This window comes from Pseudomonas asplenii, from assembly GCF_001293465.1.
In the GTDB taxonomy this organism is placed as follows: domain Bacteria; phylum Pseudomonadota; class Gammaproteobacteria; order Pseudomonadales; family Pseudomonadaceae; genus Aquipseudomonas; species Aquipseudomonas fuscovaginae_B.
This window is the reverse complement of record NZ_JSYZ01000009.1, coordinates 644046-746793: the sequence shown is the minus strand read 5'-3', so window position 1 is coordinate 746793 and position 102748 is coordinate 644046. Positions and strand designations below refer to the sequence as shown.

The 102748-nt window shown below is 63.1% G+C and carries 97 protein-coding genes, 4 tRNA genes and 1 riboswitch (1 of these 102 running past the window's edge); of the genes, 65 read left to right on the top strand and 36 right to left on the bottom strand.

Features of this window, described 5'->3' with window-relative positions; all coding sequences use genetic code 11:
* The first annotated feature begins 455 nt into the window (after positions 1-455).
* The 4 genes from PF66_RS15225 (at position 456) to PF66_RS15210 (ending at position 5630) form a co-directional block, all read left to right on the top strand.
* Entirely contained in the window at positions 456-2060 is a 1605-nt protein-coding gene (locus tag PF66_RS15225; protein ID WP_054057110.1) for a tetratricopeptide repeat-containing response regulator, read from the top strand.
* On the top strand, positions 2057-2749 hold the full coding sequence (locus PF66_RS15220; RefSeq protein ID WP_054063114.1) for a sensor histidine kinase: 693 nt from the start codon (positions 2057-2059) through the stop codon (positions 2747-2749). Before PF66_RS15225 ends, PF66_RS15220 begins: the two co-directional genes overlap by 4 nt.
* 201 nt (positions 2750-2950) lie before the next feature.
* On the top strand, positions 2951-4192 hold the full coding sequence (locus PF66_RS15215; protein ID WP_192842660.1) for a glutamine synthetase family protein: 1242 nt from the start codon (positions 2951-2953) through the stop codon (positions 4190-4192).
* Between the two features lie 70 nt (positions 4193-4262).
* Positions 4263-5630: an MFS transporter gene (locus PF66_RS15210; RefSeq protein WP_054063113.1), complete on the top strand. Its 1368-nt coding sequence runs from the start codon at positions 4263-4265 to the stop codon at positions 5628-5630.
* A 70-nt stretch (positions 5631-5700) separates the two neighbouring features.
* Here the strand turns inward: PF66_RS15210 and PF66_RS15205 are convergent, their stop codons facing one another.
* From PF66_RS15205 to flgA, 4 genes are all read right to left on the bottom strand, one after another.
* Positions 5701-6444, bottom strand: coding sequence for a flagellar brake protein (locus PF66_RS15205; RefSeq protein ID WP_054057114.1), 744 nt, complete (start codon positions 6442-6444; stop codon positions 5701-5703).
* 96 nt (positions 6445-6540) lie between these two features.
* Entirely contained in the window at positions 6541-7008 is a 468-nt protein-coding gene (locus tag PF66_RS15200; RefSeq protein WP_054057115.1) for a flagella synthesis protein FlgN, read from the bottom strand.
* 48 nt (positions 7009-7056) lie between these two features.
* The gene (flgM, locus tag PF66_RS15195) at positions 7057-7377 is read right to left on the bottom strand and encodes a flagellar biosynthesis anti-sigma factor FlgM (protein ID WP_054057116.1); all 321 of its coding nucleotides are present in this window, start codon (positions 7375-7377) and stop codon (positions 7057-7059) included.
* Between the two features lie 168 nt (positions 7378-7545).
* The gene (gene flgA, locus PF66_RS15190; protein WP_054057117.1) at positions 7546-8307 is read right to left on the bottom strand and encodes a flagellar basal body P-ring formation chaperone FlgA; all 762 of its coding nucleotides are present in this window, start codon (positions 8305-8307) and stop codon (positions 7546-7548) included.
* A gap of 80 nt (positions 8308-8387) precedes the next feature.
* Here flgA and PF66_RS15185 point away from each other — a divergent pair, with 80 nt between their 5' ends.
* The 9 genes from PF66_RS15185 to PF66_RS15145 all read left to right on the top strand — a co-directional run bounded on the left by PF66_RS15185 (position 8388) and on the right by PF66_RS15145 (position 19137).
* Complete coding sequence (locus PF66_RS15185; protein WP_054057118.1) at positions 8388-9314, top strand: chemotaxis protein CheV; 927 nt, start codon at positions 8388-8390, stop codon at positions 9312-9314.
* A gap of 52 nt (positions 9315-9366) precedes the next feature.
* A complete protein-coding gene (gene cheR / locus PF66_RS15180; protein WP_054057119.1) occupies positions 9367-10194 on the top strand; it encodes a protein-glutamate O-methyltransferase CheR in 828 nt (275 codons plus the stop codon).
* A 239-nt stretch (positions 10195-10433) separates the two neighbouring features.
* A complete protein-coding gene (gene flgB, locus PF66_RS15175) occupies positions 10434-10841 on the top strand; it encodes a flagellar basal body rod protein FlgB (protein WP_054057120.1) in 408 nt (135 codons plus the stop codon).
* 3 nt (positions 10842-10844) lie between these two features.
* The gene (gene flgC, locus PF66_RS15170; RefSeq protein ID WP_054057121.1) at positions 10845-11288 is read left to right on the top strand and encodes a flagellar basal body rod protein FlgC; all 444 of its coding nucleotides are present in this window, start codon (positions 10845-10847) and stop codon (positions 11286-11288) included.
* A 15-nt stretch (positions 11289-11303) separates the two neighbouring features.
* Positions 11304-12044 (top strand): flagellar hook assembly protein FlgD, encoded by a 741-nt coding sequence (locus tag PF66_RS15165; RefSeq protein WP_054057122.1) that lies wholly within the window; start codon positions 11304-11306, stop codon positions 12042-12044.
* 32 nt (positions 12045-12076) lie between these two features.
* Positions 12077-13405: a flagellar hook protein FlgE gene (gene flgE, locus PF66_RS15160; protein WP_054057123.1), complete on the top strand. Its 1329-nt coding sequence runs from the start codon at positions 12077-12079 to the stop codon at positions 13403-13405.
* A 242-nt stretch (positions 13406-13647) separates the two neighbouring features.
* A complete protein-coding gene (locus PF66_RS15155) occupies positions 13648-15387 on the top strand; it encodes a type I secretion system permease/ATPase (RefSeq protein WP_054057124.1) in 1740 nt (579 codons plus the stop codon).
* On the top strand, positions 15384-16697 hold the full coding sequence (locus PF66_RS15150; protein ID WP_054063112.1) for an HlyD family type I secretion periplasmic adaptor subunit: 1314 nt from the start codon (positions 15384-15386) through the stop codon (positions 16695-16697). Before PF66_RS15155 ends, PF66_RS15150 begins: the two co-directional genes overlap by 4 nt.
* Before the next feature lie 55 nt (positions 16698-16752).
* The gene (locus PF66_RS15145) at positions 16753-19137 is read left to right on the top strand and encodes a beta strand repeat-containing protein (protein WP_054063111.1); all 2385 of its coding nucleotides are present in this window, start codon (positions 16753-16755) and stop codon (positions 19135-19137) included.
* 188 nt (positions 19138-19325) lie between these two features.
* On the opposite strand, the gene PF66_RS15140 is transcribed toward PF66_RS15145, so the two are convergent.
* The gene (locus tag PF66_RS15140) at positions 19326-22235 is read right to left on the bottom strand and encodes a ribonucleoside-diphosphate reductase subunit alpha (RefSeq protein ID WP_054057126.1); all 2910 of its coding nucleotides are present in this window, start codon (positions 22233-22235) and stop codon (positions 19326-19328) included.
* A 737-nt stretch (positions 22236-22972) separates the two neighbouring features.
* On the opposite strand from PF66_RS15140, the gene PF66_RS15135 reads away from it, so the two are divergent.
* Both PF66_RS15135 and PF66_RS15130 read left to right on the top strand, forming a co-directional pair.
* Positions 22973-23695, top strand: a complete 723-nt coding sequence (locus PF66_RS15135; RefSeq protein ID WP_054057127.1) for a response regulator — start codon at positions 22973-22975, stop codon at positions 23693-23695.
* Entirely contained in the window at positions 23692-25302 is a 1611-nt protein-coding gene (locus PF66_RS15130) for an ATP-binding protein (RefSeq protein WP_054063110.1), read from the top strand. Before PF66_RS15135 ends, PF66_RS15130 begins: the two co-directional genes overlap by 4 nt.
* Before the next feature lie 15 nt (positions 25303-25317).
* Here PF66_RS15130 and PF66_RS15125 read toward each other — a convergent pair whose 3' ends face one another.
* Positions 25318-26043 (bottom strand): 4'-phosphopantetheinyl transferase family protein, encoded by a 726-nt coding sequence (locus PF66_RS15125; RefSeq protein ID WP_054063109.1) that lies wholly within the window; start codon positions 26041-26043, stop codon positions 25318-25320.
* 212 nt (positions 26044-26255) lie between these two features.
* Between PF66_RS15125 and PF66_RS15120 the strand changes: the two genes are divergently transcribed.
* Entirely contained in the window at positions 26256-26933 is a 678-nt protein-coding gene (locus tag PF66_RS15120; protein WP_054057130.1) for a response regulator, read from the top strand.
* Complete coding sequence (locus tag PF66_RS15115) at positions 26930-28279, top strand: ATP-binding protein (RefSeq protein WP_054057131.1); 1350 nt, start codon at positions 26930-26932, stop codon at positions 28277-28279. The genes PF66_RS15120 and PF66_RS15115 overlap by 4 nt, the downstream gene beginning before the upstream one ends.
* 4 nt (positions 28280-28283) lie before the next feature.
* Here PF66_RS15115 and PF66_RS15110 read toward each other — a convergent pair whose 3' ends face one another.
* Entirely contained in the window at positions 28284-29282 is a 999-nt protein-coding gene (locus PF66_RS15110; protein WP_054057132.1) for an AraC family transcriptional regulator, read from the bottom strand.
* 333 nt (positions 29283-29615) lie between these two features.
* On the opposite strand from PF66_RS15110, the gene PF66_RS15105 reads away from it, so the two are divergent.
* Positions 29616-30947: a dicarboxylate/amino acid:cation symporter gene (locus tag PF66_RS15105; protein ID WP_054057133.1), complete on the top strand. Its 1332-nt coding sequence runs from the start codon at positions 29616-29618 to the stop codon at positions 30945-30947.
* A 153-nt stretch (positions 30948-31100) separates the two neighbouring features.
* Positions 31101-32318: a CaiB/BaiF CoA transferase family protein gene (locus PF66_RS15100; RefSeq protein WP_054057134.1), complete on the top strand. Its 1218-nt coding sequence runs from the start codon at positions 31101-31103 to the stop codon at positions 32316-32318.
* A 73-nt stretch (positions 32319-32391) separates the two neighbouring features.
* On the opposite strand, the gene PF66_RS15095 is transcribed toward PF66_RS15100, so the two are convergent.
* Both PF66_RS15095 and PF66_RS15090 read right to left on the bottom strand, forming a co-directional pair.
* The gene (locus PF66_RS15095; protein ID WP_081009854.1) at positions 32392-32895 is read right to left on the bottom strand and encodes a SprT family zinc-dependent metalloprotease; all 504 of its coding nucleotides are present in this window, start codon (positions 32893-32895) and stop codon (positions 32392-32394) included.
* Positions 32896-33017: 122 nt separating this feature from the next.
* A complete protein-coding gene (locus tag PF66_RS15090; RefSeq protein ID WP_054057135.1) occupies positions 33018-33620 on the bottom strand; it encodes a Yip1 family protein in 603 nt (200 codons plus the stop codon).
* A 400-nt stretch (positions 33621-34020) separates the two neighbouring features.
* On the opposite strand from PF66_RS15090, the gene ttcA reads away from it, so the two are divergent.
* Both ttcA and PF66_RS15080 read left to right on the top strand, forming a co-directional pair.
* Positions 34021-34845 carry a tRNA 2-thiocytidine(32) synthetase TtcA gene (ttcA, locus tag PF66_RS15085; RefSeq protein ID WP_017902139.1) on the top strand — a complete coding sequence of 275 codons (825 nt, stop codon included), beginning with the start codon at positions 34021-34023 and terminating at the stop codon, positions 34843-34845.
* Between the two features lie 10 nt (positions 34846-34855).
* A complete protein-coding gene (locus PF66_RS15080) occupies positions 34856-35527 on the top strand; it encodes a DNA-3-methyladenine glycosylase I (RefSeq protein WP_054057136.1) in 672 nt (223 codons plus the stop codon).
* A 21-nt stretch (positions 35528-35548) separates the two neighbouring features.
* On the opposite strand, the gene PF66_RS15075 is transcribed toward PF66_RS15080, so the two are convergent.
* Genes PF66_RS15075 through arsC form a run of 3 tightly spaced genes read right to left on the bottom strand, consistent with a single transcriptional unit; the run spans position 35549 to position 36922 of the window.
* Positions 35549-35974 (bottom strand): DUF2069 domain-containing protein, encoded by a 426-nt coding sequence (locus PF66_RS15075; protein ID WP_054057137.1) that lies wholly within the window; start codon positions 35972-35974, stop codon positions 35549-35551.
* Positions 35967-36572, bottom strand: coding sequence for an NAD(P)H:quinone oxidoreductase (gene wrbA, locus PF66_RS15070; RefSeq protein WP_054057138.1), 606 nt, complete (start codon positions 36570-36572; stop codon positions 35967-35969). The genes PF66_RS15075 and wrbA overlap by 8 nt, the downstream gene beginning before the upstream one ends.
* Positions 36569-36922 (bottom strand): arsenate reductase (glutaredoxin), encoded by a 354-nt coding sequence (arsC, locus tag PF66_RS15065; RefSeq protein ID WP_054057139.1) that lies wholly within the window; start codon positions 36920-36922, stop codon positions 36569-36571. Before arsC ends, wrbA begins: the two co-directional genes overlap by 4 nt.
* Positions 36923-37037: 115 nt before the next feature.
* Between arsC and PF66_RS15060 the strand changes: the two genes are divergently transcribed.
* Positions 37038-37499, top strand: a complete 462-nt coding sequence (locus tag PF66_RS15060) for a TlpA disulfide reductase family protein (protein ID WP_054057140.1) — start codon at positions 37038-37040, stop codon at positions 37497-37499.
* Between the two features lie 60 nt (positions 37500-37559).
* On the opposite strand, the gene PF66_RS15055 is transcribed toward PF66_RS15060, so the two are convergent.
* The 4 genes from PF66_RS15055 to PF66_RS15040 form a co-directional block, all read right to left on the bottom strand.
* Positions 37560-37964 carry an META domain-containing protein gene (locus PF66_RS15055; RefSeq protein ID WP_054057141.1) on the bottom strand — a complete coding sequence of 135 codons (405 nt, stop codon included), beginning with the start codon at positions 37962-37964 and terminating at the stop codon, positions 37560-37562.
* Complete coding sequence (locus tag PF66_RS15050) at positions 37964-38398, bottom strand: hypothetical protein (protein WP_054057142.1); 435 nt, start codon at positions 38396-38398, stop codon at positions 37964-37966. The genes PF66_RS15055 and PF66_RS15050 overlap by 1 nt, the downstream gene beginning before the upstream one ends.
* Before the next feature lie 97 nt (positions 38399-38495).
* Complete coding sequence (locus tag PF66_RS15045) at positions 38496-39485, bottom strand: 2-hydroxyacid dehydrogenase (protein ID WP_054063108.1); 990 nt, start codon at positions 39483-39485, stop codon at positions 38496-38498.
* 66 nt (positions 39486-39551) lie between these two features.
* Entirely contained in the window at positions 39552-42305 is a 2754-nt protein-coding gene (locus tag PF66_RS15040; RefSeq protein ID WP_054063107.1) for a response regulator, read from the bottom strand.
* A gap of 240 nt (positions 42306-42545) precedes the next feature.
* Between PF66_RS15040 and PF66_RS15035 the strand changes: the two genes are divergently transcribed.
* The 7 genes from PF66_RS15035 (at position 42546) to PF66_RS15005 (ending at position 50920) form a co-directional block, all read left to right on the top strand.
* Positions 42546-43274 carry a response regulator transcription factor gene (locus PF66_RS15035; RefSeq protein ID WP_054063106.1) on the top strand — a complete coding sequence of 243 codons (729 nt, stop codon included), beginning with the start codon at positions 42546-42548 and terminating at the stop codon, positions 43272-43274.
* Positions 43264-44676: a sensor histidine kinase gene (locus PF66_RS15030; RefSeq protein WP_054057146.1), complete on the top strand. Its 1413-nt coding sequence runs from the start codon at positions 43264-43266 to the stop codon at positions 44674-44676. The genes PF66_RS15035 and PF66_RS15030 overlap by 11 nt, the downstream gene beginning before the upstream one ends.
* Positions 44677-44757: 81 nt before the next feature.
* Positions 44758-45660, top strand: coding sequence for a cysteine synthase CysM (gene cysM, locus PF66_RS15025; RefSeq protein WP_054057147.1), 903 nt, complete (start codon positions 44758-44760; stop codon positions 45658-45660).
* Entirely contained in the window at positions 45660-47030 is a 1371-nt protein-coding gene (gene rlmD / locus PF66_RS15020; RefSeq protein WP_054063105.1) for a 23S rRNA (uracil(1939)-C(5))-methyltransferase RlmD, read from the top strand. Before cysM ends, rlmD begins: the two co-directional genes overlap by 1 nt.
* 103 nt (positions 47031-47133) lie before the next feature.
* Positions 47134-49374, top strand: coding sequence for a GTP diphosphokinase (gene relA, locus PF66_RS15015; RefSeq protein WP_054059802.1), 2241 nt, complete (start codon positions 47134-47136; stop codon positions 49372-49374).
* Between the two features lie 139 nt (positions 49375-49513).
* Positions 49514-50347, top strand: a complete 834-nt coding sequence (gene mazG / locus PF66_RS15010) for a nucleoside triphosphate pyrophosphohydrolase (protein ID WP_054063104.1) — start codon at positions 49514-49516, stop codon at positions 50345-50347.
* Between the two features lie 27 nt (positions 50348-50374).
* Positions 50375-50920, top strand: a complete 546-nt coding sequence (locus PF66_RS15005) for a DUF2058 domain-containing protein (protein WP_054063103.1) — start codon at positions 50375-50377, stop codon at positions 50918-50920.
* Between the two features lie 87 nt (positions 50921-51007).
* On the opposite strand, the gene PF66_RS15000 is transcribed toward PF66_RS15005, so the two are convergent.
* The gene (locus tag PF66_RS15000) at positions 51008-51196 is read right to left on the bottom strand and encodes a hypothetical protein (RefSeq protein ID WP_017902154.1); all 189 of its coding nucleotides are present in this window, start codon (positions 51194-51196) and stop codon (positions 51008-51010) included.
* Between the two features lie 644 nt (positions 51197-51840).
* Here PF66_RS15000 and PF66_RS14995 point away from each other — a divergent pair.
* Together PF66_RS14995 and PF66_RS14990 are read left to right on the top strand one after the other, a co-directional pair.
* Positions 51841-52287 (top strand): hypothetical protein, encoded by a 447-nt coding sequence (locus tag PF66_RS14995; RefSeq protein ID WP_054063102.1) that lies wholly within the window; start codon positions 51841-51843, stop codon positions 52285-52287.
* 130 nt (positions 52288-52417) lie between these two features.
* Positions 52418-53185 (top strand): hypothetical protein, encoded by a 768-nt coding sequence (locus PF66_RS14990; RefSeq protein ID WP_054063101.1) that lies wholly within the window; start codon positions 52418-52420, stop codon positions 53183-53185.
* A gap of 55 nt (positions 53186-53240) precedes the next feature.
* Here PF66_RS14990 and PF66_RS14985 read toward each other — a convergent pair whose 3' ends face one another.
* The 3 genes from PF66_RS14985 to purM are packed head-to-tail and all read right to left on the bottom strand — an operon-like array spanning position 53241 to position 55683.
* Positions 53241-53954, bottom strand: a complete 714-nt coding sequence (locus PF66_RS14985; protein ID WP_054059797.1) for a DUF3108 domain-containing protein — start codon at positions 53952-53954, stop codon at positions 53241-53243.
* A gap of 8 nt (positions 53955-53962) precedes the next feature.
* Positions 53963-54625 carry a phosphoribosylglycinamide formyltransferase gene (gene purN / locus PF66_RS14980; RefSeq protein ID WP_054059796.1) on the bottom strand — a complete coding sequence of 221 codons (663 nt, stop codon included), beginning with the start codon at positions 54623-54625 and terminating at the stop codon, positions 53963-53965.
* The gene (gene purM / locus PF66_RS14975) at positions 54625-55683 is read right to left on the bottom strand and encodes a phosphoribosylformylglycinamidine cyclo-ligase (RefSeq protein WP_054059795.1); all 1059 of its coding nucleotides are present in this window, start codon (positions 55681-55683) and stop codon (positions 54625-54627) included. The genes purN and purM overlap by 1 nt, the downstream gene beginning before the upstream one ends.
* A gap of 376 nt (positions 55684-56059) precedes the next feature.
* On the opposite strand from purM, the gene PF66_RS14970 reads away from it, so the two are divergent.
* The 6 genes from PF66_RS14970 (at position 56060) to PF66_RS14945 (ending at position 61470) form a co-directional block, all read left to right on the top strand.
* The gene (locus tag PF66_RS14970) at positions 56060-57103 is read left to right on the top strand and encodes a DUF2066 domain-containing protein (protein ID WP_054063100.1); all 1044 of its coding nucleotides are present in this window, start codon (positions 56060-56062) and stop codon (positions 57101-57103) included.
* A gap of 36 nt (positions 57104-57139) precedes the next feature.
* Positions 57140-58204: an AI-2E family transporter gene (locus tag PF66_RS14965; RefSeq protein WP_054063099.1), complete on the top strand. Its 1065-nt coding sequence runs from the start codon at positions 57140-57142 to the stop codon at positions 58202-58204.
* A 234-nt stretch (positions 58205-58438) separates the two neighbouring features.
* Positions 58439-59143 (top strand): DnaA regulatory inactivator Hda, encoded by a 705-nt coding sequence (gene hda, locus PF66_RS14960; protein WP_054060433.1) that lies wholly within the window; start codon positions 58439-58441, stop codon positions 59141-59143.
* A 231-nt stretch (positions 59144-59374) separates the two neighbouring features.
* On the top strand, positions 59375-60010 hold the full coding sequence (locus PF66_RS14955; protein WP_054063098.1) for a C40 family peptidase: 636 nt from the start codon (positions 59375-59377) through the stop codon (positions 60008-60010).
* A gap of 233 nt (positions 60011-60243) precedes the next feature.
* Complete coding sequence (locus PF66_RS14950) at positions 60244-60780, top strand: C40 family peptidase (protein ID WP_054063097.1); 537 nt, start codon at positions 60244-60246, stop codon at positions 60778-60780.
* Between the two features lie 27 nt (positions 60781-60807).
* Complete coding sequence (locus PF66_RS14945; RefSeq protein ID WP_054060436.1) at positions 60808-61470, top strand: class I SAM-dependent methyltransferase; 663 nt, start codon at positions 60808-60810, stop codon at positions 61468-61470.
* A 9-nt stretch (positions 61471-61479) separates the two neighbouring features.
* On the opposite strand, the gene PF66_RS14940 is transcribed toward PF66_RS14945, so the two are convergent.
* Positions 61480-62796, bottom strand: a complete 1317-nt coding sequence (locus PF66_RS14940; RefSeq protein ID WP_054060437.1) for a PQQ-dependent sugar dehydrogenase — start codon at positions 62794-62796, stop codon at positions 61480-61482.
* A gap of 198 nt (positions 62797-62994) precedes the next feature.
* On the opposite strand from PF66_RS14940, the gene PF66_RS14935 reads away from it, so the two are divergent.
* Positions 62995-64128: an acyl-CoA dehydrogenase family protein gene (locus PF66_RS14935; protein ID WP_081009852.1), complete on the top strand. Its 1134-nt coding sequence runs from the start codon at positions 62995-62997 to the stop codon at positions 64126-64128.
* On the opposite strand, the gene PF66_RS14930 is transcribed toward PF66_RS14935, so the two are convergent.
* The 4 genes from PF66_RS14930 to PF66_RS14915 form a co-directional block, all read right to left on the bottom strand.
* Positions 64097-64966, bottom strand: a complete 870-nt coding sequence (locus tag PF66_RS14930; RefSeq protein ID WP_054063095.1) for a LysR family transcriptional regulator — start codon at positions 64964-64966, stop codon at positions 64097-64099. The two genes, PF66_RS14935 and PF66_RS14930, sit on opposite strands and share 32 nt — an antisense overlap.
* Positions 64967-65082: 116 nt before the next feature.
* Complete coding sequence (locus PF66_RS14925) at positions 65083-65979, bottom strand: DMT family transporter (RefSeq protein ID WP_081009851.1); 897 nt, start codon at positions 65977-65979, stop codon at positions 65083-65085.
* The gene (locus PF66_RS14920) at positions 65976-66374 is read right to left on the bottom strand and encodes a thioesterase family protein (protein ID WP_054060441.1); all 399 of its coding nucleotides are present in this window, start codon (positions 66372-66374) and stop codon (positions 65976-65978) included. Before PF66_RS14920 ends, PF66_RS14925 begins: the two co-directional genes overlap by 4 nt.
* Complete coding sequence (locus PF66_RS14915; RefSeq protein ID WP_054063093.1) at positions 66367-67701, bottom strand: aminotransferase class III-fold pyridoxal phosphate-dependent enzyme; 1335 nt, start codon at positions 67699-67701, stop codon at positions 66367-66369. The genes PF66_RS14920 and PF66_RS14915 overlap by 8 nt, the downstream gene beginning before the upstream one ends.
* Positions 67702-67860: 159 nt before the next feature.
* Positions 67861-68079: riboswitch (cobalamin riboswitch) on the top strand.
* 82 nt (positions 68080-68161) lie between these two features.
* Between PF66_RS14915 and cobO the strand changes: the two genes are divergently transcribed.
* The 14 genes from cobO to PF66_RS14850 all read left to right on the top strand — a co-directional run bounded on the left by cobO (position 68162) and on the right by PF66_RS14850 (position 79521).
* Complete coding sequence (gene cobO, locus PF66_RS14910; RefSeq protein ID WP_017902171.1) at positions 68162-68773, top strand: cob(I)yrinic acid a,c-diamide adenosyltransferase; 612 nt, start codon at positions 68162-68164, stop codon at positions 68771-68773.
* The gene (locus PF66_RS14905; protein WP_054063092.1) at positions 68770-70140 is read left to right on the top strand and encodes a cobyrinate a,c-diamide synthase; all 1371 of its coding nucleotides are present in this window, start codon (positions 68770-68772) and stop codon (positions 70138-70140) included. Before cobO ends, PF66_RS14905 begins: the two co-directional genes overlap by 4 nt.
* Positions 70137-70787 carry a 5,6-dimethylbenzimidazole synthase gene (gene bluB / locus PF66_RS14900; protein WP_054063091.1) on the top strand — a complete coding sequence of 217 codons (651 nt, stop codon included), beginning with the start codon at positions 70137-70139 and terminating at the stop codon, positions 70785-70787. Before PF66_RS14905 ends, bluB begins: the two co-directional genes overlap by 4 nt.
* Positions 70784-71692: an adenosylcobinamide-phosphate synthase CbiB gene (gene cbiB / locus PF66_RS14895; protein ID WP_054060599.1), complete on the top strand. Its 909-nt coding sequence runs from the start codon at positions 70784-70786 to the stop codon at positions 71690-71692. Before bluB ends, cbiB begins: the two co-directional genes overlap by 4 nt.
* Positions 71685-72677: a threonine-phosphate decarboxylase CobD gene (gene cobD / locus PF66_RS14890; protein ID WP_054060600.1), complete on the top strand. Its 993-nt coding sequence runs from the start codon at positions 71685-71687 to the stop codon at positions 72675-72677. Before cbiB ends, cobD begins: the two co-directional genes overlap by 8 nt.
* Positions 72674-74128: a cobyric acid synthase gene (locus PF66_RS14885; RefSeq protein ID WP_054063090.1), complete on the top strand. Its 1455-nt coding sequence runs from the start codon at positions 72674-72676 to the stop codon at positions 74126-74128. The genes cobD and PF66_RS14885 overlap by 4 nt, the downstream gene beginning before the upstream one ends.
* Before the next feature lie 15 nt (positions 74129-74143).
* Positions 74144-74665, top strand: coding sequence for a bifunctional adenosylcobinamide kinase/adenosylcobinamide-phosphate guanylyltransferase (cobU, locus tag PF66_RS14880; RefSeq protein WP_054063089.1), 522 nt, complete (start codon positions 74144-74146; stop codon positions 74663-74665).
* The gene (gene cobT, locus PF66_RS14875; protein ID WP_054063088.1) at positions 74662-75717 is read left to right on the top strand and encodes a nicotinate-nucleotide--dimethylbenzimidazole phosphoribosyltransferase; all 1056 of its coding nucleotides are present in this window, start codon (positions 74662-74664) and stop codon (positions 75715-75717) included. The genes cobU and cobT overlap by 4 nt, the downstream gene beginning before the upstream one ends.
* Positions 75714-76292 (top strand): alpha-ribazole phosphatase family protein, encoded by a 579-nt coding sequence (gene cobC, locus PF66_RS14870; RefSeq protein ID WP_054058201.1) that lies wholly within the window; start codon positions 75714-75716, stop codon positions 76290-76292. The genes cobT and cobC overlap by 4 nt, the downstream gene beginning before the upstream one ends.
* Positions 76289-77026 carry an adenosylcobinamide-GDP ribazoletransferase gene (locus tag PF66_RS14865; protein WP_054058200.1) on the top strand — a complete coding sequence of 246 codons (738 nt, stop codon included), beginning with the start codon at positions 76289-76291 and terminating at the stop codon, positions 77024-77026. Before cobC ends, PF66_RS14865 begins: the two co-directional genes overlap by 4 nt.
* 72 nt (positions 77027-77098) lie before the next feature.
* Positions 77099-77512: a MarR family winged helix-turn-helix transcriptional regulator gene (locus tag PF66_RS14860; protein WP_054058199.1), complete on the top strand. Its 414-nt coding sequence runs from the start codon at positions 77099-77101 to the stop codon at positions 77510-77512.
* 53 nt (positions 77513-77565) lie between these two features.
* The gene (locus PF66_RS14855; protein ID WP_054063087.1) at positions 77566-78780 is read left to right on the top strand and encodes an MFS transporter; all 1215 of its coding nucleotides are present in this window, start codon (positions 77566-77568) and stop codon (positions 78778-78780) included.
* Entirely contained in the window at positions 78777-78899 is a 123-nt protein-coding gene (locus PF66_RS33675; RefSeq protein WP_273825956.1) for a hypothetical protein, read from the top strand. The genes PF66_RS14855 and PF66_RS33675 overlap by 4 nt, the downstream gene beginning before the upstream one ends.
* 70 nt (positions 78900-78969) lie before the next feature.
* A complete protein-coding gene (locus PF66_RS14850; protein ID WP_054058197.1) occupies positions 78970-79521 on the top strand; it encodes a glutathione peroxidase in 552 nt (183 codons plus the stop codon).
* 77 nt (positions 79522-79598) lie between these two features.
* Here the strand turns inward: PF66_RS14850 and PF66_RS14845 are convergent, their stop codons facing one another.
* The 3 genes from PF66_RS14845 to PF66_RS14835 form a co-directional block, all read right to left on the bottom strand.
* Positions 79599-80882, bottom strand: coding sequence for an OmpP1/FadL family transporter (locus tag PF66_RS14845; RefSeq protein ID WP_054063086.1), 1284 nt, complete (start codon positions 80880-80882; stop codon positions 79599-79601).
* Between the two features lie 143 nt (positions 80883-81025).
* On the bottom strand, positions 81026-81508 hold the full coding sequence (locus PF66_RS14840; RefSeq protein WP_054058195.1) for a hypothetical protein: 483 nt from the start codon (positions 81506-81508) through the stop codon (positions 81026-81028).
* Between the two features lie 280 nt (positions 81509-81788).
* Positions 81789-82013 (bottom strand): hypothetical protein, encoded by a 225-nt coding sequence (locus PF66_RS14835; protein ID WP_054058194.1) that lies wholly within the window; start codon positions 82011-82013, stop codon positions 81789-81791.
* 210 nt (positions 82014-82223) lie between these two features.
* Between PF66_RS14835 and PF66_RS32735 the strand changes: the two genes are divergently transcribed.
* The 3 genes from PF66_RS32735 (at position 82224) to rmuC (ending at position 84812) form a co-directional block, all read left to right on the top strand.
* Entirely contained in the window at positions 82224-82613 is a 390-nt protein-coding gene (locus PF66_RS32735) for a hypothetical protein (protein WP_152973019.1), read from the top strand.
* A gap of 330 nt (positions 82614-82943) precedes the next feature.
* Positions 82944-83267 (top strand): hypothetical protein, encoded by a 324-nt coding sequence (locus PF66_RS14825; RefSeq protein WP_054063084.1) that lies wholly within the window; start codon positions 82944-82946, stop codon positions 83265-83267.
* 180 nt (positions 83268-83447) lie between these two features.
* Entirely contained in the window at positions 83448-84812 is a 1365-nt protein-coding gene (rmuC, locus tag PF66_RS14820; RefSeq protein WP_162491345.1) for a DNA recombination protein RmuC, read from the top strand.
* Between the two features lie 171 nt (positions 84813-84983).
* Here rmuC and PF66_RS14815 read toward each other — a convergent pair whose 3' ends face one another.
* A complete protein-coding gene (locus PF66_RS14815; RefSeq protein WP_054061182.1) occupies positions 84984-88454 on the bottom strand; it encodes a hybrid sensor histidine kinase/response regulator in 3471 nt (1156 codons plus the stop codon).
* Positions 88455-88576: 122 nt separating this feature from the next.
* Positions 88577-89122, bottom strand: a complete 546-nt coding sequence (locus tag PF66_RS14810) for a TetR/AcrR family transcriptional regulator (protein WP_054061183.1) — start codon at positions 89120-89122, stop codon at positions 88577-88579.
* A gap of 91 nt (positions 89123-89213) precedes the next feature.
* Here PF66_RS14810 and PF66_RS14805 point away from each other — a divergent pair, with 91 nt between their 5' ends.
* Together PF66_RS14805 and PF66_RS14800 are read left to right on the top strand one after the other, a co-directional pair.
* The gene (locus tag PF66_RS14805; protein WP_054063082.1) at positions 89214-90410 is read left to right on the top strand and encodes an MFS transporter; all 1197 of its coding nucleotides are present in this window, start codon (positions 89214-89216) and stop codon (positions 90408-90410) included.
* 110 nt (positions 90411-90520) lie between these two features.
* Complete coding sequence (locus PF66_RS14800; protein WP_054063081.1) at positions 90521-91276, top strand: hypothetical protein; 756 nt, start codon at positions 90521-90523, stop codon at positions 91274-91276.
* Here PF66_RS14800 and PF66_RS14795 read toward each other — a convergent pair.
* Entirely contained in the window at positions 91263-92219 is a 957-nt protein-coding gene (locus tag PF66_RS14795; RefSeq protein ID WP_054063080.1) for a helix-turn-helix domain-containing protein, read from the bottom strand. The two genes, PF66_RS14800 and PF66_RS14795, sit on opposite strands and share 14 nt — an antisense overlap.
* Positions 92220-92341: 122 nt before the next feature.
* Here PF66_RS14795 and PF66_RS14790 point away from each other — a divergent pair, with 122 nt between their 5' ends.
* The 4 genes from PF66_RS14790 to PF66_RS14775 all read left to right on the top strand — a co-directional run bounded on the left by PF66_RS14790 (position 92342) and on the right by PF66_RS14775 (position 96503).
* The gene (locus PF66_RS14790) at positions 92342-92968 is read left to right on the top strand and encodes a cysteine hydrolase family protein (protein WP_054063079.1); all 627 of its coding nucleotides are present in this window, start codon (positions 92342-92344) and stop codon (positions 92966-92968) included.
* Positions 92965-93276, top strand: coding sequence for a cupin (locus tag PF66_RS14785; protein ID WP_054063078.1), 312 nt, complete (start codon positions 92965-92967; stop codon positions 93274-93276). Before PF66_RS14790 ends, PF66_RS14785 begins: the two co-directional genes overlap by 4 nt.
* A gap of 104 nt (positions 93277-93380) precedes the next feature.
* Positions 93381-94535, top strand: coding sequence for a TDT family transporter (locus tag PF66_RS14780; protein ID WP_054057205.1), 1155 nt, complete (start codon positions 93381-93383; stop codon positions 94533-94535).
* A 90-nt stretch (positions 94536-94625) separates the two neighbouring features.
* The gene (locus PF66_RS14775) at positions 94626-96503 is read left to right on the top strand and encodes an MFS transporter (RefSeq protein WP_054063077.1); all 1878 of its coding nucleotides are present in this window, start codon (positions 94626-94628) and stop codon (positions 96501-96503) included.
* A 147-nt stretch (positions 96504-96650) separates the two neighbouring features.
* Here PF66_RS14775 and sugE read toward each other — a convergent pair whose 3' ends face one another.
* The 3 genes from sugE to rdgC form a co-directional block, all read right to left on the bottom strand.
* Complete coding sequence (sugE, locus tag PF66_RS14770; protein ID WP_054057203.1) at positions 96651-96968, bottom strand: quaternary ammonium compound efflux SMR transporter SugE; 318 nt, start codon at positions 96966-96968, stop codon at positions 96651-96653.
* Between the two features lie 116 nt (positions 96969-97084).
* Positions 97085-98035: a bile acid:sodium symporter family protein gene (locus PF66_RS14765; RefSeq protein ID WP_054063076.1), complete on the bottom strand. Its 951-nt coding sequence runs from the start codon at positions 98033-98035 to the stop codon at positions 97085-97087.
* Positions 98036-98184: 149 nt separating this feature from the next.
* Positions 98185-99105 (bottom strand): recombination-associated protein RdgC, encoded by a 921-nt coding sequence (gene rdgC, locus PF66_RS14760; RefSeq protein WP_054057201.1) that lies wholly within the window; start codon positions 99103-99105, stop codon positions 98185-98187.
* Positions 99106-99265: 160 nt separating this feature from the next.
* Between rdgC and PF66_RS14755 the strand changes: the two genes are divergently transcribed.
* The 4 genes from PF66_RS14755 (at position 99266) to PF66_RS14740 (ending at position 99772) form a co-directional block, all read left to right on the top strand.
* Positions 99266-99341 (top strand) — tRNA-Val (locus tag PF66_RS14755).
* Positions 99342-99359: 18 nt separating this feature from the next.
* Positions 99360-99436: transfer RNA gene (locus PF66_RS14750), tRNA-Asp, on the top strand.
* A gap of 164 nt (positions 99437-99600) precedes the next feature.
* Positions 99601-99676 (top strand) — tRNA-Val (locus PF66_RS14745).
* 19 nt (positions 99677-99695) lie between these two features.
* Positions 99696-99772: transfer RNA gene (locus PF66_RS14740), tRNA-Asp, on the top strand.
* A gap of 178 nt (positions 99773-99950) precedes the next feature.
* Here the strand turns inward: PF66_RS14740 and PF66_RS14735 are convergent.
* Positions 99951-101087, bottom strand: coding sequence for a catalase family protein (locus PF66_RS14735; protein WP_054057200.1), 1137 nt, complete (start codon positions 101085-101087; stop codon positions 99951-99953).
* 37 nt (positions 101088-101124) lie between these two features.
* On the bottom strand, positions 101125-102748 hold the 3' portion of the coding sequence (locus tag PF66_RS14730) for a di-heme-cytochrome C peroxidase (RefSeq protein ID WP_054057199.1). 185 nt of this gene lie beyond the right edge of the window; only the last 1624 of its 1809 coding nucleotides appear in the window; its start codon lies beyond the right edge, outside the window; its stop codon occupies positions 101125-101127.

Here is a 102748-nt window from a genome sequence, read left to right as displayed (position 1 = left end):
CAGGTAGGGGTTTTGTCTTTTCAGCGGTTGAGAATCTCCCAAGGCTGCCAGCCAGCCCTGCGTTTGCTCTGGCCACCAGTCGGCATCGGGTCCGCCGCCGCCTGAGAGAGCCGTGTGTCGGATGAAGCTCAGCAGCCCTACATGCTTTTTTTTCCTTCGATACCGGGCAACCCTCAGGTTTGGCCAACTGCGGGCGATATCCTGACTAGCGATGGCTATGAGTTGCGCAAGGGGCCTTGTGTCTTGCGTCACTTGATGGAAAGCACCACCTGTACATCGGCTACCCTTGGATTGAATATCAGGCCGGGGCCACTCAATGCGATGACAGGTTGGTGTAAAATCGATTAGTGGCAGTTTGCCTTTAGTTATTATCTGCTCGCGAAAGCGACAGTGAAGTGGGTCCGTGCTTGCAATAGCCTTCGGGCCCTCTTCTATTTCCCATGACAGGAATCTCGATGCTGGCGTATCACCAAAAAAGCTTTCTGATCGTCGACGATTTCTCCGATTTTCGCAGTTCAGTCAGGTCCATGCTGCGGGAGTTGGGCGTCAAGGAAGTGGACACCGCCGACACCGGAGAACAGGCGTTGCGCATGTGCGCGCAGAAGCGCTACGACTTCATCCTGCACGATTACCACCTTGGCGATGGCCGCAAGAATGGTCAGCAGGTTCTCGAAGACCTGATGGTCGACAAGCTGATCAGCCATGAAAGCATCTTTGTCATGGTCACCGCCGAAAGCAGCCAGGCCATGGTCCTCAGTGCCCTGGAGCACGAGCCTGACGCCTATCTGACCAAACCGTTCAACCGCGCCAGCCTGGCCCAGCGCCTGGAAAAGCTGGTCCAGCGCAAGAACCTGCTCAAGCCGATCATGCAGGCGCTCGACCGTGACAAACCGGCCGAAGTGTTGGCCGCCTGTACCCGGCTCACCCAGCAGGACACCCGTTTCGCCCCGCTGTGTCTGCGTTATCGTGCCGATGCAATGCGTGCCCTCGGCCAGAATGAGCCGCTGGAACGCTTCCTCAATGGCATCCTCAATGATCGCCCGCTGCCATGGGCTTATGCCATGCTGGGGCAACTGCTCTACAAGCGTGGTCAGATGACTCAGGCCAAGGAATTGTACGAAACCGCACTCAAGGCATTCCCGATGATGCCAGCCCTCTACGACGGGCTCGCCGATGTGCTGGTCCAGCAGGGGGAAACCCGACGTGCCCAGAGCGTGCTGGAAGAGGCCGTGCGCCTGTCTCCATTGGCCGTACGTCGGCAGTCATTGCTGGGCAAGCTGGCCTTGGCCAACGAGGATTTCGAGGGGGCTTCCCGGGCCTATCGCCAGGCTGTCGCCCAGGGCGAGCAATCGCGTTACAAGGATCCGGAAAGCAATCTGGGCCTGGCTCACGCGTTGATCAGCAAGGGCAGCGAGCGTGGGCTGGACACACGTACGCGGCTGGAGATCAACCAGACACTCAGCACAGTCGCCAAGGAAAACGCCAACGATCCAGGGTTGCAGGTGCGTGCCCGGCTGATGAAGGCCACCAGCCTGCTGCTCAACGATGCCGAAACCGCCGACAAGCTCACCGAGCAGGCGATGGCACGCCTGGAGGGTATGGAGAACTTTCTGAGTGCCGACGCCGCCTTGCTGGTGGCCAAGCAACTGCAGCAACTGGGGCAGGCCGAGGCCGGTGCCTCGATGCTCAAGAACTGCGTGGAGATCTATGGTGACGACCCGGCGGTGATGAAAGGCATCGCCAAGCTGACCGATGACCCGGAGATCCTCGGCAGCGGCAAGGCCGCCATCGACCTCAACGTCCAAGGCGTGCGCAGCTACAAGAGCGGCAACCTGGAGGAAGCGCAGGCACTGTTCCGCAAGGCGCTGGCCCTGCAGCCGAAAAATATCAGTATCGCCCTCAATGCTGCGCAGGCCCTGCTGGTGACCGCCCAGAAGACTTCCGATGCGGCAATCCTCGAAGAGTGCCGGGCCTGCCTGAAAATGGTCGGCAAGATGCCGGACAGCGATCCACGTTATGAGAGGTATCAGAAATTGCGCAGCCGGGCGTTTGGCGAATGAGCGACAAGGACCAGGGGCTGGATTTCTCCACGGTGATCGCCTCGACCGTGCATGACATGAAAAACTCGCTGGCGATGCTGATCCAGGCCCACGGCCAGTGGCAGAGCCACCTGCCCGCGGCGCAGCGGGAGAACCCCGAGCGTGCGGTGATCGAGTATGAGTTCGCGCACCTCAACAGCATGCTGGTGCAGTTGCTGGGGTTGTACAAGCTGGGCGTCAACCAGTTGCCGTTGCGTCCCGATTATCACGACATGGATGACTTCATTGGCGCGCAACTGGCGTGCCGTCAGGAGGTCCTGAACAGTCGTGGCATCGTTGCCAGTTATGAAGTCGACGACTTCAGCCCGCTGGGCTTTTTCGATCGCGAGCTGATCGGTTCGGTGGTGGGCAATATCGTCACCAATGCCATTCGTTTCGCTTGCCATGCCTTGCTGATCAATGTCCGCGAGGAAAACGAGCAACTGGTGCTGAGCATCAATGACGATGGTCCCGGTTTCCCGGCGCAGATGCTCGAACGCCAGGTGGACTATGTACAGGGCATCAATCCGACCACGGGCAGTACCGGCCTGGGCCTGTATTTCGCCGCAAGGATCGCTGCGTTGCACGAGCGCAACGGCGTACGCGGGCGTATCGAACTCAGCAACGGCGGTACCCTGGGTGGTGCGCTGTTCAGTCTCTATCTTCCCTGAGTCAGGCTTTTTCCTCGTCCCTGCTTGAAATCCCGAACAGCTGGTGCGTATTTTGTACGGGGCGCCGTTCGCGGCTTCTATAAAAACAAGGATTGAGTCATGACTAGCGAAGGCCAGAACTCGCTCGCGCAGCGATTGACCGGCATTGATGAGATTGAATGTGTCACGCCTGACCTCAATGGCGTGCCGCGGGGCAAGGTGATGACCGCCGAGGGTTTCCTGGAGGGGCGACGTTTGCAACTGGCGCGCGGGGTGCTGCTGCAGTGCATCATGGGCGGCTATCCACCGGCGCGTTTCTACGGCAGCGATGATGGCGACCTGGCCCTGACTGCCGACCCGCGGCAGATCCACCGCCTGCCGTGGAGTCAGCAACCCCGTGCATTGGCGATCTGTGACGCGGACGAATTGACCGGGGAAAGCTCCTGTCTGTCGACCCGTGGCCAGCTCAAGGCGATCATCGCCCGCTATGCGGCACGTGGCCTGGCACCAGTGGTGGCGACCGAACTGGAGTTCTTCGTCTTCGCGCCCAATACCGATCCGACTCAGCCGTTCCAGCCGCCTGTCGGCCTCGATGGGCGGCGCGAGGAGGGGCATTCGGCCTTCAGCGTCAGTTCCAACAATGGTTTGCGGCCGTTCTTCAGCGAGGTCTATGCAAGCATGGCGGCGCTGGGCCTGCCGCGCGATACCTTCATGCACGAGATGGGCGTCAGCCAGTTCGAGATCAACCTGTTGCACGGTGATCCGCTGTTGTTGGCCGACCAGACCTTCCTGTTCAAGCATCTGCTCAAGGAAGTGGCGCTCAAGCATGGCCTGAGCGTGGTATGCATGGCCAAGCCGTTGGCGAAGACCCCGGGCAGTTCGATGCATATCCACCAGAGCCTGGTGGACATCGGCAGCGGGAAAAATGTCTTCAGTGATGCCGCCGGCGAGCCTACCGCGATGTTTCATCATTTCATCGGCGGGCAGCAGGCGTGCATGGCGGATTTCACTGCGCTGTTCGCGCCGAACGTCAACTCCTACCAGCGCCTGTGCCATCCGTATGCGTCGCCCAACAACGCCTGCTGGTCCCATGACAACCGCGCGGCCGGCCTGCGGATTCCGGCCAGTTCGCCCGTGGCACGGCGTGTGGAAAACCGCCTGCCGGGAGCGGATGCCAACCCGTACCTGGCGATTGCGGCCAGCCTAGCCGCGGGCCTTTACGGTATCGAGCATGAGCTGGAGCCGACGCCGGCCATCCAGGGCGAGTTCGAGGTGCCGGACGCCCTGTCGCTGCCATGCACCCTGCACGCGGCACTGGAGCGCCTCAAGCGCAGCCAGCTGGCCAGGGAGCTGTTCGGCAGCGAGTTCATCGAAGGCTATATCGCGTCGAAAACCATGGAGCTGACCAGCTTCCTCGATGAAATCAGCCCCTGGGAACGCCGTGTTCTGGCGGCCCAGGCTTAGACGTAACTCCCGCTTCGGGCTATCTTCCGCGTAGCCCGAAACCTCATTCAAAGAGCCGTCAGGAACGTCAATGCGCCAAATCTGGAAATCCTTTAGAGCGCTTTATTTTGCCTCGCTGATGATGCTGATCGGTTCGGGCCTTCTGAGTACCTACCTTGCCCTGCGTCTGGCGGCCGACCATGTCGACGGCCTGTGGGTGGGCGCCCTGATGGCGGCCAACTACTTCGGCCTGGTGCTGGGCGGCAAGATCGGCCACCGGCTGATCGCCCGTGTCGGGCACATCCGCGCCTATGCCACATGTGCCGGGATCGTCGGTGCGGCGGTGCTGGGCCATGGACTGGTCAACTGGTTGCCGGCCTGGCTGTTGCTGCGGATGATCGTCGGCCTCGGAATGATGTGCCAGTACATGGTCATCGAGAGTTGGCTCAACGAACAGGCCGAGGCCAGGCAGCGTGGCGTGGTCTTCAGTGGCTACATGATCGCGTCCTATCTCGGACTGGTGCTTGGGCAACTGATCCTGGTCATGCATCCTGCCCTCGGTCCCGAGTTGCTGATGCTGGTCGCACTGTGCTTCGCATTGTGCCTGGTGCCGGTGGCCATGACCCGGCGGATTCACCCGGCCCCCTTGCATCCGGCGCCGCTGGAGCCGCGTTTCTTCATGAAGCGTGTGCCGCAGTCGCTGACCACGGTGCTGGGCGCGGGGATCATCGTCGGCTCGTTCTACGGTCTGGCGCCGCTCTACGCTTCCCAGCAGGGGCTTTCCACCGAGCAGGTCGGTCTGTTCATGGGGAGTTGCATCTTTGCCGGCTTTCTCGTGCAGTGGCCCCTGGGCTGGCTTTCCGACCGCTATGACCGGGCGGTGCTGATCCGCAGTGTCGCCATGCTGTTGATGCTGACGTCCCTGCCGCTGGCGATATTCTCCACGGCTCCATTGGAGGTGCTGTTCGTCGTCGGGTTCATGGTGTCGTTGCTGCAGTTCTGTCTGTATCCGTTGGCGGTGGCGTTCTCCAACGACCATATCGAGGGGGATCGGCGGGTCTCGCTGACCGCCATGCTGCTGGTGACCTATGGCGTCGGCGCGAGCATCGGGCCGCTGGCGGCGGGCGTGCTGATGAAGCTGTTCGGCAGCCAGATGCTCTATGCGTTCTTCAGCTTCTTCGCGCTCATCCTGGTGCTGCGCATCCGACCCAAGGCGGTGACCAATCTGCATCAGGTCGAGGATGCGCCGTTGCAGCACGTGGTCATGCCGGAGGCCATGTCGCCCCTCGGCGCGGCGCTCGACCCGCGGGTCGACGAACAGGTGGTGCTGGACCAGATGTGCGACAACCCGGCGGCAGCGCCATCGGTCGCGGATGTCGCGTCCACCGAGCCGGCGGCAGAGGCTGTTGCCGAAGTGGACGAGTCCGACCCTGAGCCGGCGCATAAGTCGAGCAACTGACAGTGTCGATAAAAAAACGGGCCACCTTCATCAGGTGGCCCGTTTTTTGTGGGTGAAGGCAGCGTCAGACTCAGTAGTCGTCGTCCTTGTCGAAACGCCGTGCTTCACGTTGCAGTTGGTAGACGAAGCGCTCGACCTGGCGTTGTACCAGGCCGCTCATGTTGTGGAAGCGTACGCCGGCGAAGGTGGTGTTGATCCTTTCCTCGAAGTGCAGATGGCGCAGTTCCACCGGAGCGGTCATGGGGCCGAAGGGCAGGGCGGCGATAAAACGCTCGTAGACCTGGCCCAGTTGCAGGCGATCGGAAATATCGCCGTCGAAGCGCAGCTTGCAGCCGCTGGCGGAGATATCCAGCAGTTTGCCGTTGATCGGTGCCTTGAGCTTGTCGCCACCCAGTTCGATGTTGACCAGTGCGGTGAGTTTCAGGGCGGCGCGGAAGGCGTTGCGACGCTGATGGTAGACCACCTCGGCCGGCATCGAGCCACGGTAGCAACCGTTGGTCTCGTCGACGGTCATTGGCTGGGGTTGTTCCCAGGTGATGCGTACACCGTCGTGGAAGCCTTCGACGCGGAACGGTTCACCCGCTGCCAGGAAGCGTTCACCGTCGCGTGGCATCATTTCGTCCAGGGCCAGAGTGCCCGCATCCCGGTCGACATCGATCACGAAACTCTGGAAACGCTGGCTGCGTTCATGGAACGTGATGATCAACGGGTCATGGCTATCCTGCAGCATCCGCAGGTTGGCGGAAATTTCCAGAGGCGTGGTTAGCACCTTCGGTGGCTGCGGAGCATCATCCGCGCTTGGGGCATTGGACACGGTTCATCAATCTCCAGACAAAATACGACTACACGCAAAAGCCAGCATTTTGCCAGCATGTTACGCGCCTTGAACAGAGCGCGCAGCAGTTTGGGTTCAAGCCTGACTCAGCGGGCGTTGCTTCGCAAGCCTCGCCGTCGAGCCGCGGGCATCATAAAGTGCGGGAGGCTCGCCGCCGGTCAGGATCTTCAACTGGTTTGCGGTCGTCGCTTGCTGAACCTGGATGTTGCGCCCATTGAGTTCATTGGCGGCCTGGCAATCGGCCAGGATGCGGGTGAGTTCTTCGCTCTGGCTCAGCAGTTCGCCGCCCACGCTCGACTGTGCCGCCAGTTGTTCCAGGCCGGAGCGGTTGGCGGGCAGGTTGAGACTGGCGAGAATCTGGCTGCGCTTGCGGCCATGCTGTTCCAGCAGAATGATCAGCGCCTGCTTGCGCGCCAGAATATCTTCCAGCTCGACCATGTTGCGACCATGGAGCGCCAGGGACTCGGCGCGCAACAGCTCGAGCAGATCTTGAGCTGGAGCAAAATCTTCGGTGATCAGTTGCAGTAGAGTGGTGTCTTGCATGGCTGGCCTTGGGTTTTAAGCGTCCAAAAGCCTCGCGCCGGCAGGTGCCTAGCGCTGGGCTTCGAAGTTGAGCAGTTTGCTGGCGACGCGGTTGCTGTCGACCTTGTAGCTGCCATCCGCGATCGCCTGTTTCAACTCGGCCACACGGGCGCTGTTGACTACGGGCTGCTGCTGCAGCTTGTCAGTGATCTTTTGCAACTGCTGAGCCTCATTGCTGAGGTGTACCGATTCCCCGCTCTGGCCGACCGCTTCGGTCTGGCTGTTCACCGCCGAGGATTTGCCGCTGCTGTCGGCTTCCTTGTTGGCGCTGGTGCGCGTGCTGCCTGTCAATGACGGGGCGTTATTCAAACGACTGAAATCGATGACCATGATAAAAAACCTCTGGGTATTTGGACGCTTGCCTTGTTTTCGGCCATACCCGGAAAAACTTTAGCCTCATCTGAAAATGAGTCTGCATCTAGGCTGTAGCCCTGTCTGGGCCACAGTTTAGGAAAAGTGGCGGCCTGGCGCCAGTGAATGCGAGGTGGCCTTATCGATCTATAAAGCCACCTCTACCTGGCCGGGGGCGGTGACGCGAGCCTTGATGACCCGCTGCGAATTGAGGTTCTTGATCCGGATCTGCTCGTTCAGGCCGCCGTTGGAGAGGGCTTCGCCCGGCATCTTGACCACCAGGCCGCCGCTCGTTGCGCTGATGACCACCTGATCGCCCTTGCGCACCACTTCCGCCTGTTCCAGGTGGACCAGGGTGACGACCTGGTCCATGACCATTGGTCGGACAAGTTTCTGCCCGATGGCCTGGTCCGGTGACGTCAGGAAGCCCTGGTTGATCAGGCTGATATCCCGCTCGCGCAACGCCACGTCGCCTGGCTCGATGATCCCGGCGCGCTTGAGCGGACGGGTGGTCACCACCACATCGCGATACAACTTGACCTGGGCCGGGACGAACACGGTCCATGGCGAGCTGCCTTCGCAGCGGATTTTCACCGTGACCCGGCCGATCGGTGTCGCCGGGCTTTCCAGGCTGGCTGTCAATTCCTTGTCGCAGGCGGCCATGCGCAGGCGCGGGTCCAGCTGGTTGACCTGGATCTCGTAGCGCCCTTCGGTTTGACTGGTGGCCAGATAGTCTTCTACCGTGAACTCAAGAAAGCCTTGGGTCACGCCGATAAGCTGATCAGGCAGGGTCGCCGATTCCGCAAGAGCAGGGTTGCTCGGGTTCAGGCAGCATAAAACGGACACCACCGCGAGCAATCTGCGGTACTGTGATGTCAGGCGTCGAAAAAATGTCGTTTGTGCTTTCATAACGGTATAAAAAGCAAGGCTCGTGCCGTTTGTTCCTGAGTGGGCGTCGGATGATGAGGCTTTGATCAGAGAGGGCAGTCATGGCTGGTGTGATGGATTCGGTGAACCAGCGTACGCAACTGGTGGGGCAGAATCGCCTTGAGCTGCTGTTGTTCCGTCTCGACGGCCAGCAGCTCTACGGGATCAACGTATTCAAGGTGCGCGAGGTGCTGCAATGCCCCAAGCTGACCTTGATGCCCAAGTCCAATCCGGTGGTGTGCGGTGTGGCGAACATTCGTGGGGCTACCATCCCGATCCTCGATCTGGCGATGGCCACGGGGGCCGGTGCACTCAAGGATCAGAGTAATCCGTTCGTGATCATTACGGAGTACAACACCAAGACCCAGGGGTTTTTGGTGAAGTCGGTGGAGCGCATCGTCAACATGAACTGGGAAGAGATCCATCCGCCACCCAAGGGGACCGGGCGCGATCACTATCTGACGGCGGTGACGCGCATCGACAACCAGTTGGTGGAAATCATCGATGTGGAGAAGATCCTCGCCGAGGTTTCGCCCATGTCCGAATCGGTTTCCCTGGGCGTGGTGGATGTCGAGACGCAGACCAAGGCGGTGTCCTTGCGGGTGCTCACGGTCGACGACTCGTCGGTGGCGCGCAAGCAGGTCACGCGTTGCCTGCAGACGGTCGGCGTCGAGGTGGTGGCGCTGAACGACGGCCGGCAGGCGCTGGACTATCTGCGCAAGCTGGTCGAGGAGGGCAAGAAGCCGGAGGAGGAATTCCTGATGATGATCTCCGACATTGAAATGCCGGAAATGGACGGCTATACCCTCACTGCTGAGATTCGCAGCGATCCGCGGATGCAAAAGCTGCACATCACTCTGCATACTTCCCTGTCAGGGGTATTCAACCAGGCGATGGTGAAGAAGGTCGGTGCCGATGACTTCCTTGCCAAGTTCCGACCTGATGACCTGGCGGCCCGGGTGGTTGACCGGATCAAGGCTGCAGGATAACAGCCGGGGACCCGTGTCCCCGGCGGTACAGACGATTTAAGAGGCGGCATCATTGTCTACGGGTAATTTGGATTTCGAACAGTTCCGGGTCTTCCTGGAAAAGGCCTGTGGCATTCTGCTCGGTGAAAACAAGCAATATCTGGTTTCCAGCCGTCTCAACAAGCTGATGGAGCAGAATGGCATCAAATCCCTGGGCGAACTGGTCCAGAGGATCCAGAGCCAGCCACGCAGCGGCTTGCGTGAACAGGTGGTGGATGCCATGACGACCAACGAAACCCTGTGGTTTCGTGACACCTATCCGTTTGAGGTGCTCAAGAACAAGGTCTTGCCGGAAGCGATCAAGGCCAGCCCTGGCCAGCGCCTGCGGATCTGGTCGGCTGCTTGTTCATCGGGGCAGGAGCCCTACTCGATCTCGATGTCGATCGACGAGTTCGAACGGACCAACATGGGCCAGTTGAAGGCCGGGGCGCAGATTGTCGCCACCGACCTGTCGAGCCTGATGCTGACCAACTGCAAGACCGGCGAGTACGACAGCCTGGCGATTGGCCGCGGCCTGTCGCCCGAGCGCCTGCAGCGCTACTTCGATGCCAAGGGGCCGGGTCGCTGGGCGGTCAAGGCACCGATCCGCAACCGGGTCGAGTTCCGCTCGTTCAACCTGCTGGACAGCTATGCCAGCCTGGGCAAGTTCGACATCGTGTTTTGCCGCAACGTGCTGATCTACTTCTCCGCCGAGGTGAAGAAGGACATCCTGATGCGCATCCACGGCAGCCTCAAGCCGGGCGGTTACCTGTTCCTGGGGGCGTCCGAAGCCCTCAACGGCCTGCCGGACCACTACCAGATGGTGCAATGCAGTCCGGGCATCATCTACAAGGCCAAGTAGCCAATCGTTCAATACCCCCGGCGGGAGCTCAAAAGGCTCCCGCTTTTTTTTGCCGCCAGTCTTGCCGCTTTGCTGGCGCTCGGCGGAAATGCCTTGCCGCTTTTCTGGCATTGCCGGCGGCAGTTATCCGGCAAGGCCTTGATTTACGGGCTTTGAGAAAATTGGCATGGGGCTTGCTAAAGCTCTGTCAACGAAAAACCTGTTCCGACGATCAGGTCAACTCTCGAAGGTTTCCCGACATGAGCATCAGTTTCGACAAAGCGCTCGGCATCCACGAACAGGCCCTGAGCTTCCGTGCCCAGCGTGCCGAAGTCCTGGCCAACAACATCGCCAACGCCGATACCCCGAACTACAAGGCCCGGGACATGGACTTTTCCTCCGTGCTCGCCGAGCAGAGCGAAAAGGCCAGGAATGGCACCTTCGCGCTCAACACCACCAACAGCCGCCATATCGAAGCCCAGGGGCTGAGCAATGGCGACGCGGCATTGCAGTACCGCACCCCGATGCAGCCGTCGATCGACCAGAACACCGTGGATGCGCAGATCGAGCAATCGAACTACGCCCAGAACGCAGTCGACTTCCAGGCCAGCTTCACCCTGCTCAACAGTAAATTCAAAGGGCTGGTATCGGCCCTGCGTGGAGAGTAAGCCATGTCCCTTGCCAGCGTTTTCAATATTGCCGGTAGCGGCATGAGTGCCCAGACCACTCGGCTGAACACCGTCGCCAGTAACATCGCCAACGCCGAGACCGTCTCGTCGAGCATCGACAAGACCTACCGGGCGCGCCACCCGGTGTTCGCCACCATGTTCCAGAACAGCCAGGCCGGCGGCAGCAATTCGCTGTTCGAGGACCAGAACGCCGCGGGCCAGGGCGTGCAGGTGCTGGGTGTGGTCGAGGACCAGAGCAACCTGGAAGCGCGCTACGAGCCGAACCATCCGGCGGCCGACGCCAAGGGGTATGTCTACTACCCGAACGTCAACGTCGTCGAGGAAATGGCCGACATGATCTCCGCCAGCCGTTCGTTCCAGACCAACGCGGAAATGATGAACACCGCCAAGACCATGATGCAGAAGGTCCTGACCCTCGGTCAGTGATAAGGGGCGACAGACATGAGCGTTACCGACTCCACCAGCACCTCTTCGACTCTGAACGACATTCTTGCGGCGTCCAACGCCAAACTGACGAACAAGACCAGTACCGACTCGCTGGGCAATGCCATCAGCAGCGCATCCGGGGGCCAGACCCTGGGCAAGGACGCGTTCCTGAAGCTGCTGGTGACCCAGTTGAAGAACCAGAACCCGCTGGACCCGCAGGACAACAGCGCCTTCGTTGCGCAGTTGGCCCAGTTCAGCAGCCTGGAAGGCATCACCACGCTCAACAGCAGCGTCAACAACATCGCCAGCGCGTTCCAGTCGTCCCAGGCGCTGCAGGCGTCGTCGCTGGTCGGTCGTTCGGTCATCGTGCCGACCGGCAAGGCGGTGGTCGATACCAGCAAGAGCTTTACCGGCACCGCGGTCGTGACCGGTGCCACCGACAAAACCACGCTCAAGATCAGCGACTCCACCGGGAAAGTGGTCCGTACCATCGACCTGGGGGCCCAGACCGCGGCCGGTAACGTGCCCTTCGTCTGGGATGGCAAGGATGACTCCGGGACCCTGTTGTCCAGTGGCACCTACAGCTTCAGTGCGACCGCCAACCTCAAGGGCTCTGCGGACTCGACGGCGCTGGTCACCAACCTGCCGGCGACTGTCAGCAGCGTGAGCCTGTCGCAGAACGGCGGTGAAATGATGCTCAACCTGGCGGGCGTGGGCAGTATCGCTCTGTCCAAAGTCCAGACCATTGGCCTGTAAGAGCCGACCAACGCGAAACAAAGGAGAGAAGCATGTCTTTTAATATCGGTTTGAGCGGTCTCAACGCGGCCCAGAAACAGCTCGACGTCACCGGCAACAACATCGCCAACGTCAACACCACCGGCTTCAAGTCGTCCCGTGCGGAATTCGAAGACGTCTATTCGGCGACCAAGCTCGGTGTATCGTCCAAGACCATCGGCAACGGTGTGCGCCTGGCCAACGTTTCGCAGAACTTCGGCAACGGTGGCATGAACGTCACCGGCAACGCGCTGGACCTCGGTATCCAGGGCAACGGCTTTTTCACCCTGAGCGACAACGGCTCGCTGATGTACACCCGCGCCGGTACCTTCAAGACCGACAAGGACGGCTACGTCACCAACTCCGATGGTACTGCGCGCCTGCAGGGCTTCGCTGCCGACTCCAATGGCAACATCATTCCGGGCGTGCTGACCGACCTGCGTATCGACGTGTCGAACCTGCCGCCACAGACCACCACCAAGATTGGTGCGACGATCAACCTGGACTCCAAGGAGGCTGTGATCAATCAGGCAACCACTCCGTTTGATCCGTCGAACCCTGCGAGCTATAGCGAGCCATTCAGCTCTGACATCTACGATACCCAGGGCAACAAGCACTCGCTGGACCAGTATGTGGTCAAGACCAGTGCCAACACCTGGAACGTCTATACGCTGATTGACGGGCGTAACCCGAATGGTACTGCTGCTACCGTTGGCACTGTTCCACCGACTGTCCCACCAGCGGCGACCGATCCGGTTCCCGTGGCGATGGTCTTCGACTCCTCTGGCAAGCTGACTTCCATCGGCGGCACCGCCGGCAAGACCAACATCACCATTACCGGTTGGGTTCCTGGTACGGTGACCAATGGTGTATGGGCAGCCAACGGCGCAAGTGCCAACCCGGCCGGTATCCTTACCGACTGGTCGAAAACCACCCAGTTCAATGCTGACACCTCCCGTGCAGCCATCATCAGCGACGGTTACGCCACCGGCCAGATCACCGACATCAGCATCGATGGTACCGGCATCATTTTCGCCAACTTCAGCAACAACCAGCACAAGGCCATCGGCCAGGTGGCGATCGCCAGCTTCACCAACGAGCAGGGCCTGCAGCCTTCGGGCGGGACCAACTGGAAGCAGACCTTCGCTTCCGGCCAGCCCGCCTATGACGGCGGTGAAGTCGGCACCAACGGCTCGATCGTTTCCGGCTCCCTGGAGGGTTCCAACGTCGAACTGACCAATGAACTGGTGGACCTGATCAAGGGCCAGAGCTACTACCAGGCCAACGCCAAGACCATCTCCACCCAGAGCACCATCATGCAGACCATCATCCAGATGACCTGATGGCTTTTTCGGTGTCTCGCCAATCCGGCGCCCTTGGGCGCCGGATTTTTTTTGCCTGATTGTTGCGTTGACTCAGTTTGCAACTCTTTTCCTGCGCGCACCCCGACAAGCTGGTGCAGAACTTGCTCGCACTGCCTGCGCTAACGAACGACGTCAAGTTTTCGTTATATCAGCATCATCAGGGCAGAGCTTTCGTTCTGACTGCATGGACGCTATGCAAGCTCACAGGGACGGAAGAAGAATTGAAGAGAAGTCACGCCCTCAATACGCCTGTCGTTTCGGCGTCGTTGAAAACCCTCCTGCGTAAAAGCCTGATCGGCGCTGCGCTGTTTTCCGGTGTCATCAATATCCTGGCCTTGGCCGGCCCGTTGTTCATGTTGGAAGTGTACGACCGGGTCATTCCCAGCCGGAGCATTCCGACGTTGGTGGCGCTGGCGTTGTTGGTGTTGGGGGTGTACGGATTTTCAGGCCTGCTGGATATTGTCCGCTCCCGCCTGATGGTGCGGATTGCCTCCGCCTTCGATCTGGCCCTGTCTCCCCGGGTGTTCAAGGTGATTGCGGGGGTATCGCTGAAAACGGCGATTACCGGCGACGCCCTCAAGCCCGCTCAGGAAATGGATCAGATTCGCGGGTTCATTGGCGGCCCGGGACTGGTGACATTTTTTGATTTGCCCTGGATGCCGGTGTACCTGGCCGTCTGCTTCTACATTCACCCACTGTTCGGCCTGCTGACCAGTGGGCTGGTCATCGTGCTGGTGGCGCTGACCTTCATCACCGATCGGCAGTCCCGACAATTGGCGCAAGCCTGCGCCGAGGCGCAGAACAAACGCAATTACCTGGGGCAGCAGGCGCACCAGAATGCCGAGGCGCTGGCGGCCATGGGCATGGCGCAACGTACCTCGGCGCTCTGGCAGGCACATCACTCGACCTACAGCACGCTGCAACGCCAGACTGTCGACATCGGCTCTTTTTTCGGTGGAATCTCCAAGTCCCTGCGTCATCTGGTCCAGTCCGGCTCCCTGGCGCTGGGTGCCTACCTGGTGATCCAGGGCGACCTGAGCGGCGGCACCATCGTGGCGGCCTCGATCATCGTGTCGCGAACCCTGGCACCGGCCGAGCAGGTGATTGCCACCTGGCGCAGCCTGCTGGCCGCCCATCTGGCCTGGAAGCGGCTGCTCGAAGTGTTTGCCCTGTTTCCCGAGGAGCCGAGCAAGACCGAATTGCCGGCGGCACATCGCACACTTCAGGTCGACAGCCTCTTTACCGCACCACCGGGCAGCCAGCGCCTGACCTTGCAGAACGTCAGTTTCGCGATCGCGGCGGGGAGCGCGATGGGGGTCGTGGGGCCGAGTGCTTCCGGTAAGTCGTCACTGGCCCGCGCCCTGGTTGGCGCCTGGCCCGCGGCTCGTGGCCAGGTCAAGTTGGACGGTGCACCCCTGGAGCTGCTGAGCGAGCAGTCCAGGGGCAAGCTCATCGGCTACCTGCCGCAAAGCGTCGGGCTGTTCAGCGGCACCGTCGCCGAGAACATCGCGCGGCTGGATCCGCAGGCCGATGACCGGTCCATTGTCTCGGCAGCGCAACTGGCGGGCGTGCATGAGCTGATCCTGCAATTACCCGAAGGCTATCAAACCCAGGTCGGCGAGGGCGGGCTCAACCTGTCGGCGGGGCAGCGCCAGCGGATCGCGCTGGCCCGGGCGTTGTTCGGCGATCCGTTTCTGGTGGTGCTCGACGAGCCTAACTCCAATCTCGATGCCGAGGGGGAGCAGGCCCTGTCGCGGGCCATCCTGTCGATCAAGGCACGCGGCGGTATTGTCGTGGTGATTGCCCATCGCACCAGCATTCTGTCGGTCATCGACCAGGTCCTGATTCTGGAGCATGGCGTTCAGGCGGCATTTGGCGCCAGGGACGCGGTTCTCAGAAAACCGTCGGCACCGGTACCTCGGCCGACGGCCAGCGTCGTGGAAATGGGAGTTGCCCAATGACCGTTCATGATCAGGAAAACAGCCTGGCCGGTTCGTTGAACCGACATCTTCGTCTCGGCGCTGTCAGCCTGCTGGTCCTCCTGGGCGGCGGGTTGGGGTGGGCAATCAGTACCGACCTGTCCGGTGCGGTGATCGCTGCCGGCAGCGTGGCGGTGGAAAGCAACGTCAAGAAAATCCAGCACCCCACGGGCGGTATCGTCGCTGAACTGCTGGTCAGCGAAGGCCAGCAGGTCCGCGCGGGGGACGTGCTGATCCGGCTCGATGCGACGCTGCCGAAAGTTGGCGAGGCCATCGTCTCCAAGTCGCTGAGTCAGGCCCTGGCGCGCCAGGCGCGCCTGGAGGCCGAGCGTGATGGCGCGGCTGATCTGGTGACGCCGGCGTCGCTGATCAACCGTCTGGGGGCCGACGCCGCGCAGGCATTGATGAGCAGTGAGCAGCGGCTGTTCGAGGACCGGCGTTCGTCCCGCGAAGGGCAGAAAAAGCAGTTGCGTGAGCGAATCCGGCAACTCAACGAGACGATTGCCGGCCATGACCTCCAGCAGAAAACCAAGACCGAAGAAATCGAGTTGATCGACAAGGAGTACCAGGCTGTCCGCAAACTCTTCGAGAAAGGGATGATGACCATCGACCGCGTCAACACCCTGGCCCGTGGCATCGCCCGTTTGCGCGGAGAGCGTGGGCAACTGATTGCGTCCATTGCCGAAGCCCGCGGCAAGATTGCCGAGACCGAGCTGCAGCGCCTGCAGATCGACCAGAGTTTCCGTAGCGAGGTGTCCCTGGAACTGCGCGAGCTCGAAGCCCGACAGGGTGAATTGGTCGAGCGCGATATCGCCGCCAATGACCAGCTCAAGCGCATCGATATCACCGCCCCGGTTTCCGGGCGGGTCCAGCAATTGGCCGTGCATACCCTGGGTGGGGTGATTTCGCCGGCGGAAAACCTGATGCAGATCGTGCCGGCCGACGATGAGCTGCTGGTCGAGGCGCGCATCAGTGCCCAAGACATCGACCAGGTATCGCTGGGGCAGGATGCGGTGCTGCGGCTCAGCGCCTTCAATCGCAGCACGACGCCGGAGTTGAAGGGGCAGGTGGTCCGGCTATCGGCGGATCTGGTCCAGGACGAACGCACTGGCATGGGCTTCTATCGAGCCGGGATCAAAATACCGCACAGCGAACTGACGCAACTGCAAGGGCTGACCCTCGTACCCGGAATGCCGGTGGAATCGATGATCCAGACCGGCACACGCAGCGTCATTTCCTATCTGCTCAAACCTATCAGTGATCATGCCCAGCGCGCCTTCCGCGAAGGATGAAGAACAAACGAGTTCACCGTGGTACCCATGACTCAACAAGGAGCAAGGAAGAAAAATGGCAGTGATCAACGGAACATCAGGAGCGGATACGCTGGTAGGAACGACAGGAGCCGATGAGCTGTATGGCTTCGCCGGGAACGACTCGCTGGATGGCGGGGCGGGCAATGATCTGCTTGATGGAGGGGCTGGAGCGGATGTTCTGAATGGTGGGGCGGGAACCGATACTGCTTCGTATGCCAATTCGACTGCTGGGGTGACGGTCAACCTGGTTACAGGGACGGGGGTTGGTGGTGATGCGCAGGGCGATACCTTGATGGGTATCGAGAGAGTGGTGGGCTCTGCGTTCAACGACACGCTGACCGCCCAGGCCAATGGGCACAGCCTAGTGGGCGGTCAGGGCAACGACACCTACTTCGTTAACGGCACTGGCGTCTCGGTAGTCGAAGCCGCAGGTGAGGGTGACGATGAAATCAGGACCACGTTGAGCACCCTGAGCCTGGCAGCGAACGTCGAGCGGCTGACCTACACCGGTACCGGCAACTTCGTCGGTTACGGCAACGGCCTGGACAACATCATCACTGGCGGCGCGGGCAACGATATCCTGCTGGGTGGTGCCGGCGCCGACCAGTTCATCGGTGGCGCGGGGATCGATACCGTCAGCTACACCGACGGTAACAGCGTCACGATCAACACCAAGACCGGTATCCATACAGGCATCGCGGCAGGCGACACCTATGTGGGTATTGAAAACATCCAGGGCTCGAACACCAACGACACCTTTATCAGCGGCGCGGCTGCCGACCAGTTCGATGGCGCGTCGGGTACCGACACGATCGACTACTCCGGTTCGGCCTCCGCCGTAACGGTGAGCCTGGTCAACGGCAGCGTGGGCAGTGGTGGCGATGCCGAAGGCGACAAGCTGTCGAACTTCGAAAGGGTGATCGGCTCGGACTTCAACGACACGCTGACGGCGCAAACATCCGGCCACACCTTGGCCGGTGGTGCAGGGGATGACGTCTACATCATCAACGGGAGCAACGTGTTCGTCACCGAACTGGCCGATGGTGGCGACGATGAGATGCGCACGGCGCTGAGCACCCTGAGCCTGGCAGCGAACGTCGAGCGGCTGACCTACACCGGTACCGGCAACTTCGTCGGTTACGGCAACGGCCTGGACAACATCATCACTGGCGGCGCGGGCAACGATATCCTGCTGGGTGGTGCCGGCGCCGACCTTTTCATCGGTGGCGCAGGTACCGACACGGTTAGTTACGGTGACAGCACCCAAGGTGTGACCATCAACATGCAGACGGGCATCAATACCGGCATTGCGGCGGGTGATACCTACGACAGTATCGAGGTGATCCAGGGTTCCAGCTACTCCGACGTCTTTGTCGGCAGTTCGGGAGTGGACCGTTTTAACGGCGGCGCCGGCATGGACATGCTCAGCTTCGCCAGCGAGACCTCCGGCATCGTGCTCGACCTGAGCACACCCGTGCTGACCGGTATCGCCGCAGGCGACACCTATACCTCCATCGAGATTTTCCAGGGTACTGACCAGGCCGATACCTTCACGGGCAGCCTGGCCAATGCCGAAAACTTCATTGGCGGAGTGGGTGCCGATACCTTCAACGGTATGGGACGCGGGGACGGTGCCTGGTACCTGACCAGCAGCGATGCAGTCCAGATCGACCTGCAAAACGGCACCGCTTCCGGTGGCGATGCCCAGGGCGATGTGCTCAACAACATCGACAACCTGATGGGCTCGGACTTCGATGACACGCTGACTGGCAACGCCTATTCCAACAGGCTGGAGGGCGGCGCGGGTAACGACACCCTCTACGGCGGGGACGGCAACGACTTCATCTATGGTGGCACCAGTACCGATACCTCGGCTGTGAAACCGGCATCGGGCCTGAATACTGCCCAAGCCGACATGCTCTACGGCGGCAATGGCAACGACACCATGGTCAGCAGCACCAACGACACCGGAAGTATCCTGTATGGCGAGGCCGGCAGCGACAACATCACGGTGTATTCGGGTGTCGCTATCGGCGGTGATGGCAACGATACCCTGAGTGGTCTCGGTTATGGCTATGAGCTTCACGGGGGAGAAGGCTTCGACACGCTCAACCTGCACAACTCCGGGGACGCTTACGGTGGTGAAGGCGGCGATGCCTATATCGTCTACTCGAAAACCATGGTGGCCATCCTCGACACCGGTACCTCGGGTGTCGATACGGTGACACTGAAGAACATCCAGAGTGTCAGTGATGTCCAGGTCGTCAGGACGGACCTGGGGGCCTATATCTTCTCGGCGACCGACGTGAAGAATGGCAACCTGGATTCGGGGGTTTTCCTGAAGGACTGGTACAGCGGCAGTAACACGATCGAGCTGTTCTACACCAATAATGGAGAGTCGTTCACCCTTCCGGTTTGACAGGCAATAAGCGAAGTCCGCAGTCAGGGGCTTTTCTGAGGTAAAAAACGGCACTCCCGGCTTATCACCGGGGGTGCCGTTTTTCATGGCTTGTGAAAATTCCCAATGGGCAAAAGAAAACCCCCGCCAGATCCAGGACCTGGCGGGGGTTTCTCAGGCTCGCGCCGTTAGGCGCTCACCCGCTCGGCTTATTGGCAAGCTTCGCAATCCGGCTCGTCGATGGCGCAAGCCTTCGGTACTGGAGCCGGGCCGGCTGGCGCAGCCGCCGCAGCGGGAGCTGCCAGGACCGAGTCGTCGCCGTGGTTGCCGCCGCTGGAAACAGCGTTCAGCTTGCCGGTGTTGATGGTCGACTTCTCGGTGCTGGTCGCGGCCAGGGCACGGAGGTAGTAGGTGGTCTTCAGGCCACGGTACCAGGCCATGCGGTAGGTCACGTCCAGCTTCTTGCCCGAGGCGCCGGCGATGTACAGGTTCAGCGACTGAGCCTGGTCGATCCACTTCTGGCGACGGCTGGCGGCGTCGACGATCCACTTGGTTTCCACTTCGAACGCGGTCGCATAGAGCGCCTTGAGCTCCTGTGGAATACGCTCGATCTGCTGTACCGAACCGTCGTAGTACTTCAGGTCGTTGATCATCACCGAGTCCCACAGGCCGCGGGCCTTCAGGTCGCGAACCAGGTACGGGTTGATCACGGTGAATTCGCCCGACAGGTTCGATTTCACGTACAGGTTCTGGTAGGTCGGTTCGATCGACTGCGATACGCCGGTGATGTTGGCGATAGTCGCGGTCGGTGCGATGGCCATGATGTTCGAGTTGCGGATACCTTTCTGCACGCGGGCACGTACCGGCGCCCAGTCCAGGGTTTCGTTCAGGTCGACATCGATGTACTTCTGGCCACGGGCCTCGATCAGGATCTGTTGCGAATCCAGCGGCAGGATGCCCTTGGACCACAGCGAGCCCTGGAAGGTCTCGTAGGCGCCACGCTCGTCGGCCAGGTCGCAGGAAGCCTGGATCGCGTAGTAGCTGACCGCTTCCATCGACTGGTCGGCGAACTGCACGGCAGCATCGGAACCGTAAGGGATGTGCTGCAGGTACAGCGCGTCCTGGAAGCCCATGATGCCCAGGCCGACCGGACGGTGCTTGAGGTTGGAGTTCTTCGCCTGTGGCACCGAGTAGTAGTTGATGTCGATGACGTTATCGAGCATGCGTACGGCGGTGTTCACGGTGCGCTGCAGCTTGGCGGTGTCCAACTGGCCGTTGACGATATGGTTCGGCAGGTTGATCGAGCCCAGGTTGCAGACGGCGATTTCGTCCTTGTTGGTGTTCAGGGTGATCTCGGTGCACAGGTTCGAGCTGTGGACCACGCCCACGTGCTGCTGCGGGCTGCGCAGGTTGCACGGGTCCTTGAAGGTCAGCCATGGGTGGCCGGTCTCGAACAGCATCGAGAGCATCTTGCGCCACAGGTCCTTGGCCTGGACCACCTTGAACAGCTTGATCTTGTTGTACTCGGTCAGGGCTTCGTAGTACTCGTAGCGCTCTTCGAAGGCCTTGCCGGTCAGGTCGTGCAGGTCCGGCACTTCCGATGGCGAGAACAGGGTCCACTTGCCGTCGTCGAAGACACGCTTCATGAACAGGTCGGGGATCCAGTTGGCGGTGTTCATGTCGTGGGTACGACGACGATCGTCACCGGTGTTCTTGCGCAGCTCGATGAACTCTTCGATGTCCATGTGCCAGGTTTCCAGGTAGGCACAGACCGCGCCCTTGCGCTTGCCGCCCTGGTTGACCGCCACGGCGGTGTCGTTGACCACTTTCAGGAACGGCACGACGCCCTGGGACTTGCCGTTGGTGCCCTTGATGTACGAACCCAGCGCGCGGACCGGTGTCCAGTCGTTGCCCAGGCCGCCGGCGAATTTCGACAGCATGGCGTTGTCGTGGATCGCGCCGTAGATGCCCGACAGGTCGTCCGGCACGGTGGTCAGGTAGCAGCTCGACAGCTGTGGACGCAGGGTACCGGCGTTGAACAGGGTCGGGGTGGAAGCCATGTAGTCGAAGGACGACAGCAGGTTGTAGAACTCGATGGCGCGCTCTTCACGCTGCTTCTCTTCGATCGCCAGGCCCATGGCCACGCGCATGAAGAAGATCTGCGGCAGTTCGAAGCGGATACCGTCCTTGTGGATGAAGTAACGGTCGTACAGGGTCTGCAGGCCCAGGTAGGTGAACTGCTGGTCGCGCTCGTGGTTGATCGCCTTGCCCAGCTTCTCCAGGTCGAACTCGGCCAGTACCGGGTTCAGCAGTTCGAACTCGATGCCCTTGGCGACGTAGGCCGGCAGGGCCTTGGCGTACAGGTCGGCCATCTCGTGGTGGGTGGCGCTTTCGGCCACGCCGAGGAAGCCCAGGGCTTCGGCGCGCAGGGTGTCCATCAGCAGGCGGGCGGTCACGAACGAGTAGTTCGGCTCGCGCTCCACCAGGGTGCGGGCGGTCATCACCAGGGCGGTGTTGACGTCTTTGAGGGCCACGCCGTCGTAGAGGTTCTTCAGGGTTTCGCGCTGGATCAGGTCGCCGTCGACCTCTTCCAGGCTTTCGCAGGCTTCGCTGACGATGGTGCTCAGGCGGCCCATGTCCAGTGGTGCTAGGCTGCCGTCGGCGCGGGTGATGCGAATCGACGGGTGAGCGTTGACCGGCTCTTCGGCCGGCGCGCGGGTGGCGCGTTCCTTGGCACGCGAGTCACGGTAGATCACGTAGTCGCGGGCGACTTTCTGCTCGCCGGCACGCATCAGGGCCAGTTCGACCTGGTCCTGGATTTCCTCGATGTGGATGGTGCCGCCCGAAGGCATGCGGCGCTTGAAGGTGGCGGTGACCTGTTCGGTCAGGCGCGCCACGGTGTCGTGAATGCGCGACGAGGCAGCGGCGGTGCCGCCTTCAACTGCAAGGAACGCTTTGGTGATGGCGACGGTGATCTTGTCATCGGTGTAAGGAACGACAGTGCCGTTACGCTTGATCACGCGCAGTTGGCCTGGCGCGGTGGCGGACAGATCCAGATTCGAATCGGAAGCCTGCGGCACAGTGCCCTGCGGGTTCTCGCGAGTTGTGTCGGTTTGCATGGGTGTCTCCACGTTCTTTATGTTTGTTTGGGCACCATGACGGTGCCCACCGTTCCGTCCTGAAGCACTACAACCGACGAGTGTCGTCGGGCATAACCACTTCGGGACAGTAGGAAGGGGGCTTTTGGCTCCGCTTCCTTGCCGAAGTTTCGCTGGCAGCGGGTCAGCGACCCGCTGCCGAATTCCTGGTGGTTGACAGCTTGCTACTGCAACACCCGTACCGTTTTCCCGCGCAACAGGGGGAAAAGGCTGCCATCCGCAGGCGCGGTTTGGTCTTCGAAAAATCTGTTTAGTTCAACCCCTCGGGAGCAAGAAAAAAGCTTGAGTTTTTCGTCCGAAATATGTTGGGGCTTGAGGTGGAGAAACCCTAGATGTAGGGTTTTTTTTCCACGGGGGTACAAGATAATGCGTTTTTGGGGGGGATTGCAACGGACTACCTGTGGATAAGACTGTGCGTAATTTGTGTATGAAAGGCTGAAGTCGCGCGTAGGCCGCAGCAGCACTGCATCGGACCGTTTGTCACTGTTTTTTACCGCCTGCAAACGTCCGTGACGGATTTTTGCGGGCGCGAACCCTATCACAGAAAAAGCCTGTTACCGAGTGCTGATTCAAGCCTGTGTGCTATTGCCGCACCGTTGCTACAATCGGCCGGTCACATGCTTTGATCATCCGCCCGAATCATTACAAAAAGACGGGCGGAGCCTTTCCCAACCGATATGCGTACGTAGAGGTAGCCCGTGGAGCAAGAGGCCTGGCAGGTATTGATAGTCGAGGATGACGAGCGTCTGGCCGAACTGACCCGCGAGTACCTCGAGGGCAATGGCTTGCGGGTTTCCATCGAGGGCAACGGCGCCCTGGCGGTCGAGCGGATCGTGCGCGAGCAGCCGGACCTGGTGATCCTCGACCTGATGCTGCCCGGCGAGGACGGCCTGAGCATCTGCCGCAGGGTCCGTGATACGTATGACGGGGTGATCCTCATGCTCACCGCGCGTACCGACGACCTCGACCAGATCCAGGGCCTGGACCTGGGCGCCGACGACTACGTCTGCAAGCCCGTACGCCCGCGCCTGCTGCTGGCGCGGATCCAGGCGTTGCTGCGGCGCAGCGAGCCGTCCGAGAGCGCCACGCCGCCGGTCCGCCGCCTCCAGTTCGGCCCGCTGGTGATCGATGAGGCCCTGCGCGAGGCCTGGTTGGACCAGGCCGGCATCGAACTGACCAGTGCCGAATTCGACCTGCTGTGGCTGCTGGTGGCCAACGCCGGGCGGATTCTGTCCCGGGAAGAGATCTTCACCGCGCTGAGGGGGATCGGCTACGACGGCCAGGACCGCTCCATCGATGTGCGCATTTCGCGCATCCGCCCGAAGATCGGTGATGACCCCGAACACCCGCGGCTGATCAAGACCATTCGCAGCAAGGGCTATCTGTTCGTGCCGGAAGCGGCGGCAGAACGGGTCCTGTGAACTCGATCTTCCTGCGCATCTATGGCGGCATGTGTGCCGCCCTGGTGCTGGTGGCGCTGCTTGGCGTGCTGGCCTTTCACCTGCTCAACGAGGTGCGTGGCGAGCAGTACCGCGAGCGGCTGGCCCACGGGACCTTTTCACTGATGGCCGACAACCTGCAGCCGATGGCCGACATTGAGCGTCGTCGGGCCCTGGTGGTGTGGGAGCGCCTGCTGGGTATCCCGCTGTCGCTGCAGTCGATCAGTGCCGCCGGCCTCGATCTCGGGCAGCGCACCCGGGTGCTGCGCGGCCAGGCCCTGGTGGTACAGAGCGGCCCGCATGCCGCGCGGGTCTACCGCCTGATCAGTGAGCAGGAGCAGTTGCTGCTGGCCGGGGACGTCCAGCAGATCAGCGAGCAACTGGCGCGGGCCACCATCTATCTGCTGGCCGATGAGCTGGTGCGCTACCCGGTCGCCGCGCAGCCGGCCCGCCTGGCCGCCTTGAAGACGGACAAGGGCTTCGGCTTCGACATGCGCCTGGTGGGGCTCGACCGGGCGGACATGGATGAGGACCAGCGCCGGCGCATCACCGAGGGTGATACGGTCATGGCCCTGGGCAAGGGCGGTGATTCGATCCGGGTATTTGCCGGGGTGGCGGGAACGCCCTGGGTCCTGGAGATCGGCCCGCTGTACCAGATGAACCCTTATCCGCCGCAGTGGCTGGTGCTGATCGCGGTGCTGGGGCTGAGCCTGATCGGCCTGATCGTCTACCTGCTGGTCCGCCAGTTGGAGCGGCGCTTGCGTGGCCTGGCCTCGGCCGCCACGCGAATCGCCCAGGGCAGCCTGGAAACCCGCGTCCCGGCCGGCGGTGCGGATTCCATCGGGCGCCTGGCCGGGGCCTTCAATGACATGGCCGAACACCTGCAACGTTCGCTGATGATCCAGCGCGAGCTGGTGCGGGCGGTCTCCCATGAGCTGCGTACGCCGGTGGCGCGCCTGCGTTTCGGCCTGGAAATGGTCGGGGATGCGGCCACCGAGCAGGCCCGCGTCAAATACCTGGAAGGGATGGACAACGATATCCAGGATCTGGATCGCCTGGTGGATGAGATGCTCACCTATGCGCGGCTGGAGCAGGGCTCGCCGGCGCTGAACTTCCAGCGTATCGACCTCGATGCCATGGTCAACCAGGTGATCGGCGAGCTGGCGCCGTTGCGCGCCGAGGTCCGGGTTTCACGGGGCATCTGCCTGTCGGCGGCAGACTGTGACGACGCCTGGGTCGAGGCCGAGCCGCGCTACCTGCACCGGGCGCTGCAGAACCTGGTCACGAATGCCATGCGCCATGCGCAGTCGCAGGTCAGCATCAGTTACCAGGTGGGGCAACTGCGTTGCCGGATCGATGTCGAGGATGACGGTCCCGGCGTACCGGAGAGTGCCTGGGAGCGGATCTTCACCCCGTTCATGCGCCTGGACAACAGCCGTACGCGGGCTTCGGGCGGGCATGGGCTGGGGTTGTCGATCGTCCGGCGGATCATTCACTGGCACGATGGGCGGGCGCTGATCGGCAAGAGCAAGAACCTGGGCGGGGCCTGTTTCAGCCTGAGCTGGCCGCGGCATCAGGAGAAAGGCTGAGGAGCACCGCCGGATTCAGGCCGCAATGCTGACCAGGCTCAGCAGATGTTCCCCTTGCACCACGTACTGGGCATCCAGCTCGGTACCCTGGCGCCATTCGCCGGAGAGGTCGGTCAGCAGGCGCATCCGCACCTGCCCCCGTGTGTCCCACTCCAGCACTTCGGCGTGCTCGAAATAGAAACGCTGCAGTACCAGCGGGTACAGCGCCTTGAACAGGCTTTCCTTGACCGAGAAGGTCAGGGTCACCGCCAGGGAGACCCGTTCGGCGGGGCCAGCCGCCAGGCGTTGCAACTCGTCCGGCGTGAGGATTTCGCCGGCCAGGCGTTCGGCCCGTTCGTGGGGCAACAGGTTTTCCAGGTCCATCCCCAGGCCGCGCCAGTGCTGTTTGTCGGCGACGATGGCGGCGGCCCGCCCGGTGCCATGGGTGATCGAGCCACAGGCATGGCCTGGCCAGACGGGGGCGCGGTCTTCCCCGATGGCCGGTACGCAGTCGGTGCCGTCCAGCTTCAACAGCGCGGCGCGGGCGCAGATGCGACCGGCGAGGAATTCGGCCTGGCGCTTGGCAACCGAGCGCTGGATACTCGCGGGCGCCGTGATCCGGCTGCGCTGGAAGTCGTCCGGCGCCAGTCGTGTCGGGTCGAAGTGGGTGCCCAGCAGCACGCTGTGGGGCACGGCCACGGGCAGCGGCCAATGGTCGTCGAGTGGTGTGCAGCAGGCGGGGAGGATATGGGGTGGATTCATGCCGGACATTCTGCCGGCTCGGGCCGGGGCTGGATAGTGGCGAATTCGATTCGGGCTGTGTTCAGGGGGAGTTCAGGGCCACTTGGGTACCCTGTAACGGTGATGATGCGCCGGGTCTGCAAGTGCTGGTTGGCCGTATCTTTTACGAAACACTTTGGCAGAACTGAGTTACCGTTAGTGGTGATGCAATGCCCGTATCGTTGGAGAGCGTTATGAAGTTGCTGGTGGTAGAAGATGAGGCGTTGCTGCGCCATCACTTGCAGACCCGGCTGACCGACAGCGGCCATGTGGTCGAGGCGGTGGGCAATGCCGATGAGGCGCTGTACCAGACCGAACAGTTCAATCATGACCTGGCGGTGATCGATCTTGGCCTGCCCGGCATGGGCGGGCTGGACCTGATCCGCCAGTTGCGCACCCGTGGCAAGGCCTTCCCGATCCTGATCCTGACCGCTCGCGGCAATTGGCAGGACAAGGTCGAGGGGCTGGCCGCCGGGGCCGATGACTATGTGGTCAAGCCTTTCCAGTTCGAGGAGCTGGAGGCGCGGATGAACGCCTTGCTGCGGCGCTCCAGCGGCTTTACCCAGTCGACCATCACCGCCGGTCCCCTGTTGCTCGACCTCAACCGCAAGCAGGCCTCGCTCGATGAGCAGCCGCTGGCCCTGACGGCCTATGAGTACCGGATCCTCGAGTACCTGATGCGCCACCATCAGCAGGTGGTCGCCAAGGACCGTCTGATGGAACAGTTGTACCCGGATGACGATGAGCGTGATCCGAACGTGATCGAGGTGCTGGTCGGTCGCCTGCGGCGCAAGCTGGAGGGGCCGGTCGGCTTCAAGCCGATCGATACCGTGCGTGGCCTGGGCTACATGTTCAACGAGCGCTGCCGATGATTCGTTCGCTACGGGTGCGGCTGATGCTGGCCGCCACGACCCTGGCGATTCTGTTCATGCTGGCGCTGCTGCCCGCGATGCAGGGGGCCTTCAGTCTGGCCTTGCAGGACGCTATCGAGCAGCGGCTGGCCTCGGATGTCACCACGCTGATTTCCGCGGCGCGGGTGGACAACAAGAAGCAACTGCAGATGCCCACCCTGCTGCCCGACGAGCAGTTCAACCTGCCGGACAGTCGCCTGCTCGGTTATATCTACGACCGCGACGGTCGCCTGGTCTGGCGCTCGCGGGCGACCCAGGAAGAGAACATCAACTACAAACCGCGTTATGACGGCCGGGGCAACGAATTCGCGAAGATCCGCGAAGACAACGGCAACGAGTTCTTCGTCTATGACGTCGAGGTCAAGCTGCTGGGCGGCAAGAGCGCGGCCTACAGCTTCGTCGCCCTGCAGCCGATGCGTGAATACAAGATGACCCTCGCCGGCCTGCGCGAGAAGCTCTACCTGGGCTTCGGCGCGGCGCTGTCGGTGCTGTTGGCGTTGCTGTGGATCGGTCTGACCTGGGGCCTGCGGGCGTTGCGGCGGCTGAGCCAGGAACTGGACGAGATCGAAAGCGGTGAACTGCAGAGCCTCAGCGAGGAGCATCCGCGCGAGCTGTTGCGCCTGACCGGCTCCCTCAACCGCCTGCTGCGTAGCGAGCGCGAGCAGCGCAGCCGCTATCGCGATTCCCTGGACGACCTGGCCCACAGCCTGAAAACGCCGCTGGCGGTGCTGCAAGGTGTCAGTGAGGGGATGGCGCAGCGTCCGCAGGACCGCGACCAGGCGTGGATCCTGCAAAGCCAGATCGAGCGCATGAACCAGCAGATCAGCTACCAGTTGCAGCGCGCCAGCCTGCGCAAGAGCGGCCTGGTGCGACATCAGGTCGAGCTGCGGCCGGTGCTCGACAGCCTCTGCAGCACCCTGGACAAGGTCTACCGTGACAAGCGGGTGCGGGTCGACATCGATGTGCCCGAGTTCAGCCATGTGCCGATCGAGCAGGGCGCCCTGCTGGAACTGCTCGGCAACCTGCTGGAAAACGCCTACCGGCTATGCCTGAGCCAGGTGCGCATCAGCCTGCGCCGTGGTTTGCAGGGGATCGAGGTGTATGTCGAGGACGATGGCCCCGGGGTGCCGCCGGACCAGCGGGCGCGGATTCTCCAGCGCGGCGAACGTCTGGATCGCCAGCATCCGGGGCAGGGGATCGGCCTGGCGGTGGTCAAGGACATCATCGAAAGCTACGACGCCGAGCTGACCCTGGGTGACTCACCCCTGGGGGGGGCATCGTTCCGCATCCACTTCCCGACGCCCTGATGGCCTACAACTCCTGGGCGCGATAGGCGCCCGGGGTCAGGCCGGTCCACTTCTTGAATGCCCGGTGAAACGCCGAGGGCTCGGAGAATCCCAGTTGCTCGGCGATCTGTTGCAACGACAGGTCGTTACGGCCCAGATGGTAGATGGCGATATCCCGCCGCAGTTGATCCTTGAGCTCCTGGAAGCGGGTGCCTTCCTCGCGCAGATGCCGTCGCAGGGTCTGGGCACTGATGTGCAGATGCTGGGCGACGGCCTCCAGGTCCGGCCAGCGGCTGGCGTCGCGGCTGAGCAGGCGGCGCAATTGACTGCTCAGGCTGTCGCCGTCATCGGGGCGGGCCAGCAGGTCGGCCGGGGCCCGCCGCAGAAACTGCTTGAGGGTCCGTTCGTCCTGCAACAACGGCATGCCCAGGTAACGGCTGCTGAAGAGCAGGCTGCTGGTGGGGGCGCAGAATTCCAGCGGGCAGGGGAACAGCAGGTCGTACTCGCTGGCATGGGCGGGACGCGGGTAGTGGAAAGTGGCCTGTTCCAGGCGGATGCGCTGGCCGACCAGCCAACTGCCGAGGCGATGCCAGATCACCAGCAGGCATTCGCAGAGGAAATGTTCCGGGTCCCAGAGATTCGAGGCATCCAGGCTCAGCCGGACCTTGTCGCCCTCGCGCGCAAGACTCAGCAGCGGCCCTTCGGGAAACAGCCGGTAGAACAGCAACCCGCGGTTGAGGGCCTTTTCCAGGTTGCTGCAATGGATCAGCGCGTGGCACATCATGGCGAAGGTGCCGCGCTGGCTGCGACTCTGGCCGAACCCCAGGTATTCGTCATCCAGTTCCAGCCACAGGCCTTGCAGCAACTGGGTGAACTGCTCCGGGGCCAGGCGTGCCTTGGGTTCGCTCAACAGCTCCGGGGCGATGCCCAGTCGTTGCAGCAAGCCCGAGTAGGCGTAGCCCCGGCGACGTGCGCCATCCAGGGCGGCATTGGCAAAGTGGCTGGCGATGCTGCGTTCACGCATGGGGCGGTCCATGTCCGTTGAATGGCGGATCTTAGTCAGGGATGTTGACGCGGAACAAGGCGGATATCCGCCAAAATCCATGGCTGCTGACAGTGGAAGGGCGGAAATCCGCCATCTATTCTGTAAGGGCTGGCTGACAGAAAACGACTGAAAGCCTGATGGCTAAAGGCTTTGACGGAATTTTCCGAAAGTGGCACGCGCTTTGCGATAGGGGAATGGTCTGCCCACGCAGTTCGACAAACAACAAATCCCTCCGGTGCAGGAGGGTTCGTGCTTCAGGTTGCGCATCTGTCAGATGGATGACAGCTGGGTGATCTCTTGAGGAACTTTGCAATGACGACTCGTCAGCCACTGTACAAATCGCTGTATTTCCAGGTCATCGTAGCGATCGCTATCGGTATCCTGCTCGGCCATTTCTACCCACAGACCGGCGTGGCCCTCAAGCCACTGGGTGACGGCTTTATCAAGCTGATCAAAATGGTCATCGCCCCCATCATCTTCTGCACCGTGGTCAGCGGTATCGCTGGCATGCAAAGCATGAAATCGGTCGGCAAGACCGGTGGTTATGCACTGCTCTACTTTGAAATCGTCTCGACCCTCGCTTTGCTGATCGGCCTGATCGTGGTCAACGTTGTCCAGCCGGGCAACGGCATGCACATCGACGTCGCCACCCTGGACGCCAAGAAAGTCGCTGCCTACGTCACTGCCGGTGCGGACCAGAGCGTGGTCGGCTTCATCCTGAACGTGATCCCGAACACCATCGTCGGTGCCTTCGCCAACGGCGACATCCTGCAGGTGCTGATGTTCTCGGTGATCTTCGGCTTCGCCCTGCATCGCCTGGGCGACTACGGCCGTCCGCTGCTGGACCTGATCGATCGCTTCGCCCACGCGATGTTCAACATCATCAACATGATCATGAAACTGGCGCCACTGGGCGCGCTGGGTGCCATGGCCTTCACCATCGGCGCCTATGGCGTGGGCTCGCTGGTGCAACTCGGCCAGCTGATGATCTGCTTCTACATCACCTGCGTGCTGTTCGTGCTGCTGGTGCTGGGCGCCATCTGCCGTGCCCACGGTTTCAGCGTGCTGAAGCTGGTTCGCTACATCCGTGAGGAACTGCTGATCGTACTGGGGACTTCCTCCTCGGAATCGGCCCTGCCACGCATGCTGGTGAAGATGGAGCGCCTGGGCGCGAAGAAATCGGTCGTGGGCCTGGTGATTCCAACCGGCTACTCGTTCAACCTCGACGGTACCTCGATCTACCTGACCATGGCGGCCGTGTTCATCGCCCAGGCGACCGACACCCACATGGACATCACTCACCAGATTACCCTGCTGCTGGTGCTGCTGCTGTCCTCCAAGGGCGCTGCTGGCGTGACCGGCAGTGGTTTCATCGTACTGGCCGCCACCCTGTCCGCCGTCGGCCACCTGCCGGTTGCCGGCCTGGCGCTGATCCTGGGTATCGACCGCTTCATGTCCGAAGCCCGTGCCCTGACCAACCTGGTGGGCAACGCGGTGGCGACCGTGGTCGTGGCCAAGTGGGTCAAGGAACTGGACGAAGACAAGCTGCACGCGGAACTGGCTTCCGGTGGTCGCGCGATCGAAGACGAGCGCACCCTGGACGACCTGGGCGTGGCCGAAGGCCAGGCGCCAAACGTCAAGTAAGCCTCTGCGCAAGTTGAAAGAACCCATCCTCGGATGGGTTTTTTCATGCCTGTCGATGAGCGTTTGCGTCAGTCTTCCCGAGCGTTGTGGTAATTGCCGTCGAGCCATCGGCTGCCTAGTCTTTGAGGCATCGCGCTGATCAGGTAGGTGGCTATGCGGGAATCCGTGCAAGAGACCGTGCAAGTGCCGGCAGCGGGCCCGCTGGCCTCGCTGAAGATTCTCGATTTCTCGACGCTGCTGCCGGGGCCGTTCGCCTCGTTGTTGCTGGCGGACATGGGCGCCGAGGTCCTGCGCATCGAATCGCCCACGCGCCAGGATCTGTTGCGGGTGCTGCCCCCTCACGACCAGGGTGTTGCCGCCAGCCATGCCTATCTCAATCGCAACAAACGCAGCCTGGCCCTGGATCTCAAGCAGGCCCAAGCGCGGGCGATCGTTCATCGACTGGTGCTCGAGTACGACATCCTGCTGGAGCAATTCCGTCCCGGTGTGATGGATCGCCTGGGCCTGGGCTATGAAGCGCTCAAGCGCCTCAATCCGCGGCTGATCTACGTGGCGATCACCGGCTACGGTCAGACCGGGCCCTATCGTGATCGCGCCGGGCATGACATCAACTACCTGGCATTGTCGGGGCTGGCCAGCTACACCGGGCGGGCGCAGGGCGGGCCCTTGCCGTTGGCAATGCAGGTGGCGGATGTGGCGGGGGGCTCCCTGCACGGGGTGGTCGGCTTGCTGGCGGCGGTGATCGCCCGGCAGCAGACGGGGCAGGGGCAGTACGTCGACGTGAGCATGACCGATTGCGCGTTCAGTCTGAATGCCTTGGCTGGCGCCGGTTTTCTGGCCTGTGGCGTCGAGCCGGGACGGGAGACGCAAGTGCTCAATGGTGGCAGTTTCTATGACTATTACCGCAGTCGTGACGGGCGCTGGTTTTCTGTCGGCAGTCTGGAACCGAACTTCATGAATGCGTTCTGTGGCGTGCTGGGGCGTCCGGAACTGGCCCGCCATGGGCTGTCGCCCGACCCTGCGCGACAACAGTGGCTCAAGCAGCAGTTGCAAGAGGAGTTCGAGAAGCATGACTACCAGGCGTTGTGCGGGTTGTTTGCCGGCATCGATGCCTGCGTCGAACCGGTGCTGGATCTGGCCGAGGCGGTCGAGCACCCGCAACTGAAGGCCCGGGGCGCCGTGGTGCAGGTGCCACGTGGAGAGGGCGGCAGCCAGGCGCAGATGGCGTGTCCGCTGAAGTTTTCCCAGGGGTTGCCGCAGCCCAGGCATATCGGGGCCGGCGTGGGCGAACATGGGGATGAAGTATTGCGTGGGCTGGGCTACAGCGACGAGGGGATCGTGGCGTTGCGCAGGGCGGGTGTGCTGGGCTGAGCCAGGGGAGGGGCCGTGCCGGCTTTTTCGCGGGCAAGCCCGCTTCCACAAGGGCCGGTGTTGGTCCTGCCGATTACTCGACGCGGACCTCGCCACTGAACACCAGCGTCTGCCGGCAGCGCCGACACAGATAACGGCGCCCCTGGCCGACCAGCCGATGGCGTTGGGCCGAGAAGGGGAAATCACTGTCGGCACAGGGGCAGCGATAGATGTAGCGGGTCACGCTGCGCCGTTGCACTTCATAGGTGTGGCAGCGGTTGGGCGGCAGTTCATAGACGCCGCGCATGATCAGTTGCCATTCCTCGCCATGGGGCTGGATACGGTCGCCGAACAGTTGGTGGGCAATCAGGTGGGCGACCTCGTGGGGTACGGTCTGGCGCAGGAAGTCCTCGCTGTTCTCCCGGTACAACTGTGGGTTGAAGCGCAGCAGGTTCTCGTGCAGGTGGGCGACACCGGCTTTCTGGCCCCGCAGCTTGAGACTGATGGTGGGGCGTTTGAAGGATCGTTTGAAAAAGGATTCGGCTTGCAGGAAACAGTCTTCGACGCGGGTATTGAGTTGCTCGGGCATGCTGTACATCTCTCTAGAGACGTGGAGTATGCCGCAAACCCCGGCGATTCCGAATCCGTCAGGCGCCGAATGGTCGTGCCGACATGAAGAGGCCGCCTTGCGGCGGCCCGTGTCGGCAGTTTTCTGGTTATTCAGTTGGTATAGACCGGGCCCACTCCCAGGCCCCAGACGACCACGGTGAAGGCCATGATCGCCACCAGCACGACCAGCCCGACGGCCAGTACCGAGCTGGAGAACAGGAAACCTTCGTCCGAAGGTATGTTCATGAACGTCGGCAGGCCGACGTACAGCAGATAGACGGTGTAGCAGATCGCCGCCGTGCCGACGATCATGCCCAGCCACATGTGCGGGTAGAGCGCTGCCAGGCCGCCGATGAACAGCGGGGTGGCGGTGTAAGTGGCAAAGGCGACGCAACGCGACAGAGTGGGGTTGGCGTCGTAGGTGCGGGCCATCCAGTGGATGAACGCGCCCATCACCGCCACCCCGGCAAGCATGGCCAGGTAGGACATGATGGTCATCCAGATCGCGCTTTCCTGGGTCAGCATGACCGGCGCCCGGTTGCCGATGACCCAGCCGACCCGGGTGGTGCCGATAAAGGCGGAGACCGCAGGGATCGCGGCAAGAATCAGGGTGTGGGTGAGGTACATGTGGCCGATGCTTTCCTCGGCGTCGCCACGGATCTCCCGCCATTCCTGATCAGGATGGGTGAACAGTCCCACAACGTGATGGATCATCTCAGTCACTCCTTTCGTTATTACCATCGCCCCCCAAACGGAGCGCCGGGACAGACGGCCAGAGTAATCGGAGGTCTGGATATGTCTGCGACCTTATGTCGCAGTATAGAAAGGGCTGGGGCCAATAAAACCGGGGTTTTAGAGCAAATCGCACTGTCGGTCGTGGCTGTAATCGCGTTGTAGCATTTGGTGAAGTACCCCAGAGGGCTTCGCGGGCAAGCCCGTACCCACAGGATCAGCGTTTCAGGGACTGCCAAGGCCTTGTGGGAGCGGGCTTGCCCGCTTGAGTGCAGCAAAAGCCCCGCCGGCAAGCCCGCGTCCGTCCGCTCCACTCCCACCCCGCTCGGTTTGTGCGTAAAATAGCCGCCTTTTTCGACACACCGCGCGGATTTCAAGGGCTATGGGCACTCTTTCGGTCAATCAGAACAAACTGCAGAAACGCCTTCGCCGGCAGGCGGGCGAGGCAGTCGCCGACTTCAACATGATCGAGGACGGTGACAAGGTGATGGTCTGCCTGTCGGGTGGCAAGGACAGCTACACCATGCTCGACGTTCTGATGCACCTGCAGAAAGTGGCGCCGATCAAGTTCGACATCGTGGCCGTGAACATGGACCAGAAGCAGCCCGGCTTCCCCGAGCACGTATTGCCCGCCTACCTGAAAGAGCTGGGGGTGGAGTATCACATCGTCGAGAAGGATACCTACTCGGTGGTCAAGGAGCTGGTACCGGAAGGCAAGACCACCTGCTCGCTGTGCTCGCGCCTGCGCCGTGGCACGCTGTATACCTTCGCCGACGAGATCGGTGCGACCAAGATGGCCCTGGGGCACCACCGCGACGATATCGTCGAGACCTTCTTCCTCAACATGTTCTACAACGGTTCGCTCAAGGCCATGCCGCCCAAGTTGCTGGCCGACGATGGCCGCAACGTGGTGATCCGGCCGCTGGCGTACTGCAGCGAGAAGGACATCCAGGCCTACTCGGACTTCAAGCAATTCCCGATCATTCCATGCAACCTCTGCGGTTCCCAGGAAAACCTGCAGCGCCAGGTGGTCAAGGAAATGCTGCAGGAGTGGGAGCGCAAGAACCCCGGCCGTACCGAGAACATCTTCCGCGGCCTGCAGAATGTCAGCCCGTCGCAACTGGCCGACCGCAACCTGTTCGATTTCGCCAGCCTGCGTATCGACGAGACCGCCGCCTCGCGTTTCGTCAATGTCGTGAACCTGTAAGGGAAGCGGCATGCGCGACTACAAGTGGCTGCACGAGTACTGCCTGAACCGCTTCGGTTCGGCAGCGGCGCTGGAGGCGCAACTGCCGGTGCCCCGGACCCCGGAGCAACTGCGTGCGCTAGGCGATGATCGCTACCTGTCGCTGATCGCCCTGCGGGTGTTCCGTGCCGGGCTCAAGCACAGCCTGGTGGACGCCAAGTGGCCGGCCTTCGAGCAGGTGTTCTTCGGCTTCGATCCGGAAAAGGTGGTGCTGATGGGCGCCGAGCACCTGGAACGGCTGATGCAGGACACGCGGATCATCCGTCACCTGGGCAAGCTCAAGAGCGTGCCGCGCAATGCGCAGATGGTGTTGGACGTGGCGAAGGAGAAGGGCAGCTTCGGCAACCTGATCGCCGACTGGCCGGTGACCGAGATCACCGGTCTGTGGAAGTACCTGGCCAGGCACGGGCATCAGCTCGGCGGCCTGTCGGCACCGCGGCTGCTGCGGATGGTCGGCAAGGACACCTTCGTGCCGAGCAATGACGTGGTGGCGGCGCTCAACGCCCAGGACATCATCGACAAGGTGCCGACCAGCCTGCGCGACCTGGCGATCGTCCAGGACGCCTTCAACCAGTGGCATGCCGAGAGTGGCCGACCGATGTGCCAGTTGTCGATGATGCTGGCGTTCACCGTCAACCACTGATCCTGCTCCCACAGCGTTTCACTAAGCCGTTTGTGGCAGGCCTTCCCCGGCCAGGCGCCGGTTCAACTGGTGGCGCCAGCGCACATACAGCATCGCGCTGCAGAACACTGCCAGGCTCGCGGCCATTTCCAGTACACCGAACACCTGCCGGTTCGGGTCGAAGGCCGCCAGCGCACCCTTGATGAAGTACAGGTTCACCACATAGCAGGTGAACGAGTGACCGCGGGCACTGCCGGTCAGCATCCCCGGTACCAGGGGCAGCAGCGGGACCAGTTCGATCAGCAGGATCACCCAGGGGCGGGCGCCGTGCAGGTCGGCGAATACCAGGTAATACAGGCACAGCAGACCGATCAAACCGAAGAAGCACGCCAGGGCCAGCCAGCGGCCGAACCTGACGCGCGGTTCCAGCCACTCCTGGCTGGGCAGTACCTTGGGCTTCCTAGCCACGACCTTTCTCCAGTTGCAACGCCGTCTTCGCCAGGCGCTGGCCGAGAGCGCGGCACAGGGCGATTTCATGTTCGTCCAGCGGGCGCTTGCCATCGCTGCCGGTGTGGTGGCTGGCACCGTAGGGCGTACCGCCGCCACGGGTATCGAGCAGTGCCGATTCGCTGTAGGGCAGGCCGGTGATCAGCATGCCGTGGTGCAGCAAGGGCAGCAGCATCGACAGCAGGGTGCTTTCCTGGCCGCCGTGCAGGCTGGAGGTCGAGGTGAACACCGCACCCGGCTTGCCCACCAGGGCGCCGGTCAGCCACAGGTTGCTGGTGCCGTCGATGAAGTACTTCAGCGGCGCCGCCATGTTGCCAAAGCGGGTCGGGCTGCCCAGCGCCAGGGCCGAACAGTGCTTCAGGTCGTCGAGGCTGGCATACAGCGCGCCTTCCTCGGGGATGGCCGGCGCCACCGCCTCGCATTCGCTGGAGATCGCCGGAACGGTGCGCAGGCGTGCCTCCAGGCCGGCCTGCTCGACGCCACGGGCAATCTGCCGGGCCATTTCGCGGGTGGAGCCGTTGCGGCTGTAGAACAGCACCAGAACGTACGGCTCGCTCACGGCAGGATCTCCAGTACCTTCTCCGGCGGCCGGCCAATGATGGCCTTGTCGCCAGCGACCAGGATCGGCCGTTCCATCAGCTTCGGATGGGCGGCAATGGCGGCGATCAATTGCTCCTCGCCGAGCTGGCTGTCGGCCAGGTTCAGGCTCTGGTACTCGTCTTCGCCGCTGCGCAGCAGTTGTCGGGCGCCGATGCCGAGCTTGCCCAGCAGGCTGCGCAACTGGGGCGCGTCGAGCGGGGTTTCCAGGTAGCGCACTACGGTCGGGGCCAGGCCACGGGCTTCGAGCAGTTCCAGCGCACCACGGGATTTCGAGCAGCGCGGGTTGTGATAGAGCGTCAGATCGGTCATGTGCGGGTCGCATCTTGCCTAAGGTGGCGGGTATTCTACCTGCCTGGCGAGCGCTCCTGAACCGTACGAGGTAAATGGTCGCAGTCGATGACTCATTTGACGGGGGATTGCACACATGGCAAGGCGATTGGCAGCCGTACTGGCGATGATGGGCGCGCTGCTGCTCAGCGGTTGCGGTAATGACTACGGGGTTGACCAGCACGGCCAGAAGGTGGCGGCCGAGCGCCTGGACAAGCACTGGAAGGTGGTCAACTACTGGGCGGAATGGTGCGGCCCGTGCCGCACCGAGATTCCCGAGCTCAACGCCCTCTCCGAACAGCTCAAGGAGCAATCGGTGGGTGTGTTCGGGGTCAACTTCGACGGTTTGCAGGGCGATGACCTGGCCAAGGCGGCCGAAGCGTTGGGGATCAGGTTCACGGTGCTGGCGCAGGACCCGGCGGATCTTTTCGAGCTGCCTCGCAGCGAGGCGTTGCCGGTGACCTACATCATCGACGACAAGGGCAAGGTGCGCGAGCAACTGATGGGCGAGCAGACCGCGGCCGGTGTGCTGGCGAAACTCAAGGCGCTCAAGGGCTGAGCGCTAACCCGGCAGACGTCACGGCGCCTTGGGTGAAGGCGCCGCGCAACGGCCGGGCCGTCAGCCTTCTTCAGACCACAGGCGCAGTGGTTGGCCCTGGGCTGGCCAGAAGCGTACCTGTTCGACGGGGGAGATGTCCCAGCGCTGAACGTTTTCCAGCGCCTGCAGGAAGCGTTTCTCCTGCTCCATCAGGGCAGGGGCGCAGAGTTTGCGGGTGCTGCCGACCTTGCCGAAGCTCAGGTTGTCGCCGTCCAGGGTGTAGGGGGCGAACCAGTGGTTGCAACCGCCGCTGCCATAGGCCCGGCCGTCATCGCCAAGGGTGACGGTCAGGTGGCTGTTGTCGATCAGTGGACGTTCCCCGATCCACTCCAGCACATAGCTGTGATCCTGTTGCAGGTGCACACGGTCGCCGGCACAGCCCAACAGGCTGGTGGCCAGCATCCCCAGAATCACCGCTTGTTTCATCATATTGCCTCCTGGCATTTCGGGCAGAGGTGCTTCTCGCCCTGGGTGGTCCAGCCCAGCTCGGCGATACGGGCCGTGGCTGCGGGTTTCTGTGCCGGGGTGCCGAGCTTGGCGTCCACGGCGAATTCGAAGTCCAACTGTTTGGCGCAGCTGTCGCAATTGACCTGCCACTGGTGGATGGCCAACTCGCCGAACACCGGCCCACGGGCCATGGCGGTCCACTGCCCGGGCGGGTTGATCAGGTGCCTTACGGTTTCGACGGTCAGGCGCATGGACAGGTCACGGCTGCCCTTGAGGGTGACCAGCAGCACGTCGTCGATGCGGATCGAGCCACCGTTGCCGGTGACCTGGTAGCGACCCGGCACCAGGGCGCGGCATTCGGTCAGGGTGTGTTGCGGGTTCATCAGGCTGTAGCGGAAATCGTGTTCGACCATGGGTCCTCCAAATATGGCCGATATGCTAGCACGCAGAGGCCCGACCGATGGCAGCCGCTTGCGACCTTCGATCCGGTTGGCCGGGCTTTCCCGCCGATCAGCCCTCCACCAGGTTCTGCGGCCGGCCGGCTTGCCAGGCGGCGATGTTGTCCAGGGTGGTGGCGGCGATCGCCGCCAGGGCTTCCTGGGTCAGGAAGGCCTGGTGCGCGGTGACGATCACATTGGGAAAGGTCAGCAGCCGCGCCAGCACGTCGTCCTGCAGCGGCAGGTCGGAGCGGTCCTCGAAGAACAGTTGGGCCTCCTCCTCGTAGACGTCCAGCCCGAGGTAGCCGAGCTGGCCATCCTTGAGCGCGTCGATCAGGGCCGGCGTGTCCACCAGGCCGCCGCGCCCGGTATTGATCAGCATGGCCCCGGGCTGCAGGTGGGCGAGGCTGTCGCGGTTGATCAGGTAGCGGGTGTCGGCGGTCAGCGGGCAATGCAGGCTGATGATCCGCGACTGGGCGAGCAGTTCCGGCAGTTCCAGGTAGCGGGCGCCGAGGGCCAGGACCTCCGGGTTCGGGTAGGGGTCGTAGGCCAGCAACTGGCAGCCGAAGCCGGCCATGATCCGTGCGAAGGTCGCGCCGATCTGGCCGGTACCGACGATGCCGACGGTCTTGCCGGCGAGGTCGAAGCCGGTCAGTCCGTGCAGGCTGAAGTCGCCCTCGCGGGTACGGTTGTAGGCCCGGTGCAGGCGACGGTTGAGCGCGAGGATCAGCGCCACCGCATGTTCGGCCACGGCGTGGGGCGAGTAGGCGGGTACGCGGACCACGCTCAGGCCCAGGCGCCGGGCGGCGGTCAGGTCGACGTGGTTGTAGCCGGCCGAACGCAGCGCGATCAGGCGGGTGCCGCCGGCGGCCAGTTGTTCCAGTACCGGGGCGCTCAGGTCATCGTTGATGAAGGCGCAGACCACCTCGTGCCGCTCGGCCAGAGGCGCGGTATCCACGCTCAGGCGCGCGGCCTGGAAGTGCAGTTCGAGGCCGGCGGGCGGGGCGCTGGCCTGGAAACTGTCGCGGTCGTAGGTCTGGCTGCTGAAGAGTATTCCACGCATGACGATTTTCCTTTCGAAAGTGACCGGCAGCCTAGCGCCGCTCACCTGGGCGTGTATTGCCGTGGATCAGGCGCTGACCCGGGCCTCGATGGCCAGGCGGGCGATCGCCATGTCCAGCTCGTCCAGGGCCTGGTGGGCGTTGGCATCGTCCTGCTTGAGCAGGGTCTCGCTGCGCTGGCAGGCCGCGCGCAACTGCGGTACGCCGCAGTAGCGGGTGGCGCCATGCAGGCGATGGACGCGCTCGATCAGGCCATTGTTGTCCTGGGCCTCGCGGGCTGAACGGATCGCCTCGCGGTCGGCATCCAGCGAGGCCAGCAGCATCGCCAGCATGTCGGCGGCCAGGTCGGCCTTGCCGGCAGCCAGGCGCAGGCCTTCTTCCGGGTCGAGCACCAACAGCTCGGCAGCGTTGCTGCCGGCGTCGCCGCCACGTTCCTGGCTCTGGTTGCGCAGGGCCAGGCCGGTCCATTTCAGCACCACCTGGGCCAGTTGGCGCTCGCTGATGGGCTTGGTCAGGTAGTCGTCCATGCCGCTTTGCAACAACGCCCGCTTTTCGTTGGCCATGGCGTGGGCGGTCAGGGCGACGATGGGCAGCGCGGCGCTTTGCCGTTCGTTTTCCCACTGGCGAATCGCCTCGGTCGCTTGCCGACCGTCCATACCGGGCATCTGCACGTCCATCAGGATCAGGTCGAAACTGGCCTGCTGTACCGCATCGATCGCCGCGTAGCCGCTATCGACCGCCAGCACCTCGGCGCCCATGTCTTCGAGCAGGGTCTGCACCAGCAGCAGGTTGGCCGGGTTGTCGTCCACGCACAGCACCCGTGGCGCCCGGCTGCCAAGCGGTTCGCTGGGCTCCAGGCGTGCCGGGCGCGGGGCGATCAGGTCCGACAGAGCCCGACGCAGCTTGCGGGTGCAGGCCGGTTTGGCCTGGAGCTGGTTGTGCGGGTTGGGCACCGAGAGATGGAACAGGGTCTGTTCGGTGGTCGGGCACAACACCAGCACCCGGCAGCCGAGGTGTTCCAGGTCCCAGATGTGCTGGTTCAGCCGCTCTGGCGGCATGTCCTGGGCCGTGACGCCGAGGACTGCGAGGTCGATGGCCTGTTCGGTCTGGTGGGTGCCGGTGACGCCGTTGGCCAGGCCCGGCAGGCTGTTGAACGGAATCACTTCCAGGCCGCAGTCCTCCAGTTGGTGCTGCAAGGCCTGGCGCGCCAGTTCGTGGTGTTCCAGCACGGCGACGCGTCGACCGAGCAGCGGCGCGGCGGGCAGGTCCTCGATATCGTCGCGGGTCTTGGGCAGGCTCAGGCTGATCCAGAACTCGGAGCCTTCGCCCGGCGTGCTGTCGACGCCGATCTCGCCGCCCATCTGCTCGATCAGGCGCTTGGAGATCACCAGGCCAAGGCCGGTGCCGCCGGGTTGCCGGGACAGCGAGTTGTCGGCCTGGCTGAAGGCCTGGAACAGCGCCCGCACATCCTGGCTCGACAGGCCGATGCCGGTGTCCTGCACGCTGATGCGCAGTTGCACGCTGTCCTCGTGTTCCTCTTCGAGCATGGCCCGGGCGACGATGGTGCCTTCGCGGGTGAACTTGATGGCGTTGCTCACCAGGTTGGTGAGGATCTGCTTGAGTCGCAGCGGGTCGCCGATCAATGACAACGGGGTGTCGCGATAGACCAGGCTGACCAGTTCCAGCTGTTTGGCATGGGCCGCCGGGGCGAGGATGGTCAGGGTATCCTGCAGCAGGTCGCGCAGGTTGAACGGAATGCTGTCGAGCACCAGCTTGCCGGCTTCGATCTTCGAGAAGTCGAGGATCTCGTTGATGATGCCCAGCAGGCTGTCGGCGGACTTTTCGATGGTGCTCAGGTAATCCAGCTGGCGCGGCGTCAGCTCGCTTTTCTGCAGCAGGTGGGTGAAGCCGAGGATGCCGTTGAGCGGGGTGCGGATCTCGTGGCTCATGTTGGCGAGGAATTCGGACTTTATCCGGCTGGCTTCCAGGGCTTCCTTGCGTGCCAGGTCGAGTTCGATGTTCTGGATCTCGATGGTTTCCAGGTTCTGGCGCACGTCCTCGGTGGCCTGGTCGATGCTGTGCTGCAACTCTTCCTGGGCGTTCTGCAGGGTCTCGGCCATGCGGTTGATACCCGAGGCCAATTGGTCCAGTTCCTGGCTGCCGAGCGCCGGCAGGCGGGTTTCCAGGTTGCCATCCTTGAGTTGCGCGACGGCCTGCCGGATCTTGCTGATCGAGGCATTGATGGTGCGGCTCATGCGCAGGGCCAGCAGCGCGGTACCGAGCAGGCCGGTGGCGATCAGCAGCAGGCTGGCGAACAGGCTGCGGTAGCCGCGCAGCAGCATGCCGTTGTGCGACAGCTCCAGCTCGACCCAGCCCAGCAGCCGGTCGGCCTCGTCGGGGACCGGTTCGCCGGCCATGCTGCGATGCCGTCCGAACACCGGCAGCAGGTAGCGGGTGGCATCGTTGCCGCTGCGTTGCAGCATGTGGCTGCTGTTGCCGGTGGGCGGCTGGTTGAGCATGCTCGGGCCGGCATGGGCCAGTTGCTCGCGATTGGCGCCGAGGAATGACACCGCGCGTACATCGGTCTGCTCCAGGGCCTGGGCGGCGACCCGCTCCAACTGTTCGCTGTCGTTGCGGCTCAGAGCCGGGGCCACCAGCGGGGCCAACTGTTCGGCGATCATTTCGCCACGCTGCAGCAGCTGGCTTTGCAGTTCCGATTGCTGCAACCAGGTGAAATACCCGCCCAGCACCAGCGCCATCAGCGTGGTCGGCAGCAGGGTGAGCAGGAGGACTCGGCCTTTGATGCCCAGGTTCTTAAGCACGCAATACTCTCCATCAGATACGGCGTTTGGCAGACACGGCGATCTTCTATTTCCGGCGAGCGCTTCCTGCGCCCGCTCCACCTGCGCAGTGTAGCCATATGAGGTGGCGGAAATCTCGCAAAGTTCGCCGGGCCGTCCATGCCTGCGGGAGCGGCATCTGACGGCCGGGCGCCGTCGCCGGCTTGTCGCGGCGGCGGCAATCTTGAATAATTGGTTATTGAGAATTGTTTGCAGACACTAATGAATCCCGTACCTGCTGGCCACCCGAGTATTCTGGCGATCGAAGATGACACCGTGCTGGGGGCCTACGTGCATGAGCAACTGGGCCGCTGCGGCTTCGAGGTGACCTGGTGCCGCAACGGCCAGGACGGCCTGGAGCTGGCGCGCAATCAGGTCTTCGACGTCGTGTTGATGGACATCCTGCTGCCAGGCATGGATGGCCTCGAAGTACTGACGCATCTGCGTCGCAGTCATTCGCTGCCGGTGATCCTGATGTCCGCCCTCGGTGCCGAGGCGGACCGCATCAGCGGTTTTCGCCTGGGCGCCGACGACTACCTGCCCAAGCCGTTCAGCATGGCGGAGTTGCGGGTGCGGATCGAGGCCATCCTGCGCCGGGTCGCCCTGGAGCGGCGCCCCATGCCCCTGCCGGTGGCGCTACCGCGTGAGGCCGGGCATGCCCTGCGTTTCGACGATGAACGCTGCGATGTGCACTTCGGCGCGCAATGGGCGGGCCTCACCCGCAGCGAGTACCGTCTGCTGGAGACCCTGCACCGTCATGGCGACGAGGTACTGAGCAAGGCCTTCCTTTATCAACATGTCCTGCAGCGTGGCTATGCGACCCACGACCGCAGCCTGGACATGCATGTCAGCCAGATTCGCCGCAAGCTCAAGGCGGTCGGCTACACCGAGCGCGAGCTGCGCACGGTCTGGGGCAAGGGCTACGTGTTGAGCGCCGGCGATGAGGTGTAGGCTGCCCGGGCGACATTCGCTGTTCTGGAAGCTGGCCCTGCTGCTGGTCGCGTTCTGTCTGCTGATGATCTGGCTGAGCTGGTACTGGGGCCGCTACATGGAGCAGCAGAACGCCTACCTGTCCGAGGAGGCACGCACCACGCTCAAGGGTTATGCCTTCGCCGCCGGGCAGGCCTGGGAGGCCGACGGGCAGGCGGGGGTCGACCGCTGGCTGCAGGAACTGCGCGAGCATGAGTCGACCTGGAGCGGGGTCATCGGCGGCGACCTGCAGTCGTTGTCCTCGCAGCCCCTGCTCTGGAGCGAAAGCCAGCGCCTGACCTTCCTGCGTGGGCTGGACTGGCCGGTGAGCCGTCATGTGGTCGGGTTGCCCTGGCTGAAGGTTCCCTTCCCGCAGAATCCGGAGGCCGGCAGCCTGGTGATGGAGTTGCCACAGCGCTTCATGCCCGGGCGCTACCAGTGGTTCTGGCGCCTGGTCACCAATGGGCTGATTCCGGGGCTGTTCACGCTGTTGTTGTGTGTCGGCCTGTACCGCCTGCTGATCCAGCCGTTGAACCACCTGCGGGCCCAGGCCAATGCCTGGCGTGCCGATCAGTTGGGCACCCGCTTGTCGTCGCGCACCACCAGCCGCCAGGACGAGCTGGGCGAACTGGGGCGGGCATTCGACCAGATGTCCGAGCGCCTGCAAACCACCGTGGGCCTGCAGCAGCAACTGTTGCGCGACCTCTCCCATGAAATGCGCACCCCCCTCAGTCGCCTGCGTGTCTGCTGTGATGGCGAGGAGAGCCTGGATGAGCTGCGCAGGCGCCTGGCCCGTGAAGTCGACGGCATGCAGCGGCTGGTGGAGGACACCCTGCAACTGGCCTGGCTCGATACCGAGCGGGCGCCCCTGCACAAGGAGGACATCCAGCTCCAGGCCCTCTGGGAAATGCTCGTGGAGGATGCCTGTTATGAAAGCGGTTGGCCCTCGACGCGTCTGCACTGCGCGCTGGATGCCTCGTGCTGGGTGCGTGGCCACCTCAACAGCCTGGCCCAGGCCCTGGAGAACATTCTGCGCAATGCGATCCGCCATTCGCCGCCGGGCGGTATCATCCGTCTCGACGGGCGCCGCGAAGGTCCGTACTGGGTCGTGTGGCTGGAGGACCAGGGCGGTGGCGTGGCCGAGCAGGACCTGGAGCGGATCTTCGCACCGTTCACCCGCCTTGACGGTTCGCGCCCCGGAGACGGCGGCTTCGGCCTCGGCCTGAGTATCGCGCGCAATGCCGTGCAGCGTCAGGGCGGCTCGGTCTGGGCACAGAACACTGCGCAGGGGCTGCGCCTGAATGTACGGCTGCTGGCCTGCATGCCTGCGGATGCGGGCAGCGCCCTCGGCATTCTCGAAGCGGCTTATAGCCAGAAGCCATAAGCATCGCACTTTGCGTGATATGGGCCGCAGGCGTTTGCCGGTATGATAGGCGCCCCCCGCAGTCTGGATTGCGAATACGCCATGACCTTGCAGTATCCAACTATCGCCGATTGCATCGGCAACACGCCCCTGGTTCGTCTGCAACGCCTGCCTGGAAATACCAGCAATACCCTCCTGCTCAAGCTTGAAGGGAACAATCCAGCAGGCTCCGTGAAGGACCGTCCGGCCCTGTCGATGATCACCCGCGCCGAATTGCGTGGGCAGATCCAGCCCGGCGACACACTGATCGAGGCGACCTCGGGCAACACCGGGATCGCCCTGGCCATGGCCGCGGCGATCAAGGGCTACAGGATGATCCTGATCATGCCCGACAACTCCACGGCCGAGCGCAAGGCGGCGATGACCGCCTATGGCGCCGAGCTGATCCTGGTCAGCCGCGAGGAGGGCATGGAAGGTGCCCGCGACCTCGCCGAGCGGATGCAGGCCGAAGGCCGCGGCAAGGTGCTCGACCAGTTCGCCAACGGCGACAACCCCGAGGCTCACTACACCGGCACCGGTCCGGAAATCTGGCGGCAGACCCAGGGCACCATCACCCACTTCGTCAGTTCCATGGGCACCACCGGCACCATCATGGGCGTATCGCGCTACCTGAAGGAGCAGAATCCCGGCGTGCAGATCGTCGGCCTGCAGCCGATGGAAGGTGCCACGATCCCGGGCATCCGTCGTTGGCCCCATGAGTACCTGCCCCGGATTTTCCAATCCGAGCGGGTCGACCGCATCGTCGACATGGGCCAGGAGGAAGCGGAAGACGTCATGCGTCGTCTGGCCCGTGAGGAAGGCGTATTCTGTGGCGTGTCCTCGGGCGGTGCGGTGGCGGCCATGCTGCGCCTGTCGCGCGAGGTCGAGAACGCGGTGATGGTCGCGATCATCTGTGACCGCGGCGACCGCTACCTGTCGACCGGCATCTACGATTCTCCCAACTGATGGCCAGACAGCACAAAGGCCTGCGCTTCCAGCCGACTGGCGGCAGCCGGGCCCCGCAAGTGCCGGTGGGCAAGAAACAGCGGCTGACGATCGAGCGGCTGGCCAATGACGGCCGCGGCATCGCCTTTATCGAGGGGCGTACCTGGTTCGTCGCCGGCGCCCTGGCCGGCGAGGAAGTCGAGGCGCGGGTATTGGGCGCCCATGGCAGGGTCGTCGAGGCGCGCAGCGAGCGCCTGCTGCTCGCCAGCGACCAGCGCCGCACGGCGCCCTGCGCCCATGCCGGGCGCTGCGGTGGTTGCAGTATTCAGCACATGCCCCATGCAGACCAGTTGGCGCTCAAGCAGCGCCTGCTCGCCGAGCAGCTGTCGCGGGTAGCTGGTGTCGAGCCGGAGGAATGGGCGGTGCCGCTGAGCGGTCCCGAGTTCGGCTATCGCCGGCGGGCCCGGGTGGCGGTGCGCTGGGATGCCCGGGCCAGGCAACTGGAGGTCGGCTTTCGTGCGGCGTCCAGCCAGGACATCGTCGCCATCGACGACTGCCCGGTGCTGGTCGCGGCCCTGCAGCCGCTCATGAACGGTCTGCCGGCGATGCTCCGGCGCCTGGGCAAACCCCAGTCGCTGGGGCATGTCGAACTGTTCAGCGGTTCGGCGGTGGCGCTGTTGCTGCGGCACATGTCGCCGCTGTCGGCCGATGACCTGCAGATCCTGCGCGACTTCTGCGAACGGCATGGTGCACAGCTCTGGCTGCAGGGCGAAGACGCTCCGCAGCCGGTGGACGCCTCGCTGCCGCTGGGCTATCGCCTGGAACGGTGGAACCTGGAACTGGCCTATCGGCCGGGGGATTTCGTCCAGGTCAACGCCGGGGTCAACGAGGCGATGGTGGCCCAGGCGCTCGACTGGCTGCAGCCGGCGCCCGATGAGCGGGTGCTGGACCTGTTTTGCGGCCTGGGCAACTTCGCCCTGCCACTGGCCCGCCAGGTGCGCGAGGTGGTGGCGGTGGAGGGCGTGCAGACCATGGTCGAGCGGGCTGCCGCCAATGCCGCTGCGAACAATCTGCATAACGCGAGCTTTTTTCAGGCCGATTTATCCCAGCCTCTGAATGATGCCGGTTGGGCCAAAGCAGGCTTTTCTGCGGTACTCTTGGACCCACCACGCGACGGTGCCTTCGAGATGGTCGGCAAGCTTGCCGGATTGGGTGCCAGGCGTCTGGTGTATGTGTCGTGCAACCCCGCGACTCTGGCGCGCGACACGGTCGAATTGATCAAGCAGGGCTACCGGTTAAAACGTGCCGGGATCCTCGATATGTTTCCGCAGACAGCGCATGTCGAGGCCATGGCGTTATTTGAAACGAGCCAGGATGCTCGTCTAGTCTGACTGGCCGTCCCCGCACTCCGACCAGCCCTGCCGGAGTGCAGGGGACAATGTACGGCCAGCGATTCTGACGCATTGAATCTGCGTCGTAGGGAAGGTAAGCAAGATGGTACAGGTGAGAGCACACCAGCCGATCAACACCGACGGCAGTATCAATCTCGAGGCATGGCTCGACCATACGGTGAGCGTCGATCCGGCGCTGGACCGCGAAGCATTGAAGGAGGCCTGCGAGTACGCACGGCTTGCCGAACAGCAGACCCTGCCGACCCAGGATGCATGGGCCGAAGGGGGCAGTTTCAGTACCGGGCTCGAGATCGCCGATATCCTCGCCGACCTCAAGCTCGACCAGGATTCGCTGGTCGCCGCCGTTCTGTACCGTGGCGTGCGCCAGGGGCAGATCCTGTTGCCGGCGGTCAGCCAGAAATTCGGCCCGGTGGTGGCCAAGCTGATCGATGGCGTGCTGCGCATGGCGGCCATCAGTGCCAGCCTCAGCCCGCGCCAGTCCCAGGTCATGGGTACCCAGGTGCAGGTGGAGAACCTGCGCAAGATGCTCGTGGCGATGGTCGACGACGTGCGTGTTGCGCTGATCAAGCTGGCCGAGCGGACCTGCGCCATCCGGGCGGTGAAGACCGCCGACGAGGAGAAGCGCAACCGCGTGGCCCGCGAGGTGTTCGACATCTACGCGCCGCTGGCCCATCGCCTGGGTATCGGGCATATCAAGTGGGAGCTGGAGGACCTGTCCTTCCGTTACCTGGAGCCCGACCAGTACAAGCAGATCGCCAAGCTGCTGCACGAGCGGCGGCTCGATCGCGAGCGTTTCATCAGCGAGGTGATGTGCCAGCTGGAAAACGAACTGCTGGCGACCGGCGTCAAGGCCGACATCAGCGGCCGGGCCAAGCACATCTATTCGATCTGGCGCAAAATGCAGCGCAAGGGTCTGGAGTTCAGCCAGATCTACGACGTGCGCGCGGTTCGTGTGCTGGTGCCGGAAATGCGCGACTGCTACACCGCGCTGGGGATCGTCCACACCCTGTGGCGGCATATCCCCAAGGAATTCGACGACTACATCGCCAACCCCAAGGAAAACGGCTATCGCTCGCTGCACACCGCGGTGATCGGGCCGGAAGGCAAGGTGCTGGAAGTGCAGATCCGCACCCACGCCATGCACGAGGAGGCGGAACTCGGCGTCTGCGCCCACTGGAAATACAAGGGCACCGACGTCAAGTCCGGCTCCAACCACTATGAAGAGAAGATCTCCTGGTTGCGTCAGGTGCTGGAATGGCATGAGGAACTGGGGGACATCGGTGGCCTGGCGGACCAGTTGCGGGTCGATATCGAGCCGGACCGGGTCTATGTCTTCACCCCGGACGGGCATGCGATCGACCTGCCCAAGGGCGCCACGCCGCTGGACTTCGCCTACCGCGTGCACACCGAGATCGGCCACAACTGCCGGGGCGCGAAGATCAACGGGCGCATCGTGCCGCTCAACTACAGCCTGCAGACCGGCGAGCAGGTGGAGATCATCACCAGCAAGCACGGCACGCCGAGCCGCGACTGGCTGAACTCGAACCTGGGCTACGTGACCACCTCGCGGGCGCGGGCGAAGATCGTCCACTGGTTCAAGCTGCAGGCGCGTGACCAGAACGTCGCGGCCGGCAAGACCTTGCTCGAACGCGAGCTGACGCGCCTGGACCTGCCCCAGGTGGACTTCGACAAGCTGGCCGACAAGGCCAACATGAAGACCGCCGAGGACATGTTCGCCGCCCTCGGCGCCGGCGACCTGCGCCTGGCGCAACTGGTCAACACCGCGCAGCAACTGGTCGAGCCCGAGCGTGGCAACGAGCAGTTGGAACTGATCCCGCGCAAGTCCGCCGGGTACAAGCCGGGCAAGCGCGGCGACATCCAGATCCAGGGCGTCGGCAACCTGATGACCCAGATGGCCGGCTGCTGCCAGCCGCTGCCGGGCGATGCCATCGTCGGCTACATCACCCAGGGCCGCGGGGTGAGCATTCACCGCCAGGACTGCGCCTCGGTGCTGCAACTGAGCTCGCGCGAGCCGGAGCGGATCATCCAGGTCAGCTGGGGGCCGGTGCCGGTATCGACCTATCCGGTGGATATCATGATCCGCGCCTACGACCGTTCCGGTCTGCTGCGTGACGTGTCCCAGGTGTTGCTCAACGAGCGGATCAACGTGCTGGCGGTCAACACCCGCTCGAACAAGGAGGACAACACCGCGTTGATGTCCCTGACCATCGAGATCCCGGGGCTGGACGCGTTGGGGCGGTTGCTGGGGCGGATTTCCCAACTACCCAACATCATCGAAACCCGGCGCAACCGCACGACTTGAGCTGCTGCGCTCGGTCCGGCTTCGTTGGAACCTGGACGAAAATGCTTATTGACTACAGTCAACTCCGCTTTTTCGTCCAGGCTCCGCCTCGCCATACCCTCGCTCGCGACGCTCAATTCAATCGTACAGAGAACGACTGATGTACAGCCTCCAAGACCTGCTGCACCTGATGGCCCGGCTGCGCGACCCGCAATACGGTTGCCCCTGGGACATCCAGCAAAGCTATGCCACCATCGTTCCCCACACGCTTGAGGAAGCCTACGAGGTGGCCGACGCCATCGAGCGCGGGGATTTCGAGCATCTGCTGGGGGAACTGGGCGACCTGCTGTTCCAGGTGGTCTACTACAGCCAACTGGCCCGTGAAGAAGGGCGTTTCGAGTTCGACGGCGTGGTCGATGGCATCGTCCGCAAGTTGATCCGTCGCCACCCCCATGTATTCCCCACCGGCGACCTGTATGCCCCGGTGGACTTGCCGCGTCTGAGCGAAGAGCAGGTCAAGCGGCGCTGGGAAGAGATCAAGGCCGAGGAGCGCGCCGAGAACCACCGCGCTCCCGAGCAGTTGTCGCTGCTTGATGACGTGCCTGCCGCCTTGCCGGCACTGTCCCGGGCGGCAAAACTGCAGAAGCGTGCCGCCCAGGTCGGTTTCGACTGGCCGGCGGCGCTACCGGTGGTGGACAAGATCCGTGAAGAACTCGACGAAGTGCTTGAAGCGATGGCGGACAACGACTCGGCGGCCATGGCCGACGAGGTCGGCGACCTGCTGTTCAGCGTGGTCAACCTGGCCCGGCACCTCAAGGTCGACCCGGAAAACGCCCTGCGTGGTGCCAATGGCAAGTTCGACCGACGTTTCCGATTTGTCGAACAGGCATTGCGCGATACCCATCGTCCCATGGAAGATTGCACCCTCGAAGAATTGGACGCCTTGTGGGGCGAAGCCAAGCGTCAGGAAAAGAATGCACCCAGCTGCGGCTGAGTCGTTGACCCCAAGTGAGTAAGCATCATGAGCCTTTCCCTTCGCGACCAGCTGCTCAAGGCAGGCCTGGTCAATCAAAAGCAGGCCAAGCAGGTCAGCAAGGACAAACAGAAACACCAGCGGCTGGTCCACAAGGGCCAGGCCGAGGTTGACGATACCCAGGCGCGCCTGGCCCAGCAAGCGCAGGCCGAGAAGGTCAAGCGCGATCAGGAGCTGAACCGCCAGCAGCAGGAAAAGGCTGAAGCCAAGGCCCGTGCGGCCCAGGTCAAGCAGTTGATCGAAACCTCGCGCCTGCCCAAGCTGACCACCGAGGACTACTACAACTTCGTTGATGACAAGAAGGTCAAGCGCCTGTCGGTCAACAACCTGATGCGCAACAAGCTCAGCAACGGCTCGCTGGCGATCGTCCATCACGGTGGTGGTTACGAAGTGATCCCGCGCGAGGCGGCACTGAAGATCCAGGAGCGTGCTCCGGAGCGCATCGTCCAGCTCAACGCCCTGAGCGAGACCCAGGTGCCGGACGAGGATGATCCGTACGCCGCCTACCAGATCCCTGACGATCTGATGTGGTAACCCAAACAAACCCCGCTCCAAAGGCGGGGTTTGTTTTGGCCGGCGCCACCGGCTGCGTGGGCCGGCGATGCCATTGGAGCCAGGGCTTCAGGAGTTTTGTGCCTGACGCTTCAGTTCGAGGCTTTCCAGTTCGCTCTTGTATTGTTGAGCATCGGCCTCGTTGTGAAACATGCCTACCAGCAGGTCCTGTTGATGGACGTCCCAGATCCGGATACCGGCGGCCAGGCCTTCATGGGACATGTGTGCATCATCGCGTTCGGTCACTTTTACGGTCATCTGCAAGCTCCTGTTACTGTTGAGCTGCGGCAATGCGTCGCAGGACTTCGTTATATGATTCATTAGCTTCCTACGTAAATCGTTGGGAAATGAAATTCACTTTTGCAAAATCTGTATCAATCCGCTGAGGCCCGGATTTACTGGGTTTCACGGTTTCACTCGGTGCTTTGCTGACAAAAGTTTCATGTTTGCGCAGTGGAAAGTCGCGTGCCAGAGCGTTGCAATCGCTGGCGCCGGAGGGGCTGTTCCAGCCGGTGGCGATATGTTCCGGCAGTTATCAGAGCTTTCCTGCTTGGAACTTTTTGTGCTAAATACATTCGCCCCAGGAATAATGGGGCACCCTGAAGTTTCGCGGTATCTCCGGCCAGGCGGCCGGATCGAGGGAGAGAAAACGTTCGGCATGGAAGCCACAGTCAACGCCTGCATCTATCTGGCAGCCTCATGCTGCCGCCTGCATCGTCCACCCCTGGCGCTCGGCGAGACGGTCGCTTCTAACTGAAGCTTCTGTCCGGACCGTAAGCGGGGTTCTGTGTTTTCCATGATTTTCGACGTTCTGCCATCGACCTGGCTGTACCCGGGACGGATGTCTCCGGGGAGTCGGAAAGACCGTGGATAGGGAATCCAACCAACACAGGAGTAGAAGCATGAAGCTGTCCAAGTCGGTGTTTTCGGTAGCGGCCCTGGCCACCCTGGCGGCCGGATCGGCGTTCGCCGGGCCGCCGGTGTCCGTGACCTTCAAGAACCTCGGTACCGCCGATGCCACCTACAAGATCATCACCAGCAACGAAGCCACCACCAGCGTCAATGCGGTGCCCAAGCCGGTGACCACGGTCAAGGCTGGCGGGGCTGACACCTACGTCGTCCAGAGCAACATCTCTCCGCTCGCCAACTATGCCAACCTGCGCTACACCATCGGCAACAAGACCTGCACCTTCCTGGCCACCTATGTCGCAATGGCCGGCCCGCTGGGGTCGACCACGCCGAAATGGAACAACACCGCGACTCCAAGCGGTGGTGCGGTGTGCACGGCGAAAGTGACTTCGACCAACATCTCCACCTATGCCTGGTCCGTCGAATTCACCATGAAGTAAGTCGGTGGCGGAGCCTGCGGGCTCCGCTTTCCTGCCGTCCATCGTGTCCGGTCAAGTTTCCTGAAACAACGCCGATACAATCTGACAGGCCAGGGTTTGAGGAGTGGCCATCAACAGGGAGGGTCCCATCTTGGTAGGTTCAATCAATTCCAGTTCGCTGTCCGGCGCCCAGGTCACCACGGTTTCGTCCGCCCAGGGCGACTCCGCCAAGGCTGCAACGGCGGTTCCCGCAACCACCGGGCAGAAGGACACCAGTCGTCTTTCCCCGCTTTCTCGGCAACTGAGCGAGAGCGCCGCCCGTGCCGCCGCCAGGGATGCAAGCCTGAGTCGAAAGGAGTTGGGGGCCAAGGCCAGCGAACTGCTGGGCCAGATCAGCGGCGATGGCTACTTCGCCAACAAGGCGGCCAACGATGCCGAGGTACCGGCGACCGATGATCCCGAGTTGCTGGCGCGGGCACGCAATGCCACCGACTTCGTCAATGGCAATGGCCGCAACCCCTTTGCCGGCATGTCGCAGGACCAGCTCTCGCTGATCATCTACGACGACAGTGGCAACTTTACCGCCAACGAGCGACGCGCGGCCTGGAGCGAGTCCTCCGATCAGGAATATGCCTGGCGCCAGAAGGCCGTGGCCAGTGCGATGGCCGAATACAATGAGACCGGCAAGCTGACCAAGTTCTTCACCTCGGCACTGGAGCATTACAAGGAGCTGCCGGCGATCGAACAGGCTCAGTATCCGAACAGTTATGAGGCCAAGCTGCAGACCTGGATCGCCCTCGACTTCAACTACAAGACCCACACCGTCGAAGGTCAGGGCAGTCCGCAGGCAATATTGGACAAGGTGCTCGCGCTGGACAGCGAGACCTTCGACGAGAGCCGTTCAGGCCCCGCGGTCTGAAGCGCCAATAAAAAGCCCCGCATCCGGCGGGGCTTTTTATTGGCGTTGTGGCGACTCAGTTGCCCTTGACGGGCTTGCCGTCGACGGTACCGTCCTGGAGCATGATGTTGTACTCCTTGCCGTCGGTCTCGACCTGGCGCAGGGCGACCAGGATGTAGCCCCAGTCCTTGGCGAACCACATCTGGGTGATGCGCTTGCTCTGCGTTGGATCACGTACCCGCTCGACCTTGATCGCATCGATCGTGCCGGCCTTGGTCTGGACCTTTTCCGGGCCGATCACGCGGAAGTCGTAGGTGTCGGTATCGGTGCCTTCGGCAACCCGGTAGCTCATGCTCTTCTTGCCGGCGGCCACGTCACGCTGCAGGGCCAACTGGTAGGTGGACTTGTCCAGCATGCCGCTTTCCAGGGGCAGGTTGACCGAGTCCTTGCCTTCGAAACCGGTGACCTTGTTGCTCGCCCAGTCGAAGTCCAGGTTGATCTTCTTGGCCTTGCCCAGGCCGCCGCGCTCGAAGGTGTAGGTCTGTGGCAGCAGCTTGTCCTTCTCGAGGCGCAGGGTGCTTTCCTCGGTCAGGCTGGCGATCATCATGGAAGCCTTGAAGTTCAGGGTCCAGGTGCCGTTGTCGTTTTTCTTCAGGCTGCGTTCGGCCGAACCGCTCATGGGCAGTTGTTTCCAGTCTGCGGTGTAGCTGGCGGAGAACGGCTGAAGATCCGCCGCCTGCACCACGGGCAGGGCGAGCAGGGTAAGAGCGAAGAGCAAAGCACGACGCATAAAATCTCCTAGGTTCGAATCGAATGACCGCTGGCCGCGAGTAGCTGGCCGTCCAGCAAGGCACCCTGTTCGCCAAGGCGCAAGCGCCCTTCGGCGAACCAGCGTACCGCCAGGGGGTAAATCCTGTGTTCCTGGGTATGCACCCGTTGCGCCAGACTCTGCGCCGAATCACCAGACTCTACCGTAACCACAGCCTGTACGACCAGAGGCCCGCCATCGAGTTCCTCGGTGACGAAGTGTACGCTGCAGCCATGCTCGGCATCGCCGGCGTCCAGGGCGCGCTGGTGCGTGTGCAGGCCCTTGTACTTGGGCAACAGCGAAGGATGGATATTGAGCAGGCGCCCCTGATAGTGACGGACGAAATCGGCGCTGAGGATGCGCATGAAGCCGGCCAGGACCACCAGTTGCGGATTGAAGGCGTCGATCAGTTCGATCAGGGCTGCATCGAAGGCTTCGCGGCCTTCGAAGGCCTTGTGATCCAGGGCGCGGGTTTCGATACCCGCGTCCCTGGCGCGTTGCAGGCCGTAGGCGTCGGCACGGTTGGAGATCACCGCGGCGATATGGGCCGGGTTGCCTCCGGTCCGCACGTCGTCGATCAGGGCCTGCAAGTTGCTGCCGGAGCCCGACAGCAACACCACGACGCTGCAGGTCGGGCTTATCGGCTCGGACATCAGTGAGCCTTGAGGTTCTTCAGCTCGACCTGGGCGGCGCCTTCGGCGGCCACGGCGATCTGGCCGATGACCCAAGGCTGTTCGCCGGCTTCGCGCAGCACGTTCAGGGCGCTTTCAACGTGTTCCTGGGCCACGCAGATGACCATGCCGACGCCGCAGTTCAGCACGCGGTGCATCTCGGTTTCGTTGACGTTGCCTTTTTCCTGCAGCCAGTCGAACACCGCCGGACGCTGCCAGCTGGCCACGTCGATCACGGCCTGGGCGCCTGCCGGCAGGACGCGCGGGATGTTGTCCAGCAGGCCGCCCCCGGTGATGTGGGCCATGGCCTTGACTGCGCCGGTTTCCTTGATCAGCTTGAGCAGCGGCTTGACGTAGATGCGGGTTGGCGCCATCAGCAGGTCGGTCAGTGGCTTGCCGTCGAGCTGGGTGTTCTCGATGTCGGCGCCGGAGACTTCGATGATCTTGCGGATCAGCGAGTAGCCGTTGGAGTGCGGGCCGGAAGAAGGCAGGGCAATCAGGGCGTCGCCGGTGGCCACTTTCGAGCCATCGATGATTTCCGATTTTTCCACCACGCCGACGCAGAAGCCGGCCAGGTCGTAGTCCTCGCCTTCGTACATGCCCGGCATTTCAGCGGTTTCGCCGCCGACCAGGGAGCAGCCGGACAGCTCGCAGCCGGCGCCGATGCCGGTGACCACCTGGGCGGCGGTGTCGACGTTGAGCTTGCCGGTGGCGTAGTAGTCGAGGAAGAACAGCGGCTCGGCGCCGCAGACCACCAGGTCGTTCACGCACATGGCCACCAGGTCGATGCCGATGCTGTCGTGCTTGTTCAGGTTCAGCGCCAGGCGCAGCTTGGTGCCGACGCCGTCGGTGCCGGAGACCAGGACCGGCTGCTTGTAACCGGCCGGGATCTCGCAGAGGGCGCCGAAACCGCCCAGGCCGCCCATGACTTCCGGACGCGCAGTACGCTTGGCCACGCCTTTGATGCGTTCGACCAATGCTTCACCGGCGTCGATGTCTACACCGGCGTCCTTGTAGCTCAGGGAGGGTTGCTTGCTCATGATCCAGGCCTATAGGGGGGATTCTTGGGGTATCGACCGGGAACGACGGGACCACCGCAAGGCCGACTGCAAGTCGGCTTTTCAGTTGTCCGGCCATTGCCGGTCTGCGAAGGCGCGCGATTTTATCAGGCTTGAGCAGCAGCGGCCATCCTCGGGCCGACGGGCAGGGCGATATCGGCGAAAAAATCCGTGGCTGTCGGCGCTGGCTGCATCGGGCGCTGCTGTATAAGGTATAGCCTCATCAACCGCTGTCTTTGATGACAGCGGAAAAACTTTCGTGATGGTATGAATGATGGCACTGCGCTGTGGTCACACGCCTGTCCCTTTGTATTCATGCGGTCGTTCCAAGCCGTTTTCTGCCTGTCGGGAATTGTCCATGCGTCTGTTCAAGTTACTGAGTGCCGGTTGCCTGTCGTTGTTGAGCCTGGCGATCCATGCCGAAACCTTCAATGGGCTGTACCAGGTGCGCGAGCCGGTCAGCAGCCAGTCCCCCGATGAGCGCAACCAGGCCACCCAGCGGGCGCTGGAAACCCTGGTGCTGCGCCTCACCGGTGACCCCAAGGCGCTGCAGAGCGCGGGGTTGGCCGAGGTGCGCAAGGACCCGCAGCAGATCATCAGCCAGTATGGCTACGACGCCGGGCCACCGGAGAGCCTGCAGGTGGATTTCGACCCGGTGAGCACCGACCGCGCCTTGCGCGGCGCCGGGTTGTCGTTGTGGGGCAGCAATCGCCCCGCGATTCTCGGCTGGTGGCTGAACGATTCCACCGAGGGTTCGAGCCTGGTGGGTGATGGCCAGTCGGCGGCGGAGCCATTGCGTCGCGCGGCGCAGCATCGCGGCCTGCCACTGCGCCTGCCGCTGGCTGACCTGGAAGAGCAGATCGTCGCCACCGCGAAGAATCTCGAGGGGGCGGATGCCACGCCGTTGCAGGCGGCGTCCGAGCGATATGGCGCCGATGCCCTGCTGGCGGTACATGCCCGCCAGAACGGCGCGCAGTGGGAGGCCAAGTGGCGCCTGTGGCTGGGCGGCCAGAAGGAGCAGGGTACGGTGCAGGGCGCGGACACCGCGGCGCTGGCCGATGCCGTGCTGCTGGCGGTGAGCGAGCGCCTGGCGCCACGTTTCGCCGTCAAGCCGGGAGTGGCCACGGAGCAGTTGCTGGAGGTGCAGGGCATGACCCTGGAGCATTATGGCGCGCTGGAGCGCCTGCTCGAGCCGTTCGGTGGTCGGCCGGTGAGCGTGGACGGCGACCGCATCGTCTATCAGGTCAGTGGCAGCGCGGAGCAGTTGCGCGCGCAACTGGGGTTGGCGAAGTTGCAGGAAGTGCCTGCGGGCGAGGCGCCTGCGCCGGCCCCGGCGGCGAGCGATCCGGCGGCGGCCAATGCGGCTCCGGTTGCAACGCCGCAACTGCGCTTTCGTTGGTAATTCATTTTTCTTCTATATATAGGGCTGGAATCGTCCATGACTGACATTCGCCGATGGATCTGGCTGGGCGCGGCATTTGGGCTGTGTTTGCTGGTGTATCTGCTGCACCCGATCCTGTCGCCGTTCCTGGTGGGTATCCTGCTGGCCTACCTGTTCGACCCGGTGGTCGACCGGCTGGAGAAGTTCGGCCTGTCGCGGACCTGGGGCGTGGTCACGGTGTTTGCCCTGTTCACCCTGATCCTGATGACCTTGCTGCTGGTGCTGGTGCCGATGCTGGCCAAGCAGTTGGTGCGGCTCTATGAGCTGGCGCCGCAGGTGCTCGACTGGCTGCAGCACACCGCGATGCCCTGGGCGCAGCAAAAGTTCGGCCTGGCGGACGGCTTCTGGAAGTTCGACAAGGTCAAGGCCGCCATCAGCGAGCACATGGGGCAGACCACCGATATCGTCGGTGTGGTGCTGTCCCAGGCCACCGCGTCGGGCCTGGCACTGATGGGCTGGCTGGCCAACCTGGTGTTGATCCCGGTGGTGAGCTTCTACCTGCTGCGGGACTGGGACCTGATGATGGCGAAGATCCGCAGCCTGCTGCCGCGCCAGCAGGAAGGTCGCATCGTCGCCCTGGCCGGTGAATGCCACGACGTGCTCGGCGCCTTCGTGCGCGGGCAGTTGCTGGTGATGCTGGCGCTCGGCGGCATCTATGCCGGTGGCCTGATGCTGGTCGGCCTGGAGCTGGGGTTGTTGATCGGCCTGTTGGCGGGGCTGGCGGCCATCGTGCCCTATATGGGCTTCGTCATCGGGATTGGCGCGGCGATCACCGCCGGGTTGTTTCAGTTCGGCGGCGAGTTGTACCCGATGATCGGCATCGTCGCGGTGTTCATGGTCGGCCAGGCCCTTGAGGGTATGGTGCTGACGCCGCTGCTGGTGGGGGATCGCATCGGCCTGCATCCGGTGGCGGTGATCTTTGCGATTCTCGCCGGCGGCGAACTGTTCGGTTTCACCGGGGTGCTGCTGGCGTTGCCGGTGGCGGCGGTGATCATGGTGCTGGTGCGGCATGTCCATGATCTGTACAAGGAATCGGACATGTATGGCTCAGGAGGATCCTGATCTCTGATGCCGCCTTCTGTAGGAATGGTCGGCCGGCGGGCGGCGTTTTGAGTGTGCTGTCCGCAAGTCGGTTCCTGCAGGGGCTGTGCAAGTTTTGACGATGCTTTCCTTTGGTTAACGCAAACCTTTGATTTTGCTTGTGGTCTGTTGCATTGTGCGCCCGGCGTCACGGGTATAAACTTTGCAGACTTTACACAGAGGCCACTAACGGTTCCCGGGAACTGTTCAGTCAGCATGAAACCGATTCAGCTGCCCCTAGGTGTGCGTCTACGGGATGACGCTACCTTCATCAACTACTACCCAGGCGCCAATGCCGCTGCACTCGGCTATGTCGAGCGGCTATGCGAAGCCGACGCCGGGTGGACGGAAAGCCTGATCTATCTGTGGGGCAAGCACGGCGTGGGGCGTACCCACCTGTTACAGGCCGCGTGCCTGCGTTTCGAGCAGTTGGGTGAGCCGGCGGTGTACCTGCCGCTGGCCGAGTTGATGGACCGTGGGGTCGAGCTGCTGGATAACCTCGAACAGTACGAGCTGGTCTGCCTGGATGACCTGCAGGTGATCGCCGGCCGGGCCGACTGGGAAGAGGCGCTGTTTCACCTGTTCAACCGTTTGCGTGACAGTGGTCGGCGCCTGCTGATCGCTGCATCGACCTCGCCCCGTGAGCTGCCGGTGAAGCTGGCCGACCTCAAGTCGCGGCTGACCCTGGCGCTGATTTTCCAGATGCGCCCGCTTTCCGACGAAGACAAACTGCGTGCTTTGCAACTGCGTGCTTCAAGGCGTGGGCTGCACCTGACCGATGAAGTAGGACATTTCATCCTGACTCGTGGTACTCGCAGCATGAGTGCGTTGTTCGAGTTGCTCGAGCGTCTCGATCAGGCTTCCCTGCAGGCCCAGCGCAAGCTGACCATCCCGTTCCTGAAGGAAACCCTGGGCTGGTAACGCACCGGCAAAGTCCCCGGTTATCGGGGGTTTCAGGGCTTTTCGTCAAATTACAGACACGAAAAAAACCGCGCTGAAGTCAATTTTCAGGCGCTTGAAAGACGTTCGGGTATTAAGCCCTTAGATGTTTTCAAGATACAACCGAGTCACATTTTGCCTGATAAAATTTGCAAATGAGGGTGATAGAAGGCATAGTCACACCTTCTAACAAACTCAGCCACGGTCGTGCCCATGCTAAATCGCTTCGCACCCCTCGTGCCTCTCGCACTCGTTACCTTGCTTTTTGGTTGCGCGGCGCATACGCCAGTTTCGCAACAGCAGGTAGATAATTCGGCCAGGGCCGCTTCGGTTTCTGGCGTCAAATCCTCCACAGTGCTGGATGATGAACTGGCTACTGAAAGGGAACTCGCCGAGTTCTCCGACAGCAAGCCTTACCAGTTGCCTGTACTGGCCGACAGCATTCTCGAGCGCGGCATGTCGCTGATCGGTACCCGCTATCGTTTCGGCGGTACCAGCGAGACTTCCGGCTTTGATTGCAGCGGCTTCATCGGTTATCTGTTCCGTGAGGAAGCAGGCCTGGACCTGCCGCGCTCCACGCGCGAGATGATCAACGTGAAGGCGCCGCTGGTGGCCCGCAACAAGCTTAAGCCGGGTGACCTGCTGTTCTTTGCCACCAACGGTCGCCGCGGTCGTGTCAGCCACGCCGGCATTTACCTGGGCGATGACCAGTTCATCCACTCCAGCAGCCGTCGCAGTGGTGGCGTGCGGGTGGACAGCCTGGGCGACAGCTACTGGAGCAAGACCTTCATTGAAGCCAAGCGCGCCCTGGCGATGGCTCCAACCACGGTCACAGCCAGCAACAAGTAAAGCGTCGGACGTTTCAGTGCCGCCAGTCACGGCTGGCGTGCAAGCTGCTAAGCTTCACTGGCAGCTGCGCTGTACAAAAAACGTTCGAAGTTAAAGTGATACTTGAAGTTTGGCGCGTAACCGCTAGAATCCTGACTTATTGCTGAGTACCTGACCGCGCAAGCTATGCCTGCGCGGTTTTGATTTCTCTACGCCACGGCAGAGCAAGCCACATTCAGTCAGGATTTCTGCATATGTCGATCTCGGCCCGCATCGCCCTCGTTGCCCTCACCGCATTGCTCGGTGCCTGTGCCAGTCATCCGCCACCCCCTCCGGCCCCGGTGGCCCGTCCCGTGGTGTTCGCCTCGCCCCAGCCTACCTCGCCGGAAGCCGAAGACGTGCTGTTCCGGGCGCTGGGTCTGGTCGGGACGCCCTATCGCTGGGGCGGCAATACCCCGGACTCCGGTTTTGATTGCAGCGGGCTGATCAGCTACGTCTACCGCGATATGGCAGGTATCAACCTGCCGCGTTCGACCCGCGAAATGATCGTGATGCGTGCGCCGAACGTGCCACAGTCTGCCTTGCAGACCGGCGACCTGATCTTTTTCGCCACCAACGGCGGCTCCCAGGTCAGCCATGCGGGGATCTACGTGGGTGAGGGGCGTTTCGTCCACGCCCCGGCCACCGGCGGAACGGTCAAGCTGGACAGCCTGTCCAAGGCCTATTGGCAGCGTGCCTACCTCAATGCCAAGCGGGTCCTGCCGGCCGAGCATCTGGCGCGGATTCCGTAACCATCCACCGGCTGGCGTGAGGTTGTCATGACCGCCCGCACCCTGCAGCTCGACGATGCGCTCTACCGCTACCTGCTGGAGGTCTCCCTGCGCGAGACGCCGCTGCTGCGCCGTCTGCGCGAGGAAACCCAGGCGCTGCCCATGGCGCGCTGGCAGGTGGCGCCCGAGCAGGGCCAGTTCCTCGCCTTGCTGGTCAGCCTGACCGGCGCCCGACGCCTGCTCGAAGTCGGTACCTTCACCGGCTACAGCGCCTTGTGTATGGCCTCGGCGTTGCCGCAAGACGGTTCGCTGCTGTGTTGCGACATTCCCGGCGACTACAACGCCACGGCACGGCGTTACTGGCGCGAGGCCGGCCTGGCCTCGCGCATCGAACTGCGTCTGGCGCCGGCCCTCGACACCCTGGCCGAACTGGAGCGCCAGGGGCAGGGCGAATCCTTCGACCTGATCTTCATCGACGCCGACAAGGCCAATTATCCGCATTACCTGGAGAGCGCCCTGCGTCTGCTGCGGGTCGGTGGTCTGGCGATTTTCGACAACACCCTGTGGAGCGGACGGGTCCTGGAGGCGCAGGCCCAGAGCGAGGACACCCGGGCCATCCAGGCCCTTAACCGGGCCTTGAAGGATGACGCGCGGGTCGACCTGTCACTGCTGCCCCTGGGCGATGGCCTGACGCTCTGTCGCAAGCGTTAGCGCGGGCTGTTACTGCCTGGCCGGTGAAACACGCCAGACCTTGTTGCCGACGTCGTCTGCCACCAGCAGGTCGCCCTGGCGATCGATCGCCACGCCCACGGGCCGGCCCATGGCGTTTTCCTCCTTGTCGAGAAAACCGCTCAGCACGTCCACCGGCTGACCATTCGGCTTGCCGTCGGCGAAGGGGACGAAGATCACCTTGTAGCCGCTGTGGGGTTTGCGGTTCCACGAACCATGCTGGCCGATGAACGCACCCTGGGTGAAAGGCGCTGGCAGCCTGCTGCCCTGGGCAAATGTCAGCCCGAGGGCGGCGGTGTGGGGGCCGACGGCATAGTCGGGGGCGATGGCCTTGGCAACCATGGCCGGATCCGAAGGCGACACCCGGACATCCACGTGCTGCCCGTAATAGCTGTAGGGCCAGCCGTAGAAGGCGCCATCCTTCACCGAAGTGATGTAGTCCGGCACTAGGTCGCTGCCAATCGCGTCCCGTTCGTTGACCGCCGTCCACAGCGCGCCACTCTGGGGTTCCCAGGCCAGGCCATTGGGGTTGCGCAGGCCGGAGGCGAAGATCCGGTGGTTGCCGTTCGCCGGGTCGACCTCCCAGATCGCCGCACGGCCCTGTTCCTTGTCCAGGCCGTTTTCGCCGACGTTGCTGTTGGAACCGACCGTGACGTAGAGCTTGCTGCCATCCCGGCTGGCGATGACGTTCTTGGTCCAGTGGTGATTGAGTGTGCCGCCGGGCAGGTCGACGACCTTCTGAGGCTTGGCCTTGAGCGTGATGTCACCTTCCTCGTAGTGGAAGCGCAACAGGGCGTCGGTGTCGGCCACGTACAGGTCCTTGCCCACCAGCGTCATGCCGAACGGCGAGTTGAGGCCTTCGATGAAGGTCGTGCGCGTTTCCGCGACCCCATCGTGATTGGCGTCGCGCAACAGCGTGATGCGATTGGCGCTGGGCACGCCGGCTCCGGCGCGGTCCATGACCTTGCCGGCCACCCAGCCGCGGATGCCCTGGTTGTCATCGGGCCTGTCGGGGGCATTGGTCTCGGCGACCAGTACATCGCCGTTGGGCAGTACATACAGCCAGCGTGGATGGTCGAGGTTTTCGGCAAATGCATTGACCTGGGTGCCCGCCGCCGTCAGGGGCCGCGCGCCTTCGGGCCAGCCGATGGCCGGGGCGATGTTGACGGTGGGAATCAGGGTCTTGTTCGGTTCCGGAAGCTTGGGCGAAGGGCCGGTGCCGTCGGCTACCGACAGGCTGGAACTTTCGCCACAAGCAGCCAATCCGCTGGCGAGCAGAATGATCAGCGCGTGTTTCTGCTGGAACATGTTGAATCTCCATTGATGCTTGTGTTTGCCCAGCAATAGAGAGGTCGGATCGATACAGGTTCAATCCTTCCTCCTGCAGCCTGCGCTGGATGGTTCGGGGCATTGACCGCCGTTATCGGGGGTATTGCTGGAACTCGTTGGGCAGGGCTGGGCATTGCGTCCATAAAAAGCACTCCAGTGCAGGCAAGGGAGTATTCCATGAAAACGACAGTCATTGACCCAACGCTATTCCGGGTGGTGGGTTGCAGGGTTGCAGAAGCAAGTTTGTGCCATGACGCTGAAGCGACGCTGGATCGGCGCAGTTGGCGGATGATGGCCGAACTGGGAATGTGGAAAGTACCGGTCGGGGTCGGACAGGGTGGGTTGGGGGGTAGCTGGATCGAATGTGCCGAGTGCCTGGACCAGGTTGCCAGGGAGTGTGAGGACCTGGGGTTCCTCATCACTGTGCTCGGGCACATGGGGTCGTTGCGCCTGCTGTGCCGCTACGGTAGCCCGCAGCAGGTGCAGCGTTGGGTCCCCAGGCTACTGAAAGGCGAGATATCGGTGACAGCGATGACTGAGTCCTCGGGTGGCTCGGACCTGTCGAAAATGCAGTTGTCGGCTGTCGAGCAGAGCGGCGGTTATCGTCTGACAGGACAGAAGAAACACATTACCAACGCACCTGTTGCCACCATGGGCATGCTGGCGGGGCGTGTGCCAGCGCTGGGTAACAGGCGCGACATCACCCTGTTCTTCATGGATCTGGATATACCCGGCATCACGCAGGGGGAGGAGGAGCGCAATCTTGGGATTCGTACCAGTCCGACCGCCGACCTGAATTTTGATGATGTGCTCCTGCAGCCTGACAACATTGTCGGTCTGCCCGGTGGTGGTTTGAGCGTGCTCTACGACATCATTGCCTTCGAGCGGGCGTTGTACGGGATCATCGCCGCCGGACTGATCGACAGTATGATCCGCCTGGCAATGAGCCGAAGCCAGCAGCGCCAGGCATTCGGCCAGATGATTGGTTCATTCCAGTACATTCAGGGGCGCCTTACGGATATGAAAATGTCGTCCATCATTTGTCGCGGGTTGGCCTACGAGGCGTTGGGGCTGTTGGAGCGTAATCATGCCGAGGCTTCCATAGCCTGTTCCACGGCGAAGTACCAGGCGGCCGAGAGTCTGATGAGAACTGCCGAAAGCCTGATGCAGATCCATGGTCACCAAGGCTACTGCGATCCCAGGATCGGCAAGTACCTGCGTGATGCTGCAGGTTTGAAGATCGCAGGTGGCACCAACGACATACAGAGGGTCAATATCTTCAATCAGATGTTAAAACTGTCGCTGCGCTGATGGTGTTGAGGACCTCCATCATCTGGATGGCCAGACTATTGACTGCCGGGCTGGCCTGGGAGGAGATCTTGGCGGACAGGTGCAATTGGGGAAGGGGTGGCAGTTCGTCGGTGTCGATGATGTGCAGGCCGACGGGAACTCCACGTGTCGGCAGTACGCCGATGGCTTTGTCGGCGGCAATCGCTGCTTCAAGGGGGATGAGGTCGCTGGCGCTACAAAGAATACTGAAACTTCTACCGTGATCTTCCAGGGCCTTCTGTGCTATCTGGCGAATGGTACTGCCCGGCGCCGGTAGTGCCAGGGCAATGGGTGTGTCCTGGTGCAGTCGGGAGCCGTGGGCTGATACCCAGCTCAAGGAAATATTGCTGAGAGTTGGTCCATCAGTTGGGGCGGCTTGCAACAGGAAGGCAATATCCAGGAGGTGGCAGTCGACCATTTTCGAAAGGTTTGCGCTGCGGTCGCTCAGGAATGAACAGTGGACATCGAAGGGTCCAGTGCTGTCGAGTATTTTCCCGATGACCTGCGGGTCGTGCAGTTCGGGCAGGCCGATCCTGATGCATGACGGCATGTGCTCGTTGACCACCGAACTGATCAGTTCGTCATTGAGCCGCAGTATCTTCAAGGCATACTCATGGACTTTCAGCCCGGCGGGTGTCAGGCGTACTTCCTTTCCTCGCTCCAGCAGTTGCCTGTCAGTAAGCTGTTCCAGTTTCTTTATCTGCAGGCTGATGGCCGATTGCGTGCGGAAAAGCTTTTCGGCTGCCCGGGTGAACCCTCTGGTGTCGTTGACATAAACAAGAGCCCTGAGTAGATCCATATCGATGTTGATGAGTTTCATCGCGACAGGCTTTCAGTTGATAAGAGACTATCCTTCTCCTCCCTTTTTCGGCTGTCAGCGGAAGTTTGCTGGCATTCGTGTAGGGAGACTCCTGTTGAGGTTTGTGTAAATACTTGCTACTGCGTTTGTCCAGGCAACAGCGAACTGGCAGTAATAGCCAGCAGTATGATTGTCATGCCTGATAGCTGGATTGCTGTCAGCACTTCGCCGAGCAACGACCAGGACAGGATTGTCGCAATGACCGGCTGCAGGAGCAGCACTAATGAGCTGAATGAGGCCGAGAGCTTTTTCAGGGCAAGGGTCACCAGCAGTTGCCCGACCACCTGGCCACATAACACCAATGCCAGGAGCAGTAACCAGGTGGAACTGTCATGGGGGATTGGGGCGCCAGACAGAATAAACGTCGGAAACAGCAATAGGCTGCAACTTGCCGTGATGAGCAGCATGAGCAGGGCAGGTGTGCAGTCATACTCCCTGAGCTTCTTGATACTCACGATATAGCCCGCATAAAAGAACGCAGCGAGTAGGGCGATACCCTCTCCTGCGTAGTCGCGGGTAACCAGCTTACCCATGATACACAGCACGTACATGCCGCCGATCGCCAGCAACAGGAAAAGAATTTCGATCTTCCTGGGCTTGTCGATGATCCCGAGCAGTCCCATCAGTACCACGAAGAAAGGTGCGCAATTGGTCAGGAGAGTGGCGACCGCGACATCGGTGCGTCTGATCGCCAGATGCATCACCGCCAGGTCGGCGGTAAAGAACAATGTTGCCAGCAATGCCAGTCCGTAGAAGTTCCAGTTCCTGGGTAGGCGCAGTAGTTGCACGGGTTGGAGTGCACAGATCAGCAGCATGAACGGGATCGCCAACAGGACCCTGTAGAAGGCCGAGACTTCGGCATCGAAAGGCAGGGCCTTGACAATGACCGGCGCAACTCCTAACAGTGCGGAGCCGGTTACCAGTAACAGAATCCGGGAGTGACTGCGCTCGGCCCGCATGACTGGTCGATTCATGGTTGCAAGCCGGGATGCTTATTGGCGACCCGTGCCTTGAAGGCCTTGCGATCGACAACCGCTCGCGTGTGGAGGCCCGATAAAATGCGTTCCGAGCCATCGCTCGCCTCGACTGCGAACTCGATGCTTTTATCGGTTGCCTGGATGACAGTGGCACGCACGCTAAGGGTAAAGCCTGCCGGTGTCGGGGCCAGGTGCTGGCTGTCATGGGCGATGCCGACGGTCATGAGGGTATCGGGTAGCAAACCCTCGATGGCCATCATTGCCGCCAGCTCTGACAGCCAAAGCAGTATCGGTGTAGCGAGGGCGGGGATGTCATTGTTCCAGTGTGTGGCCAGGTCGATCGGTTGGACGGTATGTCTCAGCAGTCCGATTCGACCGATGAGGTCAGGCATGGTCAGCTTCCTTGTGCAGGTGGCCGGGAGCGCTCTGGAGGATTTGCTCAAGGAGTAAAAGCATTTCCTCAAGCATGGGCATAGGGGTGTTGAGGGGCGGGGCAAAAATCACTGCGCCACCATGCCGATGTGCAGCAAAACCGCTGGCGGGATAGAGATTCAGGCCTTTGGCCCAGGCGAGCCGTACCAGGCTTTCGGCGGCTTGGGCACCCGGTACGAAGGGTGTTTTGCGAGGTTTGTCCTGGACTATTTCCACTCCCCATAACATGCCTGCCCCGCGAATCTGGCCAATGATGGGTGAGCTGTCCGTGCACCGCTGCAGATATGATTCGATGATTGGCCCGCGGCTGGCGGATAGAAGTACCAGGCCCTCGGTTTCGAGCACGTCCAGGACGGCATGGCCAACTGCGGCCCCTATGGGATGATTGGAATGGGTGTGGCCGTAGGAAAACACCCCGCTACCCAGTTCGATTGCCTCTTTGATCGCCTCTGTCACCAGGATGCCGGACAACGGGAAATATCCCGCATTGAGACCCTTGCCCAGCACACTGATGTCGGCCTTGACTTGACCGTGGTCCATGGCCAGCCAGGTGCCGGTGCGACCGAGGCCAGTCAGTACCTCATCGGCGATCAGCAGTACATCGTTGCGTTTACAGATGTCGCTGATCGTTTCCAGGTAGCCTGCCGGTGGGAGGATGGCCGCTCCTGAAGCTCCGGTGATGGGCTCTATGAGCAGGGCCGCCACTGCGTCGGCCCCGATCTGGCCCAGCTCGATTTCCAGTGCCTGGGCACAGGCGAGTTGGCAGGTCTTGCGGCTCTTGCCGTAAGGGCAGCGGTAGCAGTAGGGGGTGGGAATTGTTGGCCGTTGGTCGGGACTGCAGACATTGCGACGCCTGGGCCAATGACCGGATAGGGACAGGCTGGCCTGGGTCGAGCCGTGATAGCTGATGGTCCTGCTCAAGATATGTCTCTTTTTTGACCGGCCGACCTCGTCCCAGTATTGAATTGCAGTGCGGCAGGCTGCCTCCACGGCTTCTGAACCGCTATTGACGAAAAATGCTCCGGCCTGCCCGAGCTTACTGCAGAGTCTTTGTGCCAATCGCTCGGCCGGGAGGTTCAGCGATTGTGTGCGATAGGCGGCGCTGAGCCTGTGGGCTTGCGTTCGCATCCGATCGATGATGTATGGGTGGCCGTGACCCAGGGAGCAGGCTATGGCTCCGGAGCAGCCATCGAGTATCGTCCTGTTGTCATCGGTCATGATCGTGCTGCCCTGGGCCGAGAAGGCCATCGGGTAGTACTGACGCAGGTTTGGCTTGATCAGGTGCACGCCGTTGCCTCACTGAGGTGTTATGTGGAGAAACGTTATTCCCACCTTTACCCTCAGGAGAAATGAGTTTTCCTCGTGAGGCTCATTTCTCCTGTTCATGCCACCGTTCGCCGGGGCTGGCGGTCGACTTCAATTGACGCTCCACCCCCAACCCTCTAACCTTCCCGGCTTGTTTCAGGTGCTCTGTGGCCCGGTGTCAACAGAGTGAAACAGGGAAGCCGGTGAGCCCTTCGAGAGGCGCGATCCCGGCGCTGCCCCCGCAACGGTAAATGAGTCAAGACTGCGCTTTTCGCCACTGTGCCGACGGCATGGGAAGGCGCGCGGTCCCGCGTTCGCGCGCTCATGAGCCCGGAGACCGGCCTGATCCATTCCACAGCATCACGGCGGGCGATGCTGGACGGCTTTGGCCGTGCCTGCGTCTGCCCGCCGTTTGCGTTATCCAGCCCAACGGAGAGCTGTCATGAACGAGTCCCCCGAGCGCGACGAACGCCACCTGGCGCGCATGCAGCGCAAGAAGGCGGTGATCGACGAGCGTATCGCCAATGCCCCCAACGAGTGTGGCCTGCTGCTGGTGCTGACCGGCAACGGCAAGGGCAAGAGCAGCTCGGCCTTCGGCATGCTCGCCCGGGCCATGGGCCACGGCATGCAGTGCGGCGTGGTGCAGTTCATCAAGGGCCGCAACAGCACCGGCGAGGAGCTGTTTTTCCGCCGCTTCCCCGAGCAGGTGCGCTTCCATGTGATGGGTGAGGGCTTTACCTGGGAAACCCAGGACCGCCAGCGTGACATCGCCGCGGCCGAGGCGGCCTGGGCGGTGTCGCGGGAAATGCTCGCCAACCCGGAGATCGGCCTGGTGGTGCTCGATGAGCTGAATATCGCCCTCAAGCATGGCTATCTGGATCTGGACCAGGTGCTGAGCGACCTGCAGGCCCGTCCACCGATGCAGCACGTGGTGGTGACCGGGCGCGGCGCCAAGCCGGAACTGATCGACCTGGCCGACACCGTCACCGAGATGGGCCTGCTCAAGCACGCGTTCCAGGCCGGGATCAAGGCGCAGAAAGGCATCGAACTATGACTCAGGCGCGTCATTGCCCGGCGGTGCTGATTGCCGCGCCGGCCTCCGGCCAGGGCAAGACCACGGTGACAGCGGCCCTGGCGCGCCTGCACCGCAACCAGGGGCGCAAGGTCCGGGTATTCAAGTGCGGCCCGGACTTCCTCGACCCGATGATTCATGAGCGTGCCAGCGGCGCACCGGTGTACCAGCTCGACCTGTGGATGGTCGGTGCCGAGGAAAGCCGCCGGCTGCTCTGGGAGGCGGCGGGCGAGGCCGACCTGATCCTGATCGAGGGGGTCATGGGGCTGTTCGACGGCACGCCATCGAGCGCCGACCTGGCGCGGCACTTCGGTGTGCCGGTGCTGGCGGTGATCGACGGTACGGCCATGGCCCAGACCTTCGGCGCGCTGGCCCTGGGGTTGGCGCGCTACCAGCCGGACCTGCCGTTCGCCGGGGTGCTGGCCAACCGGGTCGGTACCCCGCGTCATGCGCAATTGCTCGAAGGCAGCCTGACCGAAGGCCTGCGTTGGTACGGTGCGCTCTCCCGCGAGACCGGGATCGAGCTGCCGAGCCGGCACCTCGGGCTGGTCCAGGCCAGCGAGCTGAACGACCTGGATCGTCGCCTGGATGTCGCCGCCGAGGCCCTGGGCGCCAGTTGCGAAGTCGCCTTGCCGCCGGCGGTCGAGTTCGCCGCACCGCCAGCAGCGGCCGTCGAGCCGCTATTGGCCGGTGTTCGAATCGCGGTGGCCCACGACGAAGCGTTTGCCTTCATCTATGGCGCCAACCTGGATCTGTTGCGCGCGCTGGGGGCCGAGCTGTGCTTCTTCTCGCCCATACATGATGCCGAACTGCCGCCGGCCGACAGTCTGTACCTGCCGGGCGGCTACCCGGAATTGCACCACCGGATGCTGGCGCAGAACCATTCGATGCTGGCGGCGATCCGTGGGCACCACGCGGCGGGCAAGCCGCTGCTCGCCGAGTGCGGTGGCATGCTTTACCTGCTCGAGGCGCTGACCGATGTCGACGGCCAGCGGGCCGAACTGCTCGGCTTGCTGGCGGGAGAGGCGGTGATGCAGAAACGCCTGGCCGCTCTGGCCCTGCAGGCCGTGGAACTGCCGGAAGGCTTGCTGCGCGGGCATACGTACCACCACTCGTTGACCACCACCGAGCTGGCGCCGATTGCCCGTGGGCAGAGCCCCAATGGTGGGCGCGGCGCAGAGGCGGTCTATCGTGAGGGGCGCACGACCGCCTCCTATGTGCATTTCTATTTTCCATCCAATCCCCGGGCGGTTGCCGCGCTGTTGGCGCCGCAGCCGCAGGATTGCATTTCTGAGCATGCCAGGGCCGGCGCAGTCGATGTGGGCGCAGGCACTGCGCAGAGGCCATGACAGACAAGGTTTTTTCCGTAGAGGAACGCGAGGCCATCTACCGGGCCATCGCCGAGCGGCGCGACATGCGTCACTTCAGTGGCGGCACGGTGGCGCCGCAACTGCTGGCGCGGCTGCTGGAGGCGGCGCATCAGGCGCCGAGTGTCGGCCTGATGCAGCCCTGGCGGTTCATCCGCATCAGTGATCGCGCGTTGCGCGGGCGGATCCGGCAGTTGGTGGAAGACGAACGGGTGCGTACCGCCGAGGCCCTGGGCGAGCGCTCCGACGAGTTCATGAAGTTGAAGGTCGAGGGCATCAACGACTGCGCCGAGGTGTTGGTGGCCGCGCTGATGGATGGGCGTGAGCGACACATTTTCGGTCGCCGGACGTTGCCGGAGATGGACATGGCGTCGTTGTCCTGCGCGATCCAGAACCTCTGGCTGGCCTCGCGGGCCGAGGGGCTGGGCATGGGCTGGGTGTCGTTGTTCGAACCGCAGGCGCTGGCCGACCTGCTGGGCTTGCCTGAGGGCGCCAAACCGCTGGCGGTGCTGTGCCTGGGGCCGGTCGAGGCGTTCTACCCGGCGCCGATGCTGGCACTGGAAGGCTGGGCGCAACCGCGTCCGTTGAATGAGCTGTTGTATGAAAACTACTGGGGAGTGAGTCAATGAGTGTGGCGTTGTTGAGTGTCGCCGGGGTTGCGCTGGATGCGCTGCTGGGCGAACCCAGGCGCTGGCATCCGCTGGTGGCGTTCGGTCGTCTGGCCGATCGCATCGAACAACGCTTCAACTCCGGCGGCCGTGGCTGGCGCAGCCATGGCGTGACGGCCTGGGTGCTGGCGGTGGTGCCGCTGACGCTGCTGGCCACGGCCCTGTCGTGGGCGCCCTGTATCGGCTGGCTCATCGAGATCCTGTTTCTCTACTGTGCCCTCGGCATGCGCAGCCTGGGCGAGCATGTGGCGCCGGTGGCCCAGGCGCTGCGCAGTGGCGACCTGGAACTGGCGCGCCAGCGCGTGGGTTACCTGGTCAGCCGGCAGACCTCGGAACTGGACGAGGCCGCGGTGGCCCGCGCCGCGACCGAGTCGGTGCTGGAGAACGGCAGCGATGCGATCTTCGCCGCGCTGTTCTGGTTTGCCGTCGCCGGCGTGCCCGGGGTGGTGCTGTACCGACTGAGCAATACCCTTGACGCCATGTGGGGCTATCGTAACGAGCGCTTCGAGCGTTTCGGCTGGGCGGCGGCACGGATCGACGACCTGCTCAACTATATTCCTGCCCGGCTGGTGGCCTTGACCTACGCTCTGCTGGGCAAGACCCGCCTGGCGCTGAAGTGCTGGCGCACCCAGGGACCGACCTGGGACAGTCCGAACGCCGGGCCGGTGATGGCGGCCGGTGCCGGTGCCCTGGGGGTCGAACTGGGTGGCGCGGCGATCTACCACGGCGAGTTGCACCAGCGTCCGCAATTGGGGGAGGGCCCGGCTGCCGATGCCGACGCGATCGATCGCGGCTGGCAATTGGTGCAGCGCGGGGTATGGCTATGGTTGCTGGTTCTCTGTCTGGGAGCTGAGTTTTATGCTTGAGCACGGCGGGCGGTTGCGCAAGGCGGTGGAACAATACGGGATTGCCGAGGCGGATTGGCTCGACCTGTCCAGCGGCCTGGCGCCCTGGTCCTGGCCGATTCCGGCGATTCCCGAGCGCGCCTGGGCGCGTCTGCCGGAAACCGACGATGGCCTGGAACTGGCCGCCTGCGCCTACTACGGTGCGCCGCTGGCCCTGCCGGTACCCGGCTCCCAGGCCGCGATCCAGGCGTTGCCGCAATTGCGCCGCAGCGGCAAGGTCGGCGTGCTTTCACCGTGTTATGCCGAGCATGCCGAGGCCTGGCGTCGCAACGGTTACATCGTGCGCGAAGTACTGGAGCACGAGATCGACTTCTTTCTCGACAGCCTCGATGTGCTGGTGGTGGTCAACCCGAATAACCCCACCGGCCTGAAGCTGTCGGCCGAGCAGTTGCTGGACTGGCATGGCCGCCTGGCCCAGCGCGGCGGCTGGCTGGTGGTCGACGAGGCCTTCATGGACAACACCCCGCAGCATAGCCTGGCGGCGCATACCCATAAGGTCGGGCTGATCGTGCTGCGCTCGTTCGGCAAGTTCTTTGGCCTTGCCGGCGTGCGGCTGGGCTTCGTCCTCGCCGAGCGCAAGCTGCTCAAGCTGCTGGCCGAGCAGATCGGTCCCTGGGCCGTGGCGGGGCCGACGCGGGTATTGGGACAGGTGTGCCTGGCCGATAGCGATGGCCACACCCGGCAGCGGCAGCGGACCGAACAGGCCAGCCAGCGCCTGGTGGCCTTGCTGACAGACCATGGCTTCGCCCCCCAGGGCGGCTGTGCGCTGTTCCAGTGGCTGATCACCAGTCGCGCCGAGCACCTGCACGAATTCATGGCACGACGCGCAATCCTGCTGCGTCTGTTTGTCCAGAACAGCAGCCTGCGTTTTGGCCTGCCACCCGACGAGGCCGGCTGGTCGCGTCTGGAGCAGGCGCTCAAGGCCTACAACGAGGAACATCCATGAGCACCCTGATGGTCCAGGGCACCACCTCGGATGCCGGCAAGAGCACGCTGGTGACAGCCCTGTGCCGCTGGCTGACCCGCCAGGGCGTCCGCGTGGCGCCGTTCAAGCCACAGAACATGGCGCTCAACAGTGCCGTGACCGCCGACGGCGGCGAGATCGGCCGGGCCCAGGCGGTCCAGGCCCAGGCCGCCGGTCTGCCGCCGCACACCGACATGAACCCGGTGCTGCTCAAGCCCAACAGTGACACCGGGGCCCAGGTGATCGTCCATGGTCGCGCCGTGACCACCATGAACGCGGTCGCCTATCACGACTACAAGGCCATCGCCATGCAGGCGGTGCTGGCGTCCCACCAGCGCCTGAGCCATGACTACCCGGTGGTGATGGTCGAGGGGGCCGGCTCCCCGGCGGAGATCAACCTGCGGGCCGGCGATATCGCCAACATGGGCTTTGCCGAAGCGGTGGACTGCCCGGTGCTGCTGATCGCCGACATCAACCGCGGCGGGGTGTTCGCCCACCTGGTCGGCACCCTGGAGCTGCTGTCGCCGAGCGAGCAGGCGCGGGTCAAGGGCTTCGTCATCAACCGTTTTCGCGGCGACATCGCCCTGCTGCAGCCTGGGCTGGACTGGCTGGAAGCGCGCACCGGCAAGCCGGTGATCGGCGTGTTGCCCTATGTCATGGACCTGCACCTGGAGGCCGAGGATGGCCTGGATCGGCGCCAGATCGACAAGCTCGACCAGGTGCTGAAAGTGGTGGTACCGGTGCTGCCGCGCATCAGCAACCACACCGATTTCGATCCATTGCGCCTGCATCCCCAGGTCGACCTGCGGTTCGTCGGTCCCGGCGAGACGATCCCGGCAGCGGATCTGATCATCCTGCCCGGCTCGAAAAGCGTGCGCAGCGACCTGGCCTATCTGCGCCAGAACGGCTGGGACATCGCGATCAACCGGCACCTGCGCTATGGCGGCAAGCTGCTCGGCATCTGCGGCGGCCTGCAGATGCTCGGCGAACAGGTGCACGATCCGTTGGGATTGGAGGGAGCGCCGGGCTCCAGTGCCGGTCTTGGCCTGTTGGCGTTCAGCACCGAACTCGAGCGGGAGAAGCAGTTGCGTAATGTGCGCGGGCACCTGACGCTGGAGAACGCCGAAATCAGTGGCTACGAGATTCATGCCGGGGTGACCACCGGGGCGGCGCTGGAGCGGCCGGCGGTACTGCTCGATGATGGGCGCTGCGACGGTGCCTGCAGCGCCGACGGACAGATTCTCGGTACCTACCTGCACGGCCTGTTCGAGTCGCCCCGCTCCTGCGCCGCGCTGTTGCGCTGGGCAGGGCTGGAAGCGGTGCAGGAGGTGGACTATCACGCCCTGCGCGAGCGGGATATCGAACGCCTGGCCGATCTGGTCGAGCGACACCTGGACACGGCTCGCCTGCGCGAGCTGTGCGGACTTGATTAAGCGGGTCGATCGAATATGCAGCAACTGATTCTGGGCGGTGCCCGTTCCGGCAAGAGTCGCCTGGCCGAGCGGCTGGCGGCGCAGAGCGGGCTATCGGTGATCTATGTCGCCACCAGCCAACCGCTGGATGGCGAATTGAACGAGCGGGTTGCCTTGCATCGCCAGCGACGGCCGGGCCATTGGGGGTTGATCGAAGAGCCGCTGCAACTGGCGCAGGTCCTGCGTGATAACGCGGCGGCCGATACCTGCCTGCTGGTGGACTGCCTGACCCTGTGGCTGACCAACCTGCTGATGCTGGACGATGCCGAGCGCCTGCGCGCCGAGCGCGATGCCCTGCTGGACTGCCTGGCGTCACTGCCGGGCGAAATCATTTTTGTCAGCAACGAGACCGGTCTCGGTGTCGTCCCGCTGGGCGAATTGACTCGCCGTTATGTCGATGAAGCCGGTTGGCTGCATCAAGCCCTGGCCGAGCGCTGTCAGCGTGTGGTACTGACCGTTGCCGGCCTGCCCCTGACTCTGAAAGGAGCTGCGTTATGACTCAATCGTGGTGGCTGGACCCCTGCAAGGCAATCGACGGGCAAGCCCGGGAGGCGGCGTTCGAGCGCCAGCAGCAGTTGACCAAACCGACCGGCTCCCTGGGCCTGCTGGAGCAGGTGGCGGTACAACTGGCCGGTCTGCAGGGGCGGCTCAAGCCGCGGGTCGATCACCTGTGGATCGCGATTTTCGCCGGTGACCATGGCGTGGTCGCCGAGGGCGTGTCGGCCTATCCCCAGGAGGTCACCGGGCAGATGCTGGCCAACTTTGTCGGTGGCGGAGCGGCGATCAGCGTGCTGGCCCGGCAGTTGGGCGCGCAACTGGATGTGAATGACCTCGGCACCGTCACGCCGATGCTCAACCTGCCGGGCGTGCGTCACCTGCAGATCGGTGCCGGTACGGCGAATTTCACCCAGGGTCCGGCGATGACCGAGGCCCAGGGGCTGCAGGCGCTGGAAGCCGGGCGCGACAGTGTGCGCCGGGCGGTGGCGGCCGGCAGCGAGCTGTTCATTGGTGGCGAGATGGGCATCGGCAATACCGCCGCGGCGAGTGCCGTGGCCTGTGCCTTGCTGGGCTGCCCGGCGAGCCTGCTCGCCGGCCCGGGTACCGGCCTGGACCCGGCCGGGGTCAGCCGCAAGGCGCAGGTGATCGAACGGGCGCTGGCGTTGCACGCCGAACAGACCCGTGACCCGTTGCAGGCGCTGTTTCGCCTCGGCGGCTTTGAGATCGCGGCGTTGACCGGAGCCTACCTGGCCTGTGCCCAGGAAGGGGTAGCGGTGCTGGTCGATGGCTTCATCTGCAGCGTGGCGGCGATGGTAGCGGTGCGGCTGAACCCCGCTTGTCGTGACTGGCTGATCTTTGGCCATCGCGGCGCGGAGCTGGGTCATCGGCATGTCCTCGAAAGCCTGTTGGCCGAGCCGTTGCTGGAGCTGGGCCTGCGCCTGGGTGAAGGCAGCGGTGCGGCCCTGGCGGTGCCCCTGGTGCGCCTGGCCTGTGACCTGCACGGCCAGATGGCGACCTTTGCCGAAGCGGCGGTGGCGGATCGTCCGGCATGACCACGTTGTACCTGGACCTGCTGCGCCATGGCGAGACCGAGCTGGGTGGCGGCTTGCGCGGCAGCCTGGATGACGCGCTGACCGACAAGGGCTGGGCGCAGATGCGCCAGGCGGTGCTGGAGGGGGGCCCCTGGAACCGGCTGGTGAGTTCGCCGTTGCGGCGCTGTGCGCGGTTCGCCGCGGAACTGGGCGAACGGCTGGGACTGCCCGTCGAGCTGGAAAAGGACCTGCAGGAACTGCATTTCGGCGCCTGGGAGGGGCAGAGCGCGGCGGCGTTGATGGAGACCGATGCCGAAGCGCTGGGGCGCTTCTGGGCTGACCCTTATGGCTTCACACCGCCCGACGGTGAACCGGTATCGCGATTTGCCGAGCGGGTGCTGGCGGCGGTCGAGGGCTTGCAGCGACGCTACGCCGGGGAGCGGGTGTTGCTGGTCAGCCATGGCGGGGTGATGAAGTTGCTGCTGGCACGGGCACGGGGATTGCCCCGCGAACAACTGCTGCAGGTCGAGGTGGCCCATGGTGCCCTGTTCACCTTGCAGGTGTCGGCCGATGGCCGCTTGGGAGAGGTGTCTTGAGCCCGCTGCCGTTCTGGATTGCCCTGCAGTTCCTCAGCAGCCTGCCGATCCGCCTGCCGGGCATGCCGCAGCCGCAGGAGCTGGGGCGTTCGCTGCTCTGGTACCCGCTGGTCGGGTTGCTGCTGGGGGCTGGGCTGTATGGCGTCGACTGTCTGTTGAGCGCGACGCCGGCGTTATTGCACGCCGCCTTGCTGCTGACGGCCTGGGTGCTGTTCAGTGGCGGTCTGCACCTGGACGGCCTGGCGGACAGTGCCGACGCCTGGCTGGGTGGTTTCGGCGATCGCGAGCGTACCCTGTCGATCATGAAGGACCCGCGCAGTGGGCCGATTGCGGTGGTGACGCTGGTCCTGGTGCTGCTGTTGAAGTTCTGCGCCTTGCTGGCGCTGATCGAGCAGCGCCAGACCGTCGCGCTGGTCCTGGCCCCCTTGATCGGCCGCAGTGCGTTGCTGGGCCTGTTTCTGGTGACGCCCTACGTGCGGGCGGGCGGATTGGGCCAGGCATTGGCCGACCATCTGCCACGGCGGGCCGGTTGGCAGGTGTTGCTGCTCAGCGCGGCGGCCTGCCTGGGGCTGGCGGGTTGGCACGGGGCATTGGCGCTGCTGCTGGCGGTGGTGTGTTTCGGCTGGTTGCGGCACTTGATGCTGCGGCGGCTGGGCGGGACGACCGGGGATACTGCCGGTGCCTTGCTGGAGTTGCTGGAGATGGCGGTGCTGGTGGGGCTGGCGCTGGCCTGAGGGGGGCTGTTCACCAACCCCTGAACATTGATTAAACTTGTATTTGGAACGTTACGGGTATATACACGCATCATGTTATCCACCGACTGCTTGTGCATCAGCCTGCGTCGCGCCGCTCGTGGCGTCAGCAGGCATTACGACGGCGCCCTCGACGGCTTCGGGATCAACGTTGCGCAGTATTCTCTGCTGTGCAATCTGCGACGCCTGGATAAGCCGAGCATTTCCGGCCTGGCCGAGGCGATGGGCCTGGATCGCAGCACCCTCGGGCGAAATCTTCGGGTACTGGAAGGCGAGGGCCTGGTGAAGATGAGTGAGGGCGCCGATCAGCGCAATCGTCTGGTGTGCCTGACCGAAACCGGAGCCCAGCGGCTGGAGGAAGCCTTTCCGGCCTGGGAGGCGGCGCAGCAGCGCCTGGCCGAGCGTCTGGGTGAGGAAAAGCGCGCTGCCTTGCTGGCATTGCTGGATGAACTGGCGGATGGCGAGTAATCGCCTTTTTATTCGAATTAAAGCGGGTATATACCCGTTAACGGAGAACAATAATGACATCGCTCTGGCGCAGCAGCGGCTGGATTCTTCTCGGGAGTGCGCTGATCCTGGCGCTGTCGTTGGGGGTGCGGCATGGTTTCGGCCTGTTCCTGCCGCCGATGAGTGCGCAGTTCGGCTGGGGACGTGAAGTCTTCGCCTTCGCCATTGCCCTGCAGAACCTGATCTGGGGGCTGGCACAGCCCTTCACCGGGGCCCTGGCCGATCGTTTTGGCGCTGCCCGGGTGGTGCTGATCGGCGGTGTGCTGTATGCCCTTGGCCTGGTCTTCATGGGGCTCTCCGAGTCGGCCGTGAGCCTGTCGCTGAGCGCCGGTCTGCTGATCGGTATTGGCCTGTCGGGGACTTCGTTCTCGGTGATTCTCGGCGTGGTCGGGCGGGCGGTGGCACCGGAAAAACGTAGCATGGCCATGGCCATGGGCATTGCCAGTGCCGCCGGTTCGTTCGGCCAGTTCGCGATGTTGCCGGGGACCCTGGGGCTGATCGGCTGGCTGGGCTGGTCGAGTGCCTTGTTGGTGCTCGGTGTGCTGGTGGCGATGATCGTGCCGCTGGTGGCGATGCTCAAGGACAGGCCACTGCCGGTACTGGCCGGCGAGCAGACCCTGGGCGAGGCGTTGCGCGAAGCCTGTGCCCACCCGGGTTTCTGGCTGCTGGCGTTCGGCTTTTTCGTCTGCGGCTTCCAGGTGGTGTTCATCGGCGTCCATCTGCCGGCCTACCTCGTGGACCAGCATCTGCCGGCCAGCGTCGGCACCACGGTGCTGGCGTTGATCGGCCTGTTCAATATCTTCGGCACCTACACCGCCGGCTGGCTCGGTGGGCGGATGTCCAAGCCGCGGCTGCTGACCGGCCTGTACCTGGCGCGGGCGGTGGTGATCGGGTTGTTCCTGTGGCTGCCGGTGACCGAGATCAGCGCCTATCTGTTCGGTATGGCCATGGGGTTCCTCTGGCTGTCGACGGTACCGCTGACCAACGGCACCGTGGCGACTCTGTTCGGCGTGCGAAATCTTTCCATGCTGGGTGGGATCGTTTTCCTGTTCCATCAGTTGGGTTCCTTCCTCGGTGGCTGGCTGGGTGGTGTGGTCTATGACCGCATGGGCAGTTACGACCTGATCTGGCAGGTGGCGATCCTCCTGAGCCTGCTGGCCGCGGCCCTGAACTGGCCGGTCCGTGAGCGGCCCGTGGCGCGCCTGCAGACGCAAATGGGGGCGGCATGAGTTCCCGCTGGTCCAGGCCGCTGGCGCTGGTGATTCTGGTGTTGCTGCTGGTGTTGGCCTGGTGGGGGTGGCATCGAGGTGGCCTGGCGCTGATGCAACTGGGCATGGGCGTTTGCTAGTGGCCGCTTGCTGGGGAGTGCACAGGCGCGTAACTTCATCCTGAGAACTCTTTACCTGAGGAGACAGGATATGGCGATGCGCTGGTTGCTGGTGCCGATGGCTTTGCTGGCTTTTTCGGGGGCTGCGGCGGCGGCCGACTGTCCCGAGTTGCTGCAGGGGCAACTGCCCAAGTTGCGGGCCAAGGAGTCCATCGACCTGTGCCAGAAGTTTGCCGGCAAGCCACTGGTGATCGTCAATACCGCCAGCTTCTGTGGCTTCGCGCCGCAGTTCAAGGGGCTGGAGGCGCTGTACCAGCGCTACAAGGGGCAGGGGCTGGAACTGATCGGCGTGCCGTCCGACGACTTCAGGCAGGAGTCCAAGGATGGCGCCGAGACGGCCAAGGTCTGTTACGTGAACTATGGCGTCACCTTCACCATGACCGAGCCGCAAGTGGTCAGGGGTGGGAATGCCGTGCACCTGTTCAAGGTATTGGGCGAGCAGGCTGGGGCGCCGAAGTGGAATTTCTACAAATATGTGGTGGATCGCCAGGGCAAGGTGGTCGCCCATTTTTCCAGCCTGACCAAGCCGGATAGCCCGGAGTTGATCGAGGCGGTGGAGAAGGCGATTGCATCGAAACCCTGATGATAGTGCCCATTAAAAAACCCGCCGAGGCGGGTTTTTTTCTGTTCAGCCGTTGAGCCGTTCAGGCTCGCTGCGGATCAGAACTTGTACGTTGCGCCCAGGCCATAGCCCCATGCGCTGTTTTCGTACTTGGCGCTGTAGTTGTTCAGAGTATTGCTCTTGTTGACGGTGACGTCTTCTTCTTTCAGGTAGGAAACAGCAGCATCAATGGTCAGGTTGTCGCTAATGGCATAACCCAGACCGGCGCTGATGATGGTGCGGTCACCAGTAGGAATACGTGGCGAACGATCGGTGTTGTTGGCTGGCGACTGGTCGAAGGTCAGGCCGGTACGCACGACCCACTGTTTGTTCAACTGGTACGAGGTGCCGACAGCATAGGCCCAGGTGTCATGCCAGTTTTGGGGTTCGGAGATTGAACTAAACAGTGTTGGCGACAGGCCGCCCCCACCAGCTGCAGTCACTCCTTCGTTGTTGACAGTGATGTCCTTCAGACGGCTCCAACGAGTCCAGGTGGCACCAGCGTAGAGTTTCCAGGCATCGCTCATGTCCTGGGTGACCGACAGATCGTACGACTCAGGTGTCTCGATTTTCAGTGAAGCGTCGTAACGGCCGCTGCGCAGCACCGCGCCTGGGGTGCCGGCACCTGCTGTCACATCGGTGTGGCCTTCGAGTTTGTACTTCACTTTCGAGTGGTAGGTCAGACCCACGCGGGTGGTATCGGTCGCCTGTACCAGAATACCGGCGTTGAAGCCCAGAGCTGTATCATCACCCTTGATCCTGACATTGGTGTCGTTCGGCAGGAGTGGGCTGAGCCTCAGGTCCGATTGCAGTTCACCGGAAATACGGTTGATGGTCGGCCCGAAACCGATCGACACCTTGTCGTTGAAGGCGTAGCTGATGGTTGGCTGCAAGGTGACGACCTTGACTTCGCTCTTGCTGCCAAAAGCACGACCCTGGAATCTGCTTTCATAGTCGGTTACCAGGCCGAATGGCGCATAGGCACCGAAGCCGATTGCCCAGTTGTCGTCGAGGCGGTTTGTGTAGAACAGCATCGGAACCGTGGTGAACGGAACCATGTCGCCCTTGTTGGTGCCGCTGTAGCGGCCGCTTGCATCCTTGATGTCGGTGGTTGCGTCAATGGACGCAGCACCCACAGTGATTTGCTGGCCCGCGAGGCGGGACATGCCGGCAGGGTTGCCATAGACAGTGCTTGCATCATCGGCAGCGGAGGATCGACCCGCAAAACCAGTACCCATCCCGCTGATACTCTGTTCGTTGAGCGCGAAGCCGCTGGCGAACAGTTGGGTGGATGCGAGGGTAACGGCGAGGCTGAGTGTGGTCTTGAGCATTACTTTTTTCATTATTAGAACTCCGTGGTGATCACCGAGGCGAAAACTACCAACATTTTTGCTTGGGCGCTATAGGCTGTATCGCAGGAGATAGAGCGGTTTTGTAGGACAATCCAACCAAATTCGTAAGATTTTTCTGAATTCGAATCCTGTGACTAACAGGCGACAAAACTGACCGATGAGTCACAATTTTTCCAGGCGCGGGTGAAGTCCCGTAAACGCCCTTGTGGCTGGAAAGTCTGTCGCCAGATCCGCGCCATTCCGAGCAGGTCGTCCAGGGCTGGCAGTCGCAGTTGCTGTTGTTCGATCAGCAGCCAGGCAATGGCTGTGGCGTAGCGCAGGTTGACGGTCAGTTCGAGGTGCGGGCTGCTCAGGAAGGCATGTTGGCTGGCCAGGCCGCGAACCAGGCTGGCCAGGTCCGGGTCCTGGGCCAGGTAGTGGTCCCACAGTTCGGCGTGGCGCCGTTCGCCGATGCGATACAGGCCGTGGCCGCCACGGTTGTGCAGGGCCGAGCCGAGGTCCGACTGGCTGGCGGCGATACCCAGCAGCAGTGCTTCCGCAGATGGGCTGTGCCGGCCCAGATACCGTAATGTCGGGCGGATCACATAAAGGCGCAGTTCCCTCGCAGCAATACCCATGGCACCCTCAAGACTGCTCGTAATGTCGTAATCGGCCGGCGAGACCTGGCGCTTGGCAGCAATGGATCGAGCAGGTCTGCCGGAAGCGACCCGAGTCGCTTGAGTTGAAGTGTAGTGTCATATCTTTGCTGTAAAGGACTGTTTTTAAAATATTTAAAACATGCACTTCGCGCTTGATATATTGATTGGCAATTAGGCTGGTCGGCAAAATTGCGAAACTTCAGGCAATAAAAAGCCCCGCTTGCAGGGCGGGGCTGGTGTATTGCCGTTCGTCCGAACTTCAGGCAATCAATGCCTGGCGGGTGCGGTCGATCACCGCTTGCAAGGGTTCGGCACTGGCGTATTGCTCGGGGTACAGGCGCTCGCTGTGGCGGGCGATCCCGTGCTCGTTGACCAGTGTGAAGCTGAAGCTGCCCTTGCGCGCAGCCATGATCAGGCAGTTCATGGGAGCAAAGGCGTTGGTCAGCGTACGAATGGCTTCCTGGGTGTGGATTTGAGTCGACATATTATTGGTGTTCCTACAAATGACACGGTATCTGAACCGTGCAGCGTTAAAACGTTCCAGTAATGCCGTGCCACCATTGGCCGGAAAAAGAACCTGACTGGAACAAGGCAGCCAGTTTGCAGCGCTTGAAATATGAGTGGCGCTCGGGCTGGCAGGTAGGTACTTAGGAGGGCAGGCAATCACGACAGGGGCAAAGGTTCTGTGCCCGGGGTGAAGATCCTGATCAATTTGCAGGTTGGTTCGGTCAGAGAAAAAATCTTGGCAACACCCTTTTCAAGGGTGTCGTGGCGCAATTTTTACCTGGAAACCATCGAGAGGTCGCTCCCTGTTTTCAGTGGCCTGCTTCTTCGAAGCGTGGCTACCAAGGGATGTTTTCGACCAGAATTGACTTTCAGCTTGGTACTAACGCTGTGGATACTAGCGTATTGGAAAGCGCAAGGGAAGGGTTTTTTGCAAAAAACTCGTGATGTCGATGGCGGTGAACCGCTGGTTTTCGAGCTGCCCGATAGCGAGGCACTCGAGGGCGGCACCGGCGAGGTCAGCGGGCCTGTCGCCAGGCCTTGTCTCATCTGCTTGTGCAAAAAAGGTGCGCCGATATAACCGCGCACGTATCACTTGTGCACATTATTGGCCCGGCTTGTCACCTCTTTGTCATCTACCTCTCCGGGCCCGCGAATGCCTGTATTGGAAATACAAGTCAATGAAAAATATCGTCTTTTTTTATTGGTGAAAAAATCGACAGTTTGACTGCGAGCCCCGTTCCATGGGGCTTTGCGGGGGTTAAAGGGGGGTTGTCCACTGAGTTATCCACAGCTTCTGTGGATTGTCCCAAGCGCTTGCTCTAGCTCGGGCATGTGGCGTTTTTTCGACTTTACCTTCGTGAAAAAAAGAGTAGAGTGGCGCGCCCTGCGATTTGCCCTACTGTCTGATATGAAGTTTCGTTCGACCTCATCATCTCCATCTTCGTCCAATACGATTTCAACCGAGCCGAAGCGTTTTTCGCTGCGCGTCGCGCTCTGGTTGCTGGACAGCCCGAGCCTGGGCCACAACCCCAACGTCAAGCACTTCGCCGGCCGCCTGTTGAAGCAGCCGGCGCGCCAGGGTGTGGTGCTTGCCCAGCGTCGCCTGGGGCAGTTGATGTGCCGCGATTGCGGCAGTTCCCGTGAGCGGCGTATCGGTCACGAGTTGCTGCGCCAGGCGGCCCGCGCTGGCGACCAGGTGGCCCGGCGCGAACTGGGACTGCTCGAAGACTGAGCTGTCCCTGGCGTGGCGTGTTCGCTACCCTTGACCCTTTGAGTCCGGTGTTGCGTGGGAGTGCTTATGGCGTTGGATCTGACCAGTCTGTTGCTGGGTTTGGCGGGGGCGGCGCTGCCATTGCTGGCGTTCGCCTGGCAACTGCAGCGTCGCGCCGGCGCGGCGCAGGCCGAGCTGGCCTTGCAGGATGAACGCCTGGCCAACGCGCAACTGGCCCAGGACGGGCTCAATGCCCAACTGGATGCCTGTCGAGACGAGGTCAGCGACCTCGGCCAGGCCAATGCCGCCAAGCAGGCGGAGTTGGCGGCATTGCGGCGCGAAGTCGACCTGTTGCAGATCGAGCGTGACAACGCCCGGGATGCGGCCCATGCCTGGAACCTCGAACGCAACGGCAAGGAAACCGAGTTGCGCCGCCTCGATGCGCAGGTGGCCTCGTTGAATGCGGCCCTGCGTGAACAGCAGGAGGGGCACCAGCAACGGCTCCAGGACCTGCAAGGCTCGCGGGACGAACTGCGGGCGCAGTTTGCCGAAATGGCCGGGAAGATCTTCGATGAGCGCGAGGCGCGTTTCGCGCAAAGCAGCCAGGAACGCCTCGGACAATTGCTCGACCCGTTGAAGGAGCGTATCCAGTCCTTTGAAAAACGTGTCGAGGAAAGTTACCAGGCCGAGGCCCGCGAGCGTTTTTCCCTGGGCAAGGAACTGGAGCGCCTGCAACAGCTGAACCTGCGCCTGAGCGATGAGGCGACCAACCTGACCCAGGCGCTCAAGGGCCAGAAGACCCAGGGTAACTGGGGCGAACTGATTCTTGAGCGGGTGCTCGAGCATGCCGGCCTGGAAAAGGGCCGCGAATACCAGACCCAGGTCAGCCTCAAGGGCCCTGATGGTGAGCGGTTCCAGCCGGACGTGCTGATCCTGCTGCCGGGGGACAAGCAGGTGGTGGTGGACTCCAAGGTCAGCCTGACGGCCTATCAGCAGTATGTCGGCGCGGCTGACGAGGTGATCGGCCAGGCGGCACTCAAGCAGCATGTGCTGTCGTTGCGCAATCACCTCAAGGGCCTGTCCGGCAAGGACTACAAGCGTCTGGAAGGCTTGCACAGCCTGGATTTCGTCCTGCTGTTCGTGCCGATCGAGGCGGCGTTCTCGGCGGCCTTGCAGGCGGAACCGAACCTGTTCCAGGAGGCGTTCGACCGGCAGATCGTGATTGTCAGCCCGACCACGCTGCTGGCGACCCTGAGGGTGATCGACAGCCTCTGGAAACAGGAGCGCCAGAGCCAGAACGCTCGGGAAATCGCCGAGCGCGCCGGTTGGCTGTACGACAAGTTCGTGCTGTTCATCCAGGACCTGGACGAAGTAGGCAGCCGCCTGCAGCAGTTGGACAAGGCCTACGCGGCGGCGCGCAACAAGCTGACGGAAGGCCGGGGCAACCTCATCAGCCGCAGCGAGCAGCTCAAGCTGCTGGGGGCTCGCGCGAGCAAGAGCCTGCCTGCCGACCTGCTGGAGCGGGCGATGACCGATGCCGATGGCGTGGTCGAATTGCCGGAGTGATTCATCCGGTGGGGCTGGAGTCGTGGGTCTGGCTTGAGGGCCTGTTCGCGGGCAAGCCCGGCTCCAACCGTATTGCGGCGTTCATGCCTCTTGAACTCGACTCAAACCTGTAGGAGCCGGGCTTGCCCGCGAACAGGCCCCAAAGCCAGGCCCAGGTCATGAAAGCGCAGCTCAACGCGCCAGGTGTCGACTCAGCAGGGCCCGCAACGCTGCCGGCTTCACCGGCTTGGCCAAGTAGTCCAGCCCGCTGCCATGCACCTGCGCAACGGTTTCCTGCCTGCCATCGGCGCTGATCACCACGCCGGGCAGCGGTTCGTTCAGGCGTGTACGCAGCCAGGCCATCAGGTCGGTGCCGGTTTCGCCGTCGTCCAGGTGATAGTCCACCAGTGCCAGTTGCGGACGAATGCCCCTTGCCAGCAGTCCCTCGCATTCCTCGCGGTTGCGTGCGGTCCATACCTGGCAACCCCAGCGGCTGAGCAGGCTGTGCATGCCGATCAGGATGCTGTCCTCGTTATCGATGCACAACACTTGCGCACCGCTCATGGGCTGTCCATTGACTGCCACGCTGGCATGGGTCACGGCCTGCGACGCGCGGGCCAGGGGCACGCTGACGCTGAACACGCTGCCACGCCCCGGCCAGGAGCGGACCTGCAGTTGATGCCCCAGCACCCGGCACAGGCCGTCGGCGATCGCCAGGCCCAGCCCCAGGCCCTTTTCCGCGCGGGTCTGGTGGCTGTCCAGGCGCTTGAACTCCTCGAAGATCACCTGGCGCTTGTCCTCGGGAATTCCCGGGCCGCGATCCCACACCTCCAGCAGCAACAGCTCGCCGCGCCGACGTACGCCGAGCAGCACCGGGCCCTTGGCGTAGCGAAAGGCATTGGTCAGGAAGTTCTGCAGGATCCGCCGCAGCAGCTTGATATCGCTGTCGATGCGCAACTGGCTGCCACGTACCCGGAACTTCAGACCCTGTTCCTGGGCCAGGAGCTTGAACTCGGCGCCCAGGGTGTCGAACAGTTCGTTGACGGCGAACGGCTTCGAGTCCGGAGTGATCTTGCCGTTTTCCAGGCGCGAGATATCCAGCAGGTCGCTGATCAGGTCCTCGGCCGAACGCAACGAACTGTCCAGGTGCTGTACCAGTTGTTGCGCCTCCGCCGACAGCCCTTCCTCCTGGTGTGACAGCGCGGCGGAGAACAGTCGGGCGGCGTTCAGCGGTTGCATCAGGTCGTGGCTGACCGCGGCGAGAAAACGGGTCTTGGACTGGTTCGCCGCCTCGGCGTTACCCTTGGCCTCGGTCAGCGCCAGGTTGAGTTGCGACAGTTCGTGGGTACGCTCGGCCACCCGTTGTTCCAGGCCCTCGTTGGCTTCGGTCAGGGCCTGCTCGGCCTCGCGGAACGCGGTGATGTCGGTAAAGCTCATGACGAAGCCACCACCGGGCATCGGGTTGCCGATCAGTTCGATCACCCGACCGTTGGGAAACAGCCGTTCGGAGGTGTGCGCGCGGCCCTGGCGCATCCAGTGCAGGCGCCGGGCCACGTGGACTTCGGCCTCGCCCGGGCCGCAGAGACCACGCTCGGCGTTGTAGCGGATGATGTCGGCGATCGGCCGGCCGACGCTGATCAGCCCGTCCGGGTAGTTGAACAGTTCCAGGTAGCGGCGGTTCCAGGCCACCAGTTTCAGCGACTGGTCGACCACGCTGATGCCCTGGGTGATGTTCTCGATGGCGCCTTGCAGCAGGGCACGGTTGAACTGCAGCACCTCGGAGGCTTCGTCGGCGATACGTACCACGTCCTCAAGCTGCATGTCGCGACCCTCGATGGCCGCCTTGACCACCGCGCGGGTCGAGGAGGCGCCGAGTACACCGGCCAGCAGGCGTTCGGTGTGGGCGATCCAGTCGCTGTCGGCGTTCTGGTTCGGGTTGAAGCCCTTGCCCTGGCGGTAGGCGAAGCGAATGAAGCTCTGGCGCGCCCGCTCTTCACCGACGAAACGCGCGGCGAGGGTCAGCAGGTCCTCGATCTGTACCGCCAGCATCGAGCGGGCACCGGGACGGGCGCTGATTTCCTGGCCGATGAAGCGCCCGGCCTGCCAGTGTTCGGAGACGCGGCTGCGCGACAGCACCGAGACCCAGGCGAACAGCGTGAAGTTGCCGGCCAGCGACAGCACCACCCCCTGGGTCAGCGGGGAAATGGGCAGGCCCAACGGGTTGCCATGCAGCCAGGCAAGGCCGGGGAAGCTGTTCAGCGACCAGCCCAGGCTGTGGGCGGCAATCGGCAGGACCAGGGTGTAGAACCAGAGGAAGGTACCGCCGGCGATCCCGGCGAACACCCCGCGACGGTTGGCTTGTTTCCAGTACAGCGCACCGAGCATCGCCGGGGCCAGTTGGGTGACGGCGGCAAAGGCGATCTGGCCGATGGTCGCCAGGCTGGCGGTGGAACCCAGCAGGCGGTAGCTGACGTAGGCCAGCAGGAGGATGGCGACGATGCTGACCCGGCGCACCGACAGCATCCAGTGACGGAACACTTCGAACGGCCGCTCGGAATTGGTCCTGCGCAGCAGCCAGGGCAGCAGCATGTCGTTGGACACCATGGTCGACAGGGCGACGCTGGCGACGATCACCATGCCGGTGGCCGCCGAGGCACCGCCGATGAAGGCCAGCAGCGCCAGGGACGGGTGGGCCTGGGCCAGTGGCAGGCTGATCACGTAGGAGTCGCGCAGGACCTCGGCCGGCAGCATCATCCGCCCGGCCAGGGCGATCGGCACCACGAACAGCGCGGCGAGAATCAGGTAGGTGGGGAATACCCACTTGGCCAGCCGCAGGTCCTGGGGCTCGATGTTCTCCACCACGGTGACATGGAACTGCCGCGGCAGACAGATGATCGCCATCATCGCCACGCCGGTCTGCACCACCATCGAGGGCCAGTTGACCGTTTCCTTCCAGTACTCGGCCAGCAGCGCCGAGTTCCTCGCCTGGTCGAACAGGTCGTCGAAACCGTCGTAGACGCCATAGGTGATGTAGGCACCGACCGCGAGAAAGGCCAGCAGCTTGACCAGCGATTCGAAGGCGATCGCCAGCACCATGCCGCGGTGGTGTTCGGTGGCGTCGAGGTTGCGGGTACCGAACAGGATGGTGAACAGCGCCAGCACCAGCGAGACGATCAGGGCCGTGTCCTGGGCACGCACGCCCATGGCGTCGGCCCCGGCACCGATCAGCAGGTTCACCCCGAGGACGATGGCCTTGAGTTGCAGGGCGATGTAGGGCAATACCCCGACCAGACAGATCAGCGCCACCACCACCGCCAGCGACTGTGACTTGCCGTAGCGGGCGGCGATGAAGTCGGCGATCGAGGTGATGTTTTCCTGCTTGCTGATCAGCACCATCTTCTGCAGGACCCAGGGCGCGAACACCAGCAGCAGTACCGGCCCGAGGTAGATCGGCAGGAACGCCCAGAGCTGGTCGGCAGCCTGGCCGACCGCGCCGAAGAAGGTCCAGCTGGTGCAGTAGACCGCCAGCGACAGGCTGTACACCCAGGCGCGTAGCCGCGGCGGCAAGGGCGCGCGGCGACGGTCGCCATAGAAGGCGATGGCGAACATGATGGCCATATAGGCCAGGGCGACGACGGCGATCAGCCCGCTGGACAGCGACATGGAAACTCCCGGCAAAAGACATCCCGAGGGCCGTCCGGCCCCGGGACCACAGTCTCGCACGATGGCCGGGCGGCGTCAGTGTCGACCAAGGTCGCAGCGTGGCCTGGTGTCGCAGCCGATGCTCAGGTGCGCAGGGCGATATCGATCAGGCGGTGCAATTCCTCGACGGTCAACGGGGCGCTGGAAAACAACACGCGAAACACGATCGGGGCGACGATCAGGTTGAGCAGGTGATCGACGCTGGGCAATTGACCGGCCTGCGGATAGCGATCGAGGATGATTCGCAACTGGCCGCCGAGAATTTCCACGCAGTGGCCGGGAATGGAGGTGCTGTTCTGCACATCGCGCATCATGTTGCGCCCCGGCTCCGAACTGATTTCGTCCAGGTACTGTTCGGCCCAGGCACGCAGGTCGCCGGGCAGGCTGCCGGTGTCCAGCGGTGGGCGGTCCGGCTGCATGCGCGCCAGGGCGACATCGGCCAGCAGTTCAGAGAGGTCGCCCCAGCGCCGGTAGATGGTCGATGGGGTGACACCGGCGCGGCTGGCAATCTGCGGCACGGTGATGCTGGAGCGCTCCTGTTCTTCAAGGAGCGTACGGACGGCCGCGTGAATCGATTCCTGCACCCGGGCGCTGCGGCCACCGGGGCGGATACTTTCTTTTATCGCCATGGGTAAAACCTTAACACAAAGAATTTGCTTTAAGCGAAAAGCGGTAGCACACTGCGCAAAAGCAAAATTTTAGCTTTTGTGGAGTCCGTTCATGTCCAACCGTGCTGAAGTGACTGTTTCAAACCGTTCCGGCCTGGTCTTCCTGTCGATCACCCTGCTGACGTTTCTGGCCGCATCCAGTGCACCGACACCCTTGTACCACCTGTATCAGGAGGCGCTGGAATTTTCCGCCGCAACCCTGACGCTGATTTTCGGGGTGTATGCCCTGAGCCTGCTGGCGGCCTTGCTGACGGTGGGTTCGTTGTCCGACCACCTGGGCCGTCGACCGGTGCTTTTCAGCGCGTTGCTGCTGGAAATCATTGCCATGGGCCTGTTCATCGCTGCCGACAGCATACCGCTGTTGATCGCCGCCCGGGTGCTGCAGGGGTTTGCCACCGGCATGGCCACCAGTGCGCTCGGTGCGGCGCTGCTGGACCGCGACAACCGCAAGGGCCCGCTGGTCAACAGCCTGGCACCGCTGCTGGGCATGGCCTGCGGGGCCCTGGGGGCGAGCCTGCTGGCGGAGTACTGCCCGCGGCCGACGCAGTTGGTTTACGAACTGCTGCTGGCCCTGCTGGTGTTCCAGGCTCTGTATGTCTGGCGCCTGGCGGAGAGTGTCAGCGCGCAGCCGGGAGCGTTGGCTTCCCTGCGGCCGGCCCTGCACGTGCCGCCACAGGCAAGGCGGGCCTTGTGGCTGTCGTTGCCGGTCAACGTCGCGGTGTGGATGGTGGGCGGCTTCTACTCGTCGCTGGCACCCTCACTGGTCCGGGCGGTCACGGGGTCGACCTCGAACCTGATCGGCGGCGGCCTGGTGGCGATCCTGACCCTGAGTGGGGCTGCGGCGATTTTCAGCCTGCGCGAGCGGGCCGCCGGCAAGGTGTTGCAACTGGGCGCGGGCCTGCTGGCGATTGGCGTGGCGCTGGTGCTGGTCGCCGTGCACGAGGCGAGCCTGTGGTTGTTCTTCGTCGGCACACTGCTCACCGGCAGTGGTTTCGGTGCCGGTTTTCTCGGCGCGCTGCGCAGTGTCGTGCCACTGGCTCTGCCCCATGAGCGGGCGGGGCTGATGTCGACGTTCTATGTGCTCAGCTATCTGGGCTTCTGCATGCCGGCCTTCCTGGCCGGAAGTCTCAGCCGCAGCCTGGGCTTGATCGTCACCACCCAGGGCTACGGCGGCGTGCTGATCCTGCTGTCGCTGGGAGCCCTGCTGGCGCTGCGTCTGCAGCGGCCGGCCAGGACCTGTGCCGCCTGACAACGGGATGGGCTCGCCGCCACGGCGGGCGGCGAGCGTAAATTGAAAGCCGTGAAAGCGACGGGCGCTCAGTCTTTGGCCGGTCGCTGAGCCGCCTTTCAAGGACGATCATGCCTGCCCCCGTTCCTCGGACGTTCACCCTCAACGCCGATCACCTTGCGCGCCAGCTCGCTGGCGCGGATCTGTCGCAAACCTTCACCCTCGTTCTCGAGGTCGCCGCACAACCCTTGCCCCGTCAGGCCGTGTTGCTGTTGCGCGCGGGTGTGTTGCCGGCCATTGGGCGGCAGTTGCGGCATGTCCTGCCAGGAACGGCGATGCGCCCGCGCGGGGCTGTGCCGTTGGCCTATGCCTTTCATACCCTGCGCGAGGCGATGCTGCTGGAGCCGGACCCCAGGCGCCGGGTGTTGCTGGCCCATGAGTGCATCGACTGCCTGCTGGCGGGCCGGGGCGCCCGCTCGATCGGCAGGCGCATCGCCGTGCTCCATGGCCTGGAGTCGATGGACCTGGTGGTGCAGGGTTTCATCGCGCTGGTGGAAGTCTGCGCGTCGATCCTCAGGGATCACGCTTTCATCATGGCCCGCCTGGGAGTCGCCGCCGGCTGGTTCGGTGGCGACATTGGCGTCGCGGCCAGGCTGGGGCGGCCGGCCTTTTATGGTTCGGGCGGGCATATCAGCCGGGCACGCTTCGCGATCATGCGCAACCTGTTGCTGCGCAACGATGAAATCAGGCGACCGGCGCCGGGGATGGAACCGGTGCTGGACGTCTCCTGGCTGCGCCGGGAATACCGGCTGGATCTTCATCGAAGCCTGCCCGGCTCGCTGGAATCTGCGCCGCAAACGCCCGGTCCCTGGGTCAGCGCGCAATGAACTGTGCCCGGTAGGCCGACGGAGAAATATGCAGCGAGGCGTTGAAGTGCTGCCGCAACGACAGGGCGCTGCCGAACCCGGACTCCACGGCGATGGCCTCGATGCTCCGGGAGCTGCTTTCCAGCAGGCGCTGGGCATGGCTCAGGCGTTGGCCCAGCAGCCATTGGCCAATGGTGGTTCCGGTCATCTGCCGGAAGTGCCGGGTCAGTGAGCGGCGGCTCATGGCCGCGCGTTCCGCCAGGTCGTCCAGGGAGTGGTTGCGGGTGAAATGCTGCCCCAGCCACTGCAGCAACTGGCCCATGCGGTCCTGCTCGCCAGCGGTGGCGATCGGCCGTTCGATGAACTGCGCCTGTCCCCCCGAGCGATGGGGCGCGATCACCAGGCGGCGGGCCACCTTGTGGGTGGCTTCGGCGCCGCACAGTTGCTGCATCAGGTACAGGCAGCAATCGAGACCGGCGGCGGTGCCGGCGGAGGTCAGCAGGTGATCGGACTCGGCATACAGCACATCGGCATCGAGTTTTACCTGCGGATAGCGCCGGGCAAAGGCCGTGGCCCAATTCCAGTGGGTGGTGGCCGTGCGCCCGTCCAGCAGGCCGGCCTCGGCCAGGACGAAGGCCCCCAGGCACAGGCCGACAATCCGCGTGCCCCTGGCGTGCGCCTGGCGCAAGGCTTCGAGCAGGCGCTCGGGTGGCCGCTCCTCGGTGTCGCGCCACGACGGCATGATGATCACGTCGGCCTGTTCCAGCGCTTCCAGCCCGTGGTGCACCTGGATATCGAAACCGGCCGAGGTGCCGAGCGGTCCCGACTCGAACCCGCAGACCTTGAGGCAAAAGCGCGGCATATCGATGCCTTCACGCTGCTCGGCGAACACCAGGGCCGGTACGGACAGGTGGAACGGGCTGATGCCGTTGAAGGCGATCACGGCGATCTGGAGGGTGGTCATCGAGCGGGCCTTGGGCAAACGGATTTGGCCTGATCTTATCGAATATTGTCTTTCAGGCCACTTATGCGTTTTGCGCCGACCGGCAATCATGGTCTTCCGAACCCGCTACCAGGTACCGAACCATGTCCCAAGCCCCTCGTCGTGCGCTGATCGTGATCGATGTGCAGAATGAATACGTCAGCGGCAACCTGCTGATCGAATACCCACCCGTCAGCGAGTCGCTGGCCAACATCGGCAGGGCCATCGACGCGGCGAATGCCGCGGGTATCCCGGTGGTGCTGGTGCAGAACGATGCTCCGGCGACGTCGCCGCTGTTCGCCATCGGCTCGCCGGGTTGGGAACTGCATCCGGTGGTTGCCGCGCGCCGCCATGATCATCGGGTGAACAAGACCCTGCCCAGCGCCTTTGCCGGCACTGACCTGGCCCAATGGCTGGCGCAGCGCGAGGTCGACACCCTCAGCGTGGTCGGCTACATGACCCACAACTGCAACGCCTCGACCATTTTCGAAGCCACCCACCGTGGCCTGGCGGTCGAGTTTCTGGCCGATGCCACCGGCTCGTTGCCGTATGCCAACGAAGCGGGGCGGGCCAGTGCCGAGGAAATCCACCGGGTGTTCAGCGTGGTGTTCCATAGCCGTTTCGCCGCCGTGGCCAGCACCGCGCAATGGTTGTCGGCGGTGGAGCAGGGGGTGGCCTTGTCCCGCTCTTCGATCCCGGCCTCCAACCAGCTGGCGCTGCAACAGCCATGACCGTCATTCGCAGCCGCGACTTCACCGGTGCCCGTCCCTGGGCGGCGCTGGACATTGCCAGCATGAGCGGCATCAGCACCCGCCTGCACTGGACCGACCAGCCCTACATCTGGCATGTCAACGACGGACAGGAAGTGTTCGTGGTGCTCGATGGTCAGGTGCGCATGCGCTATCGCCTGGATGGCATCGAGCAGGCCGTGATGCTGGAAAGCGGCGATATCTTCTACGCGGGTGTCGGTTGCGAGCACCTGGCCGAGCCGCAGGGGCCGGCGCGGGTACTGGTGATCGAGAGTGAGGGCAGCCTCTGACGTATATCTTTAAAATAGATAAGATATAGAGAAAATACCCGTTATATAGATATTCGATACGGTTCTATGATGGCTGCAACCTCACCAGGGGACAGGAGACAGCCATGCAAACCTGCACCAACAGTATCAAACCCGGACTGCGGCCTCTGAGCCACTTGCCGCACCCCCTCGAAGCCATCCGCCAGTTCACCCCCAACTGGTTCGCCGCGACCATGGGTACCGGTGTGCTGGCCCTGGCCCTGGCGCAACTGCCGGTCGCCATGCCGGGCCTGCGCACCGTGGCCGAAGGCCTGTGGCTGTTCAACATCCTGCTGTTCAGCGTGTTCAGCCTGCTCTACGGTGCACGCTGGGTGCTGTTCTTCCATGAGGCACGGCGGATCTTCGGGCACTCCACCGTCTCGATGTTCTTCGGCACCATTCCCATGGGGCTGGCGACCATCATCAACGGTTTCCTGCTGTTCGGTGTGCCGCACTGGGGCGAAACGGCCGTCGGCATCGCCGAGGCGCTGTGGTGGCTCGATGTGGTGTTGTCCCTGGCCTGCGGGGTGCTGATTCCGTTCATGATGTTCACCCGGCAGGAACACCGCATCGACCAGATGACCGCGGTCTGGCTGCTGCCGGTGGTCGCGGCGGAGGTGGCGGCGGCCAGTGGTGCGCTGCTGGTCCCGCACCTGGGGGACAGCGCGCAGCAGTTCAAGGTACTGGTCACCAGCTACGTGCTCTGGGCTTTCTCGGTCCCCGTGGCTTTCAGCATCCTTGCCATCCTGCTGTTGCGCATGGCACTGCATAAGTTGCCCCATGAGAACATGGCCGCGTCGAGTTGGCTGGCCCTTGGGCCCATCGGTACCGGCGCGCTGGGCATGCTGTTGCTGGGCGCGGACTCGCCGGCAGTGTTCGCCGCCAACGGGCTGGCGGGCATCGGCGAGATCGCCAGCGGCCTGGGAGCGGTCGCCGGGATGATTCTCTGGGGCTTCGGCCTGTGGTGGATGCTGATGGCGCTGCTGATCACCCTGCGTTACCTGCGCAGCGGCATTCCGTTCAATCTCGGCTGGTGGGGGTTCACCTTCCCCCTGGGGGTCTACTCCCTGGCCACGCTGAAACTGGGCAGTGTCCTGCATCTGGGCTTTTTCAACGGTTTTGGCCTGTTGCTGGTCGGGCTGTTGAGCGTGTTGTGGCTGATCATCGGTACCCGCACGCTGCGGGGTGCCTACAGGGGCGAGCTGTTCGTTTCGCCCTGTCTTGCAGGAATCGCGAAATAAATCTTCAGGATTAGGTAATGTTGTGGCCTGGAGCGGTGATCCGCACTCCAACAAGAAAGCCGCTCTCGGCGCCACTCAGGACCATGGAAGATGAGTCACCCCTCGCAGTTCAGTCTGTTGCGTACACGGCGTTTCCTGCCGTTCTTCGTAACCCAGTCGCTCGGCGCGTTCAACGACAACGTTTTCAAGCAGTCGCTGATCCTCGCCATCCTCTACAAACTGAGCATCGACGGTGACCGTGGCATCTGGGTCAACCTCTGCGCCCTGCTGTTCATCCTGCCGTTCTTCCTGTTCTCGGCCCTGGCCGGGCAGTTCGGCGAGAAGTTCGCCAAGGATGCGCTGATCCGGGTGATCAAGCTTGCAGAGATCGCGATCATGGCGATCGGTGCGGTGGGCTTCGTGTTCGATCACCTGTCGCTGATGTTGCTGACCTTGTTCGCCATGGGTACCCACTCGGCGCTGTTCGGGCCGGTGAAATACTCGATCCTGCCCCAGGCGTTGCGTGAGGAGGAACTGGTTGGCGGCAACGGCCTGGTGGAAATGGGCACGTTCCTGGCGATCCTGGCCGGGACCATCAGTGCCGGGGTCATGATGTCCTCGGCGCACTACGCGACCATTGTGTCCGCGGCGATCGTGCTGGTGGCGGTATTCGGCTACCTGGCCAGTCGCGGCATACCACGGGCGGCGGCATCCAGCCCGCAGCTGCGGCTGGACTGGAACATCTTCAGCCAGTCCTGGGCCACCCTGCGCCTGGGGTTGGGACAGACCCCGGCGGTCTCGCGTTCGATCGTCGGCAACTCCTGGTTCTGGTTCGTCGGAGCGATCTACCTGACGCAGATTCCCGCCTATGCCAAGGAGTGGATGTACGGCGACGAAAGCGTGGTGACGCTGATTCTCACCGTGTTCTCGGTCGGCATCGCCGCCGGCTCCATGCTCTGCGAGCGCCTGTCCGGGCGCAAGGTGGAGATCGGCCTGGTGCCCTTCGGTTCGTTCGGCCTGAGCCTGTTCGGTCTGTTGCTGTGGTGGCATTCGGGCAACCTGCCGCAGAACGTCCAGGCCAATGACTGGCTGGCCCTGCTGCACCACAGCCAGGCCTGGTGGGTGCTGCTGGATATCCTCGGGCTGGGTGTCTTCGGCGGTTTCTACATCGTGCCGCTGTATGCGCTGATCCAGTCGCGCACCGCGGAAAACGAGCGGGCCCGGGTGATTGCCGCGAACAACATTCTCAACGCGCTGTTCATGGTGGTGTCGGCGATCGTGTCGATCCTGCTGCTGAGCGTGGCGAAGCTGTCGATTCCGGAGCTGTTTCTGGTGGTGTCGCTGATGAACATCGCGGTCAACACCTACATCTTCAAGATCGTCCCCGAGTTCAGCATGCGTTTCATGATCTGGCTGCTCAGCCATTCCATGTACCGGGTCGAACACCGCAATCTTGAGCTGATACCCGACGAGGGGGCGGCGCTGCTGGTGTGCAACCACGTGTCGTTCGTCGATGCGCTGCTGATCGGTGGGGCGGTGCGGCGCCCGATCCGTTTCGTCATGTACTACAAGATCTACCGGTTGCCGGTGCTCAACTTCATCTTCCGCACGGCCGGCGCGATTCCGATTGCCGGGCGTGGCGAGGACCTGGAGATCTACGAGCAGGCGTTCAGGAAAATCGCCGAGTACCTCAAGGAGGGCGAGCTGGTGTGCATCTTCCCCGAGGGCAAGCTGACCAGTGATGGCGAGATCAACGAGTTCAAGGGCGGCATGACCCGCGTGCTGGAGGAAACCCCGGTGCCGGTGATCCCGCTGGCGCTGCAGGGGTTGTGGGGCAGTTTCTTCAGCCGTGATCCGCAGAAGGGCTTCTTCCGGCGTCTGTGGTCACGGGTGACGCTGGTGGCCGGCCCGGCGGTGGCCTCCGAGTCCGCAGTACCGTCACGGATGCGCGAGCAGGTGCTGCAGTTGCGCGGGATGGCCCGTCGCTAAGGGGACGATGCAAGACGGCTGGGGAGGGACGTCGTACGGATATCCCGCGTACGACGCTTGCCCTGCAGGAGCCCGGCTTGCCGGCGAAGAGGTCTGCCAGGCCACTGGAAGCTTCGCGGGCAAGCTCTGCTCCTACAGGCCGGCGTGTCAGGAAGCCGAGACCTTCAGGCCGATCAGGCCGGTGATGATCAGGGCCACGCTCGCCAGCCGTACCAGCGCCATGGACTCGCCGAACAGGATGATCCCGGCGATGACGGTTCCCACCGCGCCGACACCGGTCCACACCGCATAGGCGGTGCCCAGTGGCAAGTCCTTCACGGCAAGGCCGAGCAGGCCAAGGCTGATGGCCATGGCGCCAACGGTCAGTACGGTAGGGAGTGGACGGCTGAAGCCATCGGTGTATTTGAGGCCAACGGCCCAGCCGACTTCAAACAGGCCGGCGAAAAACAGAATGATCCAGGACATGCGAACCTCCATCGAGTGATGGGGCCGTCCCCGGATTGATAGCTCGAGCGAGCCGCAGGGTCGTCCCTGCCTTGCGCACTATCGTGCACATTATCGATCCGGGGAGCAAGTTTTCCCTAGTCGGTCGCTTGCCGTTCCTGCCCGTCAGTCATTCGGCGGAACCAGGTCGAAAGCAGGGCGCCGGAAATGTTGTGCCACACACTGAACAACGCGCTCGGCACTGCCGCCAGCGGCGAGAAGTGTGCACTGGCCAGCGCCGCGCCCAACCCGGAGTTCTGCATGCCGACCTCCAGGGCCAGCGACTTGCGCTGGGCCAGCGGCAGCTTGAACAGACGGCCGGTGAAGTAGCCCAGCAGGTAGCCGAAGCTGTTGTGCAGCATCACCACCGCCATGATCAGCAGCCCGGATTCGGCGATCTTCGCCTGGCTGGCGGCGACCACTGCCGCGACGATGATCACGATGCTGATCACCGACACCAGCGGCAGCACCTCGACCGCATGGCGCACCCGTTCGCCCAGCAGGCGCTGGGCGACCACGCCGAGCACGATCGGCAGCAGGACCACCTGCAGGATCGACCAGAACAGTTCCGCGAACGAGACCGGCAACCAGGCCGAAGCCAGCAGCCAGATCAGCGCCGGGGTCAGTAGCGGGGCGAGCAGGGTAGTGACGGCGGCGATGGCCACCGACAGTGCCAGGTCGCCGCGGGCCAGCCAGGTCATCACGTTGGAGGCGGTGCCGCTTGGGCAGCAGCCCACCAGGATCACCCCGACGGCGATTTCCGCCGGCAGGTGAAAGGCCTGGCAGAGCAGCCAGGCGACGCCGGGCATGATGACGAAATGCGCCACCACGCCGAGGGCCACGCGCCAGGGATGGCGGGCGACTTCGGCGAAGTCTTCGAGTTTGAGGGTCAGGCCCATGCCGAACATCACCAGGCCGAGCAGCGGCACGATGGCGACTTTCAGGCTGAGGAACCAGCCGGGCTGGAGAAACGCCAGTACGGCGAAGATCAGTACCCAGTAGGCGAAGGTGTTACCGACAAAACGACTCAGTGCCGCCAGTGCACGCATGGTGTTTTCCTTGTCATGTGCGGGGCGGGGCAGGCAAGCGTCGACCCATAGGGGCCCGGCTTGCCGGCGAAGGGATCTCTGGATCGCCAAAGCCTTCGCTGGCAAGCCAGGCGCCTGCAGAACGGTGCCTGGCCCCTACGTACGGCCCATCAGATGCCCTGCGGGATTTCCTCGCCGCCCAGCGCCTCGAACAGCTCCGGCAGGAACTCGCCGAAGGTCAGCATCATCAGGGTGAAGCTGGCATCCAGCTGGCCCAGGGCTTCGTCGCCGCCGTCCTGTTCGGCCTGGTCCTGCAGCAGGTCTTCGAACTTCAGGCGCTTGACCACCATCTTGTCGTCGAGGACGAAGGACAGCTTGTCCTGCCAGGCCAGGGCCAGTTGGGTGACCATCTTGCCGGTGCTCAGGTGCAGCTGAATTTCGTCACCGGTCAGATCCTGGCGCTTGCAGCGGATGATGCCGCCGTCTTCCTGGACATCACGCAGTTCGCACTCGTCGAGGACGAAGAAGTTGTCGGCGGCCTTGAGGGTCTTGACCCAATCGGTCATCACCGCGGTCGGGGCGATCTTCACGGTCAGTGGCCGCACCGGCAGGGTGCCGAGCACTTCGCGCAGGGTCGACAGCAGGTCTTCGGCGCGTTTCGGGCTGGCCGAGTTGACCAGGATCAGGCCCTGTTTCGGCGCGATCGCGGCGAAGGTCGCCGAACGGCGGATAAAGGCGCGTGGCAGGAAAGCCTGGATGATTTCATCCTTGAGCTGGTCACGTTCCTTCTTGTAGACCTTGCGCATCTGTTCGGCTTCGATCTCTTCGACCTTTTCCTTCAGTGCGTCACGCACCACGCTGCCCGGCAGGATGCGTTCTTCCTTGCGGGCCGAGACCAGCAGAAAATCGCCGCTGACATGCACCAGCGGTGCGTCTTCGCCCTTGCCGAATGGAGCGATGAAGCCATAGGTGGTCAGCTCCTGGCTTGCGCAGGGGCGGGCCGGTTTGGTCGCCAGCGCGGCCTCCAGGGCCTCGGCGTCAAAAGGCAGATCCTGGGTCAGGCGGTAGATCAGCAGGTTCTTGAACCACATGGGGCGAATCTCTCCTTTATACAAAGGTGGGCATTATTCTCTTCGTGGCCCGATAGGCCAACCCTCTGCTAAGTCTTTGGAAGGCCTGAAAAAAATATTGAAGAAAGTGCTTGCCAGAGTGGGGAGCGCTCCGTAGAATGCGCGCCACACCGAAAGCGAAGGGTGATTAGCTCAGCCGGGAGAGCATCTGCCTTACAAGCAGAGGGTCGGCGGTTCGATCCCGTCATCACCCACCATTCGTTCAAGTGTTTAGCGCAGCGGTAGTTCAGTCGGTTAGAATACCGGCCTGTCACGCCGGGGGTCGCGGGTTCGAGTCCCGTCCGCTGCGCCATATTCGATGATCTGGACCACTGAACGCCAGGTCATCACGCAAAGCCCGCCTAACCGCGGGCTTTTTGCTGTCTGGTGTGTGGAAAAGTCCACGATTTAAATTTTTTTATTAAATCAGTGCTTTATGGATTTTTTGTGGCATAATGCGCTCACACTGGAAGCGAAGGGTGATTAGCTCAGCCGGGAGAGCATCTGCCTTACAAGCAGAGGGTCGGCGGTTCGATCCCGTCATCACCCACCATTCGTTTCAAGTGTTTCGCGCAGCGGTAGTTCAGTCGGTTAGAATACCGGCCTGTCACGCCGGGGGTCGCGGGTTCGAGTCCCGTCCGCTGCGCCATATATCGATGTTCTGGACCACTGAACGCCAGAGCATCACGGAAAGCCCGCCCAGTGCGGGCTTTTTTTCGTCCGGGGTTTTTGTGGTGCCTGTTCGCGGATGAATCCGCGAACAGGCCCGTAAGGCCGCCAAAAGCCTTGCGGGCATGACAGGGGCTTAGCCGCCCTGAGGTTCTCTCCTATCGTTCGGCGTTCCGGCTGTGCCGGTAATCGCTGACCGCGTCATACACCGCCTTGCGCAGGCGGTTGATCCCCCCGATCGGCCGGTGCGCCTCAAGCCCGTGCCACGGACTGAACGACTGGTTGTCACAGGCGATGTTCTGCTCCAGCGTGTCGAAATCCTGCGCCGGAATGCGGATGTGCGCCACCGTCTCGAAGGGGGCATCGCTTTCCTTCCATTCGATGCTGGTGTCTTCGATCGGCATGTACCGGTTGGCGTTCTGGCGCTGGATCTGCAGCACGAAGCAGGCCGGAACCCGGTCCGTGGACAACTGCTGGACCAGGGCGCTGCGCAGGAAGTTCGGCAGGTCCTCGTTCTGCTTCGGCAACTCGTATTCCGGGCAGCTTTGCGGATCGGGGGCAACACGGAACTTGGCGTTGGCACTGCCGAACTTGTAGGGCGATACGGAAAAGTAGGTCGTCTGCAGCGGTGTTTTCGGCGCCGGTGCCAGGGTTGCCAAGGCAATGAACAGGTGGCGGATCTGCCAGCCGGTGGGGTTCCAACTGGGGAAGAAGGCCAGAACCTTCTTGCCGTCGGCCTGGGCGGCGATGTTCTGCTGGTATTCGGCGACATCGCTGACGAAGAAGTTCGGATGGTTGAACATCACGAAATCCTGCTCATGGCGCCCCTGCTGACCGGCCAGCAACTGCCTGCCGGGAACATCCAGCAGCTTGATCGCCATGCCGCGGGCATCGCGGATGCTGTCGAACTGCGGATAGGCATTGCCGTTGGACAGGCGGATCAGCGCCTGCCAGGTCTTGCCCGGCTCGGCGAACACGCCCTGGCGCAGTTCGCTGCCCAGGCCTTCGAGCACCTGCACTTCGGCATTCACACAGCCATGGGCCTTGGCGTGGGCATCGCGCAGGTAGCGGGTGCCCTCGCGGTGCTGGTCGACGATGCGCACGGCGGTCTGAATGATGTCCTGGGTCCTCGCGGTCTCATCGCTCGGCACCTGTTCCACCGTCGGCACCGGGCCGCTGTGGCGCCAGGCGTACCAACCGGTGGCCAGGGCCCAGCCGAGCAGGCCGAGGCCTACCAGGAGCAGCAGGCTCTTGCCGAGAAATGCGCCGAGGCGCAGCCACAGTCGCTTCAGCATGTGAACGTCCTTTCAGGCTTGTCGGGAGGGCATGGGTTCATGGCAACTGCTGCTCCAGCGGGCCACCCAGCACCTTCAGGTATTCGAGCAGGGCCCAGCGCTCCTCCGGTTGCAGCAGCCGGCCGATCACGCCGTTGCCGCGCTTGCCGGCACGGAATTCATGACCGCTGTTGTGGTTGCCGCTGATCCGGGTGTCGAACAGGAAGCCGTTCTCGAAGGCTTTCTGGCGATAGCCCAGGTGACGCGGATCGTATTCGAAAGTGCCCCGATAAAAAGTGGTGGAGCGCTCGTCCTGCGGCGACAGCAACTGATAGAGGCTCGGCACCGAGCCGTTGTGCAGGTAGGGCGGTGTGGCCCATACCCCCGCCAGCGGCCGCGCCTTGTAGGCCCGTTGTTCGAGTACGCCGATCGGCAGGCCGAAGCCGTCCAGTTGCGGGCGCTCGGCAGGTGTCACGCCGGCATCGCGATAGGCGCGCTCCTCGACGAACGCCGTGACATAGGCCAGGCCCTTGGCTACCGACAGCTGGCTCAGGTCCAGCGGCTGGTCGCTCCTGGGATGAAGTTGCACCGGCAGTTTGGCCAGTTCCGCCGGGTCCCATTGCAGCGCGCTCAGGTCATAGCGTTGGTCGGCGATGTTGTTCGCGGTGTTCGGGTCGGTACCGATCGCGGCCAGGGGAATGCTGGTGAGGTGTTGCACCGCACGACCGTTTTCCTCGGTCACCGAGGGCACGTGGCAGCCGGCACAGTTCTCGGCAAACAGCTTGCGGCCCTGGGCGGCCCGGGCCAGGTCGACCTTGCCGAACAGCTCCTCGGGCCAGGTCGGTGGCTTGAGGCGTTGCAGGGTTTCCTCGATCTTGTGCAGGTCACGCACCCGCACGCTGGACGGATAGCGGTCGTCGCCACGCAGTGGCTGGCCGTTGGCGTCGAAAAAGTTCAGCGTGGCACCGACGCCCAGGGCCTCACCGATATTGCGGGCCATCGGTTGCTGGGCCGAGGCGGTCCACTGGACCCAATCGAAGGTCCAGATATCCCACAGTTGCGGGTAGTCCACCGGCGCGTTGGCGACCCGGTAGTTCTTGTCGGAGATGGCATCGCCGAAGCTGGCGTTGGCGATCCGGCCGAAGGCGTCCGTGCGTCCCGGACCCTCCAGCGTCGGATAGAGTCCGCGGTGGGTATCGTTCCAGGCGACGTGGAGGAAGGTATCGAGGGACTGTTTCAGCGCCACCCGCAGTTCGGCACGCTTGGCCTCGTAGTCGTTGCCGAGGACCTTGCGGGCGAAGCGCTCGAACTTCCAGGGGTTGTAGTAGGTGGCCGCGAGGCTGGCGACCAGTGCCTGGCCGAAGCTGCCGCCACGCACCGTCGGTACGCTGGAGGGCAGGACATGCTGGGCCGAACCACCGTCGATCCTCAGCGCCTGGCCTTTGTAGCGCAGTTCGCCGGTGTGGCAGGCCGAGCAGGTGATGTCCAGGTACTGCTCGCTGCTTGCGGGGTTCTGGTGGCGGGTGAAGCCCACCGGCAGATTGCCGGGATTATCCGCTGTGGCCTGTTGCCGAGGATCGACCAGGAAGCCGAAGCGTGCCAGGTATTCCGGCGCGGCGAAGCGTTGTTCGGAGAAGGGCAGTTCCAGGGCGGTGAACCATTCGTAGCGCAGGCCCTTCACC

Excerpts from the sequence above, each read along its gene's own strand:
- PF66_RS15225 (WP_054057110.1), top strand. The coding sequence starts at position 456 with ATGCTGGCGTATCACCAAAAAAGCTTTCTGATCGTCGACGATTTCTCC.
- PF66_RS15220 (WP_054063114.1), top strand. The coding sequence starts at position 2,057 with ATGAGCGACAAGGACCAGGGGCTGGATTTCTCCACGGTGATCGCCTCG.
- PF66_RS15215 (WP_192842660.1), top strand. The coding sequence starts at position 2,951 with ATGACCGCCGAGGGTTTCCTGGAGGGGCGACGTTTGCAACTGGCGCGC.
- PF66_RS15210 (WP_054063113.1), top strand. The coding sequence starts at position 4,263 with ATGCGCCAAATCTGGAAATCCTTTAGAGCGCTTTATTTTGCCTCGCTG.
- PF66_RS15200 (WP_054057115.1), bottom strand. The coding sequence starts at position 7,008 with ATGCAAGACACCACTCTACTGCAACTGATCACCGAAGATTTTGCTCCA.
- flgM (WP_054057116.1), bottom strand. The coding sequence starts at position 7,377 with ATGGTCATCGATTTCAGTCGTTTGAATAACGCCCCGTCATTGACAGGC.
- flgA (WP_054057117.1), bottom strand. The coding sequence starts at position 8,307 with ATGAAAGCACAAACGACATTTTTTCGACGCCTGACATCACAGTACCGC.
- PF66_RS15185 (WP_054057118.1), top strand. The coding sequence starts at position 8,388 with ATGGCTGGTGTGATGGATTCGGTGAACCAGCGTACGCAACTGGTGGGG.
- flgB (WP_054057120.1), top strand. The coding sequence starts at position 10,434 with ATGAGCATCAGTTTCGACAAAGCGCTCGGCATCCACGAACAGGCCCTG.
- flgC (WP_054057121.1), top strand. The coding sequence starts at position 10,845 with ATGTCCCTTGCCAGCGTTTTCAATATTGCCGGTAGCGGCATGAGTGCC.
- PF66_RS15165 (WP_054057122.1), top strand. The coding sequence starts at position 11,304 with ATGAGCGTTACCGACTCCACCAGCACCTCTTCGACTCTGAACGACATT.
- flgE (WP_054057123.1), top strand. The coding sequence starts at position 12,077 with ATGTCTTTTAATATCGGTTTGAGCGGTCTCAACGCGGCCCAGAAACAG.
- PF66_RS15150 (WP_054063112.1), top strand. The coding sequence starts at position 15,384 with ATGACCGTTCATGATCAGGAAAACAGCCTGGCCGGTTCGTTGAACCGA.
- PF66_RS15145 (WP_054063111.1), top strand. The coding sequence starts at position 16,753 with ATGGCAGTGATCAACGGAACATCAGGAGCGGATACGCTGGTAGGAACG.
- PF66_RS15140 (WP_054057126.1), bottom strand. The coding sequence starts at position 22,235 with ATGCAAACCGACACAACTCGCGAGAACCCGCAGGGCACTGTGCCGCAG.
- PF66_RS15125 (WP_054063109.1), bottom strand. The coding sequence starts at position 26,043 with ATGAATCCACCCCATATCCTCCCCGCCTGCTGCACACCACTCGACGAC.
- PF66_RS15120 (WP_054057130.1), top strand. The coding sequence starts at position 26,256 with ATGAAGTTGCTGGTGGTAGAAGATGAGGCGTTGCTGCGCCATCACTTG.
- PF66_RS15115 (WP_054057131.1), top strand. The coding sequence starts at position 26,930 with ATGATTCGTTCGCTACGGGTGCGGCTGATGCTGGCCGCCACGACCCTG.
- PF66_RS15110 (WP_054057132.1), bottom strand. The coding sequence starts at position 29,282 with ATGCGTGAACGCAGCATCGCCAGCCACTTTGCCAATGCCGCCCTGGAT.
- PF66_RS15105 (WP_054057133.1), top strand. The coding sequence starts at position 29,616 with ATGACGACTCGTCAGCCACTGTACAAATCGCTGTATTTCCAGGTCATC.
- PF66_RS15100 (WP_054057134.1), top strand. The coding sequence starts at position 31,101 with ATGCGGGAATCCGTGCAAGAGACCGTGCAAGTGCCGGCAGCGGGCCCG.
- PF66_RS15095 (WP_081009854.1), bottom strand. The coding sequence starts at position 32,895 with ATGTACAGCATGCCCGAGCAACTCAATACCCGCGTCGAAGACTGTTTC.
- PF66_RS15090 (WP_054057135.1), bottom strand. The coding sequence starts at position 33,620 with ATGATCCATCACGTTGTGGGACTGTTCACCCATCCTGATCAGGAATGG.
- ttcA (WP_017902139.1), top strand. The coding sequence starts at position 34,021 with ATGGGCACTCTTTCGGTCAATCAGAACAAACTGCAGAAACGCCTTCGC.
- PF66_RS15080 (WP_054057136.1), top strand. The coding sequence starts at position 34,856 with ATGCGCGACTACAAGTGGCTGCACGAGTACTGCCTGAACCGCTTCGGT.
- arsC (WP_054057139.1), bottom strand. The coding sequence starts at position 36,922 with ATGACCGATCTGACGCTCTATCACAACCCGCGCTGCTCGAAATCCCGT.
- PF66_RS15060 (WP_054057140.1), top strand. The coding sequence starts at position 37,038 with ATGGCAAGGCGATTGGCAGCCGTACTGGCGATGATGGGCGCGCTGCTG.
- PF66_RS15055 (WP_054057141.1), bottom strand. The coding sequence starts at position 37,964 with ATGAAACAAGCGGTGATTCTGGGGATGCTGGCCACCAGCCTGTTGGGC.
- PF66_RS15050 (WP_054057142.1), bottom strand. The coding sequence starts at position 38,398 with ATGGTCGAACACGATTTCCGCTACAGCCTGATGAACCCGCAACACACC.
- PF66_RS15045 (WP_054063108.1), bottom strand. The coding sequence starts at position 39,485 with ATGCGTGGAATACTCTTCAGCAGCCAGACCTACGACCGCGACAGTTTC.
- PF66_RS15035 (WP_054063106.1), top strand. The coding sequence starts at position 42,546 with ATGAATCCCGTACCTGCTGGCCACCCGAGTATTCTGGCGATCGAAGAT.
- PF66_RS15030 (WP_054057146.1), top strand. The coding sequence starts at position 43,264 with ATGAGGTGTAGGCTGCCCGGGCGACATTCGCTGTTCTGGAAGCTGGCC.
- cysM (WP_054057147.1), top strand. The coding sequence starts at position 44,758 with ATGACCTTGCAGTATCCAACTATCGCCGATTGCATCGGCAACACGCCC.
- rlmD (WP_054063105.1), top strand. The coding sequence starts at position 45,660 with ATGGCCAGACAGCACAAAGGCCTGCGCTTCCAGCCGACTGGCGGCAGC.
- relA (WP_054059802.1), top strand. The coding sequence starts at position 47,134 with ATGGTACAGGTGAGAGCACACCAGCCGATCAACACCGACGGCAGTATC.
- mazG (WP_054063104.1), top strand. The coding sequence starts at position 49,514 with ATGTACAGCCTCCAAGACCTGCTGCACCTGATGGCCCGGCTGCGCGAC.
- PF66_RS15005 (WP_054063103.1), top strand. The coding sequence starts at position 50,375 with ATGAGCCTTTCCCTTCGCGACCAGCTGCTCAAGGCAGGCCTGGTCAAT.
- PF66_RS15000 (WP_017902154.1), bottom strand. The coding sequence starts at position 51,196 with ATGACCGTAAAAGTGACCGAACGCGATGATGCACACATGTCCCATGAA.
- PF66_RS14995 (WP_054063102.1), top strand. The coding sequence starts at position 51,841 with ATGAAGCTGTCCAAGTCGGTGTTTTCGGTAGCGGCCCTGGCCACCCTG.
- PF66_RS14985 (WP_054059797.1), bottom strand. The coding sequence starts at position 53,954 with ATGCGTCGTGCTTTGCTCTTCGCTCTTACCCTGCTCGCCCTGCCCGTG.
- purN (WP_054059796.1), bottom strand. The coding sequence starts at position 54,625 with ATGTCCGAGCCGATAAGCCCGACCTGCAGCGTCGTGGTGTTGCTGTCG.
- purM (WP_054059795.1), bottom strand. The coding sequence starts at position 55,683 with ATGAGCAAGCAACCCTCCCTGAGCTACAAGGACGCCGGTGTAGACATC.
- PF66_RS14970 (WP_054063100.1), top strand. The coding sequence starts at position 56,060 with ATGCGTCTGTTCAAGTTACTGAGTGCCGGTTGCCTGTCGTTGTTGAGC.
- PF66_RS14965 (WP_054063099.1), top strand. The coding sequence starts at position 57,140 with ATGACTGACATTCGCCGATGGATCTGGCTGGGCGCGGCATTTGGGCTG.
- hda (WP_054060433.1), top strand. The coding sequence starts at position 58,439 with ATGAAACCGATTCAGCTGCCCCTAGGTGTGCGTCTACGGGATGACGCT.
- PF66_RS14955 (WP_054063098.1), top strand. The coding sequence starts at position 59,375 with ATGCTAAATCGCTTCGCACCCCTCGTGCCTCTCGCACTCGTTACCTTG.
- PF66_RS14950 (WP_054063097.1), top strand. The coding sequence starts at position 60,244 with ATGTCGATCTCGGCCCGCATCGCCCTCGTTGCCCTCACCGCATTGCTC.
- PF66_RS14945 (WP_054060436.1), top strand. The coding sequence starts at position 60,808 with ATGACCGCCCGCACCCTGCAGCTCGACGATGCGCTCTACCGCTACCTG.
- PF66_RS14940 (WP_054060437.1), bottom strand. The coding sequence starts at position 62,796 with ATGTTCCAGCAGAAACACGCGCTGATCATTCTGCTCGCCAGCGGATTG.
- PF66_RS14935 (WP_081009852.1), top strand. The coding sequence starts at position 62,995 with ATGAAAACGACAGTCATTGACCCAACGCTATTCCGGGTGGTGGGTTGC.
- PF66_RS14930 (WP_054063095.1), bottom strand. The coding sequence starts at position 64,966 with ATGAAACTCATCAACATCGATATGGATCTACTCAGGGCTCTTGTTTAT.
- PF66_RS14925 (WP_081009851.1), bottom strand. The coding sequence starts at position 65,979 with ATGAATCGACCAGTCATGCGGGCCGAGCGCAGTCACTCCCGGATTCTG.
- PF66_RS14920 (WP_054060441.1), bottom strand. The coding sequence starts at position 66,374 with ATGCCTGACCTCATCGGTCGAATCGGACTGCTGAGACATACCGTCCAA.
- cobO (WP_017902171.1), top strand. The coding sequence starts at position 68,162 with ATGAACGAGTCCCCCGAGCGCGACGAACGCCACCTGGCGCGCATGCAG.
- PF66_RS14905 (WP_054063092.1), top strand. The coding sequence starts at position 68,770 with ATGACTCAGGCGCGTCATTGCCCGGCGGTGCTGATTGCCGCGCCGGCC.
- bluB (WP_054063091.1), top strand. The coding sequence starts at position 70,137 with ATGACAGACAAGGTTTTTTCCGTAGAGGAACGCGAGGCCATCTACCGG.
- cbiB (WP_054060599.1), top strand. The coding sequence starts at position 70,784 with ATGAGTGTGGCGTTGTTGAGTGTCGCCGGGGTTGCGCTGGATGCGCTG.
- cobD (WP_054060600.1), top strand. The coding sequence starts at position 71,685 with ATGCTTGAGCACGGCGGGCGGTTGCGCAAGGCGGTGGAACAATACGGG.
- PF66_RS14885 (WP_054063090.1), top strand. The coding sequence starts at position 72,674 with ATGAGCACCCTGATGGTCCAGGGCACCACCTCGGATGCCGGCAAGAGC.
- cobU (WP_054063089.1), top strand. The coding sequence starts at position 74,144 with ATGCAGCAACTGATTCTGGGCGGTGCCCGTTCCGGCAAGAGTCGCCTG.
- cobT (WP_054063088.1), top strand. The coding sequence starts at position 74,662 with ATGACTCAATCGTGGTGGCTGGACCCCTGCAAGGCAATCGACGGGCAA.
- cobC (WP_054058201.1), top strand. The coding sequence starts at position 75,714 with ATGACCACGTTGTACCTGGACCTGCTGCGCCATGGCGAGACCGAGCTG.
- PF66_RS14860 (WP_054058199.1), top strand. The coding sequence starts at position 77,099 with ATGTTATCCACCGACTGCTTGTGCATCAGCCTGCGTCGCGCCGCTCGT.
- PF66_RS14855 (WP_054063087.1), top strand. The coding sequence starts at position 77,566 with ATGACATCGCTCTGGCGCAGCAGCGGCTGGATTCTTCTCGGGAGTGCG.
- PF66_RS33675 (WP_273825956.1), top strand. The coding sequence starts at position 78,777 with ATGAGTTCCCGCTGGTCCAGGCCGCTGGCGCTGGTGATTCTGGTGTTG.
- PF66_RS14850 (WP_054058197.1), top strand. The coding sequence starts at position 78,970 with ATGGCGATGCGCTGGTTGCTGGTGCCGATGGCTTTGCTGGCTTTTTCG.
- PF66_RS14845 (WP_054063086.1), bottom strand. The coding sequence starts at position 80,882 with ATGAAAAAAGTAATGCTCAAGACCACACTCAGCCTCGCCGTTACCCTC.
- PF66_RS14840 (WP_054058195.1), bottom strand. The coding sequence starts at position 81,508 with ATGGGTATTGCTGCGAGGGAACTGCGCCTTTATGTGATCCGCCCGACA.
- PF66_RS14835 (WP_054058194.1), bottom strand. The coding sequence starts at position 82,013 with ATGTCGACTCAAATCCACACCCAGGAAGCCATTCGTACGCTGACCAAC.
- PF66_RS14825 (WP_054063084.1), top strand. The coding sequence starts at position 82,944 with ATGAAGTTTCGTTCGACCTCATCATCTCCATCTTCGTCCAATACGATT.
- PF66_RS14815 (WP_054061182.1), bottom strand. The coding sequence starts at position 88,454 with ATGTCGCTGTCCAGCGGGCTGATCGCCGTCGTCGCCCTGGCCTATATG.
- PF66_RS14810 (WP_054061183.1), bottom strand. The coding sequence starts at position 89,122 with ATGGCGATAAAAGAAAGTATCCGCCCCGGTGGCCGCAGCGCCCGGGTG.
- PF66_RS14805 (WP_054063082.1), top strand. The coding sequence starts at position 89,214 with ATGTCCAACCGTGCTGAAGTGACTGTTTCAAACCGTTCCGGCCTGGTC.
- PF66_RS14800 (WP_054063081.1), top strand. The coding sequence starts at position 90,521 with ATGCCTGCCCCCGTTCCTCGGACGTTCACCCTCAACGCCGATCACCTT.
- PF66_RS14795 (WP_054063080.1), bottom strand. The coding sequence starts at position 92,219 with ATGACCACCCTCCAGATCGCCGTGATCGCCTTCAACGGCATCAGCCCG.
- PF66_RS14790 (WP_054063079.1), top strand. The coding sequence starts at position 92,342 with ATGTCCCAAGCCCCTCGTCGTGCGCTGATCGTGATCGATGTGCAGAAT.
- PF66_RS14785 (WP_054063078.1), top strand. The coding sequence starts at position 92,965 with ATGACCGTCATTCGCAGCCGCGACTTCACCGGTGCCCGTCCCTGGGCG.
- PF66_RS14780 (WP_054057205.1), top strand. The coding sequence starts at position 93,381 with ATGCAAACCTGCACCAACAGTATCAAACCCGGACTGCGGCCTCTGAGC.
- PF66_RS14775 (WP_054063077.1), top strand. The coding sequence starts at position 94,626 with ATGAGTCACCCCTCGCAGTTCAGTCTGTTGCGTACACGGCGTTTCCTG.
- sugE (WP_054057203.1), bottom strand. The coding sequence starts at position 96,968 with ATGTCCTGGATCATTCTGTTTTTCGCCGGCCTGTTTGAAGTCGGCTGG.
- PF66_RS14765 (WP_054063076.1), bottom strand. The coding sequence starts at position 98,035 with ATGCGTGCACTGGCGGCACTGAGTCGTTTTGTCGGTAACACCTTCGCC.
- rdgC (WP_054057201.1), bottom strand. The coding sequence starts at position 99,105 with ATGTGGTTCAAGAACCTGCTGATCTACCGCCTGACCCAGGATCTGCCT.
- PF66_RS14735 (WP_054057200.1), bottom strand. The coding sequence starts at position 101,087 with ATGCTGAAGCGACTGTGGCTGCGCCTCGGCGCATTTCTCGGCAAGAGC.